Source organism: Streptomyces sp. CT34, from assembly GCF_000805335.1.
GTDB lineage: Bacteria > Actinomycetota > Actinomycetes > Streptomycetales > Streptomycetaceae > Streptomyces.
On sequence record NZ_KN708638.1, the window covers coordinates 7,587,356 to 7,680,670 of the forward strand.

The window sequence follows — 93,315 nt, forward strand, 5'->3', positions numbered from 1 at the left end:
TCGACGCTGGCGGTGCTGGTGGCGGTGGCGTTGCAGTTCACGCTGCCGGAGCGGCTGGCGATCCATCCGGTGTGGCTGCTGCCCACCCTGGAGACCGCGCTGCTGATCGCGCTGGTCGCGGCCAACCCGTACCGGATCGAACGGGGCTCGGCGCTCTACCGGTGGGCCGGGCTGGTGCTGATCGCGATGATCAGCGCGGCGAACGGCTGGTCCGCGGTGCACCTGGTGATCGGTCTGGTGCGCGGGACCGAGGGCAATGACGCGGGTCCGCTGCTGGCGACCGGCGGCAGCATCTGGCTGACGAACGTGATCGTCTTCGCGCTGTGGTACTGGGAGTGGGACCGCGGCGGCCCGGTCGCGCGGATACACGCCGTGCGGACCTACACCGACTTCCTCTTCCCGCAGATGCAGACGCCGGAGCTGGCGCCGGAGCACTGGGAGCCGCAGTTCCCGGACTACCTGTACCTGTCCTTCACCAACGCCACGGCCTTCAGCCCGACCGACGTGATGCCGCTGACCCGCTGGGCCAAGATGCTGATGCTGTTGCAGTCGGTGGTCTCGCTGCTGACCGTCGTCCTGGTCGTGGCCCGCGCCGTGAACATCTTCAAGTAGCCGGGACCCGCAGAGATTTGACGGATAGAGGTGTGGCAGCGTCGTTTGGAGGGTATGGCGCCATGGTGACAGGTTCATGAGGCGGCCATGAGAAGTCGATGAATAATTGCGCGGTTGCGCAATCTATTGGCCAAGGCTTGACCGGTGCGGCCGTAACCGATCGCCAGTAAGTCTCTGACCTGCAGTTTTGTGCTGAGGGGGCGTCACGGCCCGAAAACAATCCCCGTATCAAGTCAATTTTTCCTAACGCGGCGGTCAGGGTTCGGTGGCCGTCGCGCGGTGCCGCCTGCCGAAGTGGCGGGTGGGCGTGTTCACAACATGTTCGATTTGCGGATTTCTGCTCCGGCACGTGAACCTCGCGCCTGGTCAGCGGCATCTGTAGGGGCGAACGTCCGAGGGTTTTCACCCACCGGCACCGAACAACAGAGGCATATCGATGTCGTCGCCCCTTCTCGAATCGTCCTTCGAGCAACCAGAGCACCTGCCCGACCGGGCCGTGTACCGCACAGCCACCACTCCGCATCCGCGGACCCTGCTCGACGTGCTCGACGCAACCGCCGCCGCACACCCCCAGGCGCTCGCCCTGGACACGGGCTCCGAGGTGATCACCTACCGCGACCTGTGTATCGAGACCGAACGCCGCGCACGGCAGCTCAGGGATTACGGGATCGGCCCCGGCGACCGGGTCGGGGTCCGCGTGCCGTCCGGTACCGCTGAGCTGTACCTGTCGATCCTCGCCATCCTGCGCAGCGGCGCCGCCTACGTGCCCGTCGATGCCGACGACCCGGACGAGCGGGCCGCCACCGTCTTCCGGGAAGCCGCCGTCTGCGCCGTCCTGGGACCGGGCGGCCAGCCGCCGGGCGTGGCCCGGCCCCTGGGAGCGCAGCGGCTCCCCGGCCCCGAGGACGACGCGTGGATCATCTTCACGTCGGGTTCGACCGGCGCGCCCAAGGGCGTGGCCGTCAGCCATCGCTCCGCCGCCGCGTTCGTCGACGCCGAGGCCGCGCTGTTCCTCCAGGACCGGCCGCTGGGCCCCGGCGACCGGGTGCTGGCCGGCCTGTCCGTCGCCTTCGACGCCTCCTGCGAGGAGATGTGGCTGGCCTGGGGGCACGGCGCCTGCCTGGTGCCGGCGCCCCGTTCGCTGGTCCGGGCCGGCCATGAGCTCGGCCCGTGGCTGGTCGAACGCGGTATCACCGTGGTGTCCACCGTGCCCACCCTCGCCGCGCTGTGGCCGGACGAGGCGATGCGCCGGGTGCGGCTGCTGATCGTCGGCGGCGAGGCGTGCCCGGCCGCGCTGGTCGACCGGTTCGCCGGTCCCGAGCGCGAGATGTGGAACACCTACGGCCCGACCGAGACCACCGTCGTCGCCTGCGCGGCCCGCCTGCTGCCGGGGGAACCGGTACGCATCGGCCTGCCCCTGGAGGGCTGGCAGCTGGCCGTCGTCGACAAGGCCGGGCAGCCCGTGCCGTACGGCGAGGAGGGCGAGCTGCTGATCAGCGGCGTGGGCACCGCCCGCTACCTCGACCCCGCCAAGGACGCCGACCGCTTCCGGCCGGACCACGTCCTGGGGACCAGGCGCGCCTACCGCACCGGCGACCTCGTCCGCGCCGAGCGCGCCGGCCTGCTGTTCGTCGGCCGCGCCGACGACCAGGTCAAACTCGGCGGGCGGCGGATCGAGCTCGGCGAGATCGACGCCGCGCTCGGCGCCCTGCCCGGCGTCCGGGGCGCCGCCGCGGCCGTTCAGACCACCCCGGCCGGCACCCAGGTCCTGGTCGGCTACGTCGTTCCCGAGCAGCGCTCCGGCGACGGCTCCAGCTTCCAGCAGGACAAGGCCAGGGTGCTGCTCAAGGAACGGCTGCCGGGCCAGCTGGTACCCGTACTGGCGGAGGTCGAGAGCCTGCCGACCCGCACGTCCGGCAAGGTCGACCGCAAGGCGCTGCCCTGGCCGCTGCCCGCCGCGCGCGACGCGGGCCGCGACCACGCCGGCCCGGCGCTGCACGGCACCGCCGCCCGCCTCGCCGACATCTGGGAGAAGCTGCTCGGCGTGCGGCCCGGCCCGGACAGCGACTTCGTCTCCCTCGGCGGCACCAGCCTGGTCGCCGCCCGGATGGCGTCCATGCTCCGTGAGCACCACCCCGGCGTCTCGGTCGCCGACCTCTACCGGCACCCGGTGCTGCACCGGATGGCCGAGCACCTCGACTCGCTCGGCGGCCCGGTCGACGAGGCGCGCCCGGTGCGCCCGGTCCCGCGCCGCACCGCGGTCATCCAATTCCTCGTCCAGACCGGCCTGTACGGCGTCGCCGGGCTGCGCGGGCTCGTCGGGCTCGCGCTCGCGGACAACATCATCGGCTGGCTCGCCCCGCAGGCGTGGGCCCCGCACACCGCCTGGTGGCTGATCATCGTCGGCTGGGTGGTCCTCTACAGCGCCCCGATGCGGTGCGCCATCGGCGCCCTGGGCGCCCGGATGCTCGCCGGCTCCATCAAGCCCGGCGCCTACCCGCGCGGCGGCGCCACCCACCTGCGGCTGTGGACCGCCGAACGCGTCGTCGCCGCCTTCGGCATCCCGTCGCTGCTCGGTACGCCCTGGGCGCGGCTGTACGCCCGGACGCTGGGCTGCACCACCGGGCGCAATGTGTCGCTGCACACCATGCCGCCGGTCACCGGCCTCGCCGAACTCGGCGACGGTTGCAGCGTCGAGCCGGAGGCCGACATCTCCGGCTGGTGGCTCGACGGCGACACCCTGCACATCGGCGCGGTCCGCATCGGGGCCGGGGCCCGGGTCGCCCACCGCAGCATGCTGATGCCCGGTGCCGTGGTCGGCCAGGGCGCCGAACTCGCCGCCGGCGGCTGCCTGGACGGCGCGATCCCCGACGGAGACTGCTGGACCGGCTCCCCGGCCCGCCCGGCCGGCGCCGCCGAGCGGATCTCCAACACCGCGTGGCCCGCCCCGCGTTGGCGGCACTCGCTCGGCTGGAACGCCGCCTACGCGCTCTCCCTGCTCGGCCTGCCGCTGCTGGCAATGGTGAGCGCCGTCCCCGCACTGGTCGGCGCGTACTTCCTGATCCGCGGCAGCGGCACCCTCGCCTCCGTGGCGGTGCGCCTGATGGTGGCCGCACCGGTCTTCGCGATCGTGACCACCGGATGTTCGATTCTGGTGACGGCCGCCGTGGTGCGGATCCTCGGCCGCGGCATCAAGCCGGGGCTGCACCTCGCGAGCGGTGGCGTCGCCTGGCGCGCCTGGCTGGTCACCCGCATCCTGGACGGCACCCGCGGCAGCCTCTTCCCGATCTACGCCGGCCTCGCCACCCCGCACTGGCTGCGGCTGCTCGGCGCCAAGGTCGGCAAGCACGCGGAGATCTCCACCGTGCTGCCGCTGCCGTCCCTGCTGCACGTCGAGGACGGCGCCTTCCTCGCCGACGACACCCTGGTCGCGCCCTACGAAATCCGCGGCGGCTGGCTGCGGTTGGGGCACGTCCGCATCGGCCGGCGGGCCTTCGTCGGCAACTCCGGCATCGTCGACCCCGGCCACGACGTGCCCGACCACAGCCTGGTCGGCGTGCTCTCCAACGCCCCGGCGAACGGTGAGCCCGGGATGTCCTGGCTGGGCCGGCCCGCCATGCCGCTGCCGCGGGTGGCGGCCCAGGCCGACCCGGCGCGCACCTTCGCGCCGCCACGCAGGCTGGTCATGGCCCGGGCCGCCGTCGAGATGTGCCGGGTGCTGCCGCTGGTGTGCGGAGTCGCCCTCGCCGAGGGCGTGTTCCTCACCGAGCAGGCCGCGTTCACCAACGGCGGCCTCGGCCTCGCGGCGCTGGTCGGCGCCCCGCTGATGCTGGCCTCCGGCCTCGCGGCGCTGCTCATCACGACGTTGTCGAAGTGGCTGCTGGTCGGCCGGTTCACGGCGAGCGAGCATCCGCTGTGGTCCTCGTTCGTCTGGCGCAACGAGCTCTACGACACCTTCGTCGAGTCGCTCGCCGTGCCATCGATGGCCGGGGCGTTCACCGGGACCCCGGTGCTGAACTGGTGGCTGCGCACCCTCGGCGCCAAGATCGGGCGCGGGGTGTGGCTGGAGAGCTACTGGCTGCCGGAGACCGACCTGATCACCCTTGAGGACGGCGTCAGCGTCAACCGCGGCTGCGTGCTGCAGACCCACCTCTTCCACGACCGGATCATGCGGCTGGACACCGTCCACCTCGCCGAGGGCTCCTCCCTGGGCCCGCACGGCATCGTGCTCCCCGGGACCGCCGTCGGGGCCCGCGCCTCGATCGCACCGTCCTCCCTGGTCATGCGCGGGGAGAGCGTGCCCGCGCACACCCGGTGGGCCGGCAACCCGATCGCCGGCGAGCGCGCGGCGCAGCCCGCCGGGGCCCGCTCGGAAGGCGGTGCCGCCGCGTGACCCGGTGCAGTCGGCGCGCCCTGATCAGGGGCGCCGCCCTGCTGCCGCTCGCCGCCACGGTGGCGGACGGCCTCACCGGACCACTCACCGACCGCTACTTCCCCCACCACGGCACCTACGCCCACGACACCGTCTCGTACGACCTGCACCTGGCCTACCACCCGGTCAACGCCAGCCTGAACGGGCGGGCCCGGATCAAGGCGGTGGCCAACCGGTCCCTGGACCGGGTCGAGCTCGACCTGTCCCGGCTGTCCGTGCACTCCGCCCGGATCGACGGGAACCGGGTCCGCGCCCGGCGGAAGGACGGGAAGCTCTACCTGGACACCCCGCGCCCGCTCGCCAAGGGGGCGCACTTCATGGTGGAGGTCGGCTACAGCGGCCGGCCCCGGCCGGTCCGCTCCCCGTTCGGCCCGATCGGCTGGGACCGCACCGGCGACCCGCACGACGGGACACTGGTGGCCTCCCAGCCGCTCGGTGCCCCGTCGTGGTTCCCGTGCAACGACCGCCCGGACGACAAGGCCGCGTTCACCTTCCGGATCAGCGTCCCGCACGGGCACCACGCGCTCGCCAACGGCACCCTGCTCGAACGCCGCCGCACCGGGCACCAGGAGTGCTGGACCTACCACCACCCCGGCCCGATGGCCCCGTATCTCGCCGCGCTCTACACCGGCCGCTTCCGCCACGACAGCGGCACGGTCCACGTCGGCGCGGCGGACGCGCCGATCGCGCTGCACAACGCGTACCCGTCGTGGATGGCCGACGACGCGGAGCACGATCTGGCCCGCCAGCCGGAGATGCTCCGCGCCTTCAGCGGCTACTTCGGGTCGTACCCCTTCGAGGCGTACGGCGCGGTGGTGGTGGACGCCGAACTCGGCGCCCCGGTCGAGAACCAGACGCTCTCCGTCTTCGGCAGCAACCACATCGACGGCAACCGCGGCTCGGAGACCCTGGTCGCGCACGAGATCGCGCACCAGTGGTACGGCAACAGCGTCAGCCTGCGCGACTGGCGCGACATCTGGCTGAACGAGGGCTTCGCCACGTATGCGGAGTGGCTGTGGTCCGAGCACATCGGCGAGGACGACGCCGGCGAGATCGCCATGCAGTCGTGGCGTTCGCTCCAGGCCCGCACCCAGGATTTCCGGCTCGCCGACCCCGGCCAGCGCCGGATCTTCGACGACCGGGTCTACGTACGCGGCGCCTGCCTCCTGCACGCGCTGCGGACCGCCATGGGCGACAGCCGGTTCTTCGCGATGCTCCGCAGCTGGCACGGCACCCACCGCGGTGCCAGTGCCGACACCCCCGCGTTCGTCGCGCACGCCGAACGCTCCGCCGGGCACTCGGTCCGCCCGCTGCTGCACTCCTGGCTGTACGAGAAGCCGCTGCCGCGCCTCGCCGCGGCCTGACCGGCGCCGAGCACACACGGCCGCGTGGGCCGAGCACACACGGCCGCGCGGCGACGGGTACCTTCCCGCCGCCGCGCCGGCCACCGGTCAGCCCCGGCGCCGCACCTTCAGCGCGTTGTCCCTACGGGTGGCCGGCTGCCCGTCGGGACCGTTCTGGATCCGCTCGTGCTCCTCGCTGAGCTGCACCTCCCACCCGTCCTCCGGGAGGGAGAGGGCCGCCAGGACCTCGTCGGGCGTGGGGAAGCGCGCCTCCTCGCGGTCGTGCTCCTCCCAGGCGGGGAATCCGGCGTGCCCGACGATCAGCAGCACCCCGCCCGGCGCCACCGCACCGGCCGCCCGCCGCAGGATCCGCTCGCGGAGGATCTCGCCCGGCTGGTGCAGGAACTGCGCCGAGACCAGGTCGAAGGTGCCCTCGGGGAACGACTGCGACAGGTCGTGCCACTGCCAGTCGACCCGGTCCGCGACCCCGGCCGCCGCCGCCCGCTCCGCCGCCCGCCCGAGCGCCACCCGCGAGACGTCGACGGCGGTCACCCGCCACCCCTGGCCGGCCAGCCAGACCGCGTCCGCCCCCTCTCCGCAGCCCAGGTCCAGCGCGGTCCCCGGCGTCCGGCCGTGGGTCTCGCGGACCAGCACGACGTTGGGATTCCCGCTCCAGATCTGGTCGCGCTCGGTGTAGAACGTGTCCCAGAACTCGTGGTCCGGGATGGCGGTGCCGCCACTCGTGCCGTTGCCGTGAGCCATGGACGCTCCCCTCTCCGTCGGTGTATGGGAGAGGGTCCGGCGCGCACCCGGTACCGCGCAAAGTTCGTTGCCGGAACGGCAACAGACGCCTCGGCCCGTCCCACCTTCCGGATCAGTTCCTGTCGCGCACCGCCGCGAACCGGCGTGAAGTGGTAGCCGGAGGCGGTGTGCGACTGCGCCCGCCCACCGGAGAGTTGAGAGAGGAGAGCGTCATGCCGGCAGGTTCCAGCGCCAAGCGGGAGCGCCAGTACGAGCACGTCAAGGAGAGCGCCAAGCAGCGGGGCGTCCCGGAGCGGCGTGCCGAAGAGATCGCCGCCCGGACCGTGAACAAGGAGCGCGCCCGCACCGGCGAGGCCCGCAAGCCGGGGAAGGTCTCCACCCGCGACCCCAAGTCCGGCTCGCAGCGCGGCGGCGAGCGCTCGCACAAGGGGGCGCAGGGCCCGACCAGGGACCAGCTCTACGCAGAGGCCAAACGGCAGCACATCGAGGGCCGCTCGTCGATGACGAAGGAGCAACTCCGCAACGCCCTGGGCCGCTGAACCGGGGCCGGGCGGCGCCGGTCAGACCTCGCCCTCGACCACACCGCCGACGTCGTGGGCGATGTGCACCGCAGCCTCCTCGGCGGACGCGGCGCCGCCGTCGATCCCGACGTCGCGGGCGACGATGTCGTTGCTGCTGCCGCGCCAGAAGCCGTCGTCGTTGCTGACGATCCGGCCGGCGCGCTCGGCGCCCACCTGATCGTCGTACGGTTCACCGGCCCCGTCCGGCAGATCGCCGATGCCGTCGCCCTCCGGTGTGCAGACGTCCGGGAGCTCCACGGACAGTCGGTGGGCGAGGGTTTCCCGGTCGTGCTGCTCCTGTGCCGTGGTGCCCTCGTGGTTCACCACGAACGGCCGCTCGGGCGGCGAATAGCCGGTGTCCAGCGCCTCGTCGAGCCCCGGCTCGTCCAGGGCGTCCTCCATGTCGAGGTCGTTGGGGTTGTCCTGGGGATCGGATCTGGGCGGCTGATAGACCTCGTCGCCCATGGCGTCGTCGGACATTGCCGCCCTCCTCCTCCGCGTCTCCGCGTCCGGTGCGTCGTCGCACCGGGTGTGCCTCGTGGCAGCCGGTTCGTGCCTCGTACCAATTGTCCGCCACCGGACGCGCTCCGGCCTCAGGAGCGCCGGTCCTCGGTCCCCAGCCCCAGGGACTCGGCGATGTCCTGCACATTGCCGTAGCGGTGGTGCGCGGGCAGCCGCTCGGCCATCGCGACCAGCCGGTCCGGGGCGTGGTTGCTCCGCAGGGTCCGGATGACGTCGTTCCGCTCGGCCGGGTAGAGGCTGCGGCCGAGGTACTGCGCGAGCTCCGAGCGCAGACCGACGTCCTGTTCGCTCATGCCGTGCGGGGTGCCGCCCCGGAAGACGCTCTCCGGCGACGGTGCGGCGACCGGCTGGTCCTCGCCCGCCGGCTCCAGCTCCCGGTTCTCGTCCGTACGCAGCGAGCGGTCCACCGTCATCTGGCCACGCAGCTGCTTCTTCATCACGTCGTCCCGGGCGGGACCGGTCTTGTCCATACCGTGTTCCATGACCATTGCTGCCTCCGTTGCCTCCGGTTCCAGTCTCCCCGTTCCCCCCGCGGTGACAACACGGAGACCGGTGGGGCCGCGGCGTACCGGGGCCGGATACCCGAGCGCCCGCCGACCGCGGTGTCCGGGGTCGGCGGGCGCTGCCCACGGGCGTCGGTGTCAGCTGCCGGCTTCGGCGGCCACCGGCTTGGGGATCAGGAACGAGGTCGCCAGGGCGATCGCCAGGACGACCACACCGGCGATCATGCCCGCGGTGTAGCCGCCGGCCGAGGCCGGGTCGGCGGGGGCGACCGCGGTCTTCACCGCGTACAGGACCGCGAAGCTCAGGCCCGCGCCCAGGTTGAACGCGCCCGCGTTCAGCCCCGGCAGGAAGCCCGGGTTCTCGCCGGGGGAGAGGACGATGCCCAGCCCGTTGAGCACGATGTTCGCCACGCCCGCATACGTGATGCCCACCAGGATCGAGGTGACCAGCAGCAGGACGTGGGACTGGCTGTGCATGGTCAGCAGCATCAGCACGACCGACCCCGCGGAGCCGATGAGGCCGAGCCGCAGGATCCGGCCGTAGCCGAAGGTGGCGGCGAGCCGGCCGGCCAGCGGGCCCATGGCCAGTCCCGCGAGCGCGTACGGGGACAGCGTCCACCACGCGGACTGCTCGGCGGACATCCCGAGCCCGGCCCGGGTGTCCTGGGCGAACGCCGGGATCAGGCCGTTCATCACCGCGAACACCCCGGTCATGGTGAGCACGGTGGTCAGCAGGGTGGCCCAGGTACCGCGCTGCCTGAGGTGGTGGGTGGCGACCAGCGGGTGCCCGCTGCGGTTCTCGGTCCGCCAGAACAGCGCGAAGGCCGCCCCGGCCAGCACGACCAGGACGCCGACCAGCGGCCAGTCGGCGGCGGCCAGCTTGCCCGCCTCGTTCAGCGCGATCAGCAGCGCACCGACCGAGACGACCAGCAGCGCCACGCCGGGCCAGTCCATGCGGGACGCGGTGGGCGCCCTGGACTCCGGGGTCAGGGTGGCGACCAGGGCCGTGGCCAGCGCCGCGACGACCGCCATCGCCCAGAACACCGACTGGAAGCCGTGGTGGTCGGCGAGGTAGCCGCCGGCCAGGGAGTCGACACCGGCGATCCCGCCGTTGACGGCGGTGATCACGCCGAGCAGCGTGCCGTACCGCTTGGGCTCCCTGACCTCGACCCGCAGCATGATCAGGCACAGCGGCACGACCGGACCGCTGACGCCCTGGATGATCCGGCCGGCGAACAGCATCGGGATGCTCGTCGCCAGCGCGGCGACGACACAGCCGACGACCATCAGGCCCAGCATCCCGGCCAGTACCCGGCGCCGGCCGAGGACGTCGCCCAGCCGCGGCAGGAACAGCGAGAACAGCGCCGCCGACGTGAAGAACGCGGTCTGGGTCAGCCCGACCTCGGCGGAGTCGGCACCGAGGGAGTCCTCGATGTTCTTCAACGCCGGGCTGAGCATGCTGGCGTTCAGCTGGAACGCGAAGCAGGCCGCGAGCAGCGCGGTGACCAGGACGCCGATGCGGACGCCGGAGCCGGTGCCCGCCGTGCCGGCGGGGCGCGGTGTGGTGGAGACGCTCATGCCGCCCGGCCCTCGCCGATCCGCTCCAGGGCGTCCACCACGAGGTTCCAGAAGCGCTCGTGGTCGAGCTCGACCGCGACCTGGGTGTGGCAGTCCGCGGGTGCCGGCGCACGGAAGTCCGTCACCGTCATGCCCAGCGTCAGCGCACCGCGCAGCTCGATGTCGACCGGCGCCTTGCGGACGGTCATCACGTCCGGGTCGATGACGTACGCCACCGCGCACGGGTCGTGCACCGGCGGGAACTCGAAGCCCTGGTTCTCCCGGTACGCCGCACGGAAGAAGTCCAGCAGCTCCAGCACGAAGCGGGCCGGCGCGGTGCCGACCGCGGCGATCTTCGCCTCGACCTCGGGGGTGGCCAGCGCCTGGTGCGTGAGATCCAGGCCGACCATGGTGACCGGCCACTTCTCGTTGAAGACGATGTGCGCGGCCTCGGGGTCGATGATGATGTTGAACTCGGCGACCGCGCTCCAGTTGCCCTCGTGGTAGCCGCCGCCCATCAGGACGACCTCGCGCACCCGCTCGGCGATCCGCGGCTCCTTGCGCACGGCCATCGCGATGTTGGTCAGCCCGGCCGTCGGGACGATGGTGATCTCGCCCGGCTCGTGGGACATCACGGTGTCGATGATCAGGTCGACCGCGTGCCGGCGGTCCAGCGCGAAGGCGGGCTCGGGCAGTTCGGGCCCGTCCAGGCCGGTCTCGCCGTGGATGTCCGGGGCGGTCTCGACGGACCGGACCAGCGGACGCGGGTTGCCCGCGGCGAACGGCACCCCGGTGATCCCCGCGATGGCCGCCACCGACAGCGCGTTGCGGGTCACCTTCTCCAGCGTCTGGTTCCCGACCACGGTGGTCACCGCCACCAGCTCGACGTCGGGATTGCCGTGCGCCAGGAGCATGGCGATCGCGTCGTCATGCCCCGGGTCGCAGTCGAGGATGATCTTTCTGGCCAACGGGCGAGCCCCTTTGCTCTGCGGAACGGGGTGGTGCGGGTGAACTCGATCTCCGGTCGCGCCGCAGCAGGCTGCTACCTCGGGAAAACGTTCTCCGGAAATTTCGCTCATCGCGCGCGGAGATGTCAATGAAGTGTCAACGAAGTGTGAGGCAGCTGACCTGCCCACCCCCTGGTACGCGGGGAACGGAGCTGATACGGATGGGCACGCGCGGTGATAACGTTTGCCGCCGAATCCGGGACGGTGCTGCCCGTGCGGCCGGAGCCCCGTAGTGGAAGGCGCCGCGCCGTGGCCGATGTGACCCTGCGAGATGTGGCACGCGCCTCGGGCTGTTCGGTCGCCACCGTCTCCCGCGTCCTGGCCGGCACCCGCCCGGTCGGCGCCGAGACCGCGCGCACCGTACGGCAGGCCGCCGAGCGCCTTGGCTACCGGCCCAACCACGTCGCCCGCGCGCTGCGCAGCCGCTCCACCGGCATCGTCGGGCTCGTCGTGCCGCAGATCACCAACCCCTTCTTCCCGTCCCTCGTACGGGAGTTGGAGCACGCCCTGCACGCCGAGGGCCGGGCGGTGCTGCTCGCCGACTGCGACGACGACCCGGAGACCGAGGCGGCCCGGATCGGCGAGCTGCTCGGCCGCCGGGTCGACGCCCTGCTGCTGATACCGGCCGACGAGCGGCGCAGCCGGGAGGCGGTGGTGGGCGCCGCGGCACAGGTCCCGCTGGTGTTGCTGGACCGGGGCTGCGGGCCCGGCGTCGCCGACTCCGTGGCGGTCGACAACGCGGCCGGTATGGCCCTGGTGCTGGACCATCTCGCCGCCACCGGCCGCCGCCGCCCGTGCTTCCTGGGCGCCGCCGGCACCGCGTCCGCGGCGGTGGAGCGCCGGGCGGCGTACGAGGCGGGGGCCGCCGCACTGGACCCGGCCGCCGCTGAACGCACCCTGCTCGGCGACTTCTCCGCCGCGTGGGGCCGGGCGGCCGTCGACCGGATCTGGCCGTCCCGCCCGGATGCCGTCATCTGCGCCAACGATCTGATCGCGGCCGGCGCCCTGCAACGGCTGCGGCAACTCGGCGCCGACGTACCGGGCGAGGTCGCGGTCACCGGTTTCGACGACATCCCGCTCGCCGGGCTGGCCGACCCGGCGCTGACCACGGTCCGCCAGCCGGTCGCCGAACTCGCCGCGGAGACGGCCCGGTTGCTCATCCGGCGCCCGGCCGGTGCGGCCGTTCCCGGACCGCGTCAACCGGTCCGCGCGATCCGCCTCGCCCCGGAACTGGTCGTCCGGGCGTCGAGCGGGCGGCCCTCGTGAGCAACCTCTTGACCGTACGCGGTCAGTGAGTAAAGTCTAGACCAATCGGCATGCCCTCGCGTCAACCACCCCCCTCCGCGAAAGGGTTGACATGGACAAGAAAAGAAGGCTGGCCCTCGCCATAGGCAGCGCACTCGCCCCCCTCCTCGTCGTCACGATGCCGGTCAGCCAGGCCAGTGCCCACGGCTATGTCTCCTCGCCGCCCAGCCGACAGGCCCAGTGCGCCGCCGGCACCGTCGAGTGCGGCCCCATCAAGTGGGAGCCGCAGAGCGTCGAAGGCCCCAAGGGGCTGACGAGTTGCAGCGGCGGCAACAGCCAGTTCGCCGACCTCGACGACGACTCCAAGCCCTGGCAGGTCACCCCGGTCGGCAGCACCCAGACCTTCACCTGGCACTTCACGGCGCGCCACGCCACCAGCAACTGGCAGTACTTCGCCAACGGGCAGAAGGTCGCCGAGTTCGACGGCGGCGGCGCCCAGCCCCCGGAAGAGATCTCACATAACGTCAACTTCGGCGGCATCACGGGCAAGCAGAAGATCCTCGCGGTCTGGAACATCGCCGACACCGCGAACGCCTTCTACGCCTGCATCGACGTGAACATCGGCGGCTAGGTCCGTCCCCTCTTCCTCCCTTCCCTCCGCTCTCCCTTCTCCCTTCTTCCTCCTTTCTCTTCCCTCCGCCCGCCGCGTCGCCCTGCGCCGTCCCCGGCGGCAGGGCGGCGCCGGTGTCGTGGGCACCCGTTACGATCGGCCCATTCAAGGGCCGACGCTCGTGGCCGCTGCCGGGAGGAAGAGATGGGTCTGTTCCGCCGAGGACCGAAGCGGGATTCCCGCGACCTCGCACGCGATGAGGAGTTCGGCTTCTTCTCGGAGCGGGAAGGCCGTGTCTTCAGATCACAGGTCCGCCAGGCGTTCGCCGAGCACGGCCTGGAGGTCACCGCCTACGCCGCGGTGGTCACCGACTCCGCGGGCCGCCAGTTCGGCCTGGGCAACCTCGCCGCCGTCTGCCACCGCGACCGCCGCGGCGAGCGCAGCTGGCCCGCCCTGATCCGCGACCACGTCGGCAAGGTGCTGCGAACGATGGACGGCCCCCAGCCGCTGGAGATCCTCTCCGAGGACGAGATCCGGGCCTGCCTCTATCCCCGTGTCGTCGCCCAGGAGACGCTCCCCGCCTCCGACTCGTTCCGCTACGGGCGCGAGCCCGCGCCGGGCCTGCGGGAAGTGCTCGCCCTGGACCTGCCCGAGGCGGTGCAGATGCTGAGCGAGGACTCGCTGACCGACCTGGGGGACATGGCCGAGCTGCGGATCCGCGCGATGAACAATCTGCGCGCCCTGCCGGTCGAGGGCCACGAGACGGTGCGGCGCGGCGACGGCTCGGCGTTCGAGGTGCTGCTCGGCGACTCCTTCTTCACCGCCAGCCGGGTGCTCGTCCTGGACGACCTGGTCCAGCGCGTCATGGGCACCGGGCTCACTCCGGACGGCGCGCTGGTCGCCATGCCGTTCCGCCACCAGCTGGCCTTCCACCGCATCCACGACGCCCAGGTCATCCCGGCACTCCAGGCCATGGCGCAGTTCGCCGCCGCCGGCCACGAGGACGCGGCGGGTGCGATCAGCCCCAAGGTGTTCTGGTGGCGCCGCGGTGTGATGACACCGCTGAGCGAGCCGGACGGCGACGGCCTGCGGGTGGTCGTCGACGCCGAATTCCAGGACATGCTGGAGCGGCTGGTGCAGGACGAGGCGTGAGCCCCGGCCGCCCGCCGGCGGCCTTGTCACACGCAATACGGAGCGCGATCCGCGCGCCCGGAAAAAATTCCGTGGGAATCTTCGCCGGCGGGGAACCCGGGCCGTTGCGCACCCGTTCCTGAGGGTGAGGCCCCGCGCCTTCCCCCGTGCGCGGGGCCTCACCAGCGCTCTCCGTGCCGCTCACCCCTCGCGGTCGTCGAGCAGCGCCCGCTCCTCGTCGGTGAGGAGCCGCGAGCGGATCAGGAAGCGGACGCCCTCGGGCGCCTCCAGCGAGAAGCCGCTGCCCCGCCCCGGTACGACGTCCACCGTCAGATGCGTATGCCGCCAGCGGGCGAACTGGTCGGCCGACATCCAGAAGCCCACCGGCTCGGGCACCCCCTCCACCGCCAGCCGGGCCAGCAGCACATCCGACGCTCCCGTACGGAACTCCCCGGCCGGAAAGCACATCGGCGCACTTCCGTCGCAGCAGCCGCCGGACTGGTGGAACATCAGTGGCCCGTGCCGCTCGCGCAGCGACCGCAGCAGTTCCGAGGCGGCGGCGGTGAGCCCGACCCGCGCGGGTTGCCGGTTCATGGTCGTTCCTCTCGTCGCCGAATCCGTCGTCCGGTACGTCGCCGATGCCGTCACGGAAGCCGTTCCCGGAGGCGCCGATGGGTCCCCGGGGCCGTCGCGGCGGCAGCGGTGGCCCAGTCAACCCGCTGCGACGTTGCACGGTGGTTGCATGCCCGCACCGCGCGCCATTCGGGGGACGACGGGCGTGGCGGCGGCCCCGGCCGGTCGTCCGCCGTTACGAAGGGAGCCTTCTCGCACCGGGACGAACCCCCGGTGCGCCACAGCAGAAGTGAAAGGAGCCCCCATGTCAGCGCCGTCCGCGATCGACCACCGCGCGACCACCGGGTACAGCCTCCCCCTGGCCTACTGGCTGGCCCAGGCATCCGATCTGGCCTACAAGGACGAGGCCACCATCGAGTCCCGGGTACGCGACTGGGGCTTCGACGAGGTGCGCCACCACCGGACGCGGTTCACCCCGCCGTTTCCGCTGGAGGACACCCAGGCGTACACCGCCGCCAGCGACCGCATGATCATCACCGCGTTCCGCGGCACGGAACCGACGGAGATCCGCGACTGGCTCTCGGATGCCGGCACGCAGCCCTGGCCGGGGCCGGCCAAGACGGGATATGTGCACTACGGCTTCGCCGAGGCGCTCCAGTCGATCTTCCCAGACGTCAAGGACACCCTGGCCGAACTGCGCACCAACGGCCAGACGGTGTGGTTCACCGGCCACAGCCTCGGCGGTGCGCTCGCCATGCTCGCCGGGGCGCGGATGTACATGGAGGAGCCCCGGCTCCGGGCCGACGGCGTCTACACCTACGGCCAGCCCCGCACCTGTGACCGCATCCTGGCGGATGCGTACAACAAAGGCTTCCGGAACCGCATGTACCGCTTCGTCAACAACAACGACATCGTGCCGCAGCTCCCGCCGGAGCCCGTCTACACGCACGTCGAGGCGCTGAGGTACATCGACTCCGACGGCAAGCTCCACGACTCCATGGGCCTGCTGGGCGGCCTGGCGGACCGCGCCAAGGGCCTGACCGCCGACGCCCTCGCCCCCGCCACCGCCGGCGTCCGGGACCACTCGATCAAGCGCTACATCGCGGCCATCGAGAAGAACCTGGCCTGAAGCAGCGTCAGTTGAGGCAGTGCCGGAACGTCGCCCGACGCACCCGGCGTCCGGGCCGCGAGGGTGCCGCGGCCCGGTTCCGGTCCCGGGGGAGCGGTGGCCCGGCCGCCGGAATCCCCTCCGGCATCCTCTGGCATCCTCCGGAATCCCCGTACGGCACCGCACAAGGCACTGCCCCCGACCGTTTCCCACGAGCGGGGGCGGTGCCTTGTGCAGGGGACGGCTAACGCGCCGGACCGCACCGGTAGAGGGTCTGCGCGGCGCCGCCCGCCCCGGCGGTCGCGGTCTTCGGGGACTGCGTACCGCCGTAGGCCGCGGCCGGGACGCGGGTGCAGTGGGACCGTACCCAGTCGGCGATCCGGGTGGTGGGCGTCGTGCCGCGGCCACCGCCACCGAAGAGGGCACCCATACCGCGCCCGCCGCCCAGCAGGACGTAGCGGACCTTGCCCGACGTCACCAACTGCCGGAACCCGGCCTCGGTGGGGAACGGAACCTGGCCGCTGAAGCCGCCCAGGGGGAGGATGCGGGTGCCCTTGGCGAGGATGTACGGGGACGCGCTGTTCCAGCCGTCGGTGGCGAAGACGTACTCGGCCGAGCCGCGGTGGGCGCTGGTGTAGGCGAGCAACTCGCGCTGACCGGTGGTGAGTTGGCCGCTGGACTGGCCGAAGCCGCCCTTGCCGTGCGCACCGCCCGGCCACTTCGCCGTGCCGTGGCCGCCATGGCCCCCGCGCATGCCGGACGGGCCGACCGCGCCCATTCCGGAGCTGCCGTACGCCGGGTTGAAGACCTGCACCGCCCATGCGCTCGGCGCCAGCAGCACGGCGACCAGCGACGCGGCGAGACCCACCAGGGCGAGCCGTCCGCCGGACCGGGCGCCGCCCGGGCGGGCGAGGACCAGCAGGACGACGGCGGTCAGCCCCAGCACGCCCACCGCCGGGGCCAGCCACGGCAGGAAGGACGGGAACTCGCCGGCGATGAACGCGCCCCACGCCGCCGTCGCGGCGACCGCACCGGGCAGCACCCAGGCGCGCCGGCCACCGGCCCGGTACGCGCGCCACAGCATGGTGGTGCCGGCGCCGGTCAGCGCGGCGAGCGGCACCGCGATCACGCCCATGTAGTACGTGTGGCCGCCGACGCTGCCCGCGCTGAAGACCAGGAAGTACGTGGCCAGCCAGGTGCCCCAGAGGGCGAACCCCGCGCGGGCCCGGTCCGTGCGCGGGCTGCCGCGGCGCCACAGGAGGCCGCAGACGACGGCGATGGCGGCGAACGGGTAGAGCCAGCCGGTCTGCGAAGCGAGCGCCGAGCCGAACATCTTCGACCAGCCGTCCTGGCCGCCGCCCCCGAAGCCGCCGGGCCCGCCGCCGTGGGCCGGGTCGGGCAGCCGGTCGGCGCCCGCCTGAACTCCGGCGTGCGTGCCGGGCGTGCCGCTGCCGACGGCGTGCCGCGGGTGCGGTGCGCCGCCGCCCGCCGCACCCGCCGCCTCGCCCGTCCCGCCACCGTACGGCGCACCGCCGCCCTGACTCCCGCCATGGCCTCCGCCGTGTCCGCCGCCCCGCGTGGCGGTGATGCTGCCGGTGGAGGCGGCGCTGATGCCCAGGGAGGAGAAGCGGTTCAGGAAGTTGTAACCGACCACCATGCTGAACGCGGAGTTGTTCGTGGTGCCGTCGACATACGGCCGGTCGTTGGCCGGAGTGAGGGCGACGGCCACCATCCACGAGGCGGAGACGGCGGTCATCACCACCGCGGAGATCCCGAGATGCGCCAGCCGCTTCCGCAGCGGGACCGGCGCCGAGATCAGGTACACCACGGCGAGCGCGGGCAGCACCGCCCACGCCTCCAGCATCTTCGACTGGAAGCCGATGCCGACCCAGACCGCGGCCATCACCAGCGGACGCAACCGGCCCGCCTCCGCCGCGCGTTGGGTCGCCTCCGCCGCGAGCAGCACGCACAGGGTGAACAGCGGGTCCTCGACGGCGGTACGGAACAGCCCCACCGCCACCGGCGTCAGCAGGAAAGCACCGCTCGCGATCAGCGCCGCGTTGTCGCCTGCCCAGCGGCGCACCACGCGGTACAGGACCAGAAGGCTCGCCACTCCCTCCAATACCTGAGGAAGCGTCAGCGCCCAGGGGTGGAATCCGAAAATCCGGGCAGAAATCGCCTGCGGCCAGAGGAATCCCGGCAATTTGTCGAGAGTGATGGAATTTCCGGGGTCGAAGGAACCGTAGAAGAACGCCTTCCAGCTCTCCGTCATACTGCGCACGGCGTTCGCGTAGAAGGTGTGGTAATGGCTGTGATTGATCCCCCACGCGTAGAGCACGGCGGCCAGCACGGTGATGACCAGCAGCGCCGGCCGCGCGTATGCAGGTTGCCCCACCGGCGATCGCCAGGGCATGCGACGGGCGGCGGCGCCGGCGGGGGCGGTTGTGTCGAGGACTGTCGTAGCCATGCGCAGCAGTCTTCGGCATGTTCGGGGCCCCTTACGCCGCAGCCGACGCTTTCAACGAACTTCTCACCAGAAACGGGGAAACCTTTTACCGACCCGATTCCGCCTTTAATCCGCGTGGCGCGATTCATTGCCTGTGCCGGGGCGACGTAACGGGAATGGCACAGCCGCGGCAGAAACGGCGAGGCGCGGAGGGCCTTGCCAACCGACCGGCAATCCGCCCGAAAGACCCCCACAGTGCGCGTACCGGCGGCAGCGGCAGTCCGGTCGGCATCCGCGGAGCGGGAGAGGGGGAGAGCGGGAGAGGGGAGGGCGGGAGATCGTGACGGGAGGCAGCGGGAGGGGCGGGCGCCCGCCCCTCCCGCTGCCTCCTTGGCCACCGCTCTCGTGTGGCGCTTCCGTCACCCTTCACGCCACGAAGGAACGGCCCCCGTCCCTCAACCGGCCTCGATGTAGGGCGTGTCGTCCGTGGTCCAGGCGAGTCGGTCCACGTACAGGGCCCTTGTCCTGAGTTGGCCGCCGTCGCAGGTCCAGATGCCGTGATAGGCGATGTAGTCGCGGTCCGCCCGGCTGAACACCGTGGCTCCGCCCGGTCCGGAAAGCTGGTTGGCGTTCCCGGGTACGCAACCGTCGAGAGGTCGGGTGGCGCCGCTCGGTGCCGAGGTGCGGGACATCCGGGGTACATCGTGCGCCGGGTGGGCCGGGCCGGTGCTCCGGCTTACGTCGGAGTCCAGCAGCTTGGTGTCCGACTTCTGATAGCCGCCGGTCAGGCTGGTGCTTGTCGCGTAGCCGGTGTAGTAGCCGGGGTTGTTGAACCAGCCTGCGGAGTAGAACAGCACGTAGTGCGCACCGTGGTGTACGAGGAACGGTGCCTCCAGCTGGCCGTTCTCGGGGTCGTCGAAGGACGGATCGGCCTGAAGGATCTTGGTTGGTCCGCCGTCCCATCGCAGCCCCTGTGGTCCGAGGTCGACGAATTTGCGGAGGTGGATTTCGCTCGGCACCCGCTGGTCCGGGTCGTCGCTTCGGACGGGCTCGACCTTGTACACGATGTAGCGGGAGCCGTCGGTGTCCACGAAGACGGCGGGGTCGATAACGCCTCGGGGTCGGCCGTCGGGGCCGTCCGGGCCGCAGAACAGTTCGGCCGGCGCGGCGTCGAAGTGAACGTTCGGGCCGAGATGGTCCGCGGTGGCCATTCCCACACAGTGTCCCTCTTCGTCTCTGGTTCCGGGCAGCGCGGAATACAGCATCAGGTAGCCGCCGGCAGGGCGGGGGGACACATCCGGTGCCCACAACTGCGGAGCGTCCCTTGACCGATCCACCGGTGCGGTCCACGCCCCGGCATCGGGCAGCGCGTCCGTCCGGGCGCCGGAGGCATCGTGCAGCGACTGCCACTCACCGGCCGGGTCCGTGCCCACCGACCTGGCCACCGGAACGCGGGCCGCGGCGGGCTCCGGCAGATCCGTCTGCGACGAGAACGCGTACCACAGCCCGTCCTCGCCCTTGACCACTCCTGGGTCGGCGAAGTCCTCCTCGATTTTCACCTTGCCGGTATCGGTCTTCGGCAGGCCCGGCGAGGCTGTTGCCCCGCCCGCTCCGCCCACTGGCCCCACGAGCGTCATCGCGCCGATCAGGCCGACGATGATGCGCCGTCGCAAGGGTTTCACGGGCATGATCCTTCCCCCTGTTCTTCGTTCCCTGGCGGTGGCGGTTACCTGGAACCGGTCGCCTCACACACTGAGGTATAGGACAGTTGGTTTGTTCGGCATCGGCCGCCGAACAACCGAACGACGGCATGCATGACACCGTGTCGCACGGCGATCGCAGGGGGCGGTCGCCGGCACGGAAGGGGGAGGGCTGTGCCTCGTCGTGAACGTCCGTTGGACCCTGGCGATGATGCGTTGACCCGCTTCGCGGCGGGCCTGCGCAGCCTGCGAGCGAAAGCGGGCAGCCCGCCGTACCGGGAGCTGGGGCGCCGGGCGCACTACTCTGCCGGAACGCTGTCCGAGGCGGCGAGCGGACGCCGCCTTCCCTCACTTCAGGTCACCCTGGCGTACGTGCGCGCATGCGACGGCGATACCGAGGAATGGGAACGGCGCTGGCACGCGCTCGCCGGCGAACTCGCCGCCCGGTCGGCACCCGAGCTCGCGCCGCCCGATGACAGCCCGCCTCCGTACGTCGGACTGGCCGCCTTCCAACCCGAAGACGCGGAACGGTACTTCGGCCGGGAAACGCTCACCCAGCAGCTGCTGGACAAGGTGGCGGACCGGCGCTTCCTCGGTGTGTTCGGTGCCTCGGGCGTCGGCAAATCCTCGCTGCTGCGGGCCGGACTCATCGCACAGCTACGCCGCGGCGCCGCCGACCGGCCGATCATCGTGATCACTCCGGGCCCGCATCCGATCGAGGAGTGCGCCGTCCAACTCGCCGGCCTGACCGGCGAGTCCGCGGCAGCGCTCCGCGCCGAACTGCGTGCCGACGCGGCCAATCTGCACCTGCGGGTACGCCAGGCCCTGGCCGACCGTGACGACACCGACCTCCTGCTGGTCATCGACCAGTTCGAGGAGATCTTCACGCTCTGCCGCGACGCCGAGGAACGAGAGCTGTTCATCAACGCGCTGATCATCGCCACCCACGCACCGACGAGCAGATGCCGGGTCGTCATCGGTGTCCGGACGGACTTCTACACCCAGTGCGCCCACTACGCGGAGCTGGCCGGCGCCCTGCAGGACGGGCAGGTACTGGTCGGCCCGATGACCACGGACCAACTGCGCCGCGCCATCACACAGCCTGCGGTACGGCTCGGCCATACCGTCGAAACGCCCTTGCTGGTCACGCTGGTTGCCGACGCGGCCGGCGAAGCCGGCGTGCTGCCACTGCTCTCGCACGCGCTGCTGGCAACCTGGCGACGCCGTCGAGGCAACACGCTCACCCTCGCCGGCTACCAAGCCGCAGGCGGTATCCAGCACGCACTGGCGCACACCGCCGAAACCGCCTACCGCGCTCTCGCCGACGACGAACAAGCGGTGGCCAAGGGCCTTCTGGCGCGACTCGTGGCCCTGGCCGACGACCCCGACGACGGCGAAGACACCAGGCGACGCATCACCCGGGACGAACTCCCCGCCGATCCGCGCATCGGGATCGTGCTCGAACGCTTTGCCACGGCACGACTGATCACCCTCGACGGGGACAGCGTCCAGATCACCCATGAAGCACTGATCCGCTGCTGGTCACGCCTGCGTGACTGGCTGACCACGGACCGGGCGAACCTCTGCCTGCACCGCCACCTCACCGAGGCCGCCGATGACTGGGAAGCCCTCGGCCGGGATCCCGGCGAGCTCTACCGGGGTACGCGACTGGAACGCGCCCGGCAGTTGGCGGTCCGGGAACCCACCGCCCTCAGCCCGCGGGAGCAGGCGTTCGTCAACGCCGGCATCGCCGCCGAAGCCGCCCACCGGGCCGACGCTCGCCGTCATACCCGCAGGCAGCGCCTGCTGTTGGCGACGGTGGCGCTCCTGATGGCGACCGGAACAGCCGTCGCCATCGCCTACGCCACGGAACAGGGCAGTGGCAACACGCCGTGCTGGACGTCGTTCGACCCGCTCAATCCCGAAGGCGCACCGATGGAGCAGTACTACCGCAACTGCGAAAAGCTCGAACGGCGGGTCGCCGCAGAGGACGAGGAGGACAAGTACCGGCATCGGACCGTCTGGGACCTCCAACCGGATCAGGTCGCCCACTGGCATTGGAACAGGACCACCAAAGGGCACCACTACACGACGGTCTACGTGACAACGGGCGGCAGCGGGCACTGATGGGACGTCATGCGGCTGGGCCAACCTCATGCAGCCCTGCCGGCCTCCGCGGCGAGATCGGCGGCGTTCACCGTGTGGTGAAGTGGGCGGTTGCCAGCACGCGGCCGTCGGGCGCGGTCAAGAGGGCGCCGGAGAGCGTGGCGCGGTCCACGGAGGTCGGGGCGCCCCAGTAGCCGTCGCCGTCGTACAGCTGGAAGGTACCGAGCCGGACGGTTGTGCCGTCGGTTCGTTGTAGCAGGCAGGTGACGTAACCAGTGTACGGATTCCCGGCCTTGGAGAGATCGACGGACATGAAGACCCAGCCATCTGGCCCGGGATGGGCATAGATCTCACCGGCCGGTTGCCGATGCTCCGCCCCGGCTCCGGTCAGATCCGCGTACAGCAGCCCCGCCCCGGCCTGGACGGGCCGTGCGGGGCCGGCCACCACGTCCTCGATGGCCGTGCCGAGGGCCCAACCGCCGAATCCCAGGCCGAGCACGAGCGCGGCGGCGGCAGATGCCAGTCGTAGCCGTACGCCCCTGCCGAGCCGCGCGCGCCGTGGCTCGAAGCCGCGCTCGGTCCCGCGTCCGTCGCGCGCGGCCTGGGCCTGGGTCAACCGCCGAGCCACCCGGGCTTCGAAGCCGGCCGGCGGCTCGCGGCCGGGCAGGAGACCGAGCAGCCCGTCGCCGACGAGGACAAGCTGTTCGAGGTACTCCCGGCAGTCCGCGCAGCGTTCCAGATGGGCCGCCGCCTCGGCCCGCTCCCGGCCCGAGAGCACGCCCAGTGCCAGCTCGGCACCGGTCTCGTGCAGCTGGTCGCAGCTCAGGTCCTCAGTCATGGCGGCCTCGCTCCGGAGACTCGGGATGCGGATCTGCGGGATTCGCAGATGTGGGATTCGCCGGCGGGGGATTCGCAGGCGTGGGGTGGTTCGGGTCCGTGGGATTCGGCGAGGCGAGTGCGGTGCGCAGTTTTCCCATCGCGGCCCTGATCCGTGTCTTGGCGGTGCCCAGCGGGATGTGCTCCCGGTCGGCGACCTGCTGAGCGGTCATCCCGTAGATGCCCGCCATCACCAGGGCGCGGCCCTGTTCGCCGGGCAGCCGCGCCACCGCGGCCCGCAGGGTGGACGACGCCTCGTCGGCCAGCGCCTGCTGCTCGGGGGTGTCGGTCACCGCCTCCAGGAGCGCGTCGAGATCCTCGGGGGCCACCGGCTCCGGCCGGCGCGACCGGACGGCATCGATGGCGAGGTTGTGCGCGATGGTCGTCAGCCACGCTGTCACCGATCCGCGGCGGGAGTCGTAGACCTGCGCGTGCCGCCAGGCACGCTCGAACGTCTGCTGGGCGATGTCCTCGGCGAGCTGCGCATCGCGGGTGACCGCGATGGCCACGCCGTAGACCGTGTGCTGGAATCGCCGGACGAACGTGACGGCGAGCTCAGGGTCGCCCGTGGCCAGACCAGCCAGCAGCGCCTCGTCCGGGACGTGTCCGGCCGGGAGCTGCAACCTCTGCATATCTCTCAGTACGGTCCGGCCCGGCCAGGGGATTGCCTGGCGGTTGCGGAAGACCACGTATCCAGTGTCCCTCGGCGCCACCGCCCGATCCACTGGCCGCATGGGTCCCATGGGCCCGCGTGGGCCTGCACGGGTCCGTGCACCAACGGTGATGGGAAATCTACCGAACGTGTGTGGATGCGGTCGGTCGGTGTTCAGTCGGCCGCCGGTACCGCGCGCCGGCCTTGCGGCAGCAACTCGTCCAGCGCTGCCGCGAGTTGGGGGAGTGCCGGCCGGGCGTCCGGGTCGGGGGCCAGGCAGCTGTCGATCGCCTGGGTCAGGGGACGAGGCAGGTGCCGGCGGATGGCCACGGACGGGGCCCGTTCGTCGAGCTGCGGGTAGCGGTAGTTCTCGGCGTCCTGTTCCCCTTGTGACGCGCTGCCGGACTCGTCGTCGACCGCATCCCCGCCACCTCCGCTACCTCCGCTGTCTCCGCCATCTTCGCCGTCTCCGCGCACGTCGAAGGTCTTGCCGTCGTCGAAGGGGACCTCGCCGGTGGCGGCCTCGTACAGCGTGATGCCGATTCCCCAGACATCGGCCGCGGGGGTGAGCATCCCGCCGCGGGCCTGCTCGGGAGCGAGATAGCAGAAGGTGCCGATGCCTGGCGGGGCGGGGCCGGGTGGGCGGGCGATGCTCAGGTCGAGCACCTTCGCACGCCGGCAGCCGACCACGATGTTGGACGGCTTCAGGTCCAGGTGCAGCAGGCTCTTACCGTGCAGGTAGTGAAGCGCCGAGCACAGGTGCAGGCCGAGGAGGGCGAGGTCGTCGGCGGCCAGCCGACGCCGCCGACGGTCGATCAGGTGTGACAGCGTCTCCCCGGTGAGGGTCTCCAACACCACGTAGGGTTGCGGGGTTTCGCCCGTCTCGTAGCCTCGGACCAGGTGCGGGTGCGTGAATGCCTGGAGCCAGCGGCCCTCTCGCAGCAGCTGCTCACGCACTCTCCGCTCGCCCCGTCGGTCCGGGCGCAGCACCTTCACGACGCATCGGCACTCCCGCTCCTGACTCCAGGCGTCGTACAGGTCCAGCCAGCCGGTGCGGCACAGGTGCGCGAGAACTTCGTAGCGCGGGGCCACCGTCGTGCCGGCCGTCAGCGGCGGCGGTCCGAGGTCTCGGGTACGGCTCATGGCGGCACCTCGACCTTCGAGGCGCCGTCGGTCCCGTGCGGCCGGTAGAGCCGTGCGTACGCCGCGCTGCGGGCGAGCAACTGGTCGTGTGTGCCGCGGTCGGCGATACGGCCGTGTTCGAGAAGCACGATCCGGGTGGCATCGCGGACGGTGAGCAGGTTGTGGGAGATGAGGACCGTCGTGCGTCCGCTCATCAGCAGCCGCAGTGGTTGCAGGATGTGCCGGCCTGATTCCGCGTCCAGGCCGGTGGTCGGCTCGTCGAGGATGAGCACGGGCGCGTCGCGGATCATGGCGCGGGCGATGGCGAGCCGCTGCCGTTGTCCGCCGGAGAGCAGCCGGCCGCGCTGGCCCACCACCGTGTCGTAGCCTTCGGGAAGCCGGCTGATGAAGTCGTGTGCGTCCGCGGCGCGGGCCGCTGCGACGATCTCTTCGTCGCTCGCGCCGGGGCGGCCGTAGGCGATGTTGTCCCGCACCGTGCCGTGGAGGACCAGGGTCTCCTGGAGCAGCATGGCGACGTTGTCCCGGAGGTCGTCCAGGCGCAGGTCGCGCAGATCGCTCCCGTCGAGACGAACGGTTCCCCGGTCCGGGTCGTAGAAGCGCAGCAGCAGCTTGGCAGCGGTCGACTTCCCGGCACCGCTGGCCCCTACGAGCGCCAGCGTCTCGCCGGGTCCCACGCCGAACGAGACATCCGAAAGGGCCGGCCGCGTGGTCCCGGGGTAGCGGAAGGACACATCGCGGAACTCGATCTCACCGCGGGCACGGCCGAGTTCCCGCGGGGCCGCCGCCTGGACGATCTGGGGCCGCTGGTCGAGCAGTTCGATGATCCGCTCCGCTGCGGCGGACGCCGAGTAGAAGGTGTTGCTGAGACCGGAGATGCCGCGGATCGGGCCGTAGAGCCTGCTCAGCAGGGTGAGGAAGACCATCAGGCCGCCCAGAGTGAGGTGGCCTCGTGCCAGTTCCCAGGTGCCCAGGCCCATCACCAGTAGCGCGCCGGTCAGCTCGATGACGTCGACGACCGTGGTGTACACGGCACCCAGACGGGCGGAGACCATGGCGGCCCGGAACCTGCCGAGGTTCTCGCGCTCGAACCTGCCGTGCTCCCACCGTTGCCGGTTGTACGCCTGGACGAGGGCGATGTTGCCCAGAGCCTCTTCGGTGATCGCGCTGATCGAGCCGCTGCGGCGCCGCCGCTCCCGCGATGCGGCCTTCACCCGCCGGGAGAAGCGCCGGGCGGTGAACCAGAACAGGGGGGCGATGACGAGGGCGAGCAGCGTCAGGTCCCAGCGCAGGAAGAACAGCACGCCGAGGAAGATGCCCAGCCGGATGACCTGGGCGATCGCGTTCACGATCCCGGAGAGCAGGAACGTCTCGACCGCGTCCACGTCACCGGTCACCCGGGAGAGCACGTCGCCGAGCCGCCGCCGCTCGAAGAAACCGAGTGACAGCCCTTCGACGTGGCGGAACAGATCCGACCGCAGGGCCAGCAGGAACCGTTCGCCGACCCACGTGGAGGTCACGTCGTCGGCGAAGGCGAGCACTCCGGCGAAGAAGGTGAACCCCAGATAGGCGAGGGCGATCGGCACGAAGAGGTGCAGGTTGCGCGGGACCAGCATGTCGTCGATGACGATCTTGAAGAGCCAGATCTCGGCGGCGTCGACGACCGGCCCCAGCACCACGAAGGCCAGGATCACCACCAGCCAGCGTCGGCCACCGCGCGTGTACGGCCAGAAGCGCCGGAAGATGTCCCGCAGGGCCACCGGCGGCGCGGCCTCGACGATGCCCTCCGCTCCGACGGCCTCCACGGTGACGGACAGCAACCGCCGCACCGTCCGCGTCAGGCGACTCGCCGCGGAAGTACGCGTGGAAGCACGCGTCTTCTCCTTTCCCGCGCCGCCGCCCGGGGCGTCACCGTGGGAGGGAGCGTACGGCCGCGTGCCGCTCATGTCGCCTCACGGACTGGTGCGGCCGGGCAGCAAGCCCGGCCGCGCACAGACATCGACGAGTGCTCAGTACCTCCCTCCGAAGAACCTGTCTCCACGGTCCCGGTCGCGGTCATGATCGAAGTCACGGTCGCGGCGCCGACCTTCGCGGCGATCGCGGTCGTGGTCATGTCCGCCTGTGTCCCGGCGCCGGCCCGTCGAGCGGTCGCCATGGCGACGGCCCATCGCGGGTGTCAGGTTCGCGAAAACTCCCATGCTCGCCCCTTCCACACGTCCCCCAAACCATCCATCAATCACGTATACGGAACGCACCGCGAAACGGATTCACCGCGGCTCGGCGCCCCACTTCCTGCCCCGGTCCCAACGGCAGCGCGAAAGGCGCCCGACCGGCACAGGCCCGGGTCAGGCGCCTTTTCTCGTGCCCCTGGAAGAACCCGAGCTTCTTCGGCGAGTACGACACAGGAGGTTCTTGGTCTGCTGGTGGTACAGCGCTCGTGGGTGTGCTGAGCTGCTGAATCGGCGGACAGGGCTGCCGTCTGCGGGGTGCTGGTGGCGATCCCCCCGTGGTTCTCGGTGCCTGTGCGCGACGTCGCCCTCCGTGGCGGAACCACATGGCACAGGTTGTCGGAAGCGCTTCGGGGCTGAGCCTGGCGCCTGGTCCGGCCGGTGCCCGTCGACCACTGTCGTTCCGCGCCCACCAACACGCCGTCGGAGCCCGGAAGTTGGGAGCCAAACCCCTCCGGCGCTCGGACGCTCCCGGGGTGACCTGACAAGCAGCCGCTATTGAGGTGCGGTCGTCTTCAGCCAGCCATCGACGGTGAGGACATCCGCCCACTGTGGGAACAGTCGCTCGATGAGGACCCGGTGCACCTCTGGGTCGGTATCCAGACAGGCGTCGGAGAGGACGGTGAGGCCGAAGTCCAGGTCGTTCGCCTGGCACAGGGTGGACAGCACGACAGCGCTGGTGGCGATGCCGGTGAGCACGAGGCTGTCGATACCGCGTGCCCTGAGCACCACCTCGAGATCGCTGCCCGAGAACGCGCTCGCCCGTCTCTTGGTGACCACCACGTCGCCCGGCCGGGGGGCGACCTCGGGGTGGATCTCGGTGCCTGGGGCGCCCTCGACGTAGCGGCCGGCCCGTGCGATGGCAGCGAGAGCCCTGTTGCGCGTGCCGACTTCCGGGAAGCCGGGACGTAACGCGATGACCACGTAGATCACGGGGATGTTGGCCGCCCGGGCTCCGTCGATCGCCCTGCGCAGGCGTGGCAGGTATCCGGAGCCGTCGTCGGCGATGTCCACGATGGCTCGTTGGACGTCCATCACGAGAAGGGCACTGCTCATGTCGTCTCCAGGAACGAAGTCGGTTCGGCATATTGAAACGGGCCGGTTTCGCCATGTTCGGATACTGCGCGGCCTCGAGCACGGTGGTGGTGCGCCCATCGGGCAAGATGGGACGGGCACAGACGCTCAGCCGGCAGGTCGTGCGACACATGGTAACGACGCCGCCCGCACGGCCTGGTGGAGAGCCTGGCTACCTGCCCCTGAAAAGGGTTTGGGCGGGTGACGGGGTCCGAGCTGTTGCACGGCACCAGGCCCTCACCTCCTCCCACCCCGCCCCTGAACGTCCCCAGCAACGCGTGCACTTGGTTCGTGCCTCGTTGGAAGAGTGGTGGGACACCAAGGAGAAGAACAGGCGAACCGCAAAGATGGGGCGCCAACTGCACTGAGCGGCTCGCCAGTAGTCCCCACCCTGCTTCGTGGGGCGGGGACTACTCCATGCCGGCAGAAACTGATCGTCCGCACGCCGACCTCCTCTCCGCACCGATCACACCGTAGCGGGCACTCCTGCCATCGCAACTGCCTTGGCCTCATGGACCGACCGCGGGGCATCCGTGTCCCTGGCGTTGCCAGGTGGATTCGCGCGGACGGGTTGGTCGTTGGTCCGGATGCGCGGTCGACTGACGTGCAGTGGCCGCCCAAACGAGGATCAGGGTGTTGTGGGCCGGCCCATTGAAGGCCTTTTCGACGAGTCGCGTAGGCCCGTTGATCGACGGCTCAGGACCGACACGATGAGTTGCCGTGTCGTGTCCAAAGTCCACGAGACCGCCGTGACGGTCATTGAGGCCGCGACGCACAGTCCGATGCCGACAGCGGGGAGCAGGATACTCGCATCCTTTTGGTCGGTGCGTGCACGATCACTCATTGCATTCCTCAATTGCCACGGAGCCGGGGCGCCTTGACCCCGTTCACCCGCGTCGCACAATGGACGATGCCCCACCTCGGTACTGGATCCGAATACCCCAACCGGGTGAGGTCCGTAGTGAGTTCCGGGCTGAAGCGGGATCGGGTCCGAACTGTCGCCTGCTGACCACTGGGAGCGCTGCCACCCTGCGGTAAGTCCCGCGATGTGGGCGTGTTGGACCCGGCCGCTCGCACACGCAACGTAACTAGGCTCTCACGCATGGGGGTTGGAGTTCAACCCCACTTGACCGCAATCTACAACGGTGTGTAATCATCTCCTTACTCTTGGTAGTTGGGGTTGGGTCCGTGATGGAGGGCCAAGGGTTTCCCGGAACGGGCCGTGGCAGCCAGGTCCCTCCCAACCTCTGGCTGAAGCCGGGCGCAATGCCCCTGACTTCCCTCTGGGTTTGGAGGCATCGACAGTGCACGTCGCCCTCACTGGTGCCACCGGGTTTCTCGGTCTGCGGCTGGTCCGAGAGTTGCTTGAACGCCATGACTCATTGACTCTGCTGGCCCATGCCGGATCCGGTGGCGCGCTGCGGCGCATCACCCGGTTCTTCGAACTCACCGGCGCGCCCGCTGCGCTGATCACAGAACTGCCCAAGCGGCTACGTGTGGTGGAGACCGACCTCAGCCGGCCCCGGATCGGTCTGTCCTCGGCCGATTTCCAGAGGCTGGCCGATGAGCTCGACGTGATCTGGCACAGCGCGGGAAACATCAATCTCGACGATGACCTGGTGAAACTGCGCCGGGTCAACGTCGAGGGCACGCGGAACGTCCTGGCGCTCGCCGCTGCCGGCGGCCGAAAGCCGATGGTTCACCACATCAGCACCGCATTCGTGGCCGGCGCGCGCCGGGACGGTGTGGCGTACGAGGACGAGCTGGACGACGCGCTGGGCTTCGAGAACGCCTACGAGCGGTCCAAGTACGAGGCCGAAATCATGGTGCGTGAATGGTCGCGGACGCACGGCCGCCCGGTCGTGGTTTTGCGGCCGAGCATTCTGGTCAGCGATCTGCCACCGCATCCTGAACTGCCCGAGCACCCGTTGCAGTTCGTGGATCAGATCTTCCGGACCGTGCTGTGCCGGCTTGATATGGCGGGGGTGGGGATTGCCGAGGGACACCGGCCGGTGATGCGGATGACCGGATCTCCTCACGGTCACCTGAACTTGCTCCCGGTGGACCATGCGGCCTCGGTCATGGTCCGGCTGGCGAGCAGGCAGCCCTCCGGATGCGTGGACACCTACCACGTCGTACACGACCACGACGTACCGGTCCCGGTCATCGTGGCCCTGCTGGAGCGGCTCGCGCCCATGCGACTGGAGCTGGTCGAGCACCGGCCCTACGACCTGACTCCGCTGGAGGCCGCAGCGGATCTCTATCCGGGGTTCACGCCCTATCTCAGCCATCGTCGGCGCTTCGACGACACCCGCGTTCGGACGTTGCTCGGTGCGTCGTTGTCCGGGGTGCACGTGGACCTGGACTACCTGATCGCGGGTGTGGCGGCCGTGGAACAGCCGTGTCCGCGTGCGCCCTTCGGCCCTTCACACCTTGATGGAGATCCTCTTGTCCCTCTTGAAATGCGATGACGCCGTCGGCACGCCGCCGATGTTCACTGCGGAGGAGATCGCGGCCGGCGTCCGGCGAGTCCGGGAACACGCGCATATCGTGGCCGACACCGCAGGGGGCGGACTCGGGTTGGTACTGGGTCCCAGACCCGCAGGTGGGATCGTGGGCACGCTGCCGCCGCTGTATCCGGAGTGGCTGGGCGGCCGTACCTTCTGCGAGGCACACGGTGTCCGTTTCCCTTACGTCGCGGGGGAGATGGCCAACGGCATTGCCACGACCCGGATGGTCATGGCGATGGCCGGAGCCGAGATGCTCGGCTTCTTCGGTGCCGGCGGACTGGGACTGCCTCAGATCGAGAGCGCTGTACGGGAGTTGGTCACTGAGCTTACGGGCGTGTCGAACTGGGGGGTGAACCTCATCCATTCCCCGTCCGAGGCCGAGTTGGAGTACCGCGTCGCGAAACTGCTGCTCCACTACGGGGTCCCCTGCATCTCGGTATCAGCCTTCATGGAACTGACTCCGGCGGTCGTGTTGTGCTCGGCGTCGGGGCTGCGGCGGGATGGGGAGGGCCGGATCGTGCGCCGTCGACGGATTCTCGCCAAGATTTCTCGGCCGGAGACAGCGGAGAGGTTTCTTTCCCCGGCACCCCAGAGTCTGCTGCGGCGACTGGTGGAGCTGGGGGAACTCACTGCCGAAGAGGCGGAACTGGCCGCCAGGGTGCCGATGGCCGAGGACATCACGGTGGAGTCCGACAGCGGTGGACATACCGACAACCGACCGCTGGGGTCGCTGTTGCCACGGATTCTGCTGCTGCGGGACGAGCTCACCCGGCGCTTCGGCTACGCCCGGAAGGTCCGGATCGGTGCCGCGGGCGGACTGGGCACGCCGACGGGAGTGGCCGCCGCCTTCGCCTTGGGGGCGGACTACGTGGTGACCGGATCGGTGAACCAGGTCGCCACGGAGGCCGGTATCTCCGAGGAGGCCAAGGCGATGCTGGCCGAGGCCGACATCGCCGATGTGGTCATGGCGCCCGCGGCCGACATGTTCGAGATGGGCATCAAGCTCCAAGTTCTGCGCCGCGGCACCATGTTCGCGCCCCGGGCAGGCCAGCTCTATGAGGCATACCAGGTACATGCCTCGCTGGAAGAGCTTCCGACAGCGCTGCGCACCAAACTCGAACGCGAGGTGCTGCGGGCGCCGATCGAGGAAGTCTGGGCCGCTACCCGGCAGTTCTGGCAGCAGCGTGATCCGGCGGAACTGGCCCGGGCGGAAGCCGATCCCAAACATCGCATGGCGCTGGTCTTCCGCTGGTACCTCGGCAACTCCAACCGCTGGGCCATCAGCGGGGACAGCGCCCGGCGCACCGACTACCAGATCTGGTGTGGTCCGGCGATGGGCGCGTTCAACCGGTGGACCGCGGGCAGCTTCCTCGCCGAACCGACCAACCGTTCGGTGGTGCAGATCGCTCTCAACCTGCTCGAAGGCGCAGCCGTCGTCACCCGCGCACACCAGCTCCGCACCTACGGCCTGCCGATAACGGCCTCGGCGTTCCACTTCACCCCGCGCCGTCTCGCATGACCGCACCGATCGGCAAGGAAAAAGAGCATGACCGACGCCCAATCCAGGCAGGTCCCCATCGCCGTGATCGGTATCGGCGCCCTGCTTCCCGGTTCACCGGACGCCGGAGAGTTCTGGCGCACCGTGGTAGCCGGGCGTGACGTGATCACCGATGTCCCGGCGCGCCGCTGGCTCGTCGAGGACTACTACGACCCTGACCCCGCCGCAGCGGACAAGACCTACGCCCGGCGCGGCGCGTTCCTGCCCGAAATCGACTTCGATCCGCTGGCCTACGGCATCCCCCCGAACACGCTTCCTGCCACGGACTCCAGCCAACTGCTGGCGCTGTCCGTGGCCGAGCAGGTCCTCATCGACTGTGACGCGCTGTCCACTGTGGACCGCGGGCGGGTCGGTGTCATCCTCGGCGCGGCTGGGTTGGAACTCCTGATCCAGATGAACGCGCGGATCCAACGCCCGGTATGGCTCAAGGCCATGCGGGAAAACGGCATTCCGGAGGCGGAGGCTCAGGCCGTCTGTGACCGAATCACCGAGCACTACACGCCCTGGCAGGAGTCGACCTTCCCAGGGCTGCTCTCCAACGTCATCGCGGGGCGGATCGCCAACAGGTTCGACCTGCACGGCACCAATCACACCACTGACGCCGCATGCGCCAGCTCGTTCGCGGCGCTGACCGCGGCGGTCGGCGAACTCGCGCTCGGCCGGGCCGACCTGATGCTCAGCGGCGGTGTCGATACCGACAACCACATCGGCGTGTTCTTGTGCTTCTCCAAGACGCCCGCTCTGTCGGCCAGCGGTGACTGCCGTCCCTTCTCGGCCGCCGCCGACGGCACGATGCTCGGCGAGGGCCTGGCGATGTATGCGTTGAAGCGTCTGGCCGATGCCGAAAGGGACGGCGACCGCGTCTACGCGGTGATCCGTGGTATCGGTACTTCCTCGGACGGCAAGGGAACCGCGATCTACTCGCCGCTGTCCGAAGGCCAGGCACGTGCCCTGCGGCGAGCCTACGCCGAGGCGGGTTACGGCCCGGGGACCGTTGAGCTGGTTGAAGGGCACGGCACGGGTACCGGTGCGGGCGACTCCGCGGAGTTCGCTGCGCTGCGCCATGTCTACGGGGAGTCCGGCCGGGCAGGCCGGCAATGGTGCGCACTGGGATCGGTCAAGTCCCAGATCGGGCACACCAAATGCGCCGCGGGCGCCGCAGGGCTACTGAAGACCGTGCTGGCCCTGCATCACAAGGTGCTGCCGCCGACGATCAAGGTTGACCAGCCCCATCCCGCGATGAACATCGGTGACAGCGCGTTCTACCTGAACACCCGGCCGCGACCGTGGGTGCGTGCCGGCGACCATCCGCGCCGCGCCGCGGTCTCGAGTTTCGGTTTCGGCGGCAGCAATTTCCACGTCACCTTGGAGGAGTACACCGCCAGGGCTGCTGACCGCCTGCCTTGGCGTGTCCGCACCGCCCCTTCCGAGCTGGTGGTTCTCAGCGGCGCGTCATCGAAGGCCGTGCTCGAGCGAGACTTCGACGGCGGCCGCGCGCTGGCCGACATCGCACGGGAGAGCCAGGCGGCATTCCGGGCCGATGATCCGGTACGGCTCGCCGTCGTCGCCACCGACACCGCAGACCTGCAACAAAAGCTCACCCACGCCGCCGTGCAGATCCGGCGGCAGCCCGACATGGCCTTCTCCGCCCCGAGCGGGATCCACTACGCCACCGGTGCTCCCGCCACCGACCGGATCGCCTTCCTCTTTCCTGGCCAGGGCGCCCAGTACATCAACATGGGCGCCGATCTGGCGATGACGGCGCCCTCGGCCCAGGCCGCGTGGGACCGCCTGGGCAGCATCGAGTTCGATGGACAGCCACTGCACCGCGTGGTCTTCCCACCACCCGCTTTCAACGACGAAGAGCGGGACGGCCAGAACTCTTTGCTGCGGGCAACCGAGTGGGCGCAGCCCGCGCTGGCGGTGCACAGCCTCGCACTCCTGGCGGTCATGCGCGGCCTCGGCTTGGAGCCGGACTGCGTTGCAGGGCACAGCTTCGGTGAGCTGACGGCGCTGCACGCGGCGGGCGCACTGGATGCCGAGGCATTGGTAGCTGTGGCCCGCAGGCGTGGCGAGTTGATGCGTGAGGCCGCGCGGGTGCCCGGTGCGATGCTGGCCGTCACGGCGGAGCGGGCGAGAGTCGAGACAGCTGTCACCAGCAGCGGCGCCACCGACGTGTGGCTGGCCAACCACAATTCACCGAGCCAGTTCGTGTTGTCCGGCGCCGCTGACACGATCGAGAGGATCGAGCGTGAACTCGCCGCCGATGGCATCGGCGCACGCCGCCTCAACGCCGCGACCGCTTTCCACACGCCGCTCGTTGCTGCGGCGAGTGAGCCATTGTTCGAGTTCTTGGGCGACGCGGCGATCCGCGAGCCCCGACTTCCGGTCTACAGCAACGCAGACGCGTCGACCTACCCCGCACAACCCGCCGCAATCCGCCGCAGGATCGCCGAACACCTCGCCGCCCCCGTGATGTTCAGCGACGAGATCGAAGCCATGTACGCCGCCGGTGCGCGGACCTTCGTCGAGGTCGGCGCGGGCGCCGGCCTTACCGGGCTGGTCGGGCAGATCCTCGGCGAGCGCGAGCACCTGGCGGTGAGCCTGGACCATCCGAAGCGCAACGGGGCCACCGCCCTTCACGAGGCACTCGGCCGCCTTGCCGTGCGCGGCGTGCGACTTGACTACGAACAACTGTGGGAGCCCTACGCGCCCCCCGTGGCAGCAGCAAAGGAGCGTAAACCCGCGATGACCGTGCCACTCAGCGGCACCAACCACGGCCAGGTCTACCCGCCTGAGGGCGGGGCCGGCGCACTGCCCGCACCAAACCCGCCCCGCCAGGAAGCGGCGGCCGTCCCCGCCGAGCGGGCACCCGTCGCCTCGGACTCCGGCGCGCACCCCGTGGATGCGAACTGGTTCGCCATGATGGAGAGTGCGCAGCGGCACATGGCGGAGACGCACACCGCCTGCCAGCGCATGCTGACCGAGAGCCACATGGCCTTCCTGAGGACGACCGAGTCCACTTTCGCCGCGCTGCTGGGCGGCCAGGCCGCCACAGAGACGGTCACCACTCCGATGGTGCCGGCGCCGGCGTTGCCGGCCTTGGAGATGGTTGAAGCACCTCAGGCACCCCTCGTTTCGAGGACGCTACCCACGCCACCCGCCATGGCCGAACCCGATGCGCCTCCGCCCTCTGACACATCCGCACCGGTGACGACTCCGGACACCTTCGGGGAGTTGCTGTTGTCGGTGGTGGCCGAGCGGACGGGGTATCCGGCCGCGATGCTCAACCTGGACATGGCCCTTGAATCGGATCTCGGAGTGGATTCGATCAAGCGGGTGGAGATTCTGTCAGCGTTGCGAGAGCACGTGGGTGATCTGCCCACGGTTGACGTGGCCCAGCTGGGCAGACTCCGCACCCTGCGGGAGATCGCCGACGGATTCACCACAGGTACGGCCCCGACGCAGGACACCGTCGGCGCGGCAGCGCCCACTGCACAGCCACCGGAGCTGGAGGAGCAGACCGAGCTCACCCGGCTCGCGGTTCGTGCGGTCGACACGCCTGCACCCGGGCTGGCGATGGCGGGGCTCGGGGACGGACCGATCGTGGTGACCGAGGACGGCTCCGGCGTTGCCGAACTGGTCGTGGCAGGGCTTACGGAATACGGCATCAGTGCCGACGTGGTGACCAGCGTGCCCGCAGACGTACGGGGGGTGGTGTACCTCGGTGGGCTCGCCGAACTCGATTCGCCGGAACAGGCGTTGGCGCGCCAGCAGGAGGCGTTCCAGGTGGCGCGCTCGGTCGCGGCCCACTTCGCCGAGCACGGCGGGCTGTTGGTAACCGTACAGGACACCGGCGGTGACTTCGGCCTCCGCGGCAGCCGACCCGAACGGATCTGGCTCGGCGGTATCGCCGCACTGGCCAGGACGGCAGCCAGGGAATGGCCCGCAGCCTCGGTGAAGGCCATCGACTGCGAACGTGGGGAACGCCCAGCCGAAGCCGTCGCGGCGGCGATCGTCGGGGAACTGCTGGGCGGCGGGCCGGCCCTGGAGGTCGGCCTGCGCGCCGACGGCACCCGCAGCACGCTGGCAGCGGTCCCGGCGCCCGTGGCGTCCGGCCTAGCGGCAAAGATCGGGCCGGACTCGGTGATCGTCGCCACCGGCGGCGCACGCGGGGTGACCGCGACGGCCATGCTGGAGCTGGCACGCACCTGCAAACCCCGAATCGTGCTCCTCGGCCGCACCGAACTCGTCACCGAACCCGCCGGCCTGGCCGCCGCCGGCGATGAGGCCACGCTCACTCGTGCTCTCGCCGAGCGTTCCGGCGGCAGTGGCGTGCCCGCGGCGGTCGCCGCGGAGGCCCGGCGGATTCTTGCGGCACGGGAGGTCCGGGCCACGGTGGCGGCGCTGGAGGAAGCCGGTTCGTCCGTCAGGTACCTGCCGGTGGACGTCCGGGACAGCGGTGTGCTGTCGGCCGCGCTGGCCGGGGTGCGTAGGGAGTGGGGGCCGGTCACCGGGATCGTGCACGGTGCGGGGGTGCTGGCCGACAAGCTGATCGCCGACAAGACCGACGAGCAGTTCCGGGCTGTGCTGGGCACGAAGGTCGACGGTCTGCGCGCGCTGCTCGCGGCGACCGAGGCGGATCCACTGGACGTCATCGTCTTGTTCTCCTCGGTTGCCGCGGTCCGCGGCAACGCCGGGCAGAGCGACTACGCCATCGCCAACGAGGTCCTCAACCAGGCGGCCGCCGCCGAAAGGGCTCGGCGGCCCGGATGCCTGGTACGGGCCCTCGCTTGGGGGCCGTGGCACGGCGGTATGGTCACCCCTGCATTGGCCGAGCACTTCGACCGCTCTGGTGTCCCGCTCATCCCGGTCGGACTGGGCGCCACGGCCTTCACCGCCGAGTTGGCCGATCCTTCCACTGACACGCGAGTAATCATCGCGGCAGGGGAGGACCTCGACCCCATGAACGCGACCAGCGGACCGGACGCCGCGGAGGTGCGTCTGTCCTCCCGTAGCCACCCCTACCTGGTCGACCATCAGATCGCGGGAAACCCGGTGCTGCCGGTGGCGCTGGCACTGGACCTCTTCGCCAGAGCCGCCGCGGCCTGGCGGCCCCCCGTGGACCTTCCCGTGCTACGTGACCTCCGTGTGTTCCACAAGGTCGTTCTGCCGGACCTCAACGGCCGCGGCCACCGGCTGGCCCTGCGCAGCCGTCCCGAACTCACCGGTTCGCTCTCGGAGTTGGCGGCCGAGCTGCTCGACGCGGACGGCACGCCGCACTTTCGCGCCGTACTGGATTTCGGGGCACGCTCTCCGCAGCCGGCGGAGTGGAGCGTTCCGGGCGGTATGGCTCCGTTGCCCCGTGAAGAGATCTACGACGGCCGGGTGCTCTTCCACGGATCGGGGTTCCAGGCCATCCGCTCGGTGCGGGGAATCTCCGCTCATGGCGCCGAGGGTGAAGTGACCGGTCTACGTGAGCTCGGCTGGGAAGGAGACAACTGGCAACTCGACCCGGGTGCGTTGGACGGCGGGCTGCAACTGGCCGGGCTGTGGGCCGAGAGTGTGTTGGGGGAGGCCAACCTGCCCATGGCCGTCGCGGAGTGCCGGGTATACCGGCGCGGTCCGGTCCCGGCGCCTGCTCGGTGCGTGGTGCGAGCACGCAAGGTCCACGAGACCGGCGCGCGCTGTGATCTGGCGTTGCTCGACCAGGACGGGAAGCCCTGGATGGAACTGCTCGGGGTGGAGCTCGTCCGCCGCCCCGACTGAATTCACCTCGCCGTTCCCCTCCGCATTCGTGAAGAGAGACTGGCATGTCATTCCAACCGATCGCCATTGTCGGCCGCGGATGCGTACTGCCCGACGCGCTGGACCCGGACACTTTCTGGGACAACATCGCTGAGGGGCGATGCAGCCTGTCGCCCGTGCGGGACGGCCGCTGGCGCCTGTCTCACCGGTGGGCCATGGGTACCGTTGAGGACCACCTCGACCGCACCTGGACCGACGTCGGCGGCTACGTCCAGGACTTCGAGCGAGAGTTTGACCCAGCCGGTTTTCTCGTGGACCCGGGCGAGATCCTTGCACTGGACCCACTGTTCCAGTGGGTGCTGCACGGCACCCGGCAGGCACTCCGCGAGGCCGGACGGGACGGACCGCTGCACCGCGCGGGACTGGTGCTCGGCAATCTGTCCTATCCCACCAGCGCCGGAGCGGCCTTCGCCGAGCACGTTCTGCTCTCCTCGGGAGACCCGATGCTGCTGAACGCGGCGCATCGAACCCCGCCCGATGCACGCAACAGGTTCTCCTCGGGGCTACCAGCTCATTTCACCGCACGCGCACTGGGGCTTGGCGCGGGAGCCTTCGCGCTCGACGCCGCCTGCGCCTCCTCGCTGTATGCGATCAAGCTGGCATGTGACCGCCTGCACGACGGCACAGCCGACCTGATGGTGGCGGGGGCGGTCAACCGGGTCGACAACCTGTTCCTGCATGTGGGGCTGTGCGGGTTGTCCGCGGTAAGCCGCAGCAGCCGCAGCCGGCCCTTCCACCGAGAGGCCGACGGGTTGCTGCATGGCGAGGGTGCAGGGTTCGTCGCACTGATGCGCCTGTCCGACGCGCTCGCGGCCGACAGCCCCGTTCTCGGTGTGATCCGCGGGGTCGGGCTGTCCAACGACGGCCGTGGCCGTGGCCTGCTCACCCCGGCCGAAGAAGGGCAGGAACAAGCGATGCGCCTGGCCTACTCCCAGGCAGATGTGGCGCCCGAGACCGTCTCACTGCTGGAGTGCCACGCCACGGGTACTCCGATCGGGGACGCCACAGAGGTCCGCAGCACCGCCACGGTCTTCGCCGACAGTACCGACCTGCCCATCGGCTCGGTGAAGTCCAATATCGGACACCTGCTGGCCCCGGCAGGCGCGAGTGGACTGCTCAAGGTACTGGGCGCGATGCGGGCAGGCATCCGCCCGGCGACGCTGGCGGCAGCGGACCCGCTCGACGAACTGACCGGCACCCCGCTGCGCGTGCTGAACGAGTCCGAGCCATGGCAGGGGCTTCGTCGGGCCGCAGTGAGCGCCTTCGGCTTCGGCGGCACCAACGCCCATCTGATCGTCGACGCCTGGGACGCGGACAGCGGTGCCGTACTTCCGGCGCCGTCCACAACGAAGGCGCCGAACGCGGAGGTGGCGATCGTGGCCATCGGCGCCAGGGTCGGAGACGGGGCCGGAGCCGAAGACTTCCGCCGCGCAGTACTCGGCGGCCGACGGTGCGGCCCGGCGACGACGGTCAACGTGGCGCTGCCAGGGTTGTCCTTCCCGCCACGTGCCGTAGAACGGACGTTGCCGCAGCAGCTTCAGATTCTGGAGGCGGCGAGGGAAGCGGTGCGAGACGTGGATCTGCCCCGCGAGCGGACCATGGTGCTGGTCGGGATGGGTGTGGATCCGCAGATCGCCCGTGCCAACGCGCGCTTGCTGGCGCCGCAATGGCTGGAGGAGGCCGGGAGCCCGGCCGACTCACAGATGGTCGAGCGGGTCAGGAACGCCCTTGCCCCGCCCTTGGAGCCCGAGCGGGTCGTCGGCAGCCTGCCGAATCTCATCGCGAACCGGATCAATACCCAGCTCGACTTGGCGGGCCCGGGCTTCACCGTCTCAGCGGAGGAGGCATCGGGTCTTGTCGCGCTGGACCTCGCGGCTCGCGCCCTCCGCACGGGGGAGGTGGATGCCGCGCTCGTCGGCGCCGTGGACCTCGTACGCGACCCGGTCCATGAGGCGGCGCTGACCGGACTCGGGCACGAGGCCGACACCGGGGATGCGGCCGTGGCGATGGTCCTCAAACGCCTCAGCGACGCCCGCAGGGACGGCGACGCCGTGCTGTCCGTCCTCGACGACGACACGGTCGCCGAACCGGGGCTGATCATCGGTGACGGCGCCGACTACGACCCGACGGACCTTGTCGGCCGTGCCCACGCCGCGCACGGACTGCTGTGCGTCGCGGTGGGCGCAACCGCCCTGTGCCACCGCGCACGACCACAGACGGCGGCTCCCGCCAGGATCGAACCGGGACTGAACACCGCCGAGATCGTGGTCACGCCGATCGAGGCGCCGCCGGTCCGGATCAGGCTGCGGTCCGGCGACACCGTGCCATGGGCATCCGGAGCCGCGCCCAGACTGCACGTCTATTCCGGCCGAGACCGTAGGGAAATCCTCGCCGCACTCGACGAAGACACCGAGTCGTCCGACGGCCCTGCGCGCCTGACCCTGGTGTCCGAAGGCGACAGCGCCGCACACCGCAACGCTGCGCGCCGCTGGCTCGCCGACGGCGGTGCCAGGCCGTCCGGCGTCTTCTACCGAGACACCCCGGTGACCGGTGAGCTGGCTTTCGTCTACACGAACGGATCGGCTGCCTACCAGGGCATGGGCCGCGAACTGCTGTTGGCGCTGCCCACCCTCGCGTCCGGGCATGCCAGGGCGTGGCCGCGCGCCGATGCGGCACCTTCGGTGCTCGACCAAATGTGGGGTGCCGCCGCGCTGGCCACGGTGCACACCGAACTCACCCGCGGGCTGCTCCGGCTGAGCCCGGACGCTGCCATCGGCTACTCATCCGGTGAGTCGGCCGCCCTGGCGGCCCTCGGGGCCTGGCGCGACGTCGAGGAGCTGTACCAGGACAGCCGGGCAAGCAGTCTGTTCACCACCGAACTCACCGGAGCGCTGCACGCGGTGCGTCGCGCGTGGGATCGCCTCGGCGTGCACGGCGACCGGTGGTCCAGCTACCTGGTCAACGCCCCATTGGAGCGGGTCCGCGCGGCGCTGGCGAACGAGGCCGTGGTGCACCTGATGGCGATCAATGCGCCCGACGTGTGCGTGATCGGCGGTGAGGCGCGGGCCTGCGCCGCGGTCGTGGCCCGGCTCGGCGCCACCGCTGCCCTTCCGATCGACTACCAACTGGCCGCACACGCCCCGGAACTCGCTGAGGTCCGCGACCAGTCGAGGCGACTGCACCTGCGTCCCACCACCGAGGTGCCGGGCGTGCGCTTCTACAGCGGGAGCAGCACTCGCCCCTACATCGTGACGGCCGAACGCGTCGCCGATGCCATCACCGCGCAGGGCCTCGGCACGATCGACTTCGCCGGCACCATCGAGCGGGCATGGGCCGACGGTGTCCGTGTATTCGTCGAGCACGGCCCGCGCGGCCTGTGCACCGGATGGATCAAGCGCATTCTCGGCGACCGCGAGCACATCGCCGTGGCACTGGACGCCTCCGAGGGCAGCGGACTGCAGCAGCCATGTCTGGCCATCGCTGAGCTCGTCGCCGCCGGCGTGCCCGTGCACGCCGAGGCATTTTTCGACCAGCTGCAAGCCGCACGCCCCGATACGGCCGAGACCGGGCCCACCATTGCACTGCCCGCCCACTGGGATGTCGTCCTGCCCTCGCTCGCACAGCCTGCGGAGATCATGCCGAAGGCCCCTCGGCTGACTCCTGCCCCGCTCCACGAACCCGCCCCGCCCGTGGTGGTCGAGGTCCCCACCCAACCCGTTTCTGCTGCAACGCCGCTGCCGACCGACGTGCGCACGCTCATCGCCCAACAGAGCCACCGGGTGATCGCGCTGCACCACGATGTCCTCGCCCAGCACGTGCAGACTCACCAGCGCTTCCTGCACGCCAGGGCACAATTGCTTGCCTCAATGGCCCGCGTGGCGCGAGCAGGCAGGGCCCCGATGCCCTCCACAGGGTTCTTGCCCCCACCTCGCCCACCCCTTTCCCCGCCGCCCGTCGCATCCCCCTCGCAATTGCCCCTGCCAGGGCCGAAGTTCGACCGGGCCCAGCTGGAGTACCTTGCCGCACAACGCATCTCCACCCTGTTCGGGCCGAGGTTCGCCGCACAGGACCAGCACGCGGTGCAGACCCGGATGCCCGAACCACCGATGCTGCTCGTCGACCGGGTCACCGGCATCGACGCTCGCCCCGCCGCGTTGGCCGAGCTCGGCCCCGCACACGCCACCGGCACGATCTGGACCGAGACAGACGTCCGCCTGGACAGCTGGTATCTGGACGCCACAGGGCGCATCCCGGCCGGGCTGATGATCGAGGCCGGTCAGGCAGACCTCCTGCTGATCAGTTGGCTGGGCATCGACCTGATCAACCGCGGAGAGCGGGCATACCGACTGCTCGGCTGCGAGCTGACCTACCACGGCAGCCCGCCCGAGGCGGGAGAGACCCTGCGGTATGAGATCCGCATCGACCGGCACGCCGAGCACGACGGCGTCCGCCTGTTCTTCTTCCGGTACGACTGCTACGTCGGGGACGAACTCCGGCTGAGTGTCCGTAACGGACAGGCCGGCTTCTTCACTCGGGCAGAGCTGGCCGGTACCGAGGGATTGCGCTGGGATCCCGCCGAGTGCGCGCCTCTTCCGGAGCTGCCACTGGATGCCCCGGTCCAACGGTGCACGCGGTTGAGCTTCACCGCCGAGCATGTACGGGCCTTCGCCGCCGGGCGACCCGCAGACTGCTTCGGCCCCGGCTGGGATCTCACCCGGGCACATGTGCGCTCCCCGCGCATCGACGGCGGCCGTCTGCTGCTCCTTTCCGAGGTGACCGAGTTCGACCCGGTCGGCGGCCCTTGGGGGCGGGGCTACCTGCGCGCCCAGACACCGGTTTCCCCCGATGACTGGTTCTTCGACGGGCACTTCAAGAACGACCCGTGTATGCCGGGCACCCTGATGCTCCAGGGCGGGTTGCAGGTGATGGCCTTCTACCTCGCTGCTCTGGGCTGCACCATCGACCGGGACGGCTGGCGCTTCGAGGCCGTTGACGGGCAGCCCTTCCACGTTCGCTGCCGTGGACAGGTCGGCCCGGGCAGCAGGAAGGTCGTGTACGAGGTGTTCGTGCATGGCGTCTCCACCGGCCCGGTGCCGACCCTGCACGCTGACATTCTGGGCACCGTCGACGGAGTCAAGGCATTCCACGGCCACCACATCGCACTCCGTCTGGTGCCCGACTGGCCGCTGCCGTACTGGCGGCAGCTCGGCGGCCGCATCGAACAGACCAGTGGAATTCCCGTACCCCTGGCCACACTTGGTGGCCTGGCCGACTGCCACGAGCCCGCGGCGGTGGTAGCCCAGAACGACGGATTCCCCTTCGACTACCCTTCACTGCTGGCATGCGCGTGGGGCAAGCCGAGCGCGATGTTCGGTGCCATGTACGCACCCTTCGACAGCACCCGCAAGGTCGCACGACTGCCGGGACCGCCGTACCACTTCATGACCCGCATCGTCTCCGTGACCGGACCACAGGGCGGGATACAGCAGGGCAGCCGTGTCGTCGCCGAATACGAGGTGCCCGAGCAAGCTTGGTACTTCGAACAGAACCACAGCGCGGTGATGCCCCTTGCCGTACTGATGGAAATCGCCCTACAACCGTGCGGTTGGCTGGCCTCGTACGTGGGCAGCGCTCTGACCACCGAGAGCGAGTTGCTTTTCCGCAACCTGGATGGCTCCGGGACGGTCACCGGTGAGGTGACCCCGGCGACCCGGACCGTGCGCACTCATGCCGAGCTGACCCACATCTCCCGCATCGGCGAGGTGATCATCGAGTCGTTCACGGTGCGGTGTACCGCGGACAACGACGAGCTCTTCACGTTGTCCACCGTGTGCGGATTCTTTCCGCCCTCGGCGTTCGAGAACCAGCCGGGGCTGTCGGCCTCGGAGACCGAGCGGGACCGGCTGACGGCACCGAGTGATTTTGCGGTCGATCTCACGACGCGACCGGCCCGCTACTTCACCGGGGCGGCATGCCTGCCCGGCCCGATGCTGCTGATGCTCGACCGCATCACCGGCTACTGGCCCGAAGGCGGCAGCGCGGGACTCGGTCTGGTGCGTTCGGAGAAGGATGTCGATGCCGGGGAGTGGTTCTTCACAGCGCATTTCTTCCAGGACCCGGTACAGCCAGGCTCCCTCGGTATCGAAGCCATGTGCCAGCTTCTCCAGTTCTGTCTCATCGAGCGGGGCCTCACCTCGGATATGCCGCATCCCCGGTTCGAGCCGGTGTCGCTCGATCAGGAGATGGTCTGGAAATACCGAGGCCAGATCACCCCGGCCAACCGGTTGATCCGGGTGGAGCTGGAAATTCTGGAGGTCGGCCACGACACCCGCGGATGCTACGCGGTCGCCGACGCCCGTCTGTGGGCGGACGAAACCTGCATCTACGACGTTCACCGCATCGGGATGCGAGTCGTGTCCGGAGGCGGTCCACCGGCGGTGGTGGACCACGTGCTCGACCCCGCGGTCGACACCTGGCTGGCCGACCACTGTCCGACCTGGACGGACCCCTTGCTACCGATGATGTCTGTCGTCGACCGACTCGCCCGGGCCGCGGCCGACTTCACCGGCCAAGACGTGGTCGCCGTGCGAGACGTCCAACTCCGGCGTTGGATTTCGGTCTCCGAGATCATTCGGCTACGGACCGAGGCGGAACACGGTCCGGCCGGGCTGGTGGTGAAACTGCTTCTGTGGCGTGAGGCCGCCAACGCCGCGTTGTCCCGATTCGAAGAGGTGGCGCGGGCGATCGTTCTGGTGGGCACCCCGCCCGCCAGGCGACCACACCGATTCGCCGCGCTGCCCGACGCGGTGGCCCAGCCCGACCCGTACACGTCCGCGGAGCTCTTCCACGGCCCGTCGTTCCAGTACCTGAGATCACTGGCGATCGGCGCAAGCGGATCGTCCGCCGTGCTGGACGCCAACCGTGGCTCGGTTCCCAGGGGTTACCTGAACCAGGGGCTGCTGGACGCCGGGGTCCAGGCGATCCCACACCAGAGCCTGTGGCGCTGGGCACCGGAGATCTGTGACGGCAAGGCCGGCATCCCGCTGCGGGTGGCCTCACTGGAGCTGTTCGACACCCTGCCCTCGGACGGAGCGGTCGAGGTCGAGGCTCGCTTCGCCGGGTTCCCGGCCGGGGACGGATCGTTGCCTGAATTCGATGTCCAGTTCTGTCTGGGCGAGCGGGTCGTCGCGACGCTGCGGCTGATCGACGCCCTGATGCCGCTGGGGCCGGTCGCCGCCGCAACGCCGGTCGAGCGTAGGGCATTCTTCAGTCGCCGCAGCGCGGGGCGTGGGGCGGGACTGTCCAGGACCACGAACGGAAGGACCGAATTGACTGCGGAGGAAGCACAGCAACTGGAGTGGATCCCCGGCATGGCCCATGTGTTGGGACTCCCGACCGGCGCTCGGGTGGGCGAGCACGTGGCAGTCATTGCGGTCAAAGAGCACGTCGGCCGTCTGGCAGGAGTGCATCCGTGCCTCGTGTACGTGAGTGCGGATCTCCGGTCGGCCCAGGTTTCCGGGCAGCGCTATGCCGTTGATGTGGTCCAGGAAGGGGACAGAGTCACCGTCCGTTCGACGGGAGAGTGAAGACTGGCCTGTCAGGGGCGGCTGCGCAGTAGGACTCGGTGGGGGCGTCGGTAGCGAGCCTGTTCGGGCGGGCTCGCCTGAGGTGGCGCGCCGGCGGTCTTGGCGTACTGGCGAACTCCGCGGGGATCGTGTGCGGGGGCTTGGTCCGTGACAGGCCCGGAAGTGTTGATGCGCAAGATGCCCATATCCGGATGAAGCGCCGTAATGAGCCGAACGACATTCTTACGCCCTGGTGAGCGGGAGGGGGGTCACCCGGCCATCGATCCTCGTGCCGGGCGACCCTGTTGTTCCTCTTAGAAGAATCCAAGTTTCTTGGGCGAGTAGCTACAGAAGATGTTCTTGGTCTGCTGGTAGTGGTCCAGCATCATCTTGTGGTTCTCGCGGCCGATGCCGGACTGCTTGTAGCCGCCGAAGGCCGCGTGGGCGGGGTAGGCGTGGTAGCAGTTGGTCCACACCCGGCCGGCCTGGATGGCGCGGCCGGCGCGGTAGGCGGTGGAGCCGTCCCGGGTCCAGACGCCCGCGCCCAGCCCGTAGAGCGTGTCGTTGGCGATGCCGATCGCGTCGTCGAAGTCGCTGAACGGTGCCACCGCCACCACCGGGCCGAAGATCTCCTCCTGGAAGATCCGCATGTCGTTGTTGCCCTCGAAGATCGTCGGGCGGACGTAGTAGCCGCCCTCCAGTTCGCCGCCCAACTCGGCACGGGTGCCGCCGGTCAGGACCCGGGCGCCCTCCTTCTGGCCGATGTCGAAGTAGGAGAGGATCTTCTCCAGTTGGTCGTTGGACGCCTGCGCGCCGATCATGGTGTCGGTGTCGAGGGGGTGGCCCTGGACGATCTGCTCGGTGCGGGCCACGCCGGCCGCCAGGAAGTCCGCATAGTGCCCGCGCTGGATCAGCGCGCGGGACGGGCAGGTGCACACCTCGCCCTGGTTGAGGGCGAACATGGTGAAGCCTTCGAGGGCCTTGTCGTGGAAGTCGTCCGTCGCCGCGGAGACGTCGTCGAAGAAGATGTTGGGGCTCTTGCCGCCCAACTCCAGTGTCACCGGGCGCAGATGCTCCGACGCGTACTGCATGATCAGCCGGCCGGTGGTGGTCTCGCCGGTGAAGGCGACCTTCGCCACCCGCGGGCTGGAGGCCAGCGGTTTGCCCGCCTCCACGCCGAAGCCGTTGACGATGTTGACGACGCCGGGCGGCAGCAGGTCGGCGATCAGGCTCATGAGGAAGTGCACCGAGGAGGGGGTCTGTTCGGCCGGCTTGAGGACCACCGCGTTGCCCGCCGCCAGGGCCGGGGCCAGCTTCCAAGTGGCCATCAGAATGGGGAAGTTCCAGGGGATGATCTGGCCGACGACGCCCAGCGGTTCGTGGAAGTGGTAGGCGACGGTGTCCGCGTCGATCTCCGAGAGGGTGCCTTCCTGTGCGCGCACCGCGCCCGCGAAATACCGGAAGTGGTCGATGGCGAGCGGGATGTCGGCCGCCAGCGCCTCCCGTACGGGCTTGCCGTTCTCCCAGCTCTCGGCGACCGCCAGCTCCTCCAGGTGCTGTTCCATCCGGTCGGCGATCTTGTTGAGGACGGCGGCGCGCTCGGCGGCCGGGGTGCGGGCCCAGCCGGGCGCCGCCGCGTGGGCGGCGTCCAGCGCGCGCTCGACGTCCTCGGCGGTGCCGCGGGCGATCTCGGTGAACGGCTGCCCGTTGACCGGGGTCGGGTTCTCGAAGTACCGGCCCTGGGCGGGTGCCACGAACTCGCCGCCGATCCAGTGGTCGTAGCGGCTCCGGTAGCTCATGACGGCATCGGCGGAACCCGGGCTGGCGTAGCGTGCCATGGGGCGGCCTCCCAAATCGTGCGCTCGGTGCGGTGCCCGTCGCCTCGGTGCGGCGGGTGCTGGGGGAGGAGGCTAGAGCGGGGGACGTTGCGGGAAGGTTGCGCGGGGGAGTGGGCCCGGGGGAGGGGCCGGTGGTCGGTGCGTCCTACGAGCCACGCGGCAGGCCGTAGGCGGTGCGGAGCCGTCCCGCCGCGGCACGGGACGCGGTGCGCGCCGGGGAGCGCTCCGGGAGGGCGTCCACCAGGGCCTCCCAGATCTCCAGGTCGTGCTCGCCCCAAGGGGTCCGCGACCAGGCGCGCAGCTGGTCGGGGTCGCGGGCGGACAGCAGCGCCCGCCGGAGCCGGTCCTCCAGCGCCGCGCGCAGCCGCCGGATACCGGGCGCCTCCGACGAGGGCAGCAGCGGGCCGCGGTACGCATCGAGCGCGGCGGCCGGATCACCGCCCGCCAACTCCCGTTCCACGGCGTCCAGATCGGTCTCCACCGGCCGGTCGAGCCGGTACGGACGGGAGTGCAGCAGCGGGCCGACCAGCTGCCGCAGCCGGGACAGCTCGGCACGCAGCGTCACCGGGCGCATCTCGCGCTCGCCGTAGAGGAGCACGGACAGCTGATCTCCCGTCAGGCCGTCCGGGTGCCGGGCCAGCAGCAGCATGATCTCGCTGTGTCGGCGCCCGAGGCGCAGCCGTTCGCCGTCCCGGAGCAGTAGCGCCTCGTCCCGGCCGAGCGCCGCCAGGCAGGCCCCAGAATCCCCCAACTCTCCTGTGCAGGTGGCGAGATGGGCCTCGGCGGCGCGGGCGGTGGCCTGGACCAGAGCCAGGCTGTGCGGGCTGGCGAGATGGTCGCCGCCGGAGATGTCCACCGCGCCCAGCAGCCGCCCGGTCCGCAGGTCGTGCAGGGGTGCCGCGGCGCATGTCCACGGCTGCACCCGCCGGTTGTAGTGCTCGGCGGCGAAGATCTGTACCGCGTGGTCGGCGGCCAGCGCGGTGCCCGGCGCGTTCGTCCCCGCGTGCCGTTCGTCCCAGCGCGCCCCCACCACGAAGTTCATCCGCTCGGCGCGCCGCACCACGCCGGGGTGCCCCTCGACCCACAGCAGCCGCCCCTGCGGATCGCACACCGCCAGCAGATGGGCCCCGTCGTGCGCGATGCTGCCCAGCAGCTCCCGGAAGACCGGCATCGCACGGGCCAGTGGATGGGCGTCCCGGTAGCTGCGGAGCGTGGGTTCGTCGAGTTCGACGGGGGCCGCGCCGTCCGAGGTGGCGTGTGCGCGGGCCGAGCGGCGCCAGGAGTCGGCGACGACCTGCCGGACCGGCGGCGACACGGTCCCGTCGGCCAGGAACGCCTCGTGCGCCCGCCGTACCGTACGGATGCGTTCGGCCGGGTCGGCGCCCGCCTCCATCGCCAGCCACGGGTTGACCACGCGTCACCTCTTCGTCACGGCTCCTGCCCCGGTACGCCGATGGTGCTCGTACGGGGCGGAGCCGTAAACCCCGCCCGGCGTCCCGGTCAGCCGGCGGTGCCGCCCCGTCCGCCGCCCGCCTGGAGCCGCAGCCCCTTCGCGACGATCAGGTCCGAGCTGACCAGTGCCTGTTCGGCGGTCACCCGCGTCATGTAGACGAACGGCGGGACGACCGGCGGGACCGGGAGGGTGTCGGGGGTGAAGGTGAGGCAGACCGCGCCTTCCAGGCAGCCGCTGAACTTGGTGAGATAGAGGGTTACCTGGCCTTTGAGGTTCAACGCATCGGAATTCAGGCGGAGTTGCGGTCCCTGTGCGTCGCGGGTGGTGAGGCGGTAGTCGGTCAGCGACGCCGCCTTCATCCTCAGCACCATCACCTTGAGCGGGCCGCCGGCCGTTTCCACCGTGGTGACCCCGGCGAGGGTGAAGCCCTGCGGGGCGAACATGGTGGTGGTCACGGTCGGCGGGACCGGCGGCGCCGGTGGCCCGGCCGCACCGGCCTTCTGCACCGGGCCGCCGACGGCGGTGAGCAGCGCGACCGGCAGGCCGACGGCGAGCGCCTTGCTGCCGGTGCCGCGGCGGGCCGGCGCTGTGCCCGCGGGCGCGGCACCCTCCACCTCCGCCGACCGGCCCGCGGGTCCGGTGCCCCCCTTCCGCCCGGCCCCCGCGCCGTCGCCGGCGTCCGGTGCCGGCGTCCATCCGAACCCCATCGCGCTGCCCGCGATCCCCAGTCCCATACCGACCAGGAACCCGCCGAGATTGGTCGCGGCGAACGACAGCACCGAAAGGATCAGCGCATTGACGCTCACGTAGTGGTGTGCGGCCGGGGCGCACCACAGGAACAACCCGGCCACCATCAGCGCCAGTCCGATGCCCAGCGCGGCCAGTCCGCCCAGTCCCAGGCTCACCAGCACGGTCAGCGGGGAGAGCGGGACCAGCAGCAGCTCCGCCCCGCCGAGCAGGAGCAGCAGCCCGGCCCAGAACGGCCGGGTGCGCCGCCAGCGCCGCAGTACCGCCCGCCGCTCGGGCCACGGCAGGGCGTCCTCCAGCCGGGCGCCCCACCGTGCGCGCCGCGCGCTCAGAAACACTTCTCGCCGTCCAGGCTGACACTCACCCGCATCCCCTTGAGGCGGAAGTTGCCGCCGGTGGCCGACCAGGCATGCGACCGGACGCCGGCCACCTCGATGTTCCCGGCCTGGAGCCCGAACTTGCCCCTCGGCCCCCTGACGCCCGGTACGGCGTCCAGCGAGCCCGCGTCCCGGCCGATCTGCGCGGTGCCGAACCGGGCGTCGCCCACCAGGTCCTCGCCGTCGATGACCAGGCTGTCGGCGCTGACCGGTCCCGCCGTGCCACCGGCCGTCAGCTTGAACACCACCGTGCCCACCGGCGTTCTGACCTGCGCCGCCTGGCAGATGTCGGCGAGGCTCGCCCGGCCGATCCCGAGCAGCGCGACCGGATGGCCGTGGTCGTCCGCGTCGCGGTCGGTGTGGACGTACGACGAGAGGCCGTTGCTGCTCAACCTGCCCGATGCGACCTGGAAGTTGGTGCCGGACACCGCGAAGGACGCGGCCAGTGCGCCCTGTGCCATCACCGCCGCCAGCGTGCCCACGGTGAGCACGGCGGGCAGTGCCACCGCGGCGGTCTTCTTCCAGGAGGTCCGCCCTTCGGGCGCCCTGCCGATCGATGTGCTCACTGCGTCCTCCCCGGGGCAGCGGTCGAATGCGCGAGGGAAGTGCTTCATGGAGCCCCTGCGGTGCCAGGACCACAGGTCGGAAGGGCAGCATGACGTTCTGTCATACTGCGCAAAACTCTTGGCAGTTGGAGACTAGGGCGGATTTTGAATAAGAGTCAACAGGGTAGACGGGCGGGCTCTCCGGCCGCCCGTCCCACCGAGCGGTCCCAGGCACGTCGCGCCGAACTGATCGCCACCGGACGGAAGTTATTCGCCGACACCTCCTACGACGCGCTGTCCATGGATGACATCGCGCGCCAGGCAGGTGTCGCCAAGGGGCTGATCTACTACTACTTCACCAACAAGCGCGGCTACTACCTGGCGATCATCGAGGACGCGGTCGCCGAGCTGGTCGAACGCGCCGGCAGCACCCACGACCTGCCGCCCGTCGAACGCGTCCAGCGCACCGTCGACGGCTATCTGCGCTACGCCCAGCACCACCAGGCCGCCTACCGCGCGATCGTCACCGGCGGGGTCGGATTCGACGCCGAGGTGCTGGCCATCCGCGCCTCCGTGCGCGCCAGGCTGCTGAGCACCATCGCTCTCGGTGCCTGGGGCAGCGAGGACATTCCGCCGCTCGCGCGTACCGCGCTGACCGGCTGGCTCTCCAGCGTGGAGGGCGTCACCCTGGAATGGATCGAGGAGCAGGAAGTGCCGCGGGAGACCGTGGTGTCGCTGCTGGTCCGCGGCCTGGGCGACACCCTCCGGCTGATAGAGGAGTACGAGCCGGCCTGCCCGGCACCACCCCGGCTGCGCACCTGACGCTTCGTCAAAATCCATGGCATGTCAGGGAAGCGGGCGGGAGGTCGTCGCCTCCCGCCCGCGTGACCGCGCGTACCGGCAGGGCTACTTGATCGCCTTGATCAGGTCGCCGTTCGCGGTGTCGCCGCTCAGCTCCCAGAAGAAGGTGCCGCCCAGCCCCTGGGCGTCCTTGAAGGCCATCTTGGTACCGATGGTGTCCGGGGTGTCGTAACTCCACCACTGGTCACCGCACTTGGCGTAGGCGGTGCCGCCCACCGTGCCGGTGGTCGGGCAGCGGTCCTTGAGCACCTTGTAGTCGTCGATGCCCGCCTCGTAGGTGCCCGGGGCCGCGCCGGTCGCCGTACCGCCCGGCGCGTCCTGGGTGACGCCGGACCAGCCGCGGCCGTAGAAGCCGAGGCCCAGCAGCAGCTTGTCCGACGGGACGCCGAGCTTCTTGAGCTTGGTGATGGTGTCGGTGGTGTTGAACCCGGCCTTCGGGATGCCGTTGTACGCCGTGAGCGGGGAGTGCGGGGCCGTCGGGCCCTTGGCGTCCCAGGCACCGAAGTAGTCGTAGGTCATCGGGTCGTACCAGTCGACGTACTGGGCCGCGCCCGCGTAGTCGGCGGCGTCCATCTTGCCGCCGTCCGAGGCGTCAGCGGTGATCGCCGCGGTGAGCAGGTTGTTCTGTCCGAACTTCGCCCGCAGCGCCTTCAGTACGCCGGTGAAGGCGTCCTTCCCGCTGGTGTCGCAGGTCAGCCCGCAGGCGTTGGGGTACTCCCAGTCGATGTCGATACCGTCGAAGACATCCGCCCAGCGCGGGTCCTTGACCAGGTCGTAGCAGGACTGGGCGAACGCCTCCGGGTTCCGGGCGGCCTCGCCGAAGCCGCCCGACCAGGTCCAGCCACCGAACGACCACAGCACCTTGAGGCCGGGGTGCAGCTTCTTGAGCTTGCGCAGCTGGTTGAAGTTGCCGCGCAGGCCGTTGGGGTCGTCCCAGGTGTCGGCCTTGCCGTCGACGCTCTGGTCGGCGGTGAACGCCTTGTCGTAGTCGGCGTAGGAGTCGCCGACGGCGCACTTGCCGCCCTGGACGTTGCCGAAGGCGTAGTTGATGTGCGTGAGCTTGTCCGCGGATCCGGAGGTCTCGATGTTCTTGACCTGGTAGTTGCGGCCGTAGGTACCCCAGTCGATGAAGTAGCCGACGACCTTGTCGCCGCCCGCCGCGGGCTGCGCCGCCGCCGTGACCGGGTGGCCGGCGGTGGGGGTGGTGGGTGACGGCGACAAGGAGGGGTACCGCGAAGCGGTTCCTGCCGGGGTGGTGGTGGGTGACGGGTGGGCGGAGGCGGGTGCGGCGAAGAGGGTGCCGGCCAGGGCCGCCGTACACAGCGCGGTCGCGGCGGCGATCAGCCTGCGTGGTGATCGCTTTCGGTGCGGTCTGAGCATGTCGTCTCCTCGGAGGGGGCGAGGGTGGAGCCTGACCTGCGTTCCGAATTGGCATGAACGCGTGGAACGTTGAGGAGAAGGTAGAAGGACTAGACCACTGCGTCAATGGTTCGGACCAATTGCGCGACCGTCGGGTGCCGCGGGCCAAGTGGGCCGGATCCGCACCGGGATCGATGATCAACCCGTGACGCGGGGCCTCCGATCGGGCATACTCCTAGCGCCACAGCCGCAGGTCATCGCCATTCCGCGATCCGGAGGCGATCATCGGCCAGGCACTACGGAAACCGGCGCCGCCGCCCACCCCGCGCGCGTCGCCGCAGCGCCCGACAGGGAGGAGAGCGCCGCCATGACCGACTACGGCCCCCCGCCGGTGGACCGCAGGCTGCCCACCGAGGAAGCCCGGGACCTGATGACCCTGGTCCGTGAACTCGCCGAGCGCGAGATCCGGCCCACGGCCGCCGAGGAGGAGGAAGCCGGCCGCTTCCCGCGCGAGCTCTTCCGTCTGCTCTCGGAATCGGGACTGCTCTCCCTGCCGTACGCCGAGGAATTCGGCGGCGGCGACCAGCCCTACGAGGTCTACCTCCAGGTCCTCGAAGAGCTCGCGGCGGCCCGGCTCACCGTCGGCCTCGGCGTCAGCGTGCACACCCTCGCCTGTCACGCGCTCGCCGGATACGGCACCAAGGAGCAGCGGGCCGAGCACCTCCCGGCCATGCTCGGCGGCGGACTCCTCGGTGCGTACTGCCTCTCCGAGCCCGCCTCCGGCTCCGACGCCGCCTCCCTGACCACCCGCGCCACCCGGCAGGGCGACTCCTGGACGATCGACGGCACCAAGGCGTGGATCACCCATGGCGGCGTGGCCGATTTCTATACGGTGCTCGCCCGCACCGGTGGCAGCGGCTCCCACGGCATCACCGCCTTCCTGGTGCCCGGCGACGCCGAGGGCCTCGGCGCCGCCCCGCCCGAGCGCAAGATGGGCATGAAGGGCTCGCCGACCGCCCAGCTGCACTTCGACGGCGTCCGGGTCCCCGACTCCCGCCGCATCGGCGACGAGGGCCAGGGCTTCGCCATCGCGCTCTCCGCCCTGGACTCCGGCCGCCTCGGCATCGCGGCCTGCGCGGTCGGCGTCGCCCAGGCGGCCCTGGACGAGGCCCTCGCCTATGTCGCCGAGCGCCGCCAATTCGGCCGCCCCATCGCCGACTTCCAGGGCCTGCGCTTCATGCTGGCCGACATGGCCACCCAGGTGGAGGCGGGCCGCGCGCTCTACCTCGCCGCCGCCCGGCTCCGCGACGACGGCCGGCCGTTCGCCAAGGAGGCGGCGATGGCCAAGCTCTTCTGCACGGACGCCGCGATGCGGGTCACCACGGACGCCGTGCAGCTCCTCGGCGGCTACGGCTACACCCTCGACTTCCCCGCCGAGCGCTATATGCGCGAGGCCAAGGTCCTGCAGATCGTCGAGGGCACCAACCAGATCCAGCGGATGGTCATCGCCCGCCATGTCGCGGGGCCCGAGACGCACTGACCGGCGGGGGGGGGGGCCGGGGCGAGAGCATCCCGGCCCGGCCGGCCTCACAGCCGCCGACAGCCCGCCGCATCGCGCCGGAAGGTGTGCTGCGGCCCCCGTTCACGGGGATTCCAGCCGTGCTCGCGCGCTCTGCGGATCAGCGCCGCGACCTCGCCCGGTGCGACGATCGTGCCGTGCTCCCGCCAGGTCACCATCCGCGCGCCGTCCCCGTCCGCCCAGCCGGCGACCACCGCCAGTCCGGCCGCGTCCGGCGAGACCACCCACCGGTACCGCGTCCCGTCGACGGTGATCAGCCGTGAACCGCGTACCGCCAGCGCCATCCGATACCCCCGTTCTTCGTCATGGCCCGAGCCGACGGCTGGCTACCCCCCCGACGTCATGTCCTCTACGTACGAGGGGAGTTGACTGCACTCGGCCACCGACGCCGAACGCGCCCCCCGGAAGTCGCCGGCATCGCCATCCTCGCCCGGCTGCATGGCCAACTCCGCGCCGCCCCGGCCGAGTTCCTCAGCGCACCCGCCATCGGCAAGCGCCCTGCGTCGCACGTCGTGGCCCAACGCGCCCACTGCTCATGATTTGTTGACGGCCTTCCGAGCTCACCACTCATCCCCCTCGTCGAGCGCGGCTTCGACCGGCCGACCGACCACTGGCCGCGGGATCCGGGCGAGACGCTGGTGACCGGGGGCGACGCCCGGATCGGCAACATCGTCCACGACGGGTTCGAGCCGGCTGCGGTGCTCGACCGGGAGATGGCCGCGCTCGACCCCCGCGAACTCGCCCTCGGATGCTCGCCGGCCGCTATCGGTGAGCCCGTCGCGGCCGGCGTACCGGCTCAGCCGCGGCGGCGCATCCGCGGCACCCGGGCCGGCCGCTCACCGATGCCGCCCACGTGCGAGAACGGCTGACGCCGCCAGTCCAGGCCCGCGGGAAGCGTCAACAGCATGGCCGCGTCCTGTTCCTGAGTCCCCATCATGTCCTCGGTCTCCGGGGCGTCGGCCGCCGCCCGGCCGGAACCCTGGCACACGGTCAGGCCGAACGGGTTCCACGGCGACGGGCACAGCGCGTGCTCCGGGAGCCTGTCCTCGTCCGCCAGCAGCCCGATCGGCTGCCCGCAGTCCGGGCAGGTCACGCGGTAGATCTCGTAGGTGTCGAAGGAATCGTACGCACCGTCGTCGGCGGGGAAGCCGAGACTGTCGCCCTCCTGAACGCCGGCGTTCGCTGCGGCGGAGTCCTGCTCAAGGCGTCGCATGATGTCCATCCCCCTCGGGTGGGCCACTCGGACCGCTGACTTCCAACGTGTGACCGGCGGTCTCGGCCAACACCAGCAATGCCCTTCATGCCGGGCGCATAATCGCCGGCGCCCCGCGGAGCCGGTGTCACAGGTGTGGCATTGCTCACACGGCGGGGTGTGTGGGTGTCCACGATCCGGCGCACCGTGCGCATATGCGCCCGCGCGCAGTAGGTTGAGCGGGTGGAGGAGTTGGACCGACAAATCGTGGATCTGCTCGTCAAGGACGGGCGGATGAGCTACACCGACCTGGGCAAGGCCACCGGCCTGTCCACCTCGGCGGTGCACCAGCGGGTGCGCCGCCTGGAGCAGCGCGGTGTCATCCGCGGCTATGCCGCCATCGTCGACCCCGAAGCCGTGGGCCTGCCGCTCACCGCCTTCATCTCGGTCAAACCCTTCGACCCCAGCGCCCCGGACGACATCTCCGACCGGCTCGCCGAGGTCCCCGAGCTGGAGGCGTGCCACAGCGTCGCCGGCGACGAGAACTACATCCTCAAGGTCCGGGTCGCCACCCCCCTGGAGCTGGAGCACCTGCTCACCCGTATCCGCACCCTGGCCGGTGTCTCGACCCGTACGACGGTGGTGCTCTCCACCCCGTACGAGGCCCGTCCGCCGCGCATCTGACCTGACTGCCCGTCGCCCGAGCGGACCCCCGGGCGCCGGCCCGCCCCGCGCAGGCGCCAGACTGTCCGTTATGAGCGAGCACATCCCCGACCCCGCCGGGCGGACCCGGCCCCGTACCGTCCTCCTCCGGGGCGGTGAGGTGCACAGCCCCGCGGACCCCTTCGCCACCGCGATGGTCATCGAGGGCGACCGGATCGCCTGGGTCGGCGAGGAGGGCGCGGCGGACTCGTTCGCCGACGGCGTCGACGAGACCGTTCACCTCGACGGCGCACTGGTCACCCCGGCGTTCACGGACGCACATGTGCACACCACGGCCACCGGGTTGGCGCTCACCGGCCTCGACCTGTCCGCCGCCAGCACCCTGTCCGGCGCACTCGCCCGCATCCGCGAGTACGCCGCCGCGCGCCCCGCGGACACCGTGCTGCTCGGCCACGGCTGGGACGCCAGCGCCTGGCCCGAAGGCCGCCCGCCGTCCCGTGCCGAACTGGACGCCGCCACCGGGGGGCGCCCCCTCTATCTCACCCGCGTCGACGTGCACTCCGCGGTCGTCACCACCGCCCTGCTCGACCTGGTCCCCGGCATCCGCGAGCGGTCCGGCTGGCACCCCGACGCTCCGCTCACCGGGGACGCGCACCACGCCGCACGGGCCGCCGCCCACGCCACCGTCACCCCCGCCCAGCGTGCCGACGCGCAGGCCACCGCGCTCGCCCGGGCCGCCTCCCTGGGTATCGGCAGCCTCCATGAATGCGCCGGCCCGGACATCTCCGGCGAGGACGACTTCACCGCCCTGCTCGCCCTGGCCGCCGACGGCCGCGGTCCCCGCGTCATCGGCTACTGGGCCGAGTTGATCGCATCCGCAAAGGACGCCGAGCGGATCCGTGAGCTCGGCGCGGCCGGCGCCGCCGGCGACCTGTTCGCCGATGGCTCGCTCGGCTCGCACACCGCCCATCTGCACGCCCCGTACGCCGACGCCGGCCACACCGGCACCGCGCACATCGACGCGGCGGCCGTCGCCGCCCATGTCGCCGCCTGCACCGAGGCCGGACTCCAGGCCGGGTTCCACGCCATCGGCGACGCGGCGCTGACCGCGGTCACCGACGGCGTCCGTACCGCCGCCGACACCGTCGGCCTGGAGCGCATCCGGGCCGCCCGGCACCGCGTCGAGCACGCCGAGATGCTGACCGAGGCCACCATCGCCGCCTTCGCCGACCTGGCCCTGACCGCCTCCGTCCAGCCCGCCTTCGACGCGGCCTGGGGCGGCGCCGACGGGATGTACGCGACCCGCCTGGGCGCCGACCGGGCCCGCACCCTCAACCCGTACGCCGCCCTGCTCAAGGCCGGCGTCCCGCTCGCCCTCGGATCCGACAGCCCGGTCACCCCGCTCGACCCCTGGGGCACCCTGCGCGCAGCGGTCTTCCACCGCACCCCCGCCCACGGCATCTCCGCCCGTGCCGCGTTCACCGCGCACACCCGCGGCGGCTGGCGCGCCATCGGCCGCGACGACGCGGGCGTCCTGGTGCCCGGCGCACCCGCCGACTACGCGGTCTGGCAGACCGGCGACCTGATCGTCCAGGCCCCCGATGAGCGCGTCCAGCGCTGGTCGACCGACCCCCGCTCCGGCACCCCGGGCCTGCCCGATCTCAGCCCCGGCAACGACCTCCCGGTGTGCCTGCGCACGGTCGTCGGCGGGCGGACCATCTTCGACCGGCCGAAAGAGTGACATCGCACAGGCAGGTGCCGCCGGAGGCCGTGCCCGAACCTGCTTGCCCTGCCTGGGCAGGCTCGGCACTGACCTGGGACGACGCGAAAACGACGCATGCGGAGCGACTGTTGACAGCAGGCGGCCGTGGGCCGGTAGGTTCGGCCGAGTCCACCACAGGACGTCCGACCGCGAGACCGCCGCGCAGTCGTCGATCGCAGCTGGGCCATGGGGCGGCGAGCCATCCGGCACACCGCCACTGGGAGCCAGGTCCAGCTTCAGCGGCACGGGGCGATGGATAGGTCGGTCGGCAGGTGCGACCCGGGTGGGGCCCGGCGCTCAGTAGACAACGGCTCTCGGTCGACCCGCAGCCAGCGGGTCCCAGGTCGGCCCGAAGGGTGCCGGGCCCCGATCCGCACCCCTCCGCGGCCCGTTCCGCCCGCGTACCCCGCCCCCGCGACGGCGGCCCTCCGATGTACGGTCAGCTGACTACCGCACGACCTGCAGGAAGGCCCGCGACCGTGCCATCGGGTTCCGATACCACCGCAGAAGCCGTCGGCGGCACCGCGCCCGGCAGCCCGGTGGCGCCCACCGCGTCGGATGCCGCCGACGACGCCCGGCGCCCCGGCCGCGCCCGCCGGCTGGCCGCGCTCGCCCGCCGCGAGGCGCCGCGCACCGGCCTCGCGGTCGTCGCCGGCCTCGCACTCGGCCTGGCCTTCCCGCCGTACGGGGTGTGGCCGCTCTCGCTGGTCGCGGTGGCCGCGCTGTCGCTGCTGACCCGCGGTCGGACCGCGCGCCAGGGCGCCTGGACGGGCTTCGTCTTCGGGCTGCCGTTCTTCCTGCTGCTGCTCAAGTGGCTGCAGGTGATCGGCTGGGACGCGGTGGTGGGGCTGTCCGTCGCCGAGTCGCTGTTCGTGGTGCTGATGGGGGCGGGGCTGGCGCTCACCTCGCGGCTGCCGGCCTGGCCGGTGTGGGCCGCATGCCTGTGGGTCGCCCAGGAATGGGCCCGCGACCGGCTCCCGTTCGGCGGCTTCCCCTGGGGCCGGCTGGCGTTCGCCAACACGGGCTCGCCGTTCACCCCGCTCGCTGCGCTCGGCGGTGCGCCGCTGGTGACCTTCGCGGTCGCGCTGGCCGGTGCGCTGCTGGCCGCCTGCGCGGTCACCCTCTGGGGGCTGCGCGGCAACGGCACGGTGCGCCGGGCGGTCCCGGCGCTGGAGGCGTTCGGGCTCGCCGCCGCGGTCACCCTGGCCGGTCTGGCGGTGCCGGTCCCCACCAAGGCCGACGACAGCGTCGACATCGCCGTCGTCCAGGGCAATGTCCAGCGGCCCGGGATGGACTTCCTTGGCCGCCCGTTGCAGATCCTGGACAACCACGCCCGTGCCACCGAGAAGCTCGCCGACGACATCAAGCACCACCGCGCGAAGAAGCCGGACCTGGTCATCTGGCCGGAGAACTCCTCCGACCTGGACCCGTTCCAGTACCCGCAGGCGTACGACCGGATCGACGCGGCGGTCAAGGCGATCGGCGTCCCCGTCCTCGTCGGCGCCCTGGTCGACCATCCGACCAAGCCGGGCTATGTCTTCAACGAGGGCATCGTGTGGGACCCCGGGACCGGGCCGGGCGCTTCGTACACCAAGCAGCATCCGGTGCCGTTCGGCGAGTACGTGCCGTTCCGCGCCCAGCTCAGCAAGATCATCACGCGCTTCCAGCGGGTGCCCCGCGACTTCTACCCGGGCGACCACACCGGCCTGTTGAAGGTCGGCCCGGCCCGGCTCGGCGATGTCATCTGCTTCGAGGTCGCCTACGACGAGATCGTGCACGACACCGTCGGCGCCGGGGCCCGTGCCCTGGTGATCCAGACCAACAACGCCACCTACGGACACACCGGCCAGCCCGAGCAGCAGCTGGCGATGTCCAAGCTGCGGGCCGTCGAGCACGGCCGCGCGGTGGTCACCGCGGCCACGAGCGGAATCAGCGCGGTGGTCGCTCCGGACGGAACGATTACGCACCAGATTCCCGAATTCACCCAGGGTGTCGTGTCGGCGCGCATCCCCCTGCGCGACGAAACGACGCTCGCCGACCGCATTGGCGCGGCTCCCGAGTGGGTGCTCGCTATCGTGGGCCTCCTGTCCTGCGGGACTGCTGTGGTCAGTGGTCGGCGTGGGCGTACGAAGGACGAGAAGGGACAGCAGTGACAGACGGTCAGCGGCAGTACGGCCCCCTCGGCAGCACGTTGGTGATCATTCCGACGTACAACGAGGCGGAGAACATCAAGCCGATCGTCTCGCGGGTGCGGTCCGCCGTCCCCGAGGCGCACGTCCTCGTCGCGGACGACAACAGCCCGGACGGCACCGGCAAGCTCGCCGACGAGCTGGCCGCCGAGGACGAGCGGGTACACGTCCTGCACCGCAAGGGCAAGGAGGGGCTGGGCGCCGCCTACCTCGCCGGCTTCCGGTGGGGCATCGACCACGGCCATGACGTCCTGGTGGAGATGGACGCGGACGGCTCCCACCAGCCCGAGGAGCTGCCGCGGCTGCTCACCGCCCTCAAGGGTGCCGATCTGGTGCTGGGCTCGCGCTGGGTGCCGGGCGGCCGGGTGGTGAACTGGCCCAAGCACCGCGAGTTCCTCTCCCGCGGCGGCAGCACGTACTCCCGGATCATGCTGGACGTGCCGATCCGCGATGTGACCGGCGGCTTCCGGGCGTTCCGGGCCGCGACCCTGAAGGGTCTGGGCCTGGACGAGGTGGCGTCGCAGGGCTACTGCTTCCAGGTCGACCTCGCGCGGCGTGCCGTGCGGGCGGGCTTCCACGTCGTCGAGGTTCCGATCACCTTCATCGAGCGGGAGCTGGGCGACAGCAAGATGAGCCGTGACATCGTCGTGGAGGCCCTGTGGCGGATCACCGCGTGGGGCGTCGGCTCCCGGGTGGACAAGATCCGCAGGCGCTGACCCGGATGCCGGCCGGGCCAGGCACACTTGTGGCATGACGTTCGGAGCCACCCCACCCCCCAGCCCCCAGCAGCACCGATCGCGCGCCCGCCGGTTCGTCCCGTTGGGCGTCGCCGCCTGGATGGTGCTGGAGATCTGGCTGCTGACCGTGGTCGCCGGGGCCACCAGCGGGCTGACGGTGTTTCTGCTACTCGTCGCGGGCGTGATCGCCGGCGGCGCGGTGATCAAGCGGGCCGGCCGCCGGGCCTGGCGGAATCTCACCGAGAGCCTCCAGTCCGGCGGCGCCCCGGCGGCCCCGCAGGAGGCTGGCTCGTCGGGCACCGGCAACACCCTCCCGATGATCGGCGGGCTGCTGCTGATGCTGCCGGGCCTGCTGTCGGACGTGCTCGGACTGCTCTGCCTCTTCCCGCCGACCGGGCGGCTGATCCTGCGCGGCGGCGACAAGCTGCTGACCCGTTCCGGGTCCTACGCGCCCGGTTCCCTCGGCGACGCCTACCAGCAGGCGCGGATGCACCGCCCGGACGGCAAGATCGTCCAGGGTGAGGTCATCCGTGACGACGGGCCCCCGGCCGCGCGCCGCCAGGACCCGCCGCTGACCGGCTGACACCGCCGCGGACGGCGCGGAAAGCACAAGGGCCGGGCCACCGGAGATCGGTGGCCCGGCCCTTCTGCGCCGCTCGGCGCAGCCCGCTTGTCAGGCGGACTTGCGGTTGCTGTCGCGCGGGTGCACGGCAATGTTCATGGTGCCGGAGCGCAGGACGGCCAGCCGCTCGGCCAGCACCTCCTCGAGCTCCTCGCGGGTCCGCCGCTCCATGAGCATGTCCCAGTGCGTACGCGCGGGCTTGCCCTTCTTCTCCTCAGGGCCATCCCCATCCACCAGAAGGGAGGGTGCGCCGCATACCTTGCACTCCCACTCCGGCGGAATCTCGGCCTCAACCGAGAACGGCATCTCGAATCGATGTCCGTTCTGGCATGCGTACTCCACCGCCTGGCGCGGGGCCAGGTCGATGCCGCGGTCGGTCTCGTAGCTGGTCACCACGAGTCGCGTGCCGCGGAGAGCTCGCTCACTCATGAATCGTGCCTCCCGGGCTTGTCGCCCACAGGACAGGTGTCGCTGTCGTCGTCATCCGGTCAACGTCCGGTCGGCGGTGAAGATTCCCGTCATCGGGACATGCGTCGCCTGCGTCGCCCGTCGTGCCGCCCCTTGTTGTACCCACCAACGCCCGGTTTGTCACATCTGGCAGCAGATGTCACCCAGCGCCTCACGGAGTTGAGCGCGCAGTAACGGTCCGCCTGGTGAGCCAAAGGCGTACACTACCGGCCCGCACGCCCAGGAGCTAAATCCGGTCAGGTACCGGATTCCCGGCCGCAGCGATCGCCCGGCGCATCGGCACCCGCGCCAGCAGTACGAAACCGATCGCGAAGAACGCCACCAGCGACACGATCGCATCCCGGTAGCTCCCGGTCACCTGGTAGGCCACCCCGAACACCAGCGGCCCCAGCCAGCTCACTCCGCGGTCGCTCATCGCGTACGCGGAGAAGTACTCCGCCTCCTTGCCGCGTGGGATCAGATGCGAGAACAGCGACCGCGACAGCGCCTGGCTGCCGCCCAGCACCAGCCCGATCGTGCCGGCCAGCACGAAGAACCACTCCGGCGTCCGCGTGGGCAGGAAGTATGCCGTGGCGATGGTCAGCGTCCAGGCCACCAGTGAACCCAGCACCGTCCGGTGGGCGCCGTAGGTCCGGGCCAGCCGGCCCATGAGCAGCGCGCCCGCCGCGGCCACCACCTGCACCAGCAGGGTCGAGACGATCAGCGTGGTCTGGTCCAGCCCCAGCTCCTCGGAGCCGAAGACCGACGCCTGGGTGATCACGGTCTGGATGCCGTCGTTGTAGACGAGGTACGCCAGGAGGAAGGAGAGGGTGAGCGGACGGCGGCGCACATCGCGCAGCGTCGCCCGCAGCTGGCGCCAGCCCTGGCCGGGCGCGACGTCGCCCGCCGTGCCCCGGGTGCCGCCGGCCGCCGGCCGGTCGCGCAGCCGGCGCAGCGGGATCAGTGCGAAGGCGCCCCACCACAGGCCCGCGGTCGCCAGGCAGATCCGTGCCGCGGTCCCCGCGGAGATGCCGACCGCGTCATGCCCGGCATACAGCGCGAGATCGGCGATCAGGGTCAGTGCGCTGGCGGTGTAGCCGAACGCCCAGCCCCGCGAGGAGACCGCGTCGCGCTCGTCGGGATCGGCGATCTGCGGCAGGTAGGAGTTGTAGAGCATCATCGCCACGACGAACGAGACATTCGCGATGATCAGCAGTGCCCCGCCCAGCAGATAGCGGTCGCCGCCGAGGAAGAACATCGCCGTGGTCGCCGCAGCCCCTGTGTACGCGCAGCCGCCCAGCAGCGGTTTCTTCCGGCCGGTCCGGTCCGCCAGCGCCCCGGCCGCCGGCATCGCCAGCACCGACAGCAGCAGGGACGCGGACACCGCGTACGCGAAGAAGGAGCCGGCGCGCACCGGGATGCCCAGGGGATGGACGAATCCCTCCGCGTCCGCCGCGGCCTTCGCCACCGTCGTCAGATACGGCCCGAGGAACACGGTCAGCACGCTCGACGAGTAGACGCTGACCGCCCAGTCGTAGAAGTACCAGCCGCGCTGCTCGCGGCGCTGCCCGGCCTTCTCCGCCGTCGCTGCCTCCGGTCTCCCGGACCCGAACTGTGTGCTGGGCACACGCACCCCCGTCTTCCGTCCCCGTTCGGCGCGGCGGACGGCCGGTGGCGCGGCGGCTGGCCCCGCACCGCCGCTCGGTCGGTACCGTGCGCAGCGCCCCGATGTGATCGCTTGAGTGATGGCCATCACTACACGCCCGTGAGCTGCGATGACAAGCCTTCGCGGGATTCGGTGTGAGAGTCCTGGAGGACGCGCGGCCATCCGGGTGGCCGGCCGGCGTCCGCCGGCGACCGGCCAGGGCCTGTCCGGTGGGTCAGGGTCGGACAGGCCGCTTCGTCCGGTGCGGTGCGGCTTCCGGGGACCGTTGAAGGAGCCGAGGCGGAGCGCACGGCGCCGGAGCGGTGCGACAGCGGAGCCAGGGGACGCTTCGGCAAGGCCCGCATGGGGGCGCCTCCCAGCATTAGCTGGGGGAGCGTCGCGGACCCGGCCGTGACCCACCGGACAGGTCCTAGACCCAGCACCCCCGCTCGGTCAGCACCGTGCGCAGCGTCTCGATGTGGTCGGTCATGATCCCGTCCACGCCGAGGTCGAGCAGCGCCGCCATCCGGTCGGCGTCGTTGACCGTCCAGACATGGACCTGCATGCCCAGTGCGTGCGCGGCCCGCAGGAACAGCGGATCGACGACGCGGATGCCGGACTGCCGCTCGGGTACCTGGACGCAGACGGCGCTGCGCCGTACGGCCGCGCCCAGCAGTCGGTCCAGCGGCAGCGCCCCGCGGCCGTACGAGCGGAGCCGCAGACCGGCCACCCCGCGGGTGCCCAGCGAGCTGGCCATCCGGCCGCCGGCCAGCCGCTGCGCCCGCGCCACCCGGGCCTCGGAGAACGAGCCGACGCACACCCGGTCCCAGGCGTTGGTCCGGCGCAGCAGGGCCAGCAGCGGCTCCAGTGCGGAATCCACCTTCAGATCGACGTTCCAGCGGGCCTCGGGGAACTCCTCCAGCAACTCCTCGAAGAGCGGCAGCGGTTCCCGTCCGGCGACCCGGGCCCGGCGTACCGCACGCCAGGGGAGTGCCGCGATGGCGCCCTCGGAGTCGGTGACGCGGTCCAGCGTCGCGTCGTGGAAGGCGACCAGCGCGCCGTCCGAGGTGGTGTGGACATCGGTCTCCAGGTAGCGGTAGCCGAGGTCGACCGCGTGCCGGAAGGCGGCGGCGGTGTTCTCCAGGCCGCCCGCGGCCCCGCCCCGGTGGGCGAAGGGAAGCGGGCCGGGATGGTCGAGGTAGGGGTGGCGGAGGTGTATCGCGGGGGTCACTCCGGCAGTATCGCGTGCTCAGGTGAAGCCTGGCCGCGAGCCACCACCAAGGACGGCTGCTCGGGCGGGCCCTTGATCGCGAAGCGGCGGAGGGAGAACTGGGCCATCGGCCCGATGGCCAGGGCGTAGAGCACGGTGCCCACCCCGACGGACCCGCCGAGCGCGAACCCCACGGCGAGGACGGTCACCTCGATGCAGGTCCGCACCAGCCGTACGGGGCGGCCGGTGCGCCGGTGCAGCCCGGTCATCAGGCCGTCGCGGGGCCCCGGTCCGAAGCGGGCCGAGATGTAGAGGCCGGTCGCGGTGCCGTTGAGGACCACGGCGAAGGCGAGCAGCGGGACGCGGGCGGTGAGCGCGTGGACCTCGGGCAGCAGCGCCAGTGTGGCGTCCATGACCAGGCCGAGGATCACCACGTTCGAGACCGTGCCCAGGCCGGGGCGCTGCCGCAGCGGGATCCACAGGAGCAGGATCAGGGCCCCGGAGGCGATGGTGACGGTGCCGATCGACAGCCCCGTATGCCGGGATATGCCCTGGTTGAGGACGCTCCACGGCTCCAGGCCGAGCCCGGCGCGGACCATGAGCCCCATGCTCACGCCGTACAGCGTCAGTCCCAGATAGAGCTGCACCAGTCGGCGCGGCAGCAAGGACCTCCCGGGACCGGACCCCTGGGTGATGGACACGACTCTTCCCCCTCCTGGCAGGATTGGACTGACGCATGACACCATGTGGCATGTCCGGGATCCGGAAGTAGAGCCAATTCGGGGAAGGTGGACTGATCTTCATGGCCCAGTGGACTTCGGCGGTGGGTGCACCCCAACTCGCCCGGCTGCTCCGCTCGCAAGATCCGCGGGACGCCGAACTGACCGCCGCCGGGCGGAAGTTGCCCGCCTATCGCAGCCTCGCCGACGGCGTCCGCCTCCTCGTGCTCGAAGGCCGGGTGCCGGTCGCCGCCCGGCTCCCCGCCGAGCGTGAGCTGGCCGCCGCCTTCGGCGTCAGCCGTACCACCGTCGCCGCCGCCTACGAGGCGCTGCGCGCCGAGGGGTTCCTGGAGTCCCGGCGCGGCTCCGGCAGTTGGACCGCCGTCCCGGCCGGCAACCCGCTGCCCACCCGTGGTCTGGAGCCGCTCCCGCCGGAGGCCGCCGGCTCGATGATCGACCTCGGCTGCGCCGCCCTCCCGGCTCCCGAGCCGTGGCTCACCCGCGCCGTCCAGGGCGCCATGGCCGATCTGCCGCTCTACGCCCACACCCACGGCGACTACCCGGCCGGCCTCCCCGTCCTGCGCCAGGCCCTCGCCGACCGGTACACCGCCCACGGCATCCCCACCATGCCCGAGCAGATCATGGTCACCACCGGCGCGATGGGTGCCGTCGCCGCGATCTGCCGCCTCTGTACCGGCCCCGGCGAGCGGGTGGCCGTCGACTCGCCCTCGTACGCCAACATCCTCCAGCTGATGCGCGACGCCGGCGCCCGGCTCGTCCCGGTCGCGCTCGGCGAGCGGCTGGCCGGCTGGGACATCCCGGCCTGGCGCCAGGTGATGCGCGACGCGGCACCGCGGATGGCGTATGTCGTCGCCGACTTCCACAATCCCACCGGCACCCTCGCCACCGAGGACCAGCGCCGTCGCATGGTCGATGCCGCGCGCTCGGCCGGCACCCTGCTCGTCGTCGACGAGACCATGACCGAGCTCCAGCTGGATGCGGACACCGAACTCCCGCGCCCGGTCTGCGCCTTCGACCCGGCGGGCAGTTCCGTGATAACCGTCGGCTCGGCCAGCAAGGCGTTCTGGGCCGGGATGCGCATCGGCTGGGTGCGGGCCGCGCCCGACATCATCCGCAGCCTGGTCGCCGCCCGCGCCTACTCCGACCTCGGCTCGCCCGTCCTCGAACAGCTCGCCATCGCCTCGCTACTGGAGAGCGGCGGCTGGGAGGAGGCCGTCCGCATCCGCCGCGACCAGGCCCGGGAGAACCGCGACGCGATCGTCGAGGCCCTCGGACGGCACCTGCCCGACTGGGAGTTCAGCGTCCCGCGCGGCGGCCTCACCCTGTGGGTGCGGACGGGCGGGCTCTCCGGCTCCCGGATCGCCGAGGCGGGGGAGCGGCTCGGTGTACGGGTCCCCTCCGGCCCGCGCTTCGGCGTCGACGGCGCCTTCGAGGGCTACGTGCGGCTGCCGTTCACCGTCAACGGTGCGGTCGCCGACGAGGCCGCGGTCCGGCTGGCGCGGGCCGCCCGGCTGGTGGCGACCGGCGCCCCGGCGGAGCCGGACCAGACTGGGCATGCGTTCGTGGCCTGATGGTTCGTCAAAAGACCCTGGTGCGACGGCTCGGCGCTAGGTGACGTCCCGTCATTCCTGGGTGTCGACCGGCACTACCTCGACGGCCGCCGAGCGCTTCAGGAAGGTCACCGGCTCGGGCGCGCCCACGGCCTCGGCCGGGACCGTGCGCTCCGGCAGCAGCGCCACCACCGCCTGCCGGTGCGCCTCGTCGGCGGCCTCGTCGTACGGATCCGGTGTGGCCGGCACCTGGAGGCGCAGGACCGGGCCGCTGCCCAGCCGGGCGTAGCCGCGGCCCGGCGGCATGTGCGGCGTGGGCGTTGTCTGCGGTGGTGCCCCGAGCACCGCCGCGATCTCCTCCGCGGTGGCCGGGCCGAGCGCGATCCGGGCCTTGGTGTGGGCCCGTACCGGCTCGCTCAGCAGCTCGGCGCTCTCGAACTGGTCGGCCACCACCACCGTCACATGGGCCGACCGGCCGTGCCGCAGCGGGACCTGGAGCAGCCGCTGCGGATCGTCGCGGCCCTCCACGGCGGCGAGATGGGTCAGCGCCGTCAGCCGGTCCGCGATGATCCACAGTGGCCGCCGGGTGTCCTCGGGCGCGGGTCCGCCGACCTGCTGCGCGCGGTTGGCCGTGATCAGCCGCCGTTCGGTCTCGTGCGCCGCCCACTGCAACGTCGCCAGCGTCCCCGACAGCCCGCTCTCCACCGCCAGTACACCCCGCCGCCCGGTCAGGCAGCCGAACTCACCGGTACCGCCGCCGTCGATGACCAGCACCTCGCCGTGCCGCAGCGCCTGGAGCGCGAGCGAGCGGAGCAGCGTCGTGGCGCCGGAGCCCGGCTGCCCCAGGGCCAGCAGATGCGGCTCGGTGGACCGCCGGCCGGTGCGCCACACCACCGGCGGCTCGTCCCCGTCCTCCGCCTCGCGGACCACCGGCAGGGTCCGCTGGACCGAGTCGGAGTCGGTGAACCCGAGCACCATCTCGCCCGCGGCGGTCACGAAATGCTGTGCCGCGATATCGGTCGGCAGCGGGCCGGGCACCGTCATCAGCAACTGGTTGGCCGCCTCGTCCCAGGCGAAGCGGTACTCCCGGCCGCGGCCGGACTTGGCGTGCAGCACCTGCTCGATGCGCAGCCGGGCCCTCTCCTCGCCATCGGTGAAGTACGCCGGGTACGTCAGCCGCAGCAGCTCCACTCGCCCGTCGTCGTCGAAGGCGTACTCGGTGAACGCCCCTTCCCAGTCGCCGTCATGGGCATAGAGGGGGTTGGGGTCCCACTCCGCGGCGAGGTAGGGCACCAGCGCCTCGTACAGCGCCTGCAACCGCCCGGTCTCCGCCTCGCTCGGGCCGGTCTCTTCTTCTTCCTCCTCCAGCGGCTGCTCCCGTCCGGCCCACGCCGACACCGCCATCACCGCCATCAGCGCGAGCAGCGGACCGTACGGCACCAGCGCCACGATCAACCCCCCGGCGGCGACCAGGAAGCACAGCGGCCCGCGCTGCTCCTTGGGCGTCGCTGCCCAGCGCTCGCGCCCGGCGACCGCCAGCCGGCGCAGACCGCGGCTGATGGTGATCAGCGGATGCAGCACGTCGAAGGCGCCGTCGGCGGCGCTGCGCGCCAGTTCCGCGGGCGAGCGGTGCGCGGGGGTGAGGATGCGGGGCAGGGGGCGACGGGCCACAGCTGTCTCCTGTTGCTCGTACGGGCGGCGGGCCGGCTCGGTGGGGCGGCGAGCCGGGGCGCGCTGGGCGCGAAGCCGCCCGGACGGGGTGGGCGGGACCGTACGGGCGGTGCTCGCGACGCCGGGCTGCCGGCGTCGGGCTGCGCCCGCTAGAGCTTGAGGCCGCCGAGGAGGCTGGCCAGGCTCGCCCCACCGGCCTTGATACTGGGCGCGATGGCGGAGCCCGCCAGATAGAACCCGAAGAGTGCACAGACCAGCGCGTGGGACAACTTGAGGCCGTCTTTGCGGAAGAAGAGGAAGACGATGACGCCGAGTAGAACGACGCCGGAGATGGACAGAATCATGGGGTTCTCTCCTGGGTGTGGGGACGGTCACCGTGAGTTCTTCCAGCCTCACAGCTGGTGCCAAGCCATCAAAAGCTGCAAATGGCTGATTTATCGTGGAAACCGCCCAAACGGGCCAGCTCCCACGGGCTCCGCCCCGGGCGGTACGGCGCCGGTCGCCGGCCGGCCCCGCCGACCCGGCACAATCGTGGCGTGCCGAAGTCCCAGAAAGCGCGGAATCCGCGCAGGTCACCCAAGCCCCGGCAGGCGCCGGGCCGTCCCGCCGCCGTCACCCCCGACGCCCCCTGCCCCTGCGGGCGCGACGCGTCGTACGGCGACTGCTGCGCCCCCTTCCACCTGGGCCGCGCCGCCGCCCCGACCGCGGAGCGGCTGATGCGCTCCCGCTACAGCGCCTTCGCCGTCGGTGACACCGCCTACCTGCTGCGCAGCTGGCACCCCGAGACCCGTCCGGGCGGCCTCGAACTGGACCCGGCACAGTGCTGGACCGGCCTGGAGATCCTGGCCACGTCCGGCGGCAGCGCCTTCCACAACGAGGGCACGGTGGAGTTCCGCGCGCACTACACGCTGCGCGGCCGGTCCGGCAGCCAGTACGAGCACAGCCGCTTCGTCCGCGAGAACGGTGCGTGGGTCTACGTGGACGCGCTGCCCGAGGAGCCTTAGGGCGGGCCTCAGTTCCGCTCCGGGCCGAGCCCCATCCGCCCGCGCAGCTCGTCCATCTCGCGCCGGTCGCGCTTGGTGGGCCGGCCGGTGCCCCGGTCCCGGACGGCGACGAGCGCGACCTCCTCGCGCGGCGGGGCCGGCGGGCTGTTGTCGATGTAGCACTCGGCCGCGACCGGCGCGCCCACCCGCTTGCGCACCAGCCGGGACACCACGACGATCCGCTCCCGGCCGGCGTGCCGGAGCCGCACCTCGTCGCCGGTGCGCACCGCGTGCGCCGGCTTCACGCGCTCGCCGTTGACCCGTACGTGCCCTGCTCGGCAGGCCGCGGCGGCCAGCGAACGCGTCTTGGTCAGCCGCACCGACCAGATCCAGCTGTCGATGCGGGTGGTGGTCATCCCCTCGTCTGAAGCCATGTCGTGAACTCTAGAGGGAGAGCCGGGCCCGGCGGTGTCTAGGCGGGGGCTTTTCTGCCGGGCTTCTTGGCCGTGGACTTGGTCGTGGACTCGGCCGCCGTGCCGGACGTCGCGGCCTTCGCCGTGCTCGTCCGTCCGGTCGAGGCGGTCTGCTTCGCCGAACGCTTCGCCGGTGCGGACTTCTTCGCCGCGGTCCGTTCGCGCGCGGTGCGCTGAGTGGTGCCGCTCTTCGCGGCGCTCTTCCCAGCGGTCTTCGCGGGGGCCTTCCGGGCGGTCGCCTTCTTCTTCGCCGGGGCCTTCTCGGCGGCCGTACCGCGCGCCCGCAGTGGTGTGACCGAGGCGGACCCGGTGCCGCCCCCGCCGCCGCGGGCCGCCCGGACGCTCTTCTCCAGGGCCGCCGTCAGATCGATGACCTGGGCGCCGGCGGTGCCGGACGTGTCGGGGGCGGCCGGGGCGGTGCCCTCCAGTTTGGCGGCGACGAGTTCTTCGACGGCCTGGCGGTAGTCGTCGTGGAGTTCGGCCGGATCGAGCTCGCCCAGCGAGTCCATCAGGGTCTCGGCCAGCGTGAGTTCGGTCTCGCGGACTTTCACGTCCTCGGGGGCGACCCCGTCCGCGGACCGGATCTGGTCCGGCCACAGCAGCGCGTGCATCACCAGCGCGCCCTCGTACGCGCGCAGCATCGCCAGGTTCTCCCGCCCCCGCATCGCGACCTTGCCGATCGCGACCTTGCGGTGGTGTTCCAGCGCCTCCCGCAGCAGCGCGTACGGCTTGGCGGCGGCGGCCCCGTTGGGCGCCAGGTAGTAGGACTTGTCCAGCTGGAGCGGGTCGATCTCGCCCGGGTCGACGAAGGAGAGGATGGCGAGGGTCTTGGCGGTCGGCAACGGCAGCCGGGACAGATCGTCGTCGGTGATCGGTACGACGGTTTCGTCGCCCGGTGGCTGATAGCCCTTGCCGATCTCCTCGTTGGGCACCTCCTCGCCGTCCAGTTCGCAGACCTTGCGGTACTGGACCGGGGCGCCGTCCTTCTCGTGGATGCGGACGAAGGAGACGGACGAGGTGCGGTCGGTGGCGCTGTAGGTCTTCACGGGGATGGTGACCAGGCCAAACGATATCGACCCATTCCATATAGATCGCATAGTTCATCCCTTGTGTGGGATTCTCATGGTATGTCGCCGATCACCGTCGTGGAGGGGCGGCGCCTCTCGCTGACCAACCTGGACAAGGTCCTCTATCCGGAGACCGGCACCACCAAGGGTGAGGTGCTGCACTACTGCACCACCACCGCGGACGTGCTGCTCGCCCACCTCCACGACCGGCCGGTGTCCTTCCTGCGCTACCCCGACGGACCCGGCGGCCAGCGCTTCTTCACCAAGAACGTGCCGCCCGGCACGCCCTCCTGGGTGAAGACCTGCGAGGTCCCCCATTCGAGGTCGGCACCCACCCGCCAGGTCCTGATCCAGGACCTGGCGACCCTGGTCTGGGCCGCCAACCTGGTCGTCGAACTCCACGCCCCGCAATGGACCCGCGACGCACCGGGCCTCGCCGACCGGCTGGTCTTCGACCTGGATCCCGGCGCACCGGCCACCGTCGTCGAGTGCTGCACCGCCGCCCGCTGGCTGCGCGACCGGCTGGCCGCCGACGGGCTGGACGCCTACGTCAAGACCAGCGGCTCCAAGGGCCTGCACCTGATCGTGCCCGTCGAGCCCACCCCCGCCGAGCACACCACCGGCTACGCCAGGACCCTGGCCGTGGAGGCCCGGACGGCCCTTCCGGGCCTGGTCGTGCACAAGATGACCAGGGCGCTGCGCGCCGGCAAGGTCTTCGTCGACTTCTCCCAGAACGCCGCGGCCAAGACCACCGCGGTCGCCTACACCCTGCGCGCCCGCCCGACCCCGACCGTCTCCACCCCCGTCACCTGGGACGAGGTCGCAGCCTGCACCGAACCGGGCCAACTGGCCTTCCGCTTCGACGAGATCGCGGAGCGCCGCGAGCGGCACGGCGATCTGCTCGGGCCGCTGCTCGACCCCGGTCGGGCCCGCCCGCTGCCCCGCGCGACCCGGCGCCTGGCATAGATTGGCGGGATGCAGGAGGGGACCACACACCACGACACCATGCGGCTGCGCCTACCGGACCGGCCGCCTTCCGACGGCGGACCCGCGCCCGGGGGCGGCGACGGCTCGGCCACGGGCGGGCTGCGCCGCTCGTCGATGCTGATGGCGGCGGGGACCGTGGTCTCCCGCGCCACCGGGCTGATCCGGGGCGTGCTCCAGGTGGCGGCGCTGGGCACCGCGCTGCTGGCCAGCACGTACAACACCGCCAACGTCGTCCCGATGAGCATCTACACCCTGCTGATCGGCGGCGCGCTGAACTCCGTGCTGGTGCCGCAGCTCGTCCGCGCCCGGGCCGAGCACGCGGACGGCGGCCGGGCCTACGAACAGCGGCTGGTCACCCTCGTCCTGAGCGTGCTCGCCGTCGGCACCCTGCTCGCGGTGTGGGCCGCGCCGCAGATCGTCGCCGTCTTCGTCCCGGACACGCCCGGCGACCACGCCGCCTTCGCGCTCACCGTCGTCTTCGCCCGCTTCCTCCTCCCGCAGATCTTCTTCTACGGGCTGTTCTTCATCTTCGGCCAAGTCCTCAACGCCCGCGGCAAGTTCGGGGCGATGATGTGGACGCCGGTGCTCAACAACATCGTGCTGATCGCGATGTTCGGGGTGTACATCGGCCTGCTGGCCGGGCCGGACCGCGTCCAGGACATCACCCCCGGCCAGATCGATCTGCTGGGCATCGCCACCACCGGCGGTATCGCCCTCCAGGGCCTGGCCCTGATCCCGTTCGTCCGGGCGTCCGGCTTCCGCTTCCGGCCGCGCTTCGACTGGCGGGGCACGGGGCTGCGCAAGAGCTTCGCCGCCGCCCGCTGGACCCTGCTGTTCGTGTTCGCCAACCTGGCCGCGATGGCCGTCGTCACGCACTTCGCGAACGCCGCCGACCAGCAACTCCCCACCGCCGGCGTCGGGTACGCCGCCTACAGCAGCGCCCAGGGCGTCTGGACCCTGCCGCAGTCGATCGTCACGGTCTCGCTGGTGACCGCGCTGCTGCCGCGGATGAGCCGTGCGGTCGCCGAACACCGCCTGGACGACCTGCGCGACGACCTCTCCCGCGCCCTGCGGGTCAGCGGCGTCCTCATCGTCCCGGCCGCCTTCTTCTTCCTCGTCTTCGGACCCCAGGCCGCCCAACTCCTCTTCGCCCACGGTGCCGTTGACGCCGCTTCGGCCCGGCCCATCGGACAGATGCTCCAGGCGTTCGGGCTCGGCCTGATCCCGTTCTCCGCCCAGTATCTGCTGCTGCGCGGCTTCTACGCCTTCGAGGACACCCGGACGCCGTTCTGGATGGCCGGGTGGATCGCCGGGATCAATATCGCCCTGGCCACCGCGTGCCACCTGTGGCTGCCCGCCCGCTGGGCGGTCACCGGGATGGCCGCGGCCTACGCGCCGGCGTACGGGGTCGGGCTGCTCGCCACCGCGCTGCTGCTGCGCCGCCGTCTCTCCGGCCGCCTCGACGGCCGCCGGCTGTGCCGCACCTACGGCAAGCTGACCGTGTCCGCCGCCGTGGCGGGCGCCCTTGGCTGGCTGGCGGCCCGCGCCTGCTCGGGCCTGGCCACCCCGCCCGGCTGGACGCCCGCCCTGGCGCTGGCCGCGGGCGGCGCCACCATGGCCCTGATCTTCGTCATGGCGGCCCGGGTCCTGAAGGTCGGCGAACTGGGGAGCCTGCCCGGCCTCCGGTGAGGCGCCGCCCGGCCAACCCACCGGCAGCGCCCGCCCGTTGGTGGAGATGGTGCGCTGGTCGTGCGTCACCCTCGGCGTGAGCCGGTGGAGGTGCCGTGCCCGAGGCGCGCTGCCCGCTCCTGACGGTGGGGCCGGCCGCCCCGGGGAGCCCGCCCGCGCCGTCGCCCCCGGGCCGGCCGGTGCGGGCCCGCCGCGGTGTACGGCACTCGGGGCGGTCCGCCATCGTATGGAGTAGGCCAACCGGCGCGCGGCGGGCGGCGTTCTTAGCGTGGCCAACATGTCGACAGCGAGTTGGCCCCCCGTCAGAGTGGTGAGCGCCGCGGCCGTCTGCGCCGCGAGCCTGCTGGCCTTGTGCGGCCCCGCGGTCGCCGACGGCCCGTACGGCATCGACGACCTGCGCGGCGCGCCACCGGTCCGTGCCGAGGGCACGCTGGACGACCGCGGCGTGCAGTTCGTGCCCCGGCCCGGGGTGCCCGAGCCGCCACGGGTCTCCGCGCTGTCCTGGGCCGTGACCGAGCTGGGCAGCCGCAAGATCCTGGCGGCCAAGGACGCCCACCGCCCGCTGCCGCCCGCCAGCACCCTCAAGGCCCTGTTCGCGCTGACGGTGCTGCCCCGGTTCTCCCAGGGGACGGTGCACACCGTCTCCGGCAGGGAGCTGGCCGGCATCGAGTCCGGCAGCGCACTCGCCGGCCTCAAGGAGGACATGCCCTACCGCGTCGCCGACCTCTGGCACGGCGTCTTCCTCAGCTCGGGCAGCGACGCGGTGCACGCGCTCGCCGCGATGAACGGCGGCTGGCGAAAGACCATCGGCGACATGCAGGCGACGGCGGACCGGCTGGGCGCCCGCGACACCACCGTCGAGTCGGCGGACGGATTCGACACGCCGGGGCAGTTCTCCTCCGCCTACGACCTCTCCCTCTTCGGCCAGGCCGGGCTCGCCAACCGGGACTTCGCCCACTTCGCCGCGACCAAGACCGCGCGGTTCCCGGTGGACGGCGGCAGGGAGACCCACGGCATCCAGAACACCAACCGGCTGCTGGTCGGCTCGCACGGGGTGACGCCGTACGACGGCCTGATCGGGGTGAAGAACGGCTATACCACGCACGCCGGGAACACCCTGATCGCCGCGGCCCGGCGCGGCGACCGGACGCTGCTGGTCACCGTCATGCACCCGCGGTCCGGCGCCGAGAACGCCGTCTACGAGGAGGCCCGTGCCCTGCTGGACTGGGGCTTCGAGGCGGCGCCCCGGGCCGCGGCGGTCGGCATGCTGCCCGCTCCGGCCCCCGGTGGGCACGACCCCGGGACGGGGAACGCGGTGCCCGGGGGGCCGGCCACCAAGCTGCACCCGGCGGCGGCCGGCAGGTCCGGCTCCGCCGCGGACACGGTGATCATGTGGTCGTTCGCCGCCGCCGGTGCGATCGCGGTCGCCGGGCTGGGCACCGCGCTGTGGTGGCGCCGGCGCCGGCCGGACCGGCCGGAGGGCGGGCAGCCGTCCTGAGACCGCCCCCGACGACCGCCGAATGTCGTACACCTGTGCGGTAGGTCAGGTATCCGGAGCACGTGGAGTGGCCTTGCCCGGTGAAGGATGACGCTTTTGCCATGGTTTGTGGTGACTGGCGGCGTTGGTCGGTGTAGCGTCCTGAACAGCTGTCGTGGTTCCGAAGTGCCGGGCGCCCGTGTCGCATTCACGGGCGTTCTTGTTGTCCAGTGCCTCTCCGGACCAGGGCGATCACCTCCGGGTTCCGCGCGGTGCGGGAGCCGATTCGAGCCCATCGAACGAAGGAGACGGACATGGCTTCCGGCACGGTGAAGTGGTTCAACTCGGAAAAGGGATTCGGCTTTATCGCGCAGGACGGCGGCGGGGCCGATGTTTTCGCGCACTACTCCAATATCGACGCGACCGGCTATCGGGAGCTTCTGGAGGGCCAGAAGGTGACCTTCGAGGTCACCCAGGGGCACAAGGGCCCGCAGGCGGAGAAGATCCGGGTGACGGCCACGCCGTAAGCACCCCTCCGCGCCCGCCGGCACACCGCACGGCGCCCGCTCCCTCACGCAGAGGGGCGGGCGCCGTGCGGGGCCGCTGTACGGGCGCTCCGGTGTTCAGGGGCGGCGGTCGTTGAGGATCTTCTGGAAGAGCCGGTGGTCGCGCCAGGCGCCGTTGATGTGGAGGTAGTTCTCGGCGGTGCCGTAGGGGGTGAAACCGCACTTGGTCAGCACCCGCTGCGAGGCGAGGTTGTCCAGCAGCGTGCCGGCCTCCAGCCGGTGCAGGCCCAGTTCCGCGTCCGCTGCCGCGCAGACCGCCGTCACCGCGGCGGAGGCGAGCCCGCGCCGGAGGTGGTCGGCGGATATCCAGTAGCCGACGGAGGCGCTGCACAGCGGGCCATAGGTGATCTGGGAGAGGGTGACGGCACCGGCGATCTCCGGCTCCCCGCCGTCCGGCTCGCCGACCAGCACCCACGGCATCAGCCGCCCGGCATCCCGCTCGGCCAGCTGGGAGCGGAGCCGCTCCGACTGGCCGGCGGGGGTGTAGAACGCTTCGTCGCGGTCCGGCTCGGTGCCGCGGAGGTGGTCTCGGCTGCGCTGGTAGGCCCGGGCGAGGCCGCCGGCGTCCGCCGGTTCGGCGGGGCGCATCAGGGTGTCGTGGGCGAGCCGGACGGACGTGGTGATCATCCGTTCAGCGTAAGCGCGGGGCGCGGCCCCGGACCCGCCCGGTGCTCAGGTCTCCGGCGGCCGGTCCTCGGTCTGCGGCGGCCGGTCCTCGCCTTCGGGCTTGCCGAACTGCTCCCGCATCTTCTCCCTGGCCGCGTCGATCTGACCCGAGTACTTGCCCTGGGTCTTCTCGTCGACGAACTCCCCGGCCTTGTCGATGCCCTTCTGCGCCTGCTCCTCGTGTCCCTTGAGCAGACCCTTGAGCTTGTCCAGTACGGACATGAGGCGTCCTCCTCACCACGGTCCCCCTCGACACCAGCATCGCCCCCGGGCGGGCGATGTGCATCAGGAACTGGGAACCGGGGCCTTCAGATGGTCGCTGATGAATTTGATGGAGCCGGCCGCCATCCCCTTCTGGTAATCCCAGGCGTTGTGCCGTCCACCGGGAATGAGCTGCATCGACGTGTGGATCGGCCCCTTTCCGTACTTCTCGCGGAATTTTCGGATGGGGTTGATGACCGAGGTGGGAGATTCCTTCGCACCGGCCTGGAAGGCGATATAGACATCCGGGCCGCCCTTCTTCAGCAGCTGCGCGGCGAGCTTCTCCGGGTTGTTGGCGTCCTTCTCCTTCTGGTGGCCGGCCCACATCGGGGAGTCCGGCACGATGTCCGGCCCGCTGGCTATCGCCGCCTTGAACTTCTCCGGGGACTTCAGTACGGACTTGAAGCCGGCGAAGCCGCCCGACGACGAACCCATGAAGGCCCAGCCGTCCCGCGACTTGAAGGTGCGGAAATTGGCCTTGGCCAGATCGACGACGTCCTCGGTCAGCCAGGTGCCCATCTTCTGCTGGCCGGGAATGTCGCTGCCGTCGTGATAACGGGTGTCCGGATTCAGCATCGGCATCACCACTATGAACGGCAGGCTCTTTCCCTCCGCGGTCCACTTGGCGAGATTCTCCTGGAGCTTGATATCGCCACCGACCCAGTAATTGGTGACCCCCTTCTTGTCCTGCGGGCTGCCCAGCCCGCCGGGCAGGGCCATCAGCACCGGAAAACCGCTCTTGGCGTACTTGGGGTCCTGGTATTCCTTCGGCGCCCAGACCCACACACTGCCGGTGACGCCCGACTTCGCGCCCTTGAGCGTCGCCCGGCCTATGTGCGTGCCGTCGTCCAGGGTCCGGGTGATCCGGAAGTCGCTCTTGGGGCCGGTCGGCATCAGGGTGTCGCTGTCGACCGGCTTGACCGGGGTGCCGCTCTCGCCCTTGGCGCCCGCGTTGAAGTCGACCGGATTGCCGTTCTCCGAGCAGCCGGTGAGCAGGGCGCAGGAGGCGAGGAGGGGGGCCGAGAGGGCGGCGGCGTAACGGTGTTTCAACGGGTTCTCCGGTACTGAGCGATCAAGTGCAAGTGACCATAAAGAGGGTAAACGGATGCTGCCGGTTCCGTTACCAGTTGCGGTAGTCGAACCGTTATGGCGCTGTTGTCCGATGCGCCGCCGGTGGTGCGTGTGTGAGCCCATCGGCCCGCTCGACGGGCACGGCGCCGCGGTCCGGCCGAGAATGCAGCGGTGAGCGATGAACACCGCAGGGCCGAGGACACCGCCGTGCGCCCCCATCCGGGTGACGAGGAGCGGCGGCTCGCCAGGAAGGCGCTGGCCGGCCGCGCCCGGGACGCGGGCGATCTGGCCCTGCTGATGGACATGCTGGGCCTGGACCCGAACCGGGATCCGGGCCGGGAGGCGGCCCGCGGCCAGGAGCCCGCCCGCCGCCAGGAGCGCCCGCGCGGCCGGCAGGCCGGGCGCGGGCGCGGCGCGGGGCGCGAGCGGCGGTACGACGGGCGCCGGGACACCTGCCGCGATGCCCGGACACCCTCCTCGGATCCCGGCTGAGCGGCCCGCCCGCCGGCCCGCCGCCCCGCCCGTCAGTCCGCCGCCCGGCTCAGCCGCAGCGTCACGATCTGGAACGGGCGGAGCGCCAGCCGGACGGTGTTCCCGGCCCGCGCCAGCTCCGGACCGTCGTCGGTGGGGCGCTCCAGCAGATCGGCGGTGACCGCACCGGCCAGCGCGAAACCGGCGGTGACAGCGGTCCTGGCACGGCCGCCGTGGGCCTCGTGGAGCCGGACGACCACATCGCCGCTCCGGTCGTCCGCGAGCTTGACCGCGGTGACCACCGTCGCGTCGTTCCCGACCGCGACCAGCGGCGCCACCGCGCCGGCCCCGGTCAGCCGGCGCTCGGGCAGGTTGATGCGGTGGCCCTCGCGCACCGCGTCGCCGACGGTGGCCCCCGGGACCATCGCGTACCGGAAGCGGTGGCTGCCCTGGTCGGTCTCCGGGTCGGGGAAGCGCGGGGCGCGCAGCAGGGACAGCCGCACGGTCGTGGTGGTGCCGCGCCCGCCGGCGTCGCAGGCCTCGCGGACCGTACGGGTGACGTCATGGCCGTAGGTCGCGTCGTTGACCAGCGCCACACCCCAGCCCGGCTCCTCGACATGGACGAACCGGTGCGCGCACGCCTCGAACTTGGCCGCCTCCCAGCTGGTGTTGGTGTGCGTGGGCCGGTAGAGATGCCCGAACTGGGTCTCCGCCGCGTAGCGTTCGGCGTGCACGTCCAGCGGGAAGGCGGCCTTGAGGAACTTCTCGGTCTCCCGCCAGTCGACCTCGGTGTCGACGTCCAGCCGCCGCTGCCCGCGTGCCAGGGTCAGCGACTGCACCACCCGCGAGTCGCCGAAGCTGCGCACCACCCGGACCGTCGCGGCGTCCGGCGACGCCTCGGCCAGGGCGACCTCGTCCGCGTCCGTCAGGTCGGTGGCCACGTTGCGGTAGAAGGCGTCCACGTCCCAGGCGTCCCACATGTTGGGGAAATCCGGGTGGAGTTGCAGCAGGTTCGCGGCCGCACCAGGTGCGACGGCCTCGCGCCCGGCCGCCCGGTCGTACACCGAGACCACCAGGCCGCGGCCGTCGATCTCGACGCGGAGCAGGTCGTGGGCGAGGACGAAGCCGCCGCCGGGGCGGGGCTCGGCGCGCACCGCGGCGCCCTCGGTGACCGCCGGTGCCACCGCGCCGGCCGCGACCCCGCCGCGGGCGTGCGGCGCCGAGTTCACCACCAGCGGCCGGCTGCCGCCGCCGGTCAGCGCGGCCAGCGCGCCGGCGATGACGCCCTCCAGCTCGGTGGCGAGTGCCGCATAGGTCCGCTCCGCCTCGCGGTGCACCCAGGCGATGGAGGAGCCGGGCAGGATGTCATGGAACTGGTGCAGCAGCACCGTCTTCCAGATCCGGTCCAACTCCTCGTACGGATAAGGGTGCCGGGCCTTGACCGCGGCGGTCGCCGACCAGAGCTCGGCCTCCCGCAGCAGCTGCTCGCTGCGGCGGTTGCCGCGCTTGGTCCGCGCCTGACTGGTGAGGGTGCCGCGGTGCAGCTCCAGATACAACTCGCCGACCCACACCGGCGCGTCGGGATACTCCGCCTCCGCCCTGGCGAAGAAGTCGGCGGGCCGCTCCCACGCCACGACCGGCGAACCGTCCAGGTTCCGCAGCCGGCGCGCCTTGGCGATCATCTCGCGGGTGGTGCCGCCGCCCCCGTCGCCCCAGCCGGTCGGCGCCAGGGAGTGCCGGGCGACGCCCTTGTCCCGGAAGTTCCGTGCGGCGTGGGCCAGTTCGGCGCCCGAAAGCCGGCAGTTGTAGGTGTCCACCGGCGGGAAGTGGGTGAAGATGCGGGTGCCGTCGATTCCCTCCCAGCGGAAGGTATGGTGCGGGAAGGCGTTGACCTTGCTCCAGGAGATCTTCTGGGTCAGCAGCCACTTCGACCCCGCCGCCCGGATGATCTGCGGCAGCCCCGCGGCGAACCCGAAGGTGTCCGGCAGCCACGCCTCGTCGTTCTCGATGCCGAACTCCTCTAGGAAGAACCGCTTCCCGTACACGAACTGACGGGCCATCGCCTCCGACCCGGGCATGTTGGTGTCCGACTCCACCCACATCCCGCCCGCCGGTACGAACCGACCCTCGGCCACCGCCTGCTTGACCCTGGCATACACCTCCGGCCGGTGTTCCTTGATCCATGCGTACTGCTGCGCCTGCGACATGGCGTAGACGAACTCCGGCTCGTCCGCGAGCAGCGCCGTCATGTTCGAGGTGGTCCGGGCGACCTTGCGGACCGTCTCCCGCAGCGGCCACAGCCACGCCGAATCGATATGCGCATGCCCGACCGCGCTGATCCGGTGCGCGGAGGCCGCCGCGGGCGCCGCCAGCACGTCCCGCAGCCGGCCGCGCGCGGCCCGCGCCGTCCCGTTGACGTCCTGGAGGTCGACCGCGTCCAGCGCCCGGCCCACCGCGCGCAGCAGCTCCCAGCGCCGCGGGCTGTCCACCGCCAGCTCCACCATCAGCTCGCCCAGCACCTCCAGGTCCTGGATCAGCTCCCACACCTCGGTGTCGAACACCGCCAGATCCATCCGCGCCAGCCGGTACTGCGGATCGCTGCCCGCCGTCTCCGGGTCGCCCAACTTCGTGGGGAGGAACGGATGTACGTCGAGGATGACGGGATTGGACGCGGCCTCCAGATGCCACTCGACGCGCTCGCCGCCGCGCACCGGATCGCCCACCCGCACCCACTGGTTCCGCGGATTGAGGCCCTTCACCGGACGCCCGTCCGACGTGTAGACCAGCGCCTCGCACTGGAAGCCCGCCATCCGCTCGTCGAATCCCAGGTCGAGCACCGCCTCCACGGTGCGCCCGGCCCACGCCTCCGGCACGGTGCCGCGCACCCGGAACCAGGTGGTGGCCCAGGGCGCGCCCCACGCGTCACCCACCGCCACGGGCTGGTGCGGGGCGGCCAGTCCTTCCGCCACCGGCGCCGTTCCCCGAGCTCTCGACTCCGGTCGAGCAGGGGAGACCCCACTGCCCGGCGCGACCCAGGCCGCGACCTCCAGGGGGACCGACTCCGGGTACAGGGCGGGCCGGATGCGCTCGTCCAGAACGCGGCGGAGGCGGGCTTCGACCAGTGCGCGATCGTCATGCATGAGGGCTCCGTGGAGTGGGGTGGATGGAGTGGGGTGGGGTGGGGTGGGAGGTGACGGGAACGGCCGTGGCTACCAGGGGTGCCGGGTCCTCGACGGGGCCGAGGAGGCGAAGAGTTCGTCCACGGCGCGGACTTCGAGGAGCGCCGCCGGCTCGCGCGCCGCGCGGCGCAGCCCGGGGAGGTGGAAGGCGGTCCCGCAGGTACCTCCCAGGAACACCCGTGTCCCGTCCGGGAGGTGACGGTGCAACTCGTAGTGCCGGACCGGTCCGGCGGAGCGCCGCCAGGTCACCCGCAGTGCGGTCGTCCCGCCCGCGGTGGCGGCCTCGGTGACCTTCAGCCCGTGGGGCGCACCGGGCTTCCGTGCGGCGCCGTGGACCGCGAGCCCGCCCAGCCGCCAGGCGACGGGGGCGCCCGCGCGCCCGGTGAGCCGAACGCCCAGCGCGCGGACGGTGCCGGTGCCCGCGGCGCCGCCGATCCGCAGGGTGACGGTGCGCCAGCCACCCTCGCCCGCCTCGACGGTCCCGGCGGGCAGGTAGACGTACGGCGCGGGCTCGCCGGGCGCCGGGGCGTCCCGCCGGGCGACGGCGACCTCCACGGTCACCGGGCCCGAGCCCGGGTCGAGGCGGTGGGTGAGGTCCAGGACCGTGGCGGCTCCGCACCGCAGCCGGGTGGGGAACAGCTCGACCGTCGTGGGGGAGTCGAGGGTGCCGCGGACCAGCAGACTGCTGCCGCCGCGCCAGGCGTCGGCGAAGTCCAGGGTGACGGAGGGGCATTGGCCCGCGGTCCGGACCGCCCAGCGTCTCGGGGGCAGCCGGTCCTGGAGCCCGAGGCGGTTCCAGGGCGTGTCGGAGGTGACCGTGCCGCGGTCGTACCAGCGCAGGCCGTGGCCGGTGTTGAAGGTCGTGGCGAACGGCAGCGCGGTGACGGCCGAACGGTCGGCGACCGACGCGGCGGGGGCCCGCCAGCCGCCGCCCGGCCCGCCCGGCCGGGTCGGATCGAGGCCCTCGCCGCACCAGAACCGGTCGTCCGCGGCGTGGAAGTCACCCGGTGTGCGTCCCGCGGGCAGATGGCTCAGGGTCCACTCCGGCCGGTAGAAGCCGTACGAGACCACCTGGTCCCGGTCGGTGGGGACGATCGCGTCCCAGTCCGTCACGGTGTCCCAGCCGGCCGACTCGACGTCGACCCCGGCCCACAACTCGTAGCGGCTGCGGCCCAGTTGTTCCGCAAGCCGCCCGGAGTCGGCGAGCGATCGCGCGCTCCAGCGGAAGTCCACGAACAGGGTGTCGGCGACCGGGCCCGCGGCGTCCTGGAAGAACTCCTGGTTCCGTTCGTCGAGCGCCCCCTGCCAGCCGACCCGGCCGCTGGTGTCCATCGCGTCGTACCAGGTGATCCGCAGCCCGTGCGGTGCGCCCGCCGCCCGCAGCGCCCGGAGGAACCCCCGCATGTCGGCGGCCAGCGCGGCATCCCCGCCCTCCGTCTCGGCGTTGAGGAACCAGCCGTCGAAACCGTACGCCCGCGCGACCGCCACCAGCTTCGCGGCCAGCGGGAACCGCCCCGCCGCGTCCTTCCGCACCAGGTCCCGGGTCCAGCGCAGCTGCCCGCCGTACGCCACCGGCGGCAGGAAGACGGTGCCCAGTACGGGCACGCCGTTGCGGTGCGCGGCGTCCACGACCGGGGCGTTCGGGGCCACGATCAGCCCCTCGCCGGCCGAGCCGCCCCAGAAGACCAGTTCGTCGAGGTACGCCCAGTGCGTGGGCGCGTAGTAGTCGGCGGTGGCCGAGCCCTGGGACGGATTGCCCGCGGTGCGGTCGAAGGCCGCCAGCGCGCTGATCCGGGCCTGGCCGGCGCGGGCGGTGGTGTTCGCGGGGACCGGGGTGAACCGCTCGGCGAGCGGCACCGTCGCCGTGTTGAACGGAAGGTCCCGGTCGGCCTTTGGCGTCCAGTCCGCCAGGCTGCGCCAGACGATCCCGTCGCCGGGCGTGCCGGAGGGCAGCGAGTCGGGGAACCAGTACGCGGCGTACGGCTGCAAAGGGGCGGCGGTGCGCGGGCGCCGGGCGGCCACCGCGGTGCCCGGCGGTGGGCCGAGCAGGGCCGCCGCGGCCCCCACCCCGGCGAGCAGCACACGGCGCCGGGGGAGGGGGCGGGAGAAGGGGAGGCGAGGCCGGTGCATGAGGGCTCCTCCGGGAGAGGCGGACGGCGGTTTGCTGCGGACGCGGCCGGACCCTAGGACCGGTCCGACGGCTCGGAGGCGGGGCGACCCCGGCGCGCGGCGCTCCCCACCTCCTCCGGCGTGCACACCTCGCTGATCCCACGTGCCGTCAAGTGACCTGTATCAGAGGCAAGTTGGGCGAGAACGAGAGCGGGGCGGGCGCCCTGTGCGGCGAGTTCCGCCCAGGCTTCGAAGACCGTGCCGCCGGGTGCGCACACCGACCGGTGCGGCGCGGCCTCGGTGTCGCCCGCGTCGACGACCAGTGCGGTGCGGCGGGCCGGCGGCCGGTGCGTACGCCCCCGCCATTCCGCGGCCAGCGCCGCCAGCGCCCGCCCCACCGGCTTGACCGAACGGTCGTTGCCGAGCAGCCCCAGTCCGTACTCCAGTTCCGGGAAGTCCGCGAGCGACCGGGACACATCGTGCGAGCACCACCAGGTGATGCCCCAAAGTCCGGTGCAGTCAAGGGCGTTGCGGACGGTGGCCTCGGCGAAGCGCACCGCGTGGTCCTCGGGGATGTGGGGCGCGGGGGCGCCGACCTCCTGGAGCCACACCGGGCGGTGCGGATCGCGCGCCCACGCCTTGGACAGCTCGACGAGATAGGCGGTGTGCTGCTCGGTGGCGGTGCCGGCCGGGCCGTGGCGCTGCGCGGTGCCGTTGAACACCCAGGAGTGCACCGCCGTCATGGCACCCAGCCGCGCGGCGTGGGCGGGGGTGAAGGGATGGCCGTCGCGGTACCAGGCGGCGTCGTACGCGGCGTGCAGATGCGGCAGTCCGGGCGCGCCGCGCTCGCAGGCCGCCAGCATCCGCTCCAGCCAGGCCGCCGCCTGCCCGGCCGTGACGCGGTCCGGATCCGGGTGCGGGCCGTCCGAGAACTGGTCGATCTCGTTGCCCAGCGTCATGCCGAGGAAGTTCGGCCGGTCGGCGAGCGCCGCGGCCAGCGTCCGCAGATACTCCTCCTGGCCGGCCAGCACCCCGGGGTCGGTGAAGATGTTGCGGCGGTGCCAGGTCCGCGTCCAGGCGGGCAGGAAGTCGAAGCTGGACAGATGCCCCTGGAGGCCGTCCACACTGACGTCCAGCCCGCGCTCGGCCGCGGCGTCCGCCAGCCGCACCAGCTGCTCGACGGCCCGCGGCCGGATCAGGGTGCGGTTGGGCTGGAACAGCGGCCAGAGCGGAAAGACCCGGATGTGGTCCAGGCCGAGGCCGGCGATGGAGTCGAGATCGGCGCGTACCGCGTCGAGATCGAAGTCCAGCCAGTGGTGGAACCACCCTTGGGAGGGGGTGTAGTTGACGCCGAAGCGCGGACGGTGGGCGGTGTCGGTGTCCGGTACGGGCATGTGGAGTCCTGTCCCTCTACGGGTGTCTTGTCCCTCTACGGGTGTGTCCTCTGCGGATGCGGTGCGGGCGTCGGCCCCGGCCGGGCTCAGCCCTTGACGGCGCCCTCGTCGACGCCGCGGAAGAAATAACGCTGGAGGCAGGCGAACATCACCATCAGCGGGAGTACCGCGATGACCGTGCCGGCCGCGACCAGCCGCTGGTTGTCCGCGAACGTGCCGTGCAGGAAGTTCAGGCCGACGGTCAGGGTGAACTTCGACTGGTCGCTCAGCACGATCAGCGGCCAGAGGAAGTCGTCCCAGGCCCCCATGAAGGCGAAGACCGCGACGACGGCGAGGGTGCCCCTGACCGACGGCAGCGCGATGCGGACGAACCGCTGCCAGGCGTTGGCGCCGTCGACATACGCGGCCTCCTCGACCTCGTACGGCAGGTGCCCGAAGGCGTTCCGCATCAGCAGCACGTTCATCGCGCCGATACAGGCGGGCAGCACCACGCCGAGCAGGGTGTTGTTCAACTGGAGCTGACGCATTGTCAAGAACTGGGCGATCATGATGCTTTCCACCGGGACCAGCATCGCCGCGATGAACACCAGCAGTGCGGCCCTGCGGCCCCGGAAGCGCATCCGGGCCAGCGCATAGCCGGCCAGCGCCGCACCCGCGCAGTTGGTCAGCACGTTCGCAGCGGCGACCTTGAGGGAGTTCAGCGCGGAGTCCCAGACCGGGATGATCCTGGCGACCGCCGCGTAGTTGCCGAGGGTGATCTCGTGCGGGAGCAGGCTCGGCGGATAGCGGTAGATGTCCTCGCCGGGCCCCTTGAGGGAGGTCGACAGCTGCCACAGGAACGGGCCAACTGTCAGTGCCAGTACGGCGAGCAGCAACAGATAGCGGAGCACCGGCAGCCGTAGCCGCCGGGCCGGGCCCCGCCGGACCGGCATCCGCCGCCCGCCGCCCGTACGCCGCTCGGTCCGCGACCGTACCTCCACCGTGGCGCTCATCGGTCCTCCCCGCGCTGGGCCCGCAGCACCAGCAGCATCAGCCCGAGGGTGAGGACGAAGACCACGACGGACACCGCCGAGGCGTAGCCGACCCGGCCGCTCAGCCCGGTGCCGACCTGCTGGACGAGCATCACCAGCGTGGTGTCCTCGCCGCCGGGGCCGCCGGTCGGCCCCGCCATCAGATAGACCTCGGAGAACACCCGGAACGCGTTGACCGAGGAGAGCGCGGCCACCAGCACCATCGTGGAGCGCACCGCCGGCACGGTGACGGTCAGGAAGCGGCGCACCGGCCCGGCACCGTCGACGGCGCACGCCTCGTGCAACTCCCGGGGGACGCCGGCCAGTGCCGCAAGATAAATGATCATGTAGTAGCCGAGCCCCTTCCAGACCGTCACCGCCATCGCGCTGAGCAGCAGCAGCCAGGGATCGCCGAGAAACCCGACCCGGCCGAAACCCAGCGCCTCCAGCAGCGCGTTGATCAGCCCCCGGTCGTCCAGCAACCACACCCATATCAGCCCGACCACCACGACGGAGGCGACCACCGGCGTGTAGAACGCGGCCCGGAAGAAGGCGATCCCGGGGATCCGCCGCTGGACCAGCAGGGCCAGCAGCAGCGGCAGTACCACCAGCAGCGGTACGGCCCCCAGGACGTAGAGCAGGCTGTTGCGCAGCCCCGTCCAGAACATCGCGTCGTGCATCAGCTCCCGGTAGTTGGCACCGCCGACGAACCGCCCTGTGGTGAGCGTACGGGCATCGGTGAAGGAATGCGCCACCGTGCTGAGAAAGGGATAGAGGCTGAATCCGCCGACGACCAGCAGACCGGGCGCCAGGAACAGCCACGGCGTGGACGGCAGATGCGTACGGATACCGACGCGGGTCTTCCGGTCAGCGGTTCGGCGCGCCATCGCCCGCCGCCTCAGCCGGTTTTGAGGAGGCGGTTGCACTCCGCCACCGCACCGTCCAGTGCGGCCTTCGGCGACTGCTTGCCCTGTACGGCCTTCGCGACGGCATTCCGCAGTACCGTCTTCATCTGGTCGCTGAGCAGTACCGGGGTGTAATTCACCGCGGTCTTCAGGGACTTGGCGGACACCACCCGCACCCGGGTCACATCCGTCCCGTCCTCCTCGGTGAAGTACGGATCGTCCAGCGAGCCCTTCGTGCTCGGGAAGACCGTGACCTGTTTCGCGAACGCCATCTGGTTCTGCCGGTCCGTGACGAAGTGCGCAAAGGCCACCGCCGCCGGTTCGACCCTGCTCTGCGCGTTCACCATCAGGCCCTGGACGTACATATTCGCCTTACCGGTGTTGTTCACCGCGTCCGTGATGCCGATGTTCTTGTACAGGCTCGGGGCGTCCTTCCTGAAGTTCCCCAGATCGAGCGCGCTGCCCGGGTTCATGGCCACCGACTGCTGCTCGAACTTCCGCCCGGCGGACTCCGCCTGGGCGGTGAGCGCCTGCGAGTCCAGCGCCCCGGCCGCGTACAGCTCCCGGTAGTGCCGGAGCAGTTCGACGCCCTTGGGCTCGTTGAACGTGAACGCGGTGCCCTGCGCGTTCATCAGCCGTACGCCGTAGCGCCCGAAGTCCTCGATCGACGGCGTACTCGCCAGCATCGCGATCTTCCGGCCGCTCTTTTGCGCCATCGCCACCGCGTCCCGGAAGAGCTGATCGTACGTGGTGGGCGGCTTCGCCGGATCCAGACCGGCCCTGCGGAACAGCTCCTTGTTGTAGAACATCGGCCCGGTGTTCAGATACCAGGGAAAGGCGTAGACACCCCGCATTCCCGGCATCTGCTGGCTCTGCCATGCCGCATCCAGATACTCACCGCGGTACTTCCCCGCCGCCCTTTCCAGATTCAGCGCCAACCCGGCCTTCGCCAGCGGATAGGTGAGATCCGGCGACACATTCACCACATCCGGCAGCGTCCCGCCCGCGGCATCCGCACTCAGTTTCTCCGGATATCCCTCGGCCGGCTGATCGATCCAGTTGATCCTGGCGTCCGGATACTTCTTCTCGAATTCCGCGATGACCCCGTCGAAGTATTTCTTGAAATGCGCCTTGAGATTCCACGTCTGAAAGGTGACCTGCCCCTCCACCTTTCCCGAGGCGCTGTCCGATCCGCCGGTGTCGCCCGAGGCACCGCAGCCGGTCAAGGAGAGCGCCGAGGTGACCAGAATCGCGGTGGCGGCGGCTGCCCGGCGGGATGCACGACGCATGGTTGGCTCCTTAGCTCAGGTGTGGCTCAGGTGCGCGGACCAGAAACATTCCGAAGTTCATCCGGGTCTCTACGGCGGTACCGGGAGAGGGACCACCGGCGACGATGCGGCACGCTACTAATGCGATTTAGTAGGTGTCAATACCGCGACCGCGGACGATTCTCCGGCGACGGCCGGGCAGCCGTTTGACATGCCGTTCCGCCCTGATCAGACTGTCCCGCACTAATGCGGTTCAGACGGGAGGAGCGCCGGCATGACAGCGCCGGGTGAGGCGGCCCGCCGCAGACCTGCGCGCCGGCCGACGATCAAGGACGTCGCCCGCCGCGCCGGGGTCTCGGAGAGCGCCGTCTCCTTCGCACTCAACGACCGGCCGGGGGTCTCCCGGGAAACCCGCGCCCGGGTGCGGCGCGTCGCGGAGGAGCTGGGCTGGCAGGCCAACAGCGCCGCCCGCGCGCTCTCCGGCGAACGCGCCGGCTGTCTGGGCCTGGTGCTGGCCCGCCCCGCCCGGACCCTCGGCGTGGAGTCGTTCTTCCTCCAACTCGTCTCCGGTATCCAAGAGGTGCTCTCCGCACGGAAGACCGCGCTGCTCTTCCAGGTCGTCGAGGACCTGGACACCGAATGCGCCCTCTACCGCCGCTGGTGGGCCGAGCGCCGGGTGGACGGCGTCCTCGTCGTCGACCCCCGCACCGAGGACCCCCGGCCCGGACTCCTCGCCGCACTCGGTCTCCCCGCGGTCGTCATCGGCGGCCCCGCCACCCCCGGACCGGACGCCGGACCATCCGCCCCGCACCCCCTGCTCTCCACCGTCTGGGCCGACGACGCCAAGGCCATGGCCCGGATCCTCGACCACCTCCACGGCCTCGGCCACCGCCGCATCGCGCATGTCGCGGGCATGCCCGAACTCGCCCACACCGCCCGCCGGATCCGCTCGCTGCGCGCCGAGGCCGGGCTGCGGGGCCTCGACGAGCGGCAGGTCCGCTCGGTGACCACCGACTACTCCGACGCCGAGGGGGCCGAGGCCACCCGCCGCATCCTCGACGCCGCCGCACCCCCCACCGCGATCATCTACGACAACGACGTGATGGCGGTGGCCGGCGCCTCGGTGGCGGCCGGTCGCGGCATCCGCGTGCCGGGCGAGCTGTCCATCGTCGCCTGGGACGACTCCCCGCTGTGCCGCGTCACCCACCCCCGGCTGACCGCCCTGGTCCGCGACACCCCGGGCTTCGGCCGCCTCGGCGCCGCGGAACTCCTCGCGGTCCTCGACGGCACCCCGCCCCGCACCGTACAGGGCGAACTCCCGCACTTGGAACGACGGGAGAGCAGCGGCCCGGTGCCGCAACGGAGCTGACTGCACGTCAGCACGTCAGGGTGCGGCGACGCGACTGCCTCCCCCTCGCGACCGCGACGCCGCGGACGGCACGGGTCGTCGAGGTCGCCGAACTCACCCGGGCGGTAAGGGTGGTGGCGGAGAAGACCGGGTGAACACCCATGTGGGCCGCATCCCGGTCGAGTTGGGCTTGCGAAACGGGACCCGGGCCCGCGGTCTTCGCCCACGAGACGGGGTTGGTACGGCCCACCGGGGTCCTAAACGGTACCGAACGGCCCGTCAAATTCCCCCACACGCAGGGAGTTTCAGTGGTGTAACACGACCCCGGGTGCCAGCCGCCCGCAGTTCGAGCCGGAAACGCTGACGCTCACCGTCCCGATGGTCCCGCCCCAGTCCACACAGCGGCCTTTCGCCGCGAGATACACCGGGCCCGCATAGGAGGTGTAATCACCGCTGTCGAAAACCGTGTCGGAGCTGCCGTCGGAGGGCCCGAGATAGGTGTGGAGGAACACCGGCCTACCAGGGCTGTTCCGGACCGTCACCACGCAGTTCTTTCCGGTCTTCGCGCTGTACGTCAGATACACGGTCCCTTTTCCGGTGACCGGTAGGGAATTCACGATGCGATATCCGCTGCCGCACACTCCGTTGTACGCCGCGGCCTTCGCCGGCGCGGCCGATGCCGTGGTGGCCAGGCCCATCGTGGCGATACCGGCCGCCGCCAGTACCGCGGATCCTGCGATGGCACGTGAACGCTTCATGGGAATACCCCCGTCAGGTGGTGTCCGTCGCGTGGTCATTCACCGTGATGGTGATGCACCGTGTTGGACACCGGCCGGACGGGGATGGTTGTACGCGAATTACCCGCTTACTCGGGGGACTTGATGCCGACTCACCCCGAGCAGGGTTCATGTGGTCGGTAAGCCCCCCGGTCAGTCGTCGTCATCCTCCCCGTAGGCGAGCACCTTCAGCCTGCCGTACGTCCCGTTGAAGCGGTTGTGGTCCCCGACGGTGTGCCCAGAGGAGGTGTGCTGCCAGATGCTGTGGAAGCGCCAGCTGCCCGGCAGCGTGCCGACCGAGGGGCCGTAGTGGGGGATCCACAGCGGGTTCGTCCGGCCGAAGCGGGACGAGTTGCCGGTGCACCGCCTCCACCAGTTGGTCGAGGTGTAGATGACCGCGTCGCGGCCGGTCTCCGCACGGTAGGCCCGCACGAAGTCCGAGATCCAGTGCACCATCCCCGCATGGCTCTTGCCGTAGCAGGTCGCGCCGTAGGGGTTGTACTCCATGTCCAGCGCGCCGGGCAGCGTCCTACCGTCCCGCGACCAGCCGCCGCCGTGGCGGGCGAAGAACCTCGCCTGCGTGCCACCGCCGGAGTGGTCCGGTAGCGCGAAGTGGTAGGCCCCGTGGATCATGTTCGCGTGGTACGAACCGTGGTACTGCTGGCTGAAGTACGGGTTCTTGTAGTTGGTGCCCTCCGTGGCCTTGACGTAGGCGAACCGGATCCCGATCCGGCGCAGCTTCCACCAGTTGACCTTGCCGTTGTGGCTGGAGACATCGACGCCGGCCACGGCCTTCTTCGTCCAGGCGCCCCGCGGCTCGGAGTCGGCGACCTGCTCGTTGCCCTCGTGCATGGCGATGGTGGAACCCATCCAGTCCTGCTCGGGGTGGGCGGGCGTCTTCCCAGCGTCCGGCGACGCGGTGGCGGTGCCTGGCAGGACGAGCGGCAGTGCGAGCACGGAGAAGAGGGAAACGAGAGTTCCGGCCGTGAGGGGGACCGTACGGCGGGCCGGAGCGGATCTGCGCAAGGGCATCGCGTGCCTCCGAAGGACTTCGGTTGAGTCAGTTTCGGCAGCTTTTGAGCAGAATCCTGCCGATAAAAAGACTTATACGCTGAATTGCCGGGGCCCAAGACCCGACAGCCTCTCAGTCCGCCGACCGGCCGGGCCATCTCACCCGTCTGGCTGCCCGGGCCGTCCGGGGCGATGCGAGCGGGCCCCGGCAGCTGTGCCGGGGCCCGCTTTCCTGCGCAGCGGCGAACGCGCCATGCCGCCGCTTCGCCGGTCTCTATGCCGATCCTCCCGGATCGCTTGTGTCGTCCGCCATCGCCGGTGGCTCAGTAGGCGGAGTTGACGTTGTCGATGGAGCCGTAGCGGTGGGCGGCGTAGTTGGCCGCGGCGGTGATGTTGGCGACCGGGTCGGTGAGGTTATCGGCGGGGCCCGCGACGTGGTAGGCCTCGAAGGTGGGCTGGATCACCTGGAGCAGGCCCTTCGACGGGATGCCGTTGCCGGCGTTGACGTCCCAGTCGTTCACCGCGTTGGGGTTGCCGCTGGACTCCCGCATGATGTTGCGGTGCAGGCCCTCGTAGCTGCCCGGTATGCCCTTGGCCTTCATGATGTCCAGGGCCTGGCGGATCCAGCCGTCGAGGTCGTCGGCGTACTTCTTGGGTGCGGCCGGACGCTCGGCGGAGCGGCTGGCGGTCTGCTGGGCGGTGTGGCCCTGCTCGGCGACCGCGGTGACCTTGATGCGGTCGGCGACGGACGCGGTCACCGGGCGCTCGACCTTGGCGCCGTCGGCCTGGGCGGGCATCCCGTTGGCGCTGACCTGCTTGACCGTCGCAGTGGCGTGCGCGGCGGGGGCGGCGTTGTCGGAGGCCGCGGTGACGGCCAGGCCCGTGGTGGCGCCGGCGGCGGCGAGAACCGCCACGGCGACCTTGTGGGTACGGGTGATACGGGCGATCCGGGCAGCGCGGGGCAGGGTGAAACCGGGCATACGGGGGTGACCTCTTCCAGGTACGGGAGACGGGAAGTGCCGTCGTTGGCGCGTTCGGACCGAGGCTCTTCGTGTCGCGCCCGCCCTCAGGGCGTTGGCGCAGACCGCTCTCGGTGCGACGGGATCCATGGTTAACGGCCGACCCGAATCGTGGCAATGGCCCCTTGTACTACCGCTCTTCGTGAGATGCGGCGTAATACACCTTTTGCTCCGCTGTTCCCGCTGTATTTCGCGGCATGACGCGCCTCGGCGTCGACTAGGCGGGCTCGTACGTGACGTGCGTCGCGTGCCCCGCGTCACCTGCGGGAGCCCGTTCGCCCCCCTCTCGTGCCCCCGGGGAGTTACCTGGCTCACACCCTGAATTGCCGCCGGGAATCCGCCAGTTCGCGTTCCGGAGGGCGGTGGGAACGGCCGCGCCCCGGCGGGTCCATCCGTGCGGCGCCGCTGCTGGTCCGTTCGTAGCAGCGTCCGGGCTGTCGGGCTGCGCCTCGCCCGGGGGTCCCGGAGAGTGAGAGCGCACACACCCGCCACTCACCGTAGGGGAATGCTTATGTTCCGTCGTTCCGCCGTCGTTCTCGCCGGCCTCGCCGTCGCCGGGATCCTCGGCGCGGGCTCCGCCGGCGCGGCCCCCGTCGATCACCACGGCGACTCCCGCGATCACCACGGCGATTACCGCGACCACCACGACGACTACCGTGACCACCATGACGACTACCGCGACCACCACGAGCGCCACCTGACTCCCAGGGAGCGCGAGGGCCTGCGGGTCGCCGACCGTGTCCTGGACTCTCTCTTCGGCGGCCCCCCCC

69 protein-coding genes are annotated in these 93,315 nt (G+C 71.2%); 29 read left to right on the forward strand and 40 right to left on the reverse strand.

What is annotated here, in order from left to right; translation table 11 throughout:
• The 3 genes from RZ84_RS32975 to RZ84_RS32985 form a co-directional block, all read left to right on the forward strand.
• Nucleotides 1–612 (forward strand): hypothetical protein (locus RZ84_RS32975; protein WP_043271576.1); only part of this gene is annotated, 612 nt, incomplete at its 5' end.
• Between the two features lie 436 nt (nt 613–1,048).
• Nucleotides 1,049–5,005 (forward strand): epsilon-poly-L-lysine synthase Pls, encoded by a 3,957-nt coding sequence (gene pls / locus RZ84_RS32980; protein ID WP_043268142.1) that lies wholly within the window; start codon nt 1,049–1,051, stop codon nt 5,003–5,005.
• Nucleotides 5,002–6,408, forward strand: a complete 1,407-nt coding sequence (locus tag RZ84_RS32985) for a M1 family metallopeptidase (protein ID WP_043271578.1) — start codon at nt 5,002–5,004, stop codon at nt 6,406–6,408. Before pls ends, RZ84_RS32985 begins: the two co-directional genes overlap by 4 nt.
• An 87-nt stretch (nt 6,409–6,495) precedes the next feature.
• Here RZ84_RS32985 and RZ84_RS32990 read toward each other — a convergent pair whose 3' ends face one another.
• Nucleotides 6,496–7,149: a class I SAM-dependent methyltransferase gene (locus RZ84_RS32990; RefSeq protein WP_052230340.1), complete on the reverse strand. Its 654-nt coding sequence runs from the start codon at nt 7,147–7,149 to the stop codon at nt 6,496–6,498.
• Between the two features lie 212 nt (nt 7,150–7,361).
• Between RZ84_RS32990 and RZ84_RS32995 the strand changes: the two genes are divergently transcribed.
• Complete coding sequence (locus tag RZ84_RS32995; RefSeq protein ID WP_043268144.1) at nt 7,362–7,688, forward strand: hypothetical protein; 327 nt, start codon at nt 7,362–7,364, stop codon at nt 7,686–7,688.
• Nucleotides 7,689–7,709: 21 nt separating this feature from the next.
• On the opposite strand, the gene RZ84_RS33000 is transcribed toward RZ84_RS32995, so the two are convergent.
• From RZ84_RS33000 to RZ84_RS33015, 4 genes are all read right to left on the reverse strand, one after another.
• The gene (locus RZ84_RS33000) at nt 7,710–8,189 is read right to left on the reverse strand and encodes a DUF5709 domain-containing protein (protein ID WP_043268146.1); all 480 of its coding nucleotides are present in this window, start codon (nt 8,187–8,189) and stop codon (nt 7,710–7,712) included.
• Between the two features lie 113 nt (nt 8,190–8,302).
• Nucleotides 8,303–8,719 carry a DUF2795 domain-containing protein gene (locus tag RZ84_RS33005; RefSeq protein WP_043268148.1) on the reverse strand — a complete coding sequence of 139 codons (417 nt, stop codon included), beginning with the start codon at nt 8,717–8,719 and terminating at the stop codon, nt 8,303–8,305.
• 153 nt (nt 8,720–8,872) lie between these two features.
• Entirely contained in the window at nt 8,873–10,312 is a 1,440-nt protein-coding gene (locus RZ84_RS33010) for a uridine transporter UriT (protein ID WP_043268149.1), read from the reverse strand.
• Complete coding sequence (locus RZ84_RS33015; RefSeq protein ID WP_043268151.1) at nt 10,309–11,259, reverse strand: uridine-preferring nucleoside hydrolase UriH; 951 nt, start codon at nt 11,257–11,259, stop codon at nt 10,309–10,311. The genes RZ84_RS33010 and RZ84_RS33015 overlap by 4 nt, the downstream gene beginning before the upstream one ends.
• 288 nt (nt 11,260–11,547) lie before the next feature.
• Between RZ84_RS33015 and RZ84_RS33020 the strand changes: the two genes are divergently transcribed.
• From RZ84_RS33020 to RZ84_RS33030, 3 genes are all read left to right on the forward strand, one after another.
• A complete protein-coding gene (locus tag RZ84_RS33020) occupies nt 11,548–12,564 on the forward strand; it encodes a LacI family DNA-binding transcriptional regulator (RefSeq protein WP_043268153.1) in 1,017 nt (338 codons plus the stop codon).
• Nucleotides 12,565–12,655: 91 nt separating this feature from the next.
• Nucleotides 12,656–13,174, forward strand: coding sequence for a lytic polysaccharide monooxygenase auxiliary activity family 9 protein (locus tag RZ84_RS33025; protein ID WP_043268155.1), 519 nt, complete (start codon nt 12,656–12,658; stop codon nt 13,172–13,174).
• Between the two features lie 183 nt (nt 13,175–13,357).
• Nucleotides 13,358–14,305: a hypothetical protein gene (locus RZ84_RS33030; protein WP_043268157.1), complete on the forward strand. Its 948-nt coding sequence runs from the start codon at nt 13,358–13,360 to the stop codon at nt 14,303–14,305.
• Between the two features lie 180 nt (nt 14,306–14,485).
• Here RZ84_RS33030 and RZ84_RS33035 read toward each other — a convergent pair whose 3' ends face one another.
• On the reverse strand, nt 14,486–14,878 hold the full coding sequence (locus RZ84_RS33035) for a DUF779 domain-containing protein (RefSeq protein ID WP_043268159.1): 393 nt from the start codon (nt 14,876–14,878) through the stop codon (nt 14,486–14,488).
• A 283-nt stretch (nt 14,879–15,161) separates the two neighbouring features.
• Here RZ84_RS33035 and RZ84_RS33040 point away from each other — a divergent pair, with 283 nt between their 5' ends.
• Nucleotides 15,162–15,986 (forward strand): lipase family protein, encoded by an 825-nt coding sequence (locus RZ84_RS33040; protein ID WP_198540094.1) that lies wholly within the window; start codon nt 15,162–15,164, stop codon nt 15,984–15,986.
• A gap of 223 nt (nt 15,987–16,209) precedes the next feature.
• Here the strand turns inward: RZ84_RS33040 and RZ84_RS33045 are convergent, their stop codons facing one another.
• Together RZ84_RS33045 and RZ84_RS33050 are read right to left on the reverse strand one after the other, a co-directional pair.
• The gene (locus tag RZ84_RS33045) at nt 16,210–18,432 is read right to left on the reverse strand and encodes an ArnT family glycosyltransferase (RefSeq protein WP_043268161.1); all 2,223 of its coding nucleotides are present in this window, start codon (nt 18,430–18,432) and stop codon (nt 16,210–16,212) included.
• Between the two features lie 434 nt (nt 18,433–18,866).
• On the reverse strand, nt 18,867–20,093 hold the full coding sequence (locus RZ84_RS33050; RefSeq protein WP_043268163.1) for a glycoside hydrolase family 43 protein: 1,227 nt from the start codon (nt 20,091–20,093) through the stop codon (nt 18,867–18,869).
• A 390-nt stretch (nt 20,094–20,483) separates the two neighbouring features.
• On the opposite strand from RZ84_RS33050, the gene RZ84_RS33055 reads away from it, so the two are divergent.
• Nucleotides 20,484–22,238, forward strand: a complete 1,755-nt coding sequence (locus RZ84_RS33055) for an nSTAND1 domain-containing NTPase (RefSeq protein WP_157878977.1) — start codon at nt 20,484–20,486, stop codon at nt 22,236–22,238.
• A 67-nt stretch (nt 22,239–22,305) separates the two neighbouring features.
• Here the strand turns inward: RZ84_RS33055 and RZ84_RS33060 are convergent, their stop codons facing one another.
• The 5 genes from RZ84_RS33060 to RZ84_RS33080 all read right to left on the reverse strand — a co-directional run bounded on the left by RZ84_RS33060 (nt 22,306) and on the right by RZ84_RS33080 (nt 28,169).
• Nucleotides 22,306–23,055: a hypothetical protein gene (locus RZ84_RS33060; protein WP_043268165.1), complete on the reverse strand. Its 750-nt coding sequence runs from the start codon at nt 23,053–23,055 to the stop codon at nt 22,306–22,308.
• Nucleotides 23,048–23,782: an RNA polymerase sigma factor gene (locus tag RZ84_RS33065; protein ID WP_241777974.1), complete on the reverse strand. Its 735-nt coding sequence runs from the start codon at nt 23,780–23,782 to the stop codon at nt 23,048–23,050. Before RZ84_RS33065 ends, RZ84_RS33060 begins: the two co-directional genes overlap by 8 nt.
• Nucleotides 23,783–23,919: 137 nt before the next feature.
• The gene (locus tag RZ84_RS33070) at nt 23,920–24,888 is read right to left on the reverse strand and encodes a serine/threonine-protein kinase (RefSeq protein WP_043268169.1); all 969 of its coding nucleotides are present in this window, start codon (nt 24,886–24,888) and stop codon (nt 23,920–23,922) included.
• Nucleotides 24,885–26,714, reverse strand: a complete 1,830-nt coding sequence (locus RZ84_RS33075; protein ID WP_241778115.1) for an ABC transporter ATP-binding protein — start codon at nt 26,712–26,714, stop codon at nt 24,885–24,887. The genes RZ84_RS33070 and RZ84_RS33075 overlap by 4 nt, the downstream gene beginning before the upstream one ends.
• An 894-nt stretch (nt 26,715–27,608) precedes the next feature.
• Complete coding sequence (locus RZ84_RS33080; RefSeq protein ID WP_043268173.1) at nt 27,609–28,169, reverse strand: cysteine hydrolase family protein; 561 nt, start codon at nt 28,167–28,169, stop codon at nt 27,609–27,611.
• 1,322 nt (nt 28,170–29,491) lie between these two features.
• Here RZ84_RS33080 and RZ84_RS33085 point away from each other — a divergent pair.
• From RZ84_RS33085 to RZ84_RS33100, 4 genes are read left to right on the forward strand one after another with little or no spacing between them, the layout of a single operon-like run.
• Nucleotides 29,492–30,658, forward strand: coding sequence for an SDR family oxidoreductase (locus tag RZ84_RS33085; protein ID WP_052230342.1), 1,167 nt, complete (start codon nt 29,492–29,494; stop codon nt 30,656–30,658).
• A 19-nt stretch (nt 30,659–30,677) separates the two neighbouring features.
• Nucleotides 30,678–32,216: a PfaD family polyunsaturated fatty acid/polyketide biosynthesis protein gene (locus RZ84_RS33090; RefSeq protein WP_241778116.1), complete on the forward strand. Its 1,539-nt coding sequence runs from the start codon at nt 30,678–30,680 to the stop codon at nt 32,214–32,216.
• A 27-nt stretch (nt 32,217–32,243) separates the two neighbouring features.
• Entirely contained in the window at nt 32,244–38,024 is a 5,781-nt protein-coding gene (locus tag RZ84_RS33095) for a type I polyketide synthase (protein ID WP_043268177.1), read from the forward strand.
• A gap of 44 nt (nt 38,025–38,068) precedes the next feature.
• Nucleotides 38,069–45,649 carry a beta-ketoacyl synthase N-terminal-like domain-containing protein gene (locus RZ84_RS33100; protein WP_063772726.1) on the forward strand — a complete coding sequence of 2,527 codons (7,581 nt, stop codon included), beginning with the start codon at nt 38,069–38,071 and terminating at the stop codon, nt 45,647–45,649.
• Nucleotides 45,650–45,942: 293 nt separating this feature from the next.
• Here RZ84_RS33100 and RZ84_RS33105 read toward each other — a convergent pair whose 3' ends face one another.
• The 4 genes from RZ84_RS33105 to RZ84_RS33120 form a co-directional block, all read right to left on the reverse strand.
• Nucleotides 45,943–47,466: an acetaldehyde dehydrogenase ExaC gene (locus RZ84_RS33105; RefSeq protein ID WP_043268179.1), complete on the reverse strand. Its 1,524-nt coding sequence runs from the start codon at nt 47,464–47,466 to the stop codon at nt 45,943–45,945.
• Nucleotides 47,467–47,611: 145 nt separating this feature from the next.
• Nucleotides 47,612–48,880 (reverse strand): GAF domain-containing protein, encoded by a 1,269-nt coding sequence (locus tag RZ84_RS33110; protein ID WP_043268181.1) that lies wholly within the window; start codon nt 48,878–48,880, stop codon nt 47,612–47,614.
• Nucleotides 48,881–48,966: 86 nt separating this feature from the next.
• Nucleotides 48,967–50,004: a DUF6114 domain-containing protein gene (locus tag RZ84_RS33115; RefSeq protein ID WP_198540095.1), complete on the reverse strand. Its 1,038-nt coding sequence runs from the start codon at nt 50,002–50,004 to the stop codon at nt 48,967–48,969.
• Complete coding sequence (locus tag RZ84_RS33120) at nt 49,995–50,609, reverse strand: DUF6230 family protein (RefSeq protein WP_043268183.1); 615 nt, start codon at nt 50,607–50,609, stop codon at nt 49,995–49,997. Before RZ84_RS33120 ends, RZ84_RS33115 begins: the two co-directional genes overlap by 10 nt.
• 225 nt (nt 50,610–50,834) lie before the next feature.
• Here RZ84_RS33120 and RZ84_RS33125 point away from each other — a divergent pair, with 225 nt between their 5' ends.
• Nucleotides 50,835–51,410, forward strand: a complete 576-nt coding sequence (locus RZ84_RS33125) for a TetR/AcrR family transcriptional regulator (protein ID WP_347232813.1) — start codon at nt 50,835–50,837, stop codon at nt 51,408–51,410.
• Nucleotides 51,411–51,494: 84 nt separating this feature from the next.
• On the opposite strand, the gene RZ84_RS33130 is transcribed toward RZ84_RS33125, so the two are convergent.
• Nucleotides 51,495–52,829, reverse strand: coding sequence for a glycoside hydrolase family 18 protein (locus RZ84_RS33130; protein ID WP_043268187.1), 1,335 nt, complete (start codon nt 52,827–52,829; stop codon nt 51,495–51,497).
• 346 nt (nt 52,830–53,175) lie between these two features.
• Between RZ84_RS33130 and RZ84_RS33135 the strand changes: the two genes are divergently transcribed.
• Nucleotides 53,176–54,348: an acyl-CoA dehydrogenase family protein gene (locus RZ84_RS33135; protein ID WP_043268190.1), complete on the forward strand. Its 1,173-nt coding sequence runs from the start codon at nt 53,176–53,178 to the stop codon at nt 54,346–54,348.
• A 47-nt stretch (nt 54,349–54,395) separates the two neighbouring features.
• Here RZ84_RS33135 and RZ84_RS33140 read toward each other — a convergent pair whose 3' ends face one another.
• Nucleotides 54,396–54,671 carry a hypothetical protein gene (locus tag RZ84_RS33140; protein WP_052230344.1) on the reverse strand — a complete coding sequence of 92 codons (276 nt, stop codon included), beginning with the start codon at nt 54,669–54,671 and terminating at the stop codon, nt 54,396–54,398.
• Between the two features lie 512 nt (nt 54,672–55,183).
• The gene (locus RZ84_RS33155) at nt 55,184–55,609 is read right to left on the reverse strand and encodes a hypothetical protein (protein WP_043268196.1); all 426 of its coding nucleotides are present in this window, start codon (nt 55,607–55,609) and stop codon (nt 55,184–55,186) included.
• A 213-nt stretch (nt 55,610–55,822) separates the two neighbouring features.
• Here RZ84_RS33155 and RZ84_RS33160 point away from each other — a divergent pair, with 213 nt between their 5' ends.
• From RZ84_RS33160 to fxsA, 5 genes are all read left to right on the forward strand, one after another.
• Nucleotides 55,823–56,263 carry an Lrp/AsnC family transcriptional regulator gene (locus RZ84_RS33160; protein WP_043268198.1) on the forward strand — a complete coding sequence of 147 codons (441 nt, stop codon included), beginning with the start codon at nt 55,823–55,825 and terminating at the stop codon, nt 56,261–56,263.
• A 70-nt stretch (nt 56,264–56,333) separates the two neighbouring features.
• On the forward strand, nt 56,334–57,983 hold the full coding sequence (locus RZ84_RS33165) for an amidohydrolase (RefSeq protein WP_052230345.1): 1,650 nt from the start codon (nt 56,334–56,336) through the stop codon (nt 57,981–57,983).
• Nucleotides 57,984–58,483: 500 nt separating this feature from the next.
• Entirely contained in the window at nt 58,484–60,157 is a 1,674-nt protein-coding gene (gene lnt / locus RZ84_RS33170) for an apolipoprotein N-acyltransferase (protein WP_043268200.1), read from the forward strand.
• Nucleotides 60,154–60,909: a polyprenol monophosphomannose synthase gene (locus RZ84_RS33175; RefSeq protein ID WP_043268202.1), complete on the forward strand. Its 756-nt coding sequence runs from the start codon at nt 60,154–60,156 to the stop codon at nt 60,907–60,909. The genes lnt and RZ84_RS33175 overlap by 4 nt, the downstream gene beginning before the upstream one ends.
• A gap of 34 nt (nt 60,910–60,943) precedes the next feature.
• Nucleotides 60,944–61,513, forward strand: a complete 570-nt coding sequence (fxsA, locus tag RZ84_RS33180) for an FxsA family membrane protein (RefSeq protein ID WP_043268204.1) — start codon at nt 60,944–60,946, stop codon at nt 61,511–61,513.
• 90 nt (nt 61,514–61,603) lie between these two features.
• Here the strand turns inward: fxsA and RZ84_RS33185 are convergent, their stop codons facing one another.
• From RZ84_RS33185 to RZ84_RS33200, 4 genes are all read right to left on the reverse strand, one after another.
• A complete protein-coding gene (locus RZ84_RS33185) occupies nt 61,604–61,981 on the reverse strand; it encodes an RNA polymerase-binding protein RbpA (protein WP_026170122.1) in 378 nt (125 codons plus the stop codon).
• A gap of 265 nt (nt 61,982–62,246) precedes the next feature.
• Nucleotides 62,247–63,626: an MFS transporter gene (locus tag RZ84_RS33190; protein ID WP_043271591.1), complete on the reverse strand. Its 1,380-nt coding sequence runs from the start codon at nt 63,624–63,626 to the stop codon at nt 62,247–62,249.
• 448 nt (nt 63,627–64,074) lie between these two features.
• The gene (locus RZ84_RS33195; RefSeq protein ID WP_198540096.1) at nt 64,075–64,875 is read right to left on the reverse strand and encodes a glycerophosphodiester phosphodiesterase family protein; all 801 of its coding nucleotides are present in this window, start codon (nt 64,873–64,875) and stop codon (nt 64,075–64,077) included.
• A complete protein-coding gene (locus tag RZ84_RS33200) occupies nt 64,872–65,555 on the reverse strand; it encodes a membrane protein YczE (RefSeq protein ID WP_043268207.1) in 684 nt (227 codons plus the stop codon). Before RZ84_RS33200 ends, RZ84_RS33195 begins: the two co-directional genes overlap by 4 nt.
• Nucleotides 65,556–65,656: 101 nt before the next feature.
• On the opposite strand from RZ84_RS33200, the gene RZ84_RS33205 reads away from it, so the two are divergent.
• Nucleotides 65,657–67,165 carry an SCO1417 family PLP biosynthesis transcription factor gene (locus RZ84_RS33205; RefSeq protein WP_043268209.1) on the forward strand — a complete coding sequence of 503 codons (1,509 nt, stop codon included), beginning with the start codon at nt 65,657–65,659 and terminating at the stop codon, nt 67,163–67,165.
• Nucleotides 67,166–67,216: 51 nt separating this feature from the next.
• Here the strand turns inward: RZ84_RS33205 and RZ84_RS33210 are convergent, their stop codons facing one another.
• Together RZ84_RS33210 and RZ84_RS33215 are read right to left on the reverse strand one after the other, a co-directional pair.
• Nucleotides 67,217–68,815, reverse strand: coding sequence for an FtsK/SpoIIIE domain-containing protein (locus RZ84_RS33210; protein ID WP_078894458.1), 1,599 nt, complete (start codon nt 68,813–68,815; stop codon nt 67,217–67,219).
• 149 nt (nt 68,816–68,964) lie between these two features.
• Entirely contained in the window at nt 68,965–69,159 is a 195-nt protein-coding gene (locus RZ84_RS33215; RefSeq protein ID WP_043268211.1) for a hypothetical protein, read from the reverse strand.
• A 192-nt stretch (nt 69,160–69,351) separates the two neighbouring features.
• Between RZ84_RS33215 and RZ84_RS33220 the strand changes: the two genes are divergently transcribed.
• Complete coding sequence (locus RZ84_RS33220) at nt 69,352–69,819, forward strand: YchJ family protein (protein WP_043268213.1); 468 nt, start codon at nt 69,352–69,354, stop codon at nt 69,817–69,819.
• 8 nt (nt 69,820–69,827) lie between these two features.
• Here the strand turns inward: RZ84_RS33220 and RZ84_RS33225 are convergent, their stop codons facing one another.
• Together RZ84_RS33225 and RZ84_RS33230 are read right to left on the reverse strand one after the other, a co-directional pair.
• Nucleotides 69,828–70,232 carry an RNA-binding S4 domain-containing protein gene (locus tag RZ84_RS33225; RefSeq protein WP_043268216.1) on the reverse strand — a complete coding sequence of 135 codons (405 nt, stop codon included), beginning with the start codon at nt 70,230–70,232 and terminating at the stop codon, nt 69,828–69,830.
• Between the two features lie 38 nt (nt 70,233–70,270).
• Nucleotides 70,271–71,368 (reverse strand): non-homologous end joining protein Ku, encoded by a 1,098-nt coding sequence (locus RZ84_RS33230; RefSeq protein WP_043268219.1) that lies wholly within the window; start codon nt 71,366–71,368, stop codon nt 70,271–70,273.
• 30 nt (nt 71,369–71,398) lie between these two features.
• Here RZ84_RS33230 and ligD point away from each other — a divergent pair, with 30 nt between their 5' ends.
• The 4 genes from ligD (at nt 71,399) to RZ84_RS33250 (ending at nt 76,018) form a co-directional block, all read left to right on the forward strand.
• Nucleotides 71,399–72,304, forward strand: coding sequence for a non-homologous end-joining DNA ligase (ligD, locus tag RZ84_RS33235; RefSeq protein WP_043268220.1), 906 nt, complete (start codon nt 71,399–71,401; stop codon nt 72,302–72,304).
• A gap of 141 nt (nt 72,305–72,445) precedes the next feature.
• The gene (gene murJ / locus RZ84_RS33240) at nt 72,446–74,014 is read left to right on the forward strand and encodes a murein biosynthesis integral membrane protein MurJ (protein ID WP_043271594.1); all 1,569 of its coding nucleotides are present in this window, start codon (nt 72,446–72,448) and stop codon (nt 74,012–74,014) included.
• 277 nt (nt 74,015–74,291) lie between these two features.
• The gene (locus RZ84_RS33245) at nt 74,292–75,512 is read left to right on the forward strand and encodes a D-alanyl-D-alanine carboxypeptidase family protein (RefSeq protein WP_043268222.1); all 1,221 of its coding nucleotides are present in this window, start codon (nt 74,292–74,294) and stop codon (nt 75,510–75,512) included.
• 293 nt (nt 75,513–75,805) lie between these two features.
• Nucleotides 75,806–76,018, forward strand: coding sequence for a cold-shock protein (locus RZ84_RS33250; protein ID WP_043268224.1), 213 nt, complete (start codon nt 75,806–75,808; stop codon nt 76,016–76,018).
• Between the two features lie 96 nt (nt 76,019–76,114).
• Here the strand turns inward: RZ84_RS33250 and RZ84_RS33255 are convergent, their stop codons facing one another.
• From RZ84_RS33255 to RZ84_RS33265, 3 genes are all read right to left on the reverse strand, one after another.
• On the reverse strand, nt 76,115–76,684 hold the full coding sequence (locus tag RZ84_RS33255; protein ID WP_043268226.1) for a GNAT family N-acetyltransferase: 570 nt from the start codon (nt 76,682–76,684) through the stop codon (nt 76,115–76,117).
• Nucleotides 76,685–76,729: 45 nt separating this feature from the next.
• A complete protein-coding gene (locus tag RZ84_RS33260) occupies nt 76,730–76,945 on the reverse strand; it encodes an antitoxin (RefSeq protein WP_043268229.1) in 216 nt (71 codons plus the stop codon).
• Between the two features lie 63 nt (nt 76,946–77,008).
• On the reverse strand, nt 77,009–78,034 hold the full coding sequence (locus RZ84_RS33265; RefSeq protein WP_043268231.1) for an alpha/beta hydrolase: 1,026 nt from the start codon (nt 78,032–78,034) through the stop codon (nt 77,009–77,011).
• Between the two features lie 192 nt (nt 78,035–78,226).
• On the opposite strand from RZ84_RS33265, the gene RZ84_RS33270 reads away from it, so the two are divergent.
• On the forward strand, nt 78,227–78,547 hold the full coding sequence (locus RZ84_RS33270; protein WP_043268233.1) for a hypothetical protein: 321 nt from the start codon (nt 78,227–78,229) through the stop codon (nt 78,545–78,547).
• Between the two features lie 32 nt (nt 78,548–78,579).
• On the opposite strand, the gene RZ84_RS33275 is transcribed toward RZ84_RS33270, so the two are convergent.
• From RZ84_RS33275 to RZ84_RS33300, 6 genes are all read right to left on the reverse strand, one after another.
• The gene (locus RZ84_RS33275; RefSeq protein ID WP_043268235.1) at nt 78,580–81,666 is read right to left on the reverse strand and encodes an alpha-mannosidase; all 3,087 of its coding nucleotides are present in this window, start codon (nt 81,664–81,666) and stop codon (nt 78,580–78,582) included.
• Between the two features lie 69 nt (nt 81,667–81,735).
• The gene (locus tag RZ84_RS33280; protein ID WP_043268237.1) at nt 81,736–83,835 is read right to left on the reverse strand and encodes an endo-beta-N-acetylglucosaminidase; all 2,100 of its coding nucleotides are present in this window, start codon (nt 83,833–83,835) and stop codon (nt 81,736–81,738) included.
• Between the two features lie 53 nt (nt 83,836–83,888).
• A complete protein-coding gene (locus tag RZ84_RS33285; RefSeq protein WP_043268239.1) occupies nt 83,889–85,208 on the reverse strand; it encodes a glycoside hydrolase 5 family protein in 1,320 nt (439 codons plus the stop codon).
• Between the two features lie 86 nt (nt 85,209–85,294).
• Nucleotides 85,295–86,140: a carbohydrate ABC transporter permease gene (locus RZ84_RS33290; RefSeq protein WP_043271595.1), complete on the reverse strand. Its 846-nt coding sequence runs from the start codon at nt 86,138–86,140 to the stop codon at nt 85,295–85,297.
• Nucleotides 86,141–86,196: 56 nt separating this feature from the next.
• A complete protein-coding gene (locus RZ84_RS33295) occupies nt 86,197–87,105 on the reverse strand; it encodes a carbohydrate ABC transporter permease (protein WP_043268241.1) in 909 nt (302 codons plus the stop codon).
• Nucleotides 87,106–87,116: 11 nt separating this feature from the next.
• On the reverse strand, nt 87,117–88,412 hold the full coding sequence (locus tag RZ84_RS33300) for an ABC transporter substrate-binding protein (RefSeq protein ID WP_043268242.1): 1,296 nt from the start codon (nt 88,410–88,412) through the stop codon (nt 87,117–87,119).
• Between the two features lie 253 nt (nt 88,413–88,665).
• Between RZ84_RS33300 and RZ84_RS33305 the strand changes: the two genes are divergently transcribed.
• Nucleotides 88,666–89,760: a LacI family DNA-binding transcriptional regulator gene (locus RZ84_RS33305; RefSeq protein ID WP_043268245.1), complete on the forward strand. Its 1,095-nt coding sequence runs from the start codon at nt 88,666–88,668 to the stop codon at nt 89,758–89,760.
• A 284-nt stretch (nt 89,761–90,044) separates the two neighbouring features.
• On the opposite strand, the gene RZ84_RS33310 is transcribed toward RZ84_RS33305, so the two are convergent.
• From RZ84_RS33310 to RZ84_RS33320, 3 genes are all read right to left on the reverse strand, one after another.
• Nucleotides 90,045–90,497, reverse strand: coding sequence for a hypothetical protein (locus RZ84_RS33310; protein ID WP_043268247.1), 453 nt, complete (start codon nt 90,495–90,497; stop codon nt 90,045–90,047).
• A 171-nt stretch (nt 90,498–90,668) separates the two neighbouring features.
• A complete protein-coding gene (locus RZ84_RS33315) occupies nt 90,669–91,547 on the reverse strand; it encodes a lysozyme (protein WP_043268249.1) in 879 nt (292 codons plus the stop codon).
• 302 nt (nt 91,548–91,849) lie between these two features.
• Nucleotides 91,850–92,506: a transglycosylase SLT domain-containing protein gene (locus tag RZ84_RS33320; RefSeq protein WP_043268251.1), complete on the reverse strand. Its 657-nt coding sequence runs from the start codon at nt 92,504–92,506 to the stop codon at nt 91,850–91,852.
• A 550-nt stretch (nt 92,507–93,056) separates the two neighbouring features.
• Between RZ84_RS33320 and RZ84_RS40025 the strand changes: the two genes are divergently transcribed.
• A partial coding sequence (locus RZ84_RS40025) for a hypothetical protein (protein ID WP_078894833.1) occupies nt 93,057–93,315 on the forward strand: 259 nt, incomplete at its 3' end.

Excerpts from the sequence above, each read along its gene's own strand:
- pls (WP_043268142.1), top strand. The coding sequence starts at position 1,049 with ATGTCGTCGCCCCTTCTCGAATCGTCCTTCGAGCAACCAGAGCACCTG.
- RZ84_RS32990 (WP_052230340.1), bottom strand. The coding sequence starts at position 7,149 with ATGGCTCACGGCAACGGCACGAGTGGCGGCACCGCCATCCCGGACCAC.
- RZ84_RS32995 (WP_043268144.1), top strand. The coding sequence starts at position 7,362 with ATGCCGGCAGGTTCCAGCGCCAAGCGGGAGCGCCAGTACGAGCACGTC.
- RZ84_RS33000 (WP_043268146.1), bottom strand. The coding sequence starts at position 8,189 with ATGTCCGACGACGCCATGGGCGACGAGGTCTATCAGCCGCCCAGATCC.
- RZ84_RS33005 (WP_043268148.1), bottom strand. The coding sequence starts at position 8,719 with ATGGTCATGGAACACGGTATGGACAAGACCGGTCCCGCCCGGGACGAC.
- RZ84_RS33010 (WP_043268149.1), bottom strand. The coding sequence starts at position 10,312 with ATGAGCGTCTCCACCACACCGCGCCCCGCCGGCACGGCGGGCACCGGC.
- RZ84_RS33025 (WP_043268155.1), top strand. The coding sequence starts at position 12,656 with ATGGACAAGAAAAGAAGGCTGGCCCTCGCCATAGGCAGCGCACTCGCC.
- RZ84_RS33030 (WP_043268157.1), top strand. The coding sequence starts at position 13,358 with ATGGGTCTGTTCCGCCGAGGACCGAAGCGGGATTCCCGCGACCTCGCA.
- RZ84_RS33035 (WP_043268159.1), bottom strand. The coding sequence starts at position 14,878 with ATGAACCGGCAACCCGCGCGGGTCGGGCTCACCGCCGCCGCCTCGGAA.
- RZ84_RS33040 (WP_198540094.1), top strand. The coding sequence starts at position 15,162 with ATGTCAGCGCCGTCCGCGATCGACCACCGCGCGACCACCGGGTACAGC.
- RZ84_RS33045 (WP_043268161.1), bottom strand. The coding sequence starts at position 18,432 with ATGGCTACGACAGTCCTCGACACAACCGCCCCCGCCGGCGCCGCCGCC.
- RZ84_RS33060 (WP_043268165.1), bottom strand. The coding sequence starts at position 23,055 with ATGACTGAGGACCTGAGCTGCGACCAGCTGCACGAGACCGGTGCCGAG.
- RZ84_RS33070 (WP_043268169.1), bottom strand. The coding sequence starts at position 24,888 with ATGAGCCGTACCCGAGACCTCGGACCGCCGCCGCTGACGGCCGGCACG.
- RZ84_RS33080 (WP_043268173.1), bottom strand. The coding sequence starts at position 28,169 with ATGAGCAGTGCCCTTCTCGTGATGGACGTCCAACGAGCCATCGTGGAC.
- RZ84_RS33090 (WP_241778116.1), top strand. The coding sequence starts at position 30,678 with ATGTTCACTGCGGAGGAGATCGCGGCCGGCGTCCGGCGAGTCCGGGAA.
- RZ84_RS33095 (WP_043268177.1), top strand. The coding sequence starts at position 32,244 with ATGACCGACGCCCAATCCAGGCAGGTCCCCATCGCCGTGATCGGTATC.
- RZ84_RS33100 (WP_063772726.1), top strand. The coding sequence starts at position 38,069 with ATGTCATTCCAACCGATCGCCATTGTCGGCCGCGGATGCGTACTGCCC.
- RZ84_RS33105 (WP_043268179.1), bottom strand. The coding sequence starts at position 47,466 with ATGGCACGCTACGCCAGCCCGGGTTCCGCCGATGCCGTCATGAGCTAC.
- RZ84_RS33130 (WP_043268187.1), bottom strand. The coding sequence starts at position 52,829 with ATGCTCAGACCGCACCGAAAGCGATCACCACGCAGGCTGATCGCCGCC.
- RZ84_RS33135 (WP_043268190.1), top strand. The coding sequence starts at position 53,176 with ATGACCGACTACGGCCCCCCGCCGGTGGACCGCAGGCTGCCCACCGAG.
- RZ84_RS33140 (WP_052230344.1), bottom strand. The coding sequence starts at position 54,671 with ATGGCGCTGGCGGTACGCGGTTCACGGCTGATCACCGTCGACGGGACG.
- RZ84_RS33155 (WP_043268196.1), bottom strand. The coding sequence starts at position 55,609 with ATGGACATCATGCGACGCCTTGAGCAGGACTCCGCCGCAGCGAACGCC.
- RZ84_RS33165 (WP_052230345.1), top strand. The coding sequence starts at position 56,334 with ATGAGCGAGCACATCCCCGACCCCGCCGGGCGGACCCGGCCCCGTACC.
- fxsA (WP_043268204.1), top strand. The coding sequence starts at position 60,944 with ATGACGTTCGGAGCCACCCCACCCCCCAGCCCCCAGCAGCACCGATCG.
- RZ84_RS33185 (WP_026170122.1), bottom strand. The coding sequence starts at position 61,981 with ATGAGTGAGCGAGCTCTCCGCGGCACGCGACTCGTGGTGACCAGCTAC.
- RZ84_RS33205 (WP_043268209.1), top strand. The coding sequence starts at position 65,657 with ATGGCCCAGTGGACTTCGGCGGTGGGTGCACCCCAACTCGCCCGGCTG.
- RZ84_RS33215 (WP_043268211.1), bottom strand. The coding sequence starts at position 69,159 with ATGATTCTGTCCATCTCCGGCGTCGTTCTACTCGGCGTCATCGTCTTC.
- RZ84_RS33225 (WP_043268216.1), bottom strand. The coding sequence starts at position 70,232 with ATGGCTTCAGACGAGGGGATGACCACCACCCGCATCGACAGCTGGATC.
- RZ84_RS33230 (WP_043268219.1), bottom strand. The coding sequence starts at position 71,368 with ATGCGATCTATATGGAATGGGTCGATATCGTTTGGCCTGGTCACCATC.
- ligD (WP_043268220.1), top strand. The coding sequence starts at position 71,399 with ATGTCGCCGATCACCGTCGTGGAGGGGCGGCGCCTCTCGCTGACCAAC.
- murJ (WP_043271594.1), top strand. The coding sequence starts at position 72,446 with ATGGCGGCGGGGACCGTGGTCTCCCGCGCCACCGGGCTGATCCGGGGC.
- RZ84_RS33245 (WP_043268222.1), top strand. The coding sequence starts at position 74,292 with ATGTCGACAGCGAGTTGGCCCCCCGTCAGAGTGGTGAGCGCCGCGGCC.
- RZ84_RS33250 (WP_043268224.1), top strand. The coding sequence starts at position 75,806 with ATGGCTTCCGGCACGGTGAAGTGGTTCAACTCGGAAAAGGGATTCGGC.
- RZ84_RS33255 (WP_043268226.1), bottom strand. The coding sequence starts at position 76,684 with ATGATCACCACGTCCGTCCGGCTCGCCCACGACACCCTGATGCGCCCC.
- RZ84_RS33260 (WP_043268229.1), bottom strand. The coding sequence starts at position 76,945 with ATGTCCGTACTGGACAAGCTCAAGGGTCTGCTCAAGGGACACGAGGAG.
- RZ84_RS33275 (WP_043268235.1), bottom strand. The coding sequence starts at position 81,666 with ATGCATGACGATCGCGCACTGGTCGAAGCCCGCCTCCGCCGCGTTCTG.
- RZ84_RS33280 (WP_043268237.1), bottom strand. The coding sequence starts at position 83,835 with ATGCACCGGCCTCGCCTCCCCTTCTCCCGCCCCCTCCCCCGGCGCCGT.
- RZ84_RS33285 (WP_043268239.1), bottom strand. The coding sequence starts at position 85,208 with ATGCCCGTACCGGACACCGACACCGCCCACCGTCCGCGCTTCGGCGTC.
- RZ84_RS33290 (WP_043271595.1), bottom strand. The coding sequence starts at position 86,140 with ATGCCGGTCCGGCGGGGCCCGGCCCGGCGGCTACGGCTGCCGGTGCTC.
- RZ84_RS33295 (WP_043268241.1), bottom strand. The coding sequence starts at position 87,105 with ATGGCGCGCCGAACCGCTGACCGGAAGACCCGCGTCGGTATCCGTACG.
- RZ84_RS33300 (WP_043268242.1), bottom strand. The coding sequence starts at position 88,412 with ATGCGTCGTGCATCCCGCCGGGCAGCCGCCGCCACCGCGATTCTGGTC.
- RZ84_RS33305 (WP_043268245.1), top strand. The coding sequence starts at position 88,666 with ATGACAGCGCCGGGTGAGGCGGCCCGCCGCAGACCTGCGCGCCGGCCG.
- RZ84_RS33310 (WP_043268247.1), bottom strand. The coding sequence starts at position 90,497 with ATGAAGCGTTCACGTGCCATCGCAGGATCCGCGGTACTGGCGGCGGCC.
- RZ84_RS33315 (WP_043268249.1), bottom strand. The coding sequence starts at position 91,547 with ATGCCCTTGCGCAGATCCGCTCCGGCCCGCCGTACGGTCCCCCTCACG.
- RZ84_RS33320 (WP_043268251.1), bottom strand. The coding sequence starts at position 92,506 with ATGCCCGGTTTCACCCTGCCCCGCGCTGCCCGGATCGCCCGTATCACC.